Origin of the sequence: Limnospira indica PCC 8005 (assembly GCF_000973065.1) — a bacterium.
Lineage (GTDB): Bacteria > Cyanobacteriota > Cyanobacteriia > Cyanobacteriales > Microcoleaceae > Limnospira > Limnospira fusiformis.
In genome coordinates, this window is record NZ_FO818640.1 from 1,726,309 (window position 1) to 1,841,651 (window position 115,343).

Annotated in this window: 93 protein-coding genes and 6 pseudogenes (1 of these 99 running past the window's edge); 41 read left to right on the top strand and 58 right to left on the bottom strand. The window is 44.7% G+C overall.

All coding sequences use genetic code 11. From position 1 onward, the window contains the following. The 4 genes in view from XZ46_RS36375 to XZ46_RS07630 are tightly spaced (at most 55 nt apart) and all read left to right on the top strand, a layout consistent with a single transcriptional unit that may run on beyond the window. Positions 1–169 carry the end of a hypothetical protein gene (locus XZ46_RS36375; RefSeq protein WP_008049430.1) on the top strand. 356 nt of this gene lie to the left of the window's left edge, so 169 of the gene's 525 nt are visible here — the last part of the coding sequence; its start codon lies off the left edge, out of view; the stop codon is at positions 167–169. A gap of 38 nt (positions 170–207) precedes the next feature. Continuing rightward, the gene (locus tag XZ46_RS07620) at positions 208–1,800 is read left to right on the top strand and encodes a CHAT domain-containing protein (protein WP_008049432.1); all 1,593 of its coding nucleotides are present in this window, start codon (positions 208–210) and stop codon (positions 1,798–1,800) included. Positions 1,801–1,855: 55 nt separating this feature from the next. Further along, positions 1,856–2,200, top strand: a complete 345-nt coding sequence (locus tag XZ46_RS07625; protein ID WP_008049434.1) for a hypothetical protein — start codon at positions 1,856–1,858, stop codon at positions 2,198–2,200. Positions 2,201–2,245: 45 nt separating this feature from the next. After that, positions 2,246–2,476, top strand: a complete 231-nt coding sequence (locus tag XZ46_RS07630; protein WP_008049435.1) for a hypothetical protein — start codon at positions 2,246–2,248, stop codon at positions 2,474–2,476. Positions 2,477–2,691: 215 nt separating this feature from the next. On the opposite strand, the gene XZ46_RS07635 is transcribed toward XZ46_RS07630, so the two are convergent. The 3 genes from XZ46_RS07635 to XZ46_RS35295 all read right to left on the bottom strand — a co-directional run bounded on the left by XZ46_RS07635 (position 2,692) and on the right by XZ46_RS35295 (position 3,863). Next, complete coding sequence (locus XZ46_RS07635; RefSeq protein WP_008049436.1) at positions 2,692–3,201, bottom strand: PIN domain-containing protein; 510 nt, start codon at positions 3,199–3,201, stop codon at positions 2,692–2,694. Positions 3,202–3,209: 8 nt separating this feature from the next. Then, the gene (locus XZ46_RS36380) at positions 3,210–3,626 is read right to left on the bottom strand and encodes a UPF0175 family protein (RefSeq protein ID WP_228116507.1); all 417 of its coding nucleotides are present in this window, start codon (positions 3,624–3,626) and stop codon (positions 3,210–3,212) included. Positions 3,627–3,707: 81 nt separating this feature from the next. After that, positions 3,708–3,863: a hypothetical protein gene (locus XZ46_RS35295; RefSeq protein ID WP_008049440.1), complete on the bottom strand. Its 156-nt coding sequence runs from the start codon at positions 3,861–3,863 to the stop codon at positions 3,708–3,710. A 213-nt stretch (positions 3,864–4,076) separates the two neighbouring features. On the opposite strand from XZ46_RS35295, the gene XZ46_RS07650 reads away from it, so the two are divergent. The 3 genes from XZ46_RS07650 (at position 4,077) to XZ46_RS07660 (ending at position 10,386) form a co-directional block, all read left to right on the top strand. After that, entirely contained in the window at positions 4,077–7,913 is a 3,837-nt protein-coding gene (locus XZ46_RS07650; protein ID WP_008049442.1) for a CHAT domain-containing protein, read from the top strand. Further along, complete coding sequence (locus XZ46_RS07655) at positions 7,894–9,243, top strand: hypothetical protein (protein WP_008049449.1); 1,350 nt, start codon at positions 7,894–7,896, stop codon at positions 9,241–9,243. The genes XZ46_RS07650 and XZ46_RS07655 overlap by 20 nt, the downstream gene beginning before the upstream one ends. A 138-nt stretch (positions 9,244–9,381) precedes the next feature. Further along, the gene (locus XZ46_RS07660; RefSeq protein WP_008049451.1) at positions 9,382–10,386 is read left to right on the top strand and encodes an ROK family protein; all 1,005 of its coding nucleotides are present in this window, start codon (positions 9,382–9,384) and stop codon (positions 10,384–10,386) included. A gap of 92 nt (positions 10,387–10,478) precedes the next feature. On the opposite strand, the gene XZ46_RS07665 is transcribed toward XZ46_RS07660, so the two are convergent. Then, entirely contained in the window at positions 10,479–11,012 is a 534-nt protein-coding gene (locus XZ46_RS07665; RefSeq protein ID WP_006620656.1) for a sll1618 family protein, read from the bottom strand. A gap of 40 nt (positions 11,013–11,052) precedes the next feature. On the opposite strand from XZ46_RS07665, the gene ruvB reads away from it, so the two are divergent. Further along, positions 11,053–12,162, top strand: coding sequence for a Holliday junction branch migration DNA helicase RuvB (ruvB, locus tag XZ46_RS07670; RefSeq protein ID WP_008049452.1), 1,110 nt, complete (start codon positions 11,053–11,055; stop codon positions 12,160–12,162). 27 nt (positions 12,163–12,189) lie between these two features. On the opposite strand, the gene XZ46_RS07675 is transcribed toward ruvB, so the two are convergent. Both XZ46_RS07675 and sufR read right to left on the bottom strand, forming a co-directional pair. Continuing rightward, entirely contained in the window at positions 12,190–12,570 is a 381-nt protein-coding gene (locus XZ46_RS07675; RefSeq protein WP_006620654.1) for an NDH complex assembly factor CRR9, read from the bottom strand. Between the two features lie 45 nt (positions 12,571–12,615). Continuing rightward, positions 12,616–13,275: an iron-sulfur cluster biosynthesis transcriptional regulator SufR gene (gene sufR / locus XZ46_RS07680; RefSeq protein ID WP_006620653.1), complete on the bottom strand. Its 660-nt coding sequence runs from the start codon at positions 13,273–13,275 to the stop codon at positions 12,616–12,618. A gap of 198 nt (positions 13,276–13,473) precedes the next feature. Between sufR and sufB the strand changes: the two genes are divergently transcribed. The 4 genes from sufB (at position 13,474) to XZ46_RS07700 (ending at position 18,578) form a co-directional block, all read left to right on the top strand. Then, positions 13,474–14,910: a Fe-S cluster assembly protein SufB gene (gene sufB / locus XZ46_RS07685; protein ID WP_006620652.1), complete on the top strand. Its 1,437-nt coding sequence runs from the start codon at positions 13,474–13,476 to the stop codon at positions 14,908–14,910. Between the two features lie 105 nt (positions 14,911–15,015). Then, on the top strand, positions 15,016–15,798 hold the full coding sequence (sufC, locus tag XZ46_RS07690) for a Fe-S cluster assembly ATPase SufC (RefSeq protein WP_008049453.1): 783 nt from the start codon (positions 15,016–15,018) through the stop codon (positions 15,796–15,798). 3 nt (positions 15,799–15,801) lie between these two features. Beyond that, positions 15,802–17,178, top strand: coding sequence for a Fe-S cluster assembly protein SufD (sufD, locus tag XZ46_RS07695; protein ID WP_008049454.1), 1,377 nt, complete (start codon positions 15,802–15,804; stop codon positions 17,176–17,178). A gap of 140 nt (positions 17,179–17,318) precedes the next feature. After that, positions 17,319–18,578, top strand: a complete 1,260-nt coding sequence (locus XZ46_RS07700) for a SufS family cysteine desulfurase (protein ID WP_008049455.1) — start codon at positions 17,319–17,321, stop codon at positions 18,576–18,578. A gap of 96 nt (positions 18,579–18,674) precedes the next feature. Here the strand turns inward: XZ46_RS07700 and XZ46_RS07705 are convergent, their stop codons facing one another. The 11 genes from XZ46_RS07705 to XZ46_RS34060 form a co-directional block, all read right to left on the bottom strand. Further along, positions 18,675–19,448, bottom strand: coding sequence for a C39 family peptidase (locus XZ46_RS07705; RefSeq protein ID WP_228116508.1), 774 nt, complete (start codon positions 19,446–19,448; stop codon positions 18,675–18,677). Positions 19,449–20,304: 856 nt separating this feature from the next. Continuing rightward, positions 20,305–20,679 carry a hypothetical protein gene (locus XZ46_RS34045; protein WP_157883431.1) on the bottom strand — a complete coding sequence of 125 codons (375 nt, stop codon included), beginning with the start codon at positions 20,677–20,679 and terminating at the stop codon, positions 20,305–20,307. Then, on the bottom strand, positions 20,624–21,148 hold the full coding sequence (locus tag XZ46_RS36385; RefSeq protein WP_008049458.1) for a hypothetical protein: 525 nt from the start codon (positions 21,146–21,148) through the stop codon (positions 20,624–20,626). The genes XZ46_RS34045 and XZ46_RS36385 overlap by 56 nt, the downstream gene beginning before the upstream one ends. A gap of 535 nt (positions 21,149–21,683) precedes the next feature. Further along, the gene (locus XZ46_RS07720) at positions 21,684–21,968 is read right to left on the bottom strand and encodes a hypothetical protein (RefSeq protein ID WP_008049461.1); all 285 of its coding nucleotides are present in this window, start codon (positions 21,966–21,968) and stop codon (positions 21,684–21,686) included. A 106-nt stretch (positions 21,969–22,074) separates the two neighbouring features. Beyond that, positions 22,075–22,701 (bottom strand): hypothetical protein, encoded by a 627-nt coding sequence (locus XZ46_RS07725; RefSeq protein ID WP_006620643.1) that lies wholly within the window; start codon positions 22,699–22,701, stop codon positions 22,075–22,077. 574 nt (positions 22,702–23,275) lie between these two features. Beyond that, on the bottom strand, positions 23,276–24,703 hold the full coding sequence (locus XZ46_RS07730) for a DUF6765 family protein (protein WP_008049465.1): 1,428 nt from the start codon (positions 24,701–24,703) through the stop codon (positions 23,276–23,278). A 950-nt stretch (positions 24,704–25,653) separates the two neighbouring features. Then, positions 25,654–26,724, bottom strand: coding sequence for a tetratricopeptide repeat protein (locus XZ46_RS07740; protein WP_223064829.1), 1,071 nt, complete (start codon positions 26,722–26,724; stop codon positions 25,654–25,656). A gap of 117 nt (positions 26,725–26,841) precedes the next feature. Next, a complete protein-coding gene (locus XZ46_RS07745) occupies positions 26,842–27,690 on the bottom strand; it encodes an RNA polymerase sigma factor (protein ID WP_008049467.1) in 849 nt (282 codons plus the stop codon). Positions 27,691–27,957: 267 nt separating this feature from the next. Next, positions 27,958–30,072 carry a hypothetical protein gene (locus tag XZ46_RS07750; protein ID WP_008049468.1) on the bottom strand — a complete coding sequence of 705 codons (2,115 nt, stop codon included), beginning with the start codon at positions 30,070–30,072 and terminating at the stop codon, positions 27,958–27,960. Between the two features lie 11 nt (positions 30,073–30,083). Then, entirely contained in the window at positions 30,084–31,331 is a 1,248-nt protein-coding gene (locus tag XZ46_RS35820; protein WP_048894996.1) for an RNA polymerase sigma factor, read from the bottom strand. 158 nt (positions 31,332–31,489) lie between these two features. Next, positions 31,490–31,630, bottom strand: coding sequence for a hypothetical protein (locus XZ46_RS34060; protein ID WP_157234452.1), 141 nt, complete (start codon positions 31,628–31,630; stop codon positions 31,490–31,492). A 1,040-nt stretch (positions 31,631–32,670) separates the two neighbouring features. Here XZ46_RS34060 and XZ46_RS07765 point away from each other — a divergent pair. Genes XZ46_RS07765 through XZ46_RS07775 form a run of 3 tightly spaced genes read left to right on the top strand, consistent with a single transcriptional unit; the run spans position 32,671 to position 34,044 of the window. Beyond that, positions 32,671–32,931, top strand: a complete 261-nt coding sequence (locus XZ46_RS07765) for a hypothetical protein (protein WP_006620625.1) — start codon at positions 32,671–32,673, stop codon at positions 32,929–32,931. Further along, positions 32,931–33,374 (top strand): type II toxin-antitoxin system VapC family toxin, encoded by a 444-nt coding sequence (locus XZ46_RS07770; RefSeq protein WP_006620624.1) that lies wholly within the window; start codon positions 32,931–32,933, stop codon positions 33,372–33,374. Before XZ46_RS07765 ends, XZ46_RS07770 begins: the two co-directional genes overlap by 1 nt. After that, entirely contained in the window at positions 33,361–34,044 is a 684-nt protein-coding gene (locus tag XZ46_RS07775; RefSeq protein ID WP_048894997.1) for a hypothetical protein, read from the top strand. Before XZ46_RS07770 ends, XZ46_RS07775 begins: the two co-directional genes overlap by 14 nt. 49 nt (positions 34,045–34,093) lie before the next feature. On the opposite strand, the gene XZ46_RS07780 is transcribed toward XZ46_RS07775, so the two are convergent. Further along, the gene (locus tag XZ46_RS07780; RefSeq protein WP_008049480.1) at positions 34,094–37,012 is read right to left on the bottom strand and encodes a calcium-translocating P-type ATPase, PMCA-type; all 2,919 of its coding nucleotides are present in this window, start codon (positions 37,010–37,012) and stop codon (positions 34,094–34,096) included. Positions 37,013–37,468: 456 nt separating this feature from the next. On the opposite strand from XZ46_RS07780, the gene XZ46_RS07785 reads away from it, so the two are divergent. Next, the gene (locus tag XZ46_RS07785) at positions 37,469–37,873 is read left to right on the top strand and encodes a YidH family protein (RefSeq protein WP_006620620.1); all 405 of its coding nucleotides are present in this window, start codon (positions 37,469–37,471) and stop codon (positions 37,871–37,873) included. A gap of 114 nt (positions 37,874–37,987) precedes the next feature. Here XZ46_RS07785 and XZ46_RS07790 read toward each other — a convergent pair whose 3' ends face one another. The 3 genes from XZ46_RS07790 to upp form a co-directional block, all read right to left on the bottom strand. Next, positions 37,988–38,266, bottom strand: coding sequence for a YggT family protein (locus XZ46_RS07790; RefSeq protein WP_006669458.1), 279 nt, complete (start codon positions 38,264–38,266; stop codon positions 37,988–37,990). Positions 38,267–38,457: 191 nt separating this feature from the next. Continuing rightward, positions 38,458–38,781, bottom strand: a complete 324-nt coding sequence (locus XZ46_RS07795) for a ssl2009 family thylakoid membrane protein (RefSeq protein WP_006620618.1) — start codon at positions 38,779–38,781, stop codon at positions 38,458–38,460. A gap of 29 nt (positions 38,782–38,810) precedes the next feature. Then, positions 38,811–39,461: a uracil phosphoribosyltransferase gene (gene upp / locus XZ46_RS07800; protein ID WP_035759746.1), complete on the bottom strand. Its 651-nt coding sequence runs from the start codon at positions 39,459–39,461 to the stop codon at positions 38,811–38,813. A 336-nt stretch (positions 39,462–39,797) separates the two neighbouring features. On the opposite strand from upp, the gene crtH reads away from it, so the two are divergent. Both crtH and XZ46_RS07810 read left to right on the top strand, forming a co-directional pair. Further along, positions 39,798–41,339, top strand: a complete 1,542-nt coding sequence (crtH, locus tag XZ46_RS07805; RefSeq protein ID WP_006620615.1) for a carotenoid isomerase — start codon at positions 39,798–39,800, stop codon at positions 41,337–41,339. A gap of 88 nt (positions 41,340–41,427) precedes the next feature. Then, complete coding sequence (locus tag XZ46_RS07810) at positions 41,428–43,005, top strand: SDR family NAD(P)-dependent oxidoreductase (RefSeq protein ID WP_048895383.1); 1,578 nt, start codon at positions 41,428–41,430, stop codon at positions 43,003–43,005. A 34-nt stretch (positions 43,006–43,039) separates the two neighbouring features. Here XZ46_RS07810 and XZ46_RS07815 read toward each other — a convergent pair whose 3' ends face one another. The 11 genes from XZ46_RS07815 to XZ46_RS07865 all read right to left on the bottom strand — a co-directional run bounded on the left by XZ46_RS07815 (position 43,040) and on the right by XZ46_RS07865 (position 57,552). Then, positions 43,040–43,966 (bottom strand): glycosyltransferase family 2 protein, encoded by a 927-nt coding sequence (locus XZ46_RS07815; RefSeq protein ID WP_006620612.1) that lies wholly within the window; start codon positions 43,964–43,966, stop codon positions 43,040–43,042. Between the two features lie 160 nt (positions 43,967–44,126). Further along, complete coding sequence (locus tag XZ46_RS07820) at positions 44,127–45,332, bottom strand: glycosyltransferase family 4 protein (protein WP_048894998.1); 1,206 nt, start codon at positions 45,330–45,332, stop codon at positions 44,127–44,129. 112 nt (positions 45,333–45,444) lie between these two features. Next, on the bottom strand, positions 45,445–46,278 hold the full coding sequence (locus tag XZ46_RS07825; protein ID WP_228116509.1) for a glycosyltransferase family 25 protein: 834 nt from the start codon (positions 46,276–46,278) through the stop codon (positions 45,445–45,447). Positions 46,279–46,453: 175 nt separating this feature from the next. Continuing rightward, on the bottom strand, positions 46,454–47,740 hold the full coding sequence (locus XZ46_RS07830; RefSeq protein WP_008049492.1) for a flippase: 1,287 nt from the start codon (positions 47,738–47,740) through the stop codon (positions 46,454–46,456). A 55-nt stretch (positions 47,741–47,795) separates the two neighbouring features. Continuing rightward, complete coding sequence (locus XZ46_RS07835) at positions 47,796–48,821, bottom strand: NAD-dependent epimerase/dehydratase family protein (RefSeq protein ID WP_006620608.1); 1,026 nt, start codon at positions 48,819–48,821, stop codon at positions 47,796–47,798. Continuing rightward, positions 48,818–49,906, bottom strand: a complete 1,089-nt coding sequence (locus XZ46_RS07840; RefSeq protein ID WP_006620607.1) for a Gfo/Idh/MocA family protein — start codon at positions 49,904–49,906, stop codon at positions 48,818–48,820. Before XZ46_RS07840 ends, XZ46_RS07835 begins: the two co-directional genes overlap by 4 nt. Positions 49,907–49,975: 69 nt before the next feature. Further along, positions 49,976–50,866 carry a DUF6492 family protein gene (locus XZ46_RS07845; protein ID WP_006620606.1) on the bottom strand — a complete coding sequence of 297 codons (891 nt, stop codon included), beginning with the start codon at positions 50,864–50,866 and terminating at the stop codon, positions 49,976–49,978. A 47-nt stretch (positions 50,867–50,913) separates the two neighbouring features. Continuing rightward, on the bottom strand, positions 50,914–52,188 hold the full coding sequence (locus tag XZ46_RS07850; protein ID WP_006620605.1) for an O-antigen ligase family protein: 1,275 nt from the start codon (positions 52,186–52,188) through the stop codon (positions 50,914–50,916). Between the two features lie 183 nt (positions 52,189–52,371). After that, positions 52,372–54,591 carry a GumC family protein gene (locus XZ46_RS07855; RefSeq protein WP_006669464.1) on the bottom strand — a complete coding sequence of 740 codons (2,220 nt, stop codon included), beginning with the start codon at positions 54,589–54,591 and terminating at the stop codon, positions 52,372–52,374. 40 nt (positions 54,592–54,631) lie between these two features. Continuing rightward, positions 54,632–56,116: a polysaccharide biosynthesis/export family protein gene (locus XZ46_RS07860; protein ID WP_006669465.1), complete on the bottom strand. Its 1,485-nt coding sequence runs from the start codon at positions 56,114–56,116 to the stop codon at positions 54,632–54,634. 89 nt (positions 56,117–56,205) lie between these two features. Beyond that, positions 56,206–57,552, bottom strand: coding sequence for a cytosine deaminase (locus tag XZ46_RS07865; protein ID WP_008049495.1), 1,347 nt, complete (start codon positions 57,550–57,552; stop codon positions 56,206–56,208). A gap of 373 nt (positions 57,553–57,925) precedes the next feature. On the opposite strand from XZ46_RS07865, the gene XZ46_RS07870 reads away from it, so the two are divergent. The 3 genes from XZ46_RS07870 (at position 57,926) to XZ46_RS07880 (ending at position 62,514) form a co-directional block, all read left to right on the top strand. Further along, on the top strand, positions 57,926–58,447 hold the full coding sequence (locus tag XZ46_RS07870) for a hypothetical protein (protein ID WP_006620600.1): 522 nt from the start codon (positions 57,926–57,928) through the stop codon (positions 58,445–58,447). Positions 58,448–58,547: 100 nt separating this feature from the next. Further along, positions 58,548–60,050 carry an MFS transporter gene (locus XZ46_RS07875; protein WP_008049496.1) on the top strand — a complete coding sequence of 501 codons (1,503 nt, stop codon included), beginning with the start codon at positions 58,548–58,550 and terminating at the stop codon, positions 60,048–60,050. Positions 60,051–60,303: 253 nt separating this feature from the next. Continuing rightward, on the top strand, positions 60,304–62,514 hold the full coding sequence (locus XZ46_RS07880; protein WP_008049497.1) for a molybdopterin oxidoreductase family protein: 2,211 nt from the start codon (positions 60,304–60,306) through the stop codon (positions 62,512–62,514). A gap of 87 nt (positions 62,515–62,601) precedes the next feature. Here XZ46_RS07880 and XZ46_RS07885 read toward each other — a convergent pair whose 3' ends face one another. From XZ46_RS07885 to grpE, 6 genes are all read right to left on the bottom strand, one after another. Continuing rightward, positions 62,602–62,967: a hypothetical protein gene (locus XZ46_RS07885; RefSeq protein WP_006620596.1), complete on the bottom strand. Its 366-nt coding sequence runs from the start codon at positions 62,965–62,967 to the stop codon at positions 62,602–62,604. Between the two features lie 33 nt (positions 62,968–63,000). After that, on the bottom strand, positions 63,001–64,221 hold the full coding sequence (rsgA, locus tag XZ46_RS07890) for a ribosome small subunit-dependent GTPase A (RefSeq protein ID WP_048894999.1): 1,221 nt from the start codon (positions 64,219–64,221) through the stop codon (positions 63,001–63,003). Then, entirely contained in the window at positions 64,218–64,478 is a 261-nt protein-coding gene (locus tag XZ46_RS07895; protein ID WP_006620077.1) for a sulfurtransferase TusA family protein, read from the bottom strand. Before XZ46_RS07895 ends, rsgA begins: the two co-directional genes overlap by 4 nt. A gap of 50 nt (positions 64,479–64,528) precedes the next feature. Continuing rightward, positions 64,529–65,659 carry a molecular chaperone DnaJ gene (gene dnaJ / locus XZ46_RS07900; protein WP_008049499.1) on the bottom strand — a complete coding sequence of 377 codons (1,131 nt, stop codon included), beginning with the start codon at positions 65,657–65,659 and terminating at the stop codon, positions 64,529–64,531. Between the two features lie 184 nt (positions 65,660–65,843). Further along, on the bottom strand, positions 65,844–67,820 hold the full coding sequence (gene dnaK, locus XZ46_RS07905; protein WP_006620593.1) for a molecular chaperone DnaK: 1,977 nt from the start codon (positions 67,818–67,820) through the stop codon (positions 65,844–65,846). A 161-nt stretch (positions 67,821–67,981) separates the two neighbouring features. After that, the gene (grpE, locus tag XZ46_RS07910; RefSeq protein ID WP_008049500.1) at positions 67,982–68,743 is read right to left on the bottom strand and encodes a nucleotide exchange factor GrpE; all 762 of its coding nucleotides are present in this window, start codon (positions 68,741–68,743) and stop codon (positions 67,982–67,984) included. A gap of 588 nt (positions 68,744–69,331) precedes the next feature. On the opposite strand from grpE, the gene XZ46_RS07915 reads away from it, so the two are divergent. From XZ46_RS07915 to XZ46_RS07935, 6 genes and pseudogenes are all read left to right on the top strand, one after another. Continuing rightward, positions 69,332–71,344 carry a GspE/PulE family protein gene (locus XZ46_RS07915; RefSeq protein ID WP_006669467.1) on the top strand — a complete coding sequence of 671 codons (2,013 nt, stop codon included), beginning with the start codon at positions 69,332–69,334 and terminating at the stop codon, positions 71,342–71,344. Positions 71,345–71,605: 261 nt separating this feature from the next. Continuing rightward, positions 71,606–71,986, top strand: a pseudogene (locus XZ46_RS28620) (zinc ribbon domain-containing protein); the annotation flags it as partial. Between the two features lie 117 nt (positions 71,987–72,103). Then, positions 72,104–73,207, top strand: a complete 1,104-nt coding sequence (locus XZ46_RS07920; protein WP_006620587.1) for a type IV pilus twitching motility protein PilT — start codon at positions 72,104–72,106, stop codon at positions 73,205–73,207. A 176-nt stretch (positions 73,208–73,383) separates the two neighbouring features. Then, positions 73,384–74,517: a type II secretion system F family protein gene (locus tag XZ46_RS07925; RefSeq protein WP_006669468.1), complete on the top strand. Its 1,134-nt coding sequence runs from the start codon at positions 73,384–73,386 to the stop codon at positions 74,515–74,517. Between the two features lie 74 nt (positions 74,518–74,591). Further along, entirely contained in the window at positions 74,592–75,215 is a 624-nt protein-coding gene (locus tag XZ46_RS07930) for a hypothetical protein (protein ID WP_006620585.1), read from the top strand. A gap of 59 nt (positions 75,216–75,274) precedes the next feature. Next, complete coding sequence (locus XZ46_RS07935) at positions 75,275–76,216, top strand: alpha/beta fold hydrolase (RefSeq protein WP_006620584.1); 942 nt, start codon at positions 75,275–75,277, stop codon at positions 76,214–76,216. On the opposite strand, the gene XZ46_RS28625 is transcribed toward XZ46_RS07935, so the two are convergent. Together XZ46_RS28625 and XZ46_RS28630 are read right to left on the bottom strand one after the other, a co-directional pair. Then, on the bottom strand, positions 76,168–76,608 hold the full coding sequence (locus XZ46_RS28625) for a zinc ribbon domain-containing protein (protein WP_006669469.1): 441 nt from the start codon (positions 76,606–76,608) through the stop codon (positions 76,168–76,170). The genes XZ46_RS07935 and XZ46_RS28625 overlap by 49 nt on opposite strands. Then, positions 76,609–76,845 (bottom strand): annotated as a pseudogene (locus tag XZ46_RS28630) (zinc ribbon domain-containing protein); the annotation flags it as partial. Between the two features lie 62 nt (positions 76,846–76,907). Between XZ46_RS28630 and XZ46_RS32015 the strand changes: the two are divergent. Further along, positions 76,908–77,783: pseudogene (locus XZ46_RS32015) on the top strand (IS630-like element ISAtsp1 family transposase). 23 nt (positions 77,784–77,806) lie between these two features. On the opposite strand, the gene XZ46_RS07950 reads toward XZ46_RS32015, so the two are convergent. The 3 genes and pseudogenes from XZ46_RS07950 to XZ46_RS28640 all read right to left on the bottom strand — a co-directional run bounded on the left by XZ46_RS07950 (position 77,807) and on the right by XZ46_RS28640 (position 79,488). Further along, positions 77,807–78,784: an RNA-guided endonuclease InsQ/TnpB family protein gene (locus tag XZ46_RS07950; protein ID WP_048895001.1), complete on the bottom strand. Its 978-nt coding sequence runs from the start codon at positions 78,782–78,784 to the stop codon at positions 77,807–77,809. Beyond that, positions 78,774–78,923: a helix-turn-helix domain-containing protein gene (locus XZ46_RS38000; protein ID WP_150105342.1), complete on the bottom strand. Its 150-nt coding sequence runs from the start codon at positions 78,921–78,923 to the stop codon at positions 78,774–78,776. The genes XZ46_RS07950 and XZ46_RS38000 overlap by 11 nt, the downstream gene beginning before the upstream one ends. Further along, positions 78,880–79,488, bottom strand: a pseudogene (locus XZ46_RS28640) (IS607 family transposase). The gene XZ46_RS38000 and the pseudogene XZ46_RS28640 overlap by 44 nt, the downstream one beginning before the upstream one ends. Before the next feature lie 450 nt (positions 79,489–79,938). On the opposite strand from XZ46_RS28640, the gene mutS reads away from it, so the two are divergent. Together mutS and gloB are read left to right on the top strand one after the other, a co-directional pair. Beyond that, entirely contained in the window at positions 79,939–82,590 is a 2,652-nt protein-coding gene (mutS, locus tag XZ46_RS07960; RefSeq protein ID WP_006620579.1) for a DNA mismatch repair protein MutS, read from the top strand. Positions 82,591–82,988: 398 nt separating this feature from the next. After that, a complete protein-coding gene (gloB, locus tag XZ46_RS07965; RefSeq protein ID WP_006620578.1) occupies positions 82,989–83,759 on the top strand; it encodes a hydroxyacylglutathione hydrolase in 771 nt (256 codons plus the stop codon). Between the two features lie 117 nt (positions 83,760–83,876). On the opposite strand, the gene XZ46_RS07970 is transcribed toward gloB, so the two are convergent. Both XZ46_RS07970 and XZ46_RS07975 read right to left on the bottom strand, forming a co-directional pair. Then, the gene (locus tag XZ46_RS07970) at positions 83,877–84,437 is read right to left on the bottom strand and encodes a cyclic nucleotide-binding domain-containing protein (protein ID WP_006617983.1); all 561 of its coding nucleotides are present in this window, start codon (positions 84,435–84,437) and stop codon (positions 83,877–83,879) included. A 110-nt stretch (positions 84,438–84,547) separates the two neighbouring features. Then, complete coding sequence (locus XZ46_RS07975; protein WP_006620577.1) at positions 84,548–85,147, bottom strand: alpha/beta fold hydrolase; 600 nt, start codon at positions 85,145–85,147, stop codon at positions 84,548–84,550. Positions 85,148–85,344: 197 nt separating this feature from the next. Here XZ46_RS07975 and XZ46_RS07980 point away from each other — a divergent pair, with 197 nt between their 5' ends. The 5 genes from XZ46_RS07980 (at position 85,345) to argC (ending at position 92,613) form a co-directional block, all read left to right on the top strand. Then, positions 85,345–86,826, top strand: a complete 1,482-nt coding sequence (locus XZ46_RS07980) for a BCD family MFS transporter (RefSeq protein WP_006620576.1) — start codon at positions 85,345–85,347, stop codon at positions 86,824–86,826. A gap of 325 nt (positions 86,827–87,151) precedes the next feature. Next, positions 87,152–88,015 (top strand): IS630 family transposase, encoded by an 864-nt coding sequence (locus XZ46_RS07985; RefSeq protein ID WP_048895384.1) that lies wholly within the window; start codon positions 87,152–87,154, stop codon positions 88,013–88,015. A 266-nt stretch (positions 88,016–88,281) separates the two neighbouring features. Beyond that, positions 88,282–89,475 carry a glycosyltransferase gene (locus XZ46_RS07990; RefSeq protein WP_006669453.1) on the top strand — a complete coding sequence of 398 codons (1,194 nt, stop codon included), beginning with the start codon at positions 88,282–88,284 and terminating at the stop codon, positions 89,473–89,475. Between the two features lie 887 nt (positions 89,476–90,362). Beyond that, entirely contained in the window at positions 90,363–91,457 is a 1,095-nt protein-coding gene (locus XZ46_RS08000) for a reverse transcriptase N-terminal domain-containing protein (protein WP_228116510.1), read from the top strand. Positions 91,458–91,581: 124 nt separating this feature from the next. Continuing rightward, the gene (gene argC / locus XZ46_RS08005; RefSeq protein ID WP_230428079.1) at positions 91,582–92,613 is read left to right on the top strand and encodes an N-acetyl-gamma-glutamyl-phosphate reductase; all 1,032 of its coding nucleotides are present in this window, start codon (positions 91,582–91,584) and stop codon (positions 92,611–92,613) included. Between the two features lie 47 nt (positions 92,614–92,660). On the opposite strand, the gene XZ46_RS08010 is transcribed toward argC, so the two are convergent. Beyond that, complete coding sequence (locus XZ46_RS08010; protein WP_008049534.1) at positions 92,661–93,512, bottom strand: universal stress protein; 852 nt, start codon at positions 93,510–93,512, stop codon at positions 92,661–92,663. 121 nt (positions 93,513–93,633) lie between these two features. Between XZ46_RS08010 and XZ46_RS08015 the strand changes: the two genes are divergently transcribed. Continuing rightward, positions 93,634–94,101, top strand: a complete 468-nt coding sequence (locus XZ46_RS08015; RefSeq protein ID WP_008049536.1) for an acyl-CoA thioesterase — start codon at positions 93,634–93,636, stop codon at positions 94,099–94,101. Here XZ46_RS08015 and XZ46_RS38005 read toward each other — a convergent pair. The 7 genes and pseudogenes from XZ46_RS38005 to XZ46_RS08055 all read right to left on the bottom strand — a co-directional run bounded on the left by XZ46_RS38005 (position 94,098) and on the right by XZ46_RS08055 (position 104,341). Further along, positions 94,098–94,454, bottom strand: a pseudogene (locus tag XZ46_RS38005) (sensor histidine kinase). The gene XZ46_RS08015 and the pseudogene XZ46_RS38005 sit on opposite strands and share 4 nt — an antisense overlap. A 138-nt stretch (positions 94,455–94,592) precedes the next feature. After that, complete coding sequence (locus XZ46_RS08030; RefSeq protein WP_006620548.1) at positions 94,593–94,922, bottom strand: sensor histidine kinase; 330 nt, start codon at positions 94,920–94,922, stop codon at positions 94,593–94,595. Positions 94,923–94,941: 19 nt separating this feature from the next. Next, on the bottom strand, positions 94,942–95,409 hold the full coding sequence (locus XZ46_RS08035; RefSeq protein ID WP_006620547.1) for a response regulator: 468 nt from the start codon (positions 95,407–95,409) through the stop codon (positions 94,942–94,944). A 62-nt stretch (positions 95,410–95,471) separates the two neighbouring features. After that, complete coding sequence (locus tag XZ46_RS08040) at positions 95,472–97,268, bottom strand: two-component system response regulator (RefSeq protein WP_008049538.1); 1,797 nt, start codon at positions 97,266–97,268, stop codon at positions 95,472–95,474. Positions 97,269–97,432: 164 nt separating this feature from the next. Further along, positions 97,433–98,938: an endonuclease/exonuclease/phosphatase family protein gene (locus tag XZ46_RS08045; protein ID WP_046320519.1), complete on the bottom strand. Its 1,506-nt coding sequence runs from the start codon at positions 98,936–98,938 to the stop codon at positions 97,433–97,435. Next, the gene (locus XZ46_RS08050; RefSeq protein ID WP_008049540.1) at positions 98,938–103,401 is read right to left on the bottom strand and encodes a PAS domain S-box protein; all 4,464 of its coding nucleotides are present in this window, start codon (positions 103,399–103,401) and stop codon (positions 98,938–98,940) included. The genes XZ46_RS08045 and XZ46_RS08050 overlap by 1 nt, the downstream gene beginning before the upstream one ends. A 166-nt stretch (positions 103,402–103,567) precedes the next feature. Then, positions 103,568–104,341: a TIGR01548 family HAD-type hydrolase gene (locus tag XZ46_RS08055; protein WP_008049541.1), complete on the bottom strand. Its 774-nt coding sequence runs from the start codon at positions 104,339–104,341 to the stop codon at positions 103,568–103,570. Positions 104,342–104,437: 96 nt separating this feature from the next. On the opposite strand from XZ46_RS08055, the gene XZ46_RS08060 reads away from it, so the two are divergent. Beyond that, positions 104,438–104,737 carry a 30S ribosomal protein PSRP-3 gene (locus tag XZ46_RS08060; RefSeq protein WP_006619075.1) on the top strand — a complete coding sequence of 100 codons (300 nt, stop codon included), beginning with the start codon at positions 104,438–104,440 and terminating at the stop codon, positions 104,735–104,737. Positions 104,738–104,882: 145 nt separating this feature from the next. Then, positions 104,883–105,575, top strand: a complete 693-nt coding sequence (locus XZ46_RS08065; RefSeq protein ID WP_008049542.1) for a Mo-dependent nitrogenase C-terminal domain-containing protein — start codon at positions 104,883–104,885, stop codon at positions 105,573–105,575. Positions 105,576–106,590: 1,015 nt separating this feature from the next. On the opposite strand, the gene pabB is transcribed toward XZ46_RS08065, so the two are convergent. The 4 genes from pabB to XZ46_RS08085 are packed head-to-tail and all read right to left on the bottom strand — an operon-like array spanning position 106,591 to position 110,244. Next, positions 106,591–108,351, bottom strand: a complete 1,761-nt coding sequence (gene pabB / locus XZ46_RS08070) for an aminodeoxychorismate synthase component I (RefSeq protein WP_008049544.1) — start codon at positions 108,349–108,351, stop codon at positions 106,591–106,593. Between the two features lie 7 nt (positions 108,352–108,358). Further along, positions 108,359–109,405: a bifunctional heptose 7-phosphate kinase/heptose 1-phosphate adenyltransferase gene (locus tag XZ46_RS08075; RefSeq protein WP_008049546.1), complete on the bottom strand. Its 1,047-nt coding sequence runs from the start codon at positions 109,403–109,405 to the stop codon at positions 108,359–108,361. 19 nt (positions 109,406–109,424) lie between these two features. Next, positions 109,425–110,006, bottom strand: a complete 582-nt coding sequence (locus XZ46_RS08080) for a response regulator (protein ID WP_008049548.1) — start codon at positions 110,004–110,006, stop codon at positions 109,425–109,427. 58 nt (positions 110,007–110,064) lie between these two features. Further along, positions 110,065–110,244 carry a hypothetical protein gene (locus XZ46_RS08085; protein WP_006669441.1) on the bottom strand — a complete coding sequence of 60 codons (180 nt, stop codon included), beginning with the start codon at positions 110,242–110,244 and terminating at the stop codon, positions 110,065–110,067. 54 nt (positions 110,245–110,298) lie between these two features. On the opposite strand from XZ46_RS08085, the gene lipA reads away from it, so the two are divergent. Then, on the top strand, positions 110,299–111,213 hold the full coding sequence (lipA, locus tag XZ46_RS08090; RefSeq protein ID WP_035758563.1) for a lipoyl synthase: 915 nt from the start codon (positions 110,299–110,301) through the stop codon (positions 111,211–111,213). Between the two features lie 63 nt (positions 111,214–111,276). Here lipA and XZ46_RS08095 read toward each other — a convergent pair whose 3' ends face one another. Beyond that, positions 111,277–113,115 carry a type II toxin-antitoxin system HicA family toxin gene (locus XZ46_RS08095; protein WP_008049551.1) on the bottom strand — a complete coding sequence of 613 codons (1,839 nt, stop codon included), beginning with the start codon at positions 113,113–113,115 and terminating at the stop codon, positions 111,277–111,279. A gap of 357 nt (positions 113,116–113,472) precedes the next feature. Here XZ46_RS08095 and XZ46_RS08100 point away from each other — a divergent pair. Together XZ46_RS08100 and XZ46_RS32020 are read left to right on the top strand one after the other, a co-directional pair. Beyond that, positions 113,473–114,001, top strand: a pseudogene (locus tag XZ46_RS08100) (SWIM zinc finger family protein); the annotation flags it as partial. Positions 114,002–114,206: 205 nt separating this feature from the next. Then, on the top strand, positions 114,207–114,386 hold the full coding sequence (locus XZ46_RS32020) for a hypothetical protein (protein ID WP_006620533.1): 180 nt from the start codon (positions 114,207–114,209) through the stop codon (positions 114,384–114,386). Positions 114,387–115,343: the final 957 nt, after the last annotated feature.

The window sequence follows — 115,343 nt, forward strand, 5'->3', positions numbered from 1 at the left end:
CTTGGGGGATACGATTGCCCAGTCAATGCCAGAACTTCTCGCTCAGAATCCCGACGATGCTGAAGGAGTAGCAGCCTTAGTCCAAGATACCTGCATCAGTATTCAACAATTCCCCTATGGCAGATATGCAGAAGCGGGAACAGTTCCACCCAGACCCAACAAGCCCTAGAAAATGCCTACCGTAGCTTCCAAGAAGCCCTAGACCAGGTGGAATATCTCCGGGGTGAAATTGGAGCCGATAGTGAGGGCTATAAACGCAACTTTAATGAACAATGGAACAAAGTTTATCGCGGCATGGTGGAAGTGTGCCTAGAATTGGGCAGATACCAGGATGCCATTGAATATGTAGACCGCAGTAAAGCCCGCAACTTGGTGGAACTCATTGCTACCCGTGACGCTTATCCGGGGGGCGTGATTCCCGAGGACATCGCCCAACAGTTGAAAGCGCTCAAAATCGCCATTTACCAAGAAGAACGCCGCCTGCAAGAGGAGGACAACCCGGACACGACCCACCTCAACCAATTGCGGCAACAAAAGCAGCAAATCGAACCCTACAAACCCCTGCATTTTCAGGCGATGCAAGAGTTACTGGATGAGGACACCGCCATTTTGGAATGGTACATTCTGGGCGATAAATTCCTCACCTTCACCCTCACCGCCCAAAGTTTCAATCTCTGGACATCTTCCCAGGAAGACCTACAGCAACTCATCGACTGGACAAGAAACTACCTTACCGACTACTACACCAACAAAGACCAATGGCGCAATACCCTAGCCCAACGCCTGGAAGAACTCCCCAAAATCCTGCATCTGGATGAAATCCTGCACAACCTACGGCAAAACTTCCCCAACTGCCAAAAACTAATCCTCATCCCTCACCTGTTGCTGCACCTGTTCCCCCTCCATGCTTTACCCGTTACCACAGAAGAGGGTAAGACCTACCTACAAGACCTCTTCCCCAAAGGCGTGGGTTATGCCCCCAACTGCCAAGTCCTGCAACAAGCCCAAAACCGACAACGCCCCCACTTTAACCGCCTCTTCGCTATCCAAAACCCCACCCAAGACCTCCGATTCACCGATATGGAAGTGGAAGCCATCCAATCCCTGTTTAACCCCCACAAAGTCCTCAAACATGACCAAGCCGAAAAAGCCGCCCTTGATGCCGAAACCCTGAAAAATGCCCACTGTACCCACTTTTCCTGTCACGGCTATTTCAATTTTGAAGATGCCCTCAAATCTGCCCTCATCCTGGCTAAAAGCGAATTTACCCCCCCGCCGCCAACGGATGACCCCAGCCGCTATCTGCCCCTAGAAGATGACAAACTGCTGGACCTGCAAAAATGTCTCACCTTAGAGGATATCTTGCGCCTAGACCTGACCAGTTGCCGTCTCGTCACCCTCTCCGCCTGCGAAACGGGTATCACCGACATCACCTCCACCAGTGATGAATATATCGGTTTACCCAGTGGCTTCATTTTGGCGGGTTCTCCCAATGTGGTCAGTACCCTTTGGGCGGTGGCGGATATCTCTACGGCGATTTTTATGATTCAGTTTTATCAAACTCTCCAGCAGCAACCTGAACTGTCCGTGGTTCTGGCGTTGCGGCAGACTCAGACTTGGTTGCGGGAAGCCACGGTGCAAGATTTGTTAGACTGGGTGGATAGCTGTGAGGTGATTAGTGAGAAACGGCGGGAGGAAATGCAAAAAAGACTCACCTTTAGCTATTGGAAAAATAAACTCGATGCTAAACGGTTTGAGTCTCCTTACTACTGGGCAGCATTTTGCGCGATTGGCGCGTAAAATTATGAGACTGCCCTTGTCTGTATTTTAGTCGTTAAGCCCGGTTAGGATAATTATGAACCCAGAAGAAATTATCAGCGGTTTTCTATCAGTTTGGGAAAACAACCCAGAACTGTTTAACCATCAAGAAATGTCGGACAGTTTAGAAGACTTGCAAACCCAATTGGCTGAGTTGGAAACTGCATCAGATCAAGAAATAGCCGATTGTTTGGAAAATTGGTTTTCTAATTATGAGGCGATCGCCGATGCAGTGGATGCAGCGAGTACCCGCAAGCTAAGAGGTGCTGACAATGATTCCCCCAACACAGAGGACACGGCTTATATAAATCTCTATCCGAAAATTACCGAAATTCTGCTAACCCGCGCCCCGAAAATGGGCAAAAAAGAGGGGCAATCTTGAGGGTTTTTATGGAAAGTTTTAACAATTAACTCAGGAGTTTTATAAATGTCATCCCCAGCTATTCAAGACTTAGTGAATCTAGTTGAATCCTTACCCGATACGGTTCAAATCCAAGTGATTGAACATTTGCGAGACTATATCGCCGATTTACAGGATGAACAACGGTGGGATACCGCCTTTAATCGGACTCAATCTGCCTTAGTCACTGCGGCACGTCACGCCAAACAACAACACGCTGCTGGACAAGCAACTCCCCTGAATGATAATCAGTTATGATGAGAATTTTCGCCCCCAACCTCTATTTATGTGCGTATCATCTCCGCAAGGATAACACCCAGGGAGAAACACACCCCCTCTGGGAAAAAGAGTTTATCGCATTTTAGCCGAGGGGATAGACTTAGAGAGTATTGTAAACTTAATTACTGAGGATTGAGACTAAAGAGATGGGTAGGCCCATCTCCCGAACTTTTAGGTTTTGAGGGGATTGGGAGCTAAGAATCATCATAGCAGGTCTGGTCTGAAGGGCGGTCAAACCTTGCCAGCAGAGCTTGTACCAGTTGGGGAGAAGCCCGAAAATTCGTCATCTTTAACAGTTCTTCTAATGTGGTTGGAAAATCGATCCAGTTGCGCCGTCCAGCTTCGCCTAAAATGCCTAATAAACCAATAATTTTAAGACCTTGTTTTTGGGCAGCTTGACGAGCCGCTAAATCATCGACGATGAGCAAATCGGCACTAATTGATTGTGCCAATAGGATAGCGGCTTGTTCCCCGCGATGGAGGCGTTTTAGGTCGGGTTGATTCATGGGGGGTGTCTGCTGAATTTGTAACCAGGGAGGAGGAGCGGCAATCCATGTTTTTAAAGGGGATGGCGCAGCGATCGCCTGCATTTCTTCAGCGACAATATCGGGAATAATGATTGGGTTGTAAAACCTTGGAAGTAGCTCAACTTTATGGATCAGGATTAGATAAAGAATGGGTGATGTATCGCAAACAACAATCATCAAACTTTTTACTGATTCTGAAGGGTATTGAGGGTTTGCAAATCTTGTTCAAAATCAGCTAAACTGTAGGGATAATAGGCTCCTTTTTGCTTGAGGAGATGCTCGACTGCAAAACGGTCAAGGTTGAGGATATGTCCAACTTCAGCAGCGGTAATCTGTTGGGCTTCGTAGGCGTCAATCACGAGGGTTTCGAGAATCCGCTGCGAAAAATTATCCAGGTTGGGCTGGAGTTGCTGAATGTATTCGTCGGGAATTTCAATGGTGATTTGCATGGGATGTTCTGGGGGATGTTTTGTCGAGTGTAACGGGTTATTTCCTGAAAAGTAAGGGGTATATTGTCCGGCTGAACCTCGGAATTTTACGGGGAGAATGGGAGTCCTGATTTGACGGGCAGCTATGGATAAAGACCTGCAATGGGGTGGCATAAGCCCACTCTATTCAACGGCTGCTCCTTCAACAATAGCTGGTTCCATTTCTGCTAGAGAAACGGGTTTTCTGTCTGGGTTTTAGAGAGAGCCGGATAAAGTACGGACATCAATTTTAGCCGCTTTTGGGGCGGGTTCTAAATCGACGTTGCCATCTGGGGACATGGCGAGATGAATTGGTTCGCCTGGTTTGACTTGCAGCCAGTGGATAAGTTTTGGGGGAATCGTTAGTGCCATCAGGGGGTAATTCCATGGGTGGGATGCCATCTATTTTAACCGAAATGTAGCCCAATTGTGCAGGTAAAATCCCTAAAATAGCAGCAGGTCGGGGCAAAAAAAACCCAGTTTCTGGCAGGATAGCGATTCCTTCACAAAGATTTAAGAAATCAACCGGGTGTCTCAGGGTTGGTCAGGGGGTAAAATGGGGGTGACTTCTCCCGGTGCGCGGCTATGGATGAACAACGAGTGCAAGCCTATCTCTCCCTAATTCAAGAACTCCTCACCTGTCCCAGTGCAGTAGATGATATTATCAACGGTCATCTGGAGTTGGTGGATGAGGGGTTTGTGCAGGTGTGTGAGTTGGTGGCGGCACAGTTGCAGCAAGGGGGACAAGACAACCAGGCGGGGTTTCTGCGAGATTTGGCGCAACAGGTGGGGGCGTTTTTGGCGCAGCGGGGGACTGGTGGAAATCAGCAAGCGGCGTTACTACAATTTTGGGTGCAACTGCTGCAAGCACAAATGCAGGGCAGCACAACAGCAGTACATCAGGTGATGCGGCAAAATATGGGGTTGATTGTTCCCGCCTTGGGGGATACGATTGCCCAGTCAATGCCGGGACTTCTGGCTGAGAATCCTGACCAAGCCGAAGGGGTAGCAGCCTTAGTCGAAAATACCTGCATCAGTATCAGCGACTTTCCCTATGGCAGATATGCAGAAGTGCAAGAGATTGCCATTCGCGGCTATGGGGTGGTGCTGGAACTGCGGGCGGATAACCCCCCAAAACGGGCGCAAACCCTGACTAACCTCGGAGTTGCCCGCCTCACCCAAGCCGAGATGGGCATCGACCCCACCGCCAATCTGGAAAGGGCAATGACTGCCTACGATGAAGCCGCCGGGATTCGGCGCCGGTTGGGGTTAGACAAAGACCTCTCCTCTACCCTGAATAACCTCGGAGTTGCCCGCCGCACCCAAGCGGAGATGGGCATCGACCCCACCGCCAATCTGGAAAGGGCAATGACTGCCTACGATGAAGCGGCCGGGATTCGGCGCCGGTTGGGGTTAGACAAAGACCTCTCCCACACCCTGACTAACCTCGGAAATGCCCGCCGCACCCAAGCGGAGATGGGCATCGACCCCACCGCCAATCTGGAAAGGGCAATGACTGCCTACGATGAAGCGGCCGGGATTCGGCGCCGGTTGGGGTTAGACAAAGACCTCTCCTCTACCCTGACTAACCTCGGACTTGCCCGCAGCACCCAAGCGGAGATGGGCATCGACCCCACCGCCAATCTGGAAAGGGCAATGACTGCCTACGATGAAGCGGCCGGGATTATGCGCCGGTTGGGGTTAGACAAAGACCTCTCCCAAACCCTGAATAACCTAGGGAATGCCCGCCGCACCCAAGCGGAGATGGGCATCGACCCCACCGCCAATCTGGAAAGGGCAATGACTGCCTACGATGAAGCGGCAGGGATTATGCGGGGGTTGGGGTTAGACAAAGACCTCTCCAGAACCCTGAATAACCTCGGAGCTGCCCGTTACACCCAAGCCGAGATGGGCATCGACCCCACCGCCAATCTGGAAAGGGCAATGACTGCCTACGATGAAGCGGCAGGGATTATGCGGGGGTTGGGGTTAGACAAAGACCTCTCCAGAACCCTGACTAACCTCGGGGCTGCCCGCCTCACCCAAGCGGAGATGGGCATCGACCCCACCGCCAATCTGGAAAGGGCAATGACTGCCTACGATGAAGCCGCCGGGATTCGGCGCCGGTTGGGGTTAGACAAAGACCTCTCCCAAACCCTGACTAACCTCGGAGCTGCCTGCTACACCCAAGCGGAGATGGGCATCGACCCCACCGCTAATCTCGAAAGGGCAATTACTGCCTACGATGAAGCGGCAGGGATTCGGCGCCGGTTGGGGTTAGCCCGCGACTTAGCAGGAACTTTGAATAACTTTGGTTTTGCCTACCAAACTCAATCTCGCCTCGCTGGGAACAATCCCACCCAGACACAACAAGCCCTAGAAAATGCCTACCGTAGTTTCCAGGAAGCCCTAGACCAGGTGGAATATCTGCGCGGTGAAATTAAAGCCGATAGTGAGGGCTATAAACGCAACTTTAATGAAGAATGGAATAAAGTTTATCGCGGCATGGTGGAAGTCTGCCTAGAATTGGGCCGATACCAGGATGCCATTGAATATGTAGACCGCAGTAAAGCCCGGAACTTGGTAGAACTCATCGCCACCCGTGACGCTTATCCGGGGGGCGTGATTCCCGAAAACATCCGCCAACAGTTGCAATCTCTCAAACTCGCCATTACCCAAGAAGAACGCCGCCTGCAAGAGGAGGAAAACCCGGACACGACCCACCTCAAGCAACTGCGGCAACAAAAGCAGCAAATCGAACCCTACAAACCCCTGGATTTTCAAGCGATGCAAGGGTTACTGGATGAAGAAACCGCCATTTTGGAATGGTACATCCTGCCGGGTAAATTCCTCACCTTCACCCTCACCGCCCAAAGTCTCAACCTCTGGACATCTTCCCAGGAAGACCTACAGCAACTCATCGACTGGACAAATGCCTATCGTCGAGATTACTACACCAACAAAGACCAATGGCGCGGAACTCTAGCCCAACGCCTGGAAGAACTCGCCCAAATCCTGCATCTGGATGAAATCCTGCAAAACCTGCGGCAAAACTTCCCCAACTGCAAAAAACTAATCCTTATCCCCCACCGCTTCCTGCACCTGTTCCCCCTCCATGCCTTACCCGTTCATCTTCCCTCATTCCCCAACCCTCTTCTCCTAGATGGGGAGAAGGGTGCTAATTTCCCCTCTTCTCCCCTCTACCAAGTTGGGAGAGGGGCTGGGGGTGAGGGCAGTGAGGGCAAATTCCTCCAAGACCTCTTCCCCAAAGGTGTCACCTATGCCCCCAACTGCCAACTGCTGCAACAAGCCCAAAACCGCCCCCGCTTTAACTTTAAGCGCCTCTTTGCTATCCAAAACCCCACCGAAGACCTGGGTTGGGCTGATGTAGAAGTCGAAACCATCGGCACCCTCTTCCCCAACCCGGACATCCTGGAGACAGAAGAAGCCACTACCGCCAAACTCCTGGACAACCAACACCAGGAACTCCTCCGCCAAACTCATCACCTGTTCTTCTCCTGTCACGCTGCCTTTAACCTTAACTCCCCCCTGGACTCCGGCTTACTCCTGGCGGATGGAGTCCTCACCTTAGAAAACATCATCGCCAAGCTGAACCTGAGCAATTGCAGCCTGGTCACCCTCTCCGCCTGCGAAACGGGACAAGTCGCCGTTGACCGAACCGACGAATATATCAGCCTCTCCAGTGGCTTTATCCTGGCGGGTAGCCCTAGCGTCCTGGTTAGCCTCTGGTCGGTCAATCAGGTTTCTACCGCCCTGCTGCTGATTAGAACCTACGAATTGCTGCAACAACAACCGGGTAAACTCGCCCAAGCGTTGCAGGCGGCTCAAAAGTGGCTGCGAGAAACCACCGTCAGCGGCTTTGAACAATGGCGAGAAAAATGCCCCCTATTTTCTGACGAGTGGCGCGATGAATTACAACCCATTTTTGCACAGATGGGGGAAAATCAAGAGGAGGGGGTCAATCATCGCCCCTATCAATCCCCCTACCACTGGGCTGCATTTTGTATCGTTGGAGAAGGAGAACAAGCTATGGCTAGTGATGCCAAAAAAATCGCCGTTTTTACCGCCCTCCTGGAAGAAAATCCCGATAATTGGATTGCTAAACACGGGGAAAGTTTACTGGAATTACGGCAGCAACTGGGTGATGATGAGGAAAAAAATGCCGCCGCTATTGAAGGGTGGCTGCAACAGCGTCAGGACTTATACGAACAATACACCGCTAAACTCGCCCCCCGTAAACGCAGTTTAAGCCTCAGTGGTGAAAAGGGCGTTTTTAAAACTAAACCCACTGGAAAGGATAACTCTTTAGCTGACCAAATTGAACAAGCGGTTAAAAACCCCACTAACCTAGGCAATTCCGAACCTTCTCCAGACCCAAACCGTGAAAAACCTCAGTCTTAGTCTCTTTGCTTTCCACCTGTGTCAATCCTTAGATGATGCACCGGATACCCACAGCCCAGATGCGGGTTTTTTGTGGAATGATTTGCGAGAATTTGCGGCAAAACTCGACTTTCCGGAACTCAAAAAGTTCACGGAACCGACGGACGCAAACCCAGAACATAACATCGATTTTGCAGGGATTAAAATCGCGGATATCTCCCTAGGGGGAAACCTCAGCACCTTTAAAATGAACGATACCTATTCTGCGGATTTAACCCTGTATTTCGCGGATGAAAAGGCTGATTTTTCCCCAGAAAAGGTGGCGATATTTCAACCCCAAGCGTTAATCGATGTGAGGGCAAATCTGGGCAAGGTGCTATGGTTGAGTGGTGAAAGTGAGGATTTAAATCAACTGGAATTGAGCAGCGCCAAAGAGTGGGCAAAAAACTTGTGTCCACAGGCTGAATATATGACGGAAGATAGGCTGTTTAATTGCCCGTTGTTTATCTTCGCGGCTGAGTCGGTGACGATTTTAATTTCCCTGGCTAAACCGGGTGCGGTAGACTTAAAACGCGCCCAAGATAATTACCGTAATCTGCGGAATTTATTCTGGAATTATCAGAAAATTGTGGTGGCGGCGGGACTGGCGAAAGATGGTTATCAAGGCGCTAGACACCTCTACAGTGAGCTGGAAGGCAAGGTAAAGGAGTTTAACCAGGTTTTCCGGTTGGAGACACCGGAGGAACGCCTAGAAAGGCTGGATGCACTGTTACAAAGCATTCCCCAAAAGCTACTGGACTATAACTGTAAATTGCGCGACCTCAAAGCACATTATACCACAACTGAGGTGAATTTGCAAAACTTCCAGAGGTCTCTGTCCCATATCCTGGCTGAAAAATCAGACGATCGCCTTTCCTACTGGTCAGATTTTGCCACAACAAAGGCTCCCCTGCGTCTCCAGCAAATCAAAACCTATATCGACTATCTCGAACCCGGTCAAGTGCTATTTAGCGATTTGATTAACAGCATTCGCGCGACCACTGAACTGGAACAAGCGAAAAGCGATCGCCAACGTCAACAAGCCGAAGCAGCCTACTACAAACAACAACAAGACGCTAACCAGGACTTACAAGACCATATCCAAGCCGTGGGTGTGGGAATTGCGGCGGGTGCGATCGTCGCTTCAACTTCGGGGTTAATCACCCAACCTTGGCGGTTGCCTAGTCGCGATCGCTTTTGGCTTTGGCCGCATCCGTTTATTATAGCATTGTTGGGGAGCATATTTTGTTCATGGGGTGCGTGGTGGGTGGCAGAGAGATGGATTAAAAAGGGACGACCAAAGGATAAGTGAACGGGGTTTGTCGGTGGGGGGGTCAAGAAACCCGGTTTCTTTGAGAAACCGGGTTTCTAGTCGTAGGTTTGGTAAAGCCAAGCGACACCCAACCCACAAAGTTTATAATCCGAAGGAGTTGGATGTTAGGAAAGAATTATGAGCATTTACTTGGGGATTGACATTGGTGCTAGTACCGTTAAACTGGGATTATTTGAGCCAGAAAAAGGGGTCATCGGAGAAAGGTTAGATCGTCCCAGCAGCGCCTCTGAGGGTCCCGACGCTACCGTAAATGTGATTCAAACCGCCACCCATGAGCTACTCGCAGCCAATGATCTACAATTCCAGGATTTAAAGGCGATCGGTGCTTGTTGTCCGGCTCCCATTGATGCCTCGGGAATGTGTGTTTATCCTACCAATATTGATCGCTCTTGGCAAGGGGTGAATATTGCCCAAAAACTCTCGGAGACTCTCCAGTTACCCGCTCTCCTCCTCAATGATGGAGACGCGGGCGCTTACCGGGAATACAGCATCCGCGAGGCTCAAAATCAGGCTTCTTCTGTCATGGCTCAGTTTATTACGGGAACAGGATTAGGCGGCGCTTTGATTGTCAACGGGAAAATCTGGTCGGCTCCCGCAGTTTCCGCAGAATTCGGTCATATTTGTATTGATAGCTCGGAAAATGCCGACCTGTGCGGATGTGGTGCGAGGGGATGTGCAGAAACCAGAGCCTCTTTATTGGGTCTGAGAAATATGGTTAAACACCGACAGGCTAAGGGGAATGTACCGGAAGCGTTACAAGGAGATCCCATGGAGGTGGCGAAAAACCTGCGTCGCTTGGGTCAAATGGATGAGCCTCTGTCGGATGTTGTGGCTATTTGGCAAGAGTATTTTACCAGCCTCGGTATAGCGGCTCGTAATGTGGTCAATACCATAGGCTGTGACCTGATTGTGATTTCTGGGGGAGCGCAAGAAAAGGAAAAAACGGCATCGGAGGGAGCATATCAACGATTCAAACAAAATGCGATCGCCTGGGTTCGTCAGGAAATTGACCATAGTTTCCCCCATCTCACCCAGACCAGGGTGGAATGGTCTATTGATACGCTCCCAGATAGTGCTGCTTACGGTGCGGCTCAATATGCGAGTGTAACCGCGAACTCGTAGACACCCAACAAATTCAGGTATTCGGGGGGGTGAAGAAACCCGGTTTCTTTGAGAAACCGGGTTTCTAGTCGTGATTTCACCCCACCTACAAATTATGCGATCGCTAAATGTACAGAAGTGGCGATCGCTTCTCGTTGTTGGGTATCATATCCCCATCTCTCCAAAAAGTCTTGATAGGGTCCCTCTCCCGTTTGGGAAGTTTCCAGAAGCTGCTGTAGTAAAGATTTGACTGGTGGTAAATTGAGGCCTTGAATTAACTCAATACAGCGCGATCGCACTAAGTCCGAACTGGCAGCCATATCCTCATTTTGGTGGCGATGATGATAGACTACCATGGCGGCGGACATCGCCAAATTTTTCACCAATAACTCCGAGACTATCTCAGGAGAAGATTCTAACGCTTTTTGGATCTCTGGTGTCATTTGTTCAGGAATAGGGCGAGTATCCGTGAGGTAGGTCACAAAAAATCCCCTCGCCCCATTTTCCGAATGAACCAGTTTGGATATAGCCGCCGCCAAGTCTGAGTCCGAGATACTTCCCGCTTGGGATTGATCAATCAGAGATTGGGTAATGGCGATCGCATCTTCAAAGGTAATATTTTCCGGGATTGAGACAGAATAGATCATGATCGAACTAATTGAAATGTTTTGGGGTATTGCATAAGTTATGGCAATTATATCTTCTCACAATTCCCGCCCACATAAGCCAGCCCGCGAACCTTCATCTACCTATCAGGTGAAGCCACCAGCGGAGGAGTCCCTACTGATACCATCACCCACCTCTGAGGAAAAAAACAATCCCAAACCCGAAGAAAAAATTAGACCCCAACAACTAGCCGACTATATTGGTCAACGGGATCTCAAACAGGTATTGGAAATTGCGATCGCCGCTGCTAAGTCTCGCCGGGAACCCCTCGACCATTTGTTACTTTATGGACCTCCCGGACTCGGTAAAACTACCATGGCGCTAATTTTGGCAACAGAAATGGGCGTCAAATGCCAAATTACTACTGCGCCTTCCCTGGAAAAACCGAGGGATATTGCCGGACTTTTGGTTAATCAAAAACCCGGAGAGATTTTGTTTATTGATGAGATTCACCGCCTCTCTAAAATGGCCGAAGAAATCCTTTATCCTGCTATGGAAGACTCTCGTTTAGATATCACTATTGGTCAGGGACGTAGTGCCAGGACGCGCAGCATTCCCTTAAATAAGTTTACTATTGTCGGCGCAACTACCAGAATCGGTGCTTTGACTTCTCCCCTGCGCGATCGCTTTGGGTTAATTCAACGTTTGCGTTTTTATGAAGTTGATGAACTCGCCCAAATTGTCAACCGTACCGCTAAACTATTAAAAACTCCCATTACTCCCGAAGGTGCCTTAGAAATTGCCCTACGTTCCCGAGGAACTCCCCGAATTGCTAATCGTTTATTAAGACGGGTACGGGATTATTTGGAAGTCAAAGCATCCGGGGATATTACCGGAGAAATTGCCGCGATCGCCTTAGAATTATTTAATGTAGATCCCCTCGGTTTGGATTGGACGGATCAGCATTTACTCCGCATCATTATCGAAAATTTCAATGGGGGACCCGTCGGCTTGGAAACCCTAGCAGCAGCCAGCGGCGAAGATGCCCAAACCTTGGAGGAAGTCCAGGAACCCTATCTTATGCAAATTGGCTTTATACAGCGGACTCATCGCGGTAGAATCGCCACCGCTAAGGCTTGGCAACATTTGGGTTATGAACCACCACAAAAACAGCTTTCTTTGTTTGGTTAAATCACCCCCACAATCTCTATATTACCGCTACTCTCGCTTAACCTGACTCTCCTTCTCGAACCCCGCAACCACCTGATCAACTGTTAAGTTAGCCATCGGGATTTGCAACTCCTGCGAAATGCGATCCAGTGGTTTCATTGAGGACATAACCAACCGACTAAAAAAGCTGGTAAAACTGCTATCTATTTCTAGTTTATCATGGAGGCGGGTATCCTGCTCAATCCACTGGGTAATTTGGTCTAGAGTTACTGAGGCGATCGCACATTCTTGTTGCTGGGAAATTTCCCGTAAACAGCGCAGCGCATAAATAGCCAGACGGGTGGCAAACTTCTCCTTAGATGACAACAAAGCTGCATCTACCTTAACCGCTTCTTCTGGCGTTAAAAATTCTCTATCTGTCTGCATCATAATTAGATAATTACACTATTTCCACAAGATTGGGGAGGCCGCCAGTTAATGACTAATAATCAGATAACCACAACGATGCTCACCATTAACTAGCCAATGAGTCCGTTCTACGGTACAATCATATAGTACAGCCGCAAACATCTCTAACTCATGGCCGCAGACACTCGGAAAAGACTCAGCCACACTAGAAATCGCGCAGTTATGTTCTGTGAAAATATAGCGTTGCTCACCCGTGGCGACTTCCTCTTGAGTCTCTACGGCATACCACTCAGCCATATAACCTTCCCCTTGGCGAATTTCCGCCAATTTAGCTACGCGATCGCCTACTGGACCAGTCCCCACCCGTTGGCGATACTCCATGGCTTTTCTTTGCCACTGTTTGTGTAAAATCTGGCTAACCTGTTCGGGTCCCACGGTTTCAGCCAAAGTATCCAGGAAAGAAATTGCAAATTGATCATAACTATTCGGAAAGCGATCGCGTCCCTGACTGGTTAGGCGATAGATATGTTGGGGCCGTCCCATCCCTATCTGTACAGACTCATAATTGATCAACCCCGACCCCTGGAGATCCTTGAGATGCCGACGGGTGGCTTGGGGACTGATATCGAGAGCCTCCGCGAGTTCCTGAGCCGTAGCCTGATGACGTTTCAGAAGATATTGGAGGATGTCCTGCTTAGTCGAATGCTGTTGGGTCGTGGTCATCATGTTCACAAAAATTCAAAAAATTTTGGCTTTGACAATACAGTTGTTGCTAATGTAACCTAAAATAGACTTAAATAACAAATAGGTTGTTTAAGTCCCAGACAGTGGGACTTGGGATCTGCCATCCCGTGGGAGTTTGTCCAGGTGATGAGCCGGGACACCAGACCGTAAACCAAACCAACACAAGAGAACACAAGATATATGAGTGCTTCAGTCAAAACCCTAGTTAACCAGCCCTATAAATACGGCTTTGTTACTGATATTGAGTCCGACACCATCCCCAAGGGGTTGAGTGAAGATGTGGTGCGGCTGATATCAGCGAAAAAAAATGAGCCGGAATTTATGTTAAATTTCCGTCTCAGGGCTTATCAGCAGTGGCAGAAAATGGCTGAACCCACCTGGCCCCATGTTCACTATCCCCCCATTGACTATCAAGACATTATCTACTATTCCGCCCCCAAAGTAGAGAAGAAAAAAGGCAGTTTAGAAGAAGTAGACCCGACCCTAATAGAAACCTTTGAGAAATTAGGGATTCCCCTATCCGAACAGAAACGGCTGGCTAATGTAGCAGTGGATGCCGTCTTTGATAGTGTGTCCATTGCCACCACTTTTAAAGAAAAACTCGCCGAAGAAGGGGTAATTTTCTGCTCAATTTCCGAAGCCGTAGAAAGCCACCCAGAACTGATTGAGAAATATTTGGGGAGTGTAGTTCCCGTCGGTGATAACTACTTCGCCGCCCTCAACTCAGCCGTATTTAGTGATGGTTCCTTCGTGTACATTCCCAAAGGGGTTAAATGTCCCATGGATCTGTCTACTTATTTCCGCATTAATAACGGTGAATCTGGGCAGTTCGAGCGCACCTTAATTGTAGCAGAATCTGGCAGTTCTGTCACCTATTTAGAAGGCTGTACCGCCCCCATGTTCGATACCAACCAATTACACGCCGCTGTAGTCGAATTGGTCGCTTTGGATAATGCCACCATCGAATATTCTACCGTGCAAAATTGGTTTGCTGGGGACGAAAACGGGAAAGGCGGAATTTATAACTTTGTCACCAAGCGGGGACTCTGTAAAGGCGTAAATTCTAAGATTTCCTGGACTCAGGTAGAAACCGGGTCAGCCATTACTTGGAAATATCCTAGTTGTGTGTTGGTCGGTGATAATTCCGTCGGAGAATTTTACTCCGTCGCCCTCACCAATAACTGTCAACAGGCTGATACCGGAACCAAAATGGTTCATATTGGCAAAAATACCCGCAGCACTATTATTTCTAAAGGTATTTCGGCGGGTCGGTCTGCGAATAGCTATCGTGGCTTAGTGAAAATGGGTCCGAAAGCTGTGGGGGCGCGGAATTATTCCCAGTGCGACTCTATGTTAATTGGCGACTGTGGACAGGCTAATACTTTCCCTTATATTCAAGTCGAAAATAGTACCGCCAAGGTAGAACATGAAGCCTCAACTTCTAAAATTGGGGAAGACCAATTGTTTTACTTTACTCAACGGGGAATTTCTGAGGAAGATGCTGTGTCTATGATTATCAGCGGCTTCTGTAAAGATGTGTTTAATAAATTACCCATGGAGTTTGCAGCCGAAGCCGATAAACTGCTGAGTCTGAAACTAGAAGGCGCTGTCGGTTAAACTATCTATTTCCCTGGGAGATGGTGGGGTTTCCTGTTGAAAACCCCCTAACCTAATTACGTCAGTTAATCACTAACACCAATCACACACATTTAGAGGTTGAGAATGATTCAAGAAAACAGTCCCGTGATTTTGTCCGTTAAGAATTTAACCGCTACCGTTGATGGTAATTCTATTTTAAAAGGCTTAAACCTGGAAATTAAAGCCGGGGAAATTCACGCCATCATGGGTCAGAATGGGTCGGGAAAAAGTACCTTTTCTAAAATCTTAGCCGGACATCCTGCTTATGAAGTGACCGGGGGCGAAGTCACATTTTTAGGACAAAATCTCCTGGAATTAGAAGCTGATGAACGCGCCTTAATCGGTATATTTTTGGCTTTCCAATATCCCATCGAAATCCCTGGGGTTAGTAATCTGGATTTCCTGCGGGTGGCTTACAATTCCCAACGGAAACATCGGGGCTTAGATGAGTTAGATGTGTTTGATTTTGAGGATTTAATCCACGAAAAATTAGAGGTGGTGAAAATGCGTTCAGAGTTTCTGGAACGTAGCGTTAATCAAGGCTTTTCTGGGGGTGAAAAGAAGCGTAATGAAATCTTGCAGATGGCTTTATTAGAACCGAAATTAGCCATTTTGGACGAAACTGATTCCGGCTTGGATATTGATGCGCTGAAAATTGTCGCTAATGGTGTGAATCAATTGGCTAATGCTGAAAATGCCATGCTGGTGATTACTCACTATCAGCGGTTATTGGATTACATTGTCCCTGATTATGTTCATGTCATGGCTGATGGCAGAATTATTAAAACTGGTGCTAAGGAATTGGCGCTAGAGTTGGAAAAACAGGGCTATGATGATATAATTGAAGCAGCCACAGTGGGGGTGTAGTTAATGATTCAGATTCAAGAAAAACCAGAACTTTCCTATTTGAATCAGTTACTTAATCGGGTAACGGGTTCTCTTCCAGTTCCGGTGAGTTTCCCTTTGGAAAGAAACATTGCCGAACAGTTACAAAATATTCGTGATAATGCCGCCAGTTGGGTTAAGGAATTAGCTATTCCTACCCGTCGCCATGAAGATTGGCGATTTACCGACCTTTCCGCTTTGTTGGAATTGCCTTTTCAACCAGCCACAGCGGTAGAACTTTCCCGAGACGAGATTTCACCTTTAATCTTACCGGAAGTTAAAGGGACTAGGTTGGTTTTTGTGAATGGTTTTTACTCCCCCCAACTGTCCTGTTTAGATAATCTTCCTGATGGAGTATTTGTCGGAAATTTAGGACAACTCGATAAACCATTATCCGATAAGTTGGGGAACTACCTAACTCAACAACCCGACAGCCAGGAAGTTTTTACCGCCCTCAATACTTCCTCTTTGGCTGATGCTGCGGTGGTCTGGGTTCACCAAAATCAAGTCATTGATACGCCCATTCATCTGCTATTTATTTCCCTCAGTAGCAGCCAACCTGTAACCAGTCAACCTCGGACTTTAATTGTCGCTGAACCCGGAAGCAAAGCCACAGTAATTGAACACTACGCCACCGCGAATATTTTGGGTTGTTCAGACCGCACCCAAAAAACTCCTTATTTCACTAACACAGTGACAGAGTTATGGGTTGGTGACAATGCCGAATTACAACATACTCGCCTTCAACGAGAATTGGCTTCATCTTTCCATATTGGTCGCACTGTAGTTTCCCAAGGGCGCGATAGCCGTTATACTGGTAACGCGATTAGTTTGGGGGCGAAATTGTCTCGCCATAACTTCGATATTCACCAAACGGCTGCGGGAACCGAAACTCAGCTTAATGGTTTAACTCTGGTCAACGGTCAACAGGTCGCTGATACCCATAGCGCGGTATTTTTGAACCATCCCCATGGTGTCATCAATCAATTACATAAAGCTATTGTGGATGACCGCGCTCATGCTATATTTAATGGTCGGATTGTGGTTCCCCGAGCGGCACAAATGACTGATGCGACTCAACTGAATCGTAATCTGTTGTTATCGGCTAAAGGGCGGGTTAATACCAAACCTCAATTAGAAATTGTGGCTGATAATGTCAAATGTGCCCACGGCGCAACTGTTAGCCAATTAGAAGCGGATGAGATTTTCTATCTGCGGAGTCGGGGACTGGATGAAAAAACCAGCCGTAACCTGTTAATTGATGCTTTTGCGGCGGAAATTTTAGAGAAATTGCCTTTGGTTTCTCTCAAGCAAATTTTAGCTCGCTGTGTGGCTTGTCGCACTGACGAAGGGGAAATGTAAAGGGGGTTAAGGGGGGGGATTAATTTTTGATGACTAATCAACTATCTCCCCTCACCTCTGCTATCTTGATGATGGGGGAGTTACCAGAGATGCTTTAATGGTTACTGGTTGCAAATTGCTAGATTTAGGGATTAGACAAAATGACACTTATTAAAGAGAAAACACTAGGAGAAAAGGTGCGGGGAGATTTCCCCATTCTACATCAGGAGGTGAACGGACATCCTCTGGTTTATTTGGATAATGCGGCTACTTCTCAAAAACCCCAGGTGGTTTTAGATGCTATCCAAAACTATTATCAAACATATAATTCTAATGTTCATCGGGGTATTCATACCCTTAGCGCTAAGGCGACTGATGAATATGAAAAAGCCCGCCAAAAGGTGGTTGAGTTTATTAATGCTGATTCCTACCAGGAGATTATTTATACTCGTAACGCCAGCGAAGCTGTGAATTTGGTTGCCTATTCTTGGGGGTGGGAAAATCTACGGGCTGGGGATGAGATTATTTTGTCGGTAATGGAACATCACAGTAACTTAGTCCCTTGGCAAATGCTGGCTAAGAAAACTGGGGCGGTGATTAAGTATGTGGGATTAACGGCTAACCAGGAGTTTGATTTTGAGGAGTTTAAAACCCTCATTTCCCCTCAGGCTAAGTTGGTGGCTGTCCTGCAAATGTCTAATGTTTTGGGTTGCATTAATCCGGTGAAGGAAATTACGGAAATTGCCCATCAATGTGGGGCAAAGGTGTTGATTGATGCCTGCCAAAGTTTACCACATTTACCGATAAATGTCAAGGAAATTGATTGTGATTGGTTAGTGGGTTCGGGTCATAAAATGTGTGGTCCGACGGGGATTGGTTTTCTGTATGGTAAGCGGGAAATACTGGAGTCGATGTCGCCATTTTTGGGGGGTGGCGAGATGATTGGGGAGGTGTCGTTAGAGGGTTTTACCTGTGGGGAATTACCCCATAAGTTTGAGGCGGGAACTCCGGCGATTGGAGAGGCGATCGCTTTAGGTGCAGCCCTGGATTATTTAATGAAGATTGGCTTGGATAAAATCCACGCCTACGAACAGGAATTAACGGCTTATTTATTCAAGAAATTAAGTGATGTTCCCGAAATTACTATTTATGGACCCCCCCCAACGGCTGAGGGTAAAGGACGGGCGGCATTAGCATCATTTTCAGCGGGAGAAATTCACCCTAATGACTTATCAATGCTGTTGAATGATTCGGGGGTGGCGGTGCGTTCAGGACACCACTGCACCCAACCTTTACATAAGTATCTAAAGGTTAATTCTACGGCGCGGGCGAGTTGTTATTTTTACAATACCCATGAGGATATTGATGCCTTTGTGGTGGCGTTGAAAGAGGCGATCGCTTTTTTTAAGCAGATGTCTTAATCTTAGCTAAGGGCTTCATAATGGAAGCCTTGGAATTCAGGCGATTTGATTCTCCTTGGTGATCAAATCGCCGATTCCATCTTAATCCATTAATTCCTAGGCTTGAAAAAGTCTGCCCCAACCAGTTCCGGGTCCTTCTGCCGTCCAACGATAGGTCATTTCATATTTGCTGTAAATTGCACCCTTACCATTTTCAACCGCTCCGGTGTAGCAATCATTAAGAGAACCATAAGGATCATTAACAACAAAATCCCCGTTTTCAGTGCGCCCCCGGACAACAATCATGTGACCGCCACAAGGATGTTCCGTCGTCCCCCGATGATAAATACCAATCACAACAGGACGCTTCGCTTCTAGTTCTCGATAAACATCATCAAAATCCAGATCGGTGTGCCAAGTGCTTTTCAAACCAAAATCTGATAAGGCTTGGGTTTGCACTGTATGATCGGTGGTATCTCCATATTTAAAAACCACTTCTAAGTAGATATCATCTCCAGTGGTTCCGAGTAAAGTTCCCGGCTTGAAATATTCTAAACACATGGCACAAGACGATGAATTACAAGTTCTTTCTGGATCTCGATAGTTGTCAGTTTGCGGAAACCAAGGAACAGGTAGTAAAATTTTATCGGGTTTAATCTGGAGATTCTGATTGTATATCTCTACATCTCTGCTGTGAACAAACCAAGTATTTTTTACCTTAAATGATTGACCCCAAAATGCAACTTTCAGGTAATCTCCGGTTTGGTACGCATAGGAGTGAACCGGATAAACACTTTGTTCTTTAATTTCGACTTGTTGATCGCTTGAGAGTTCGGAAAGGTCTTCGATGACGGTGCGGAGGGTTGTGGTGTGGATAAATTTAATCTTCACAGCCACTTCTGAATTGGCAGGTTCTGAATTGGCAGGAGAGGAGGCTATTGGGCGCGACTCTGTCACTTTACAGGCTTTGTTATAATATTGGTGACGGTGCGAGACGTTTAGGAGTGAAATAAGGCTGCAATGCCTGAAATAACCTCCTAGAGGGAGATAAACTGTCAACCAGTTTACCCCTTAACTGTATATATGTCCCAACGCTTAGGAAGGTGTGATTCTAAGCAAGGTAGGGAACTCATGGTCAATCCCATTTTAAGAAATCGCAATACACCGTCCAAGTATTACCTAGGAGGAGTATTATAACTTACTTGGAGCGATTATGGGAAAGAGTAACGGCGATAGCCACCCCAAGTTTCAGAAATCACAAATCTGGGATTTAAGCGGGGAACGGAAGGCGTGAGGGAAAACCTATTCCCAAAATCCGACCACTGCCAACCATCCATGATTAGGGAAACCGAATGTCTGGCCTGAACCATCGTCAACATTAAGTAGCGAAATAGGTTGACACGCTGCGCTCAAAAGAGCAAGGGGAAAAGTAGGAGTTTCTTCACACTACCTACACAGACCTTTAATTTTACCCCGGTGGAAAGGACAAATCTAAAGATGGAATACCCATATATACGGAACGTTTAAACCCCTATTGGGCTCTCTGCGAGTACATCTCGTAAAGTAGTGAAAAGTGTAAGCGAATGCCCATAAGGGGAAAGGATGTGACTGAAAGCCAATGCCTAACTGTAATGGTTGGGATATGCCCACTAGTCACGGTGTGGATATAGAGACTGCAATAAATAGGAGTATAGTGGCGAAAACGAGTTTAAAGACTACGTGTGGCATAAAGCTCCTAAAGTTGAAGTCATAAAGCGAGGGGTCGTAACCTTGTTCCTACTGACAATAGGGTATCCACATCAGGAGCCGTGTGATGTGAAAATATCAAGCACGGTTTTGAATTGGAGTTAGGGAAGGTGACTTCCCTTTCGACCATAACATCTTCTAAGCCATTGTAACCCCCGTTGACTCTTAGGGTAATTTCTTCCACGGTTGCGCCGCGATCGCACAATTCATTCATGCGGTTATTGTGCCACCAAAATCCGGCACTGGTAAACGGATAATGCTCCGCCATATAATCGCAACCTTCCATAATTTTGGCATCGCCCAGCGCATCGCAGAAGGCTTTATAATTGTTTCGTCCGGTGAAGCGCCCCCGAACCTTTGTATTTTGGGCCGTCACCAGAACAAGTATTTCCCCAATCGCTGCGCCCTTCCAAATAAGACCCATCACTGAGTTCTTTTAACCACTTCAATCCCCCGGATTCGTGGGCAATTTTACTGATAAAATGACAGATTCTAGGGGGGGTATTGATTTGATAAAAATGCAGACAACGATTCAGATCTGCTAGTTCATCTTCACGGATAAAATTACCAAAAATCGCCTTGCCTTCTGGCTGAGTAATCAATGGCTCTTCCGCCCCTTCTGGCATTACCGATGGCAGTCCATCCCCATCTTTACTAAAGGCATAAAAGGTTCCACTATTGGCGGCTAAAGTGACCTTAATATGTACATTTTCAGCAGGTTCAAATGCTTCAACTTCGTAGGTTTTTCCCGCCGTAACCGCGACCATTTGATCAGGTTTCAGTTCCGAGGACTGGATAGGCAGTTTTTGGAATTTGGTATGGGCTTTGGCGACAATTGTTTTCATGGTTATTTGCAGGTTTCAGATTTGATTTCATGGAAATAACGAATTGAAACAAAGGATTCTGAATTTGGGCATTTTGCAATTATTATCGATAGGATGAAAACATTTATATTGTCTAAATATTCATTGTGATCAGCCTGGGATTTTGTCAAGATCGCAGATCAAAAACCCAACCAGAGCAACATTAAAAGATTGATTGGCTATTTGGTTGATATTTCTCATATTTTCTCTCTCCTTTTTTAGTCATAATTGGTAGGTATTGAATTGCTCCTATGTTGTCATAATTTCCATTTTTTTGATATTTTCCTCTCTCGCATAAAATCCATGATTATAGAAAAATGTTACGCCACCTGTTAAACTCAATAATAGGGCATATACGCAGAAAATTATATACCAAGTTTTACTCACTTTGCGCCTTAATTGTTGCTGATAATTCCACAATTAAAAATCTGCATTAAAATCATCATATTCAGGAGGAAGTAAAAATTTGTCTTCTGGATCAAGATTCTTCATGGCTTCATCTCAAATAATTGTAAATTTATTGTTTTTGTTTGACAGTGGCGGACAAAAAAGAAACAATAGAACCCAAGACAATATTGAAAGACTGGGAAGCAATATTATTTTCGTCTTGATAAGTTTGGGCATCCTCTAGCAGAAGTTCTGCCACCCAATTCATTTTTTCTGGGGAGTCATAATCGCGAGTTATTTGGGCAATATTTTCTGGAGTTTTCGCAAAATAATTATTGCTAAAAAAGTTGATATAACCAGTCGCAAAAAACAAAATCATGTAAGTGGTGAGGATGGCGTACCAAGTTTTACTCATTTGTGTTGTTTGATTTGGGGTGAATGGTTGGTAATATTGTCAATATGAACGGTGGGCGATCGCCAATTAACGGTGGGCGATCGCCAAGATTTACCTCGACGAATGCTCAATGTAATTTGATAAATTGTGGGATTGCATCTCGCACTGGCACCCCTGGCTTCTGATCATAGACTTCGCCACAATCGAGAAAGCATTTCGCCGCCTCGATCAACTCTTGGCAATTTTCGGGATTGTCAATTTCTTCGCCAATCTTTTGATACTTTTGATATTTTTTAAAAATATATCGATTGTGGGGCTTTTCGAGGAGCGATCGCAAACGACCTGGCTGCTTTTCCACTTGCAAGCGATCGTTGAGATCGAAATCCAAACGTAATATATCACTCCCAACACTATCCAGAATTTGATTGCCAATATCTTCGGAATTTTGGGAAGCAGGATTTAAGAAGATGTCCGGTAGATGCTGAACCCAACCCAGAGAACTCCATCCCTTGATTTCTTCATAGCTGTAGGGACAAGTGGTGTTGCCAGTTCCGATGGAGAGTACGGCAATATCTTTTAAAGTTAATCCGTTATTTTTTTCCAGCAATAAAGCGGGGTATGCCTCATTTGCTTGAGCCAGTTGACCGCCGCTAATGTTAATCACATGGGCACCTTGTTCAAGGGCTTGATTGATTTGGCGTGCCAGGTCTAGCTGGGAAAGAGAATCTGGGCGGCGATCGGAAAATACTGGCAAAATTAGACCGCGACAACCCGGAGCGATACGGTTGAGGCGGTGATTTTTTGATGTTTTGGATTTTCTGTTAATATCTTTCGTAATTTCTCAAATTAATTAATCGATTCTATGTCCCCAAAAAAGGTGCGATCGGACCGGAACATTTTCCAGAAATTACCAGGCGATCGCACTCATGCAAAACGGTGGGCGTTTAGTAAAATCAATTCACCAGTTTGGCGAGGGAACCTGTGGCTACTCCCGCTTCCTCTTTCAGCACAGTCACTGGATGGACACCACCCAGCTTTTTCCGAGCTTTTCGATCACCTTGCGAACCTTTAAAACCTTGCACATTAGGATTGGTGCATACATATTCCCCCAAAGGGGCTAGGGTTCGGCTATTACCGCGACTTCCTACCCATCTGACTGATCGATTAGACCTCTGGCTTTATCTACACCCCTAAAACGCGGATTGAATTCAATTTCGGAAAATTTTGAGTTATGGTATTTTCCCAAATGAAGCCCCATCAAAAAAGGGAGCGATCGCCCCCCTTTTGACTAAGTATGATCAGGGCGATCGCTTAGTAAAATAGTGCTGTTAACCCCAAATATTCACGATATCAGGTGAGAGAATACCAATTGCTTTCGCCCAGGTATCATCAAACAATTTACCAACTCCTATCTCATGTTTTTGAGTCCAATCTTTGACAAACCAAAATTGGTAGTCAGCCGCAATTTGAAACAGATGGAGATCGCTGGCAGCTTGAATGTATAAGGAACCGTAGCGATTTATCGCTTCCAGAACAATTGGATGGTCAAATTTACCTTTAAGCACCGTTTCTTCGTCAGGTTCTTTGCGGGTATCAATGGCAATTTTGGGTTTTTCAAGAGCTACCTTGTTCATTTCCTCTTTCCATTTCTCAGCCGAGTGGTATCGGGGACAATTGTTTTGATTGTCAATTTCAATTGGTGAGGAAATCGCCTTTTGTGCTGCGACTAGTTGACTCTTTTTATCTTGGGGGCGAAACTGACTGCCACTTGCCTGAGAAAATAAGCTACATAACTCAAGAAAAGCATGGTTGTATTCCGTAGGATTATCACGCTCTAATGACCATGCACTTTTGGGACTCCAGCAGGGTTTATAGCGATATTTAACGAAGCTGTAATCGGGAAAATGTCCCATCCATCCATGTCCTACATAGCAGGGAGGTACATTGGGAGCAGCTTGCAAATTTTCATGAGATGTACAAGACAGCTTGACTTTTTTCCAACTCTGACCCATATCTTGATACTCAATATTTTGCCAAACATCATTTTTGAGCCAGGAATTGTCAATATCCCAGTAAGTATTGATTACATGATCAAGGGCGCACCAATCTTGGTGGGCCCAAGTATCTCCAATAACATGAGCCCTAACCCCCAACAAAAGCAATCCAAAGCGTTTGAGAATAGACTCCTTATTTGCAGAACTTAATAAGGTCTTACCACCAGCAGATTTGATCAGAATGTTTTCCAAACGGCTTGAATCAGTGAGACAGCGAATTGTGTCTTTGATCATCGCTCTAGACAAAGCACTTTGTGGCCGATTGAGCAACTTACCAATGTCCGGAGTAATTTTGCTCTTAAGGCTCGAATCAGGATCTATTTCCCGTAGGTGATAGTCAGGTAATAAGGCAGCAACATCTTTTCCATGGACATCGATCTTAGTTGGTGTACCAACAGGGTCATTATAGTTTCCAGGAGGAAAGTGAAATGATGCCCATAACCCACTACTTCCACTGGCTCCGGTACTCAAGGTGCCTTGAAATGTGTAACGAGGATAATCGACTTTGGCGATCACATTATAATCTCGCTCTAAAGATTTTTCGGTATTGCTGACAATATGCCAGTATCCGGCATATTTTTCATTGCTCAAAAAATCGATGAAATTAGAGGCTGTAGCAATAACAGTTGCATCCTTTTGACTATAATTGCCGCCGATTCTAGCCGCGTAGTAAGTTCCATAATAATGAAAATCTTGATCCACAATATTTACCTCTTGAGAGTGGGTGATACTTGTGTATTTACATTCTCAAGACGATTGCTATCTTCAATTTATGAATTTTGCCAATTATCAGGTGTGGCTTTGAACATGGCTAGGATTTTTCGCGAGCTATCGAGTTTTTATACTTTTGATGGTTAATATACATTCAGGCTAGATTAAATCTCTGGTTTGTACCAATCTCACCCGCGTAGTTAAGTCAATATCGGCTACAATTGTAGCCGATCGCCGTTTGGTAAATTTCAGTGAAAACTATTTAGTAACCACTTCATATACCCAGATGATTGATTTTCCTTCTTCTTGCATAAAAGCCCGAACTCTGACCAAATCATTGGAACATAATTTATCCGACGGGTCGTCCATCTCATCCCACACCTTCCGAGCCGGACCGTTACCATCTTGATGTATATTGCCGACTGCAATTTTTCGCTTACCAATGACCGGCCAAGAAGCAGCAAATTGTATGAAACCCGATCCCCCTTTGAGCTTATAATTTACCCCAAAGGAAAAGGAATTACAGTCAAATTTACCGACCCCTAACTGCTCGGGTTGGATATCGCCAAGGGGCTAATTTTCCGAGTCATTATGGGATCCCACGCGCTCCAGGACATATTGGGTCTTGTTAATGACTTCAATGACATATTTTTTGTCGTATGTGACCAATCCTTTGATCTGATCGAAAGTTTAATTGACATCAATTGAAATTGAGCCGGTGACTGCCATGGTATTTAACCTTTAATAGTGGTGTTGACTTAGTTATAGCAGCCAACAGGAAATAGGGAACAGGGAATAGGGGTTCAAAAGAGTCCACCTCCCAGGTTTCAGGACCGTGGATGTCCTAAATGTTCTGGCTGCTACTATATTAGACGTTTGAGGGGGGTGATCTGTGAATTTTGCGAATTATCAGGGGTGGTTTTCCGAACCGCGATCGCCATTCATACACCCGTCACTCTTCCTTGCAGTTTTGCCCGTTGTTGTGACTGCCTCGCCGCTTGTAAAATCTTGCACCAATCCCGATAAATTTGGGCATCCTCGCCAGACAGCTTGTAAGCCGTCTCCATTGCCGATGCCGCCTTCTGATATTGTCCGGCATGGAACAAACCCCAACCGTAGGAATGCCAACTCTTGGGGTTAATGGGGTGTTCCTCCGTTAACCGAGCCAAAATTTTGACTCCTTCCGCAAACTCCTCTCGGGCGATGTGATAATAAGCCAGTAACGCCAAACCCTCCACCGTAGTCATCCGTTGCCGTGCCGTGTCAATCATTTTTTTAGTCTGCTTCCCCTCCTTTTCCCATACCAAACCCATCCGGCAACGAGTCTCTATCTGTCGCTTGAGAACGTGACAATCGTCCGGGGCTAATTCCAGCATCCGCAGCAACCGCACCTCCGCTTCCCCGACATCCCCCAGAATCATCAAAGCATCGTAGCTGTCAATTAGCGCCACAATATCATTGGGATGAACTGACAAAATGTGATCAAATGTTCCCAAAGCCCCAGATATATCTTCTTTCTGCATCTGTAGCCGCCCCAATGCCAGCCAGTGCGTCATGTTGTCCGGTTCTAGGGCTGTGGCTGACTCAAAGGCGACAATGGCTGCTTCCAGGTCATGCCGACAGACGGCAATTAATCCGCCGAGATGCTGTTGAGTTGCTTCGTGGCGAACTTGGGATAAGGCTTTTTCATAAACTGCCACTGCGTCGGCTTCTTGCCCCATTAGCTGCAACATTTTCCCTAAGTTTAAATACACCTCAACCAATTGGGGTTGTCGCTCAATAACTTGGTGATACTCTTCGATTGCCCGTTGCCAATCACCCGTCGCATACAACAGATTCGCCAATTCTAGCCGCTTTTTCCATCCCGATGGATATTTTTGTATGTACTGATCTAAGGTTTTTAGCTTCTGGTTGATTCGGGTTGGTTTTTGGTCTAAAACCAAATACACATTTCTCTCACTCCCGGAAAGTAGGGTGACAGATACCATACATGAAAAGGTTTTTTTAGACATCTCGCTATTTGGTGGTGTTTGATTATTGCAGATATGCACCTGGTTATCCTTCGGTGTTCACAAGTCCAATCGATAACTGTCTATCACCGAATTATTTTGGGTGTTTGAATTTTCCAATTAAGTGGACTGATGCCGGTTTTTATAAGCCGCAAAACCAGGCAAAAAATGCCATGTATGAGACATTTGGTCTAGGCAGGTCGCGGTTAAGTGATAACTGACTACCACCGATTTACACTCGACACCAGATAAATCGTCGATTTTTGAGTCTTCTATTAACAAATTATTGGTGACGTAAAAACTCTCAGATAAAGTTGATTCAAAAGGATCTACCCCTGAAAGATAACTTCTCACCTTCTGGGCGAGAATATCTCGTGCCTGTTGAATGCGTTTGTAAGCATTGTCTCTGGAAATTCCGAGTTTTTCGGCGATATCTGGATAAGACAGTTCTCGGTCATAACGGAGAATGAAAGGGATGCGAAGCCGTTCAGGTAGTTGGTTGACAACACTCTGAATAAACTGCCTTAACTCATGCCTCAAAATTTGCGATTCTGGGGATTCACAACTACATAAAATAACATCTTGTGCTTGAATATATGAATCTTCTATGTTGTCAATACTGATTGATTTTCGGCGACGTTCTCGGTGAATATCTAGGCATAGATTATGGGTTAAGCGGGTTAGCCAAGCTCGGAGATTCGTGATTTTTGGGGCGTATTTTGGTAATTTATCCCTGGCTTTTAACATGGCTAGACTGAGGGCTTCTTCCGCTTCCGTCCGGTTATTTTCCATCCAACTAATACAGCGATTATAAAGGTAGTTTTGATGGTAATACCAGAGGGGCCAGAAGGCATTCATTTCCCCTTCTGAAAGACGATTTAATAGTTCTTGTTCTTCTGCCTGTTTCAAGGGTTGGACATCGTTTGCTTTCGGGGAACGATATCGCCTGATGGGGTCTTTAATTTCCATAAGAGGTACGAGGGATTCAAAACGTCAATGGTTTTGGCGATCGGAGCCTGGTTGGCTTCCATCTAATTTGCCTCCACCCTTTTATACCGGGAGGACAACGACAGTATATGCTCGTTTAGACCTTGGTAGATCAGTCCGAATTTTGATCAGGTTTTTGGCTCGTCTGTAATATGATACTCGATCGCTTGATTAAAGTCTATACCACTTATGTAAATTTTTTTGCTGAAAAAATCCCACATCCCAACAGGAAGTTCACTCGATATACTCTCAATCTGGTTGATCTGGGTTTTCACGGGGGAATGGATTGGGGGAACTTCCTACCCGGAAAATGATGGTAAAAATGTTGTCTGTCACCAACATACGATTCCCAAAGGCATCGTTACCATAATCATACTCTTGATGTTGCCACGATGCTGATAGCGTGGGACTGTTGGGCTGATTTTTCAGTCTCCAACTGATGGTGCTACCGTAAACCGACCGGCTGGAGGTTTTGTCGATGGGTGCGATATAACCTGATAAGGTGACGTTATTAACTGGGCGGACTGCTAATTCTATCAGTAGGCGATCGTCGTAGGAATTGGGGAGGATATCCCCGAAATAGTTGGTTAAACCCAGGGAAAATATTTGCCAGTTTAAACGTCCCGATAACCCTAATTCGCTGGCGGGAGAAATGCTGACAACATCCCCAATGCGGGTTTCTCGGTCGATCGCATAATTGAAAAAACTCGACAGGATTAAATTCCTATTATTCCCCAGGCGAAACCTTTTGGAAGCATTCCCAAACACCTGGCTGTAATAGTCGCGATCGGGGTTGACATAGCCGATCGCACCCCCTCGAAAACTCCAGCCGTCCGTCGTGTTAAATGTATAGTCTGCCCCTAGGTAAAGTTTCACCATTTCCGAAGCAATAACCCCCGTATAGTAGCGGAAAATGTCTTGACTTCGCGTCCAGTTTCCGGTTAAACTAAGGTGAGGATAATATCGCCGTTGTTCTAGGTAAACACTTTGGCGGTTCAAGTTGACATCTTGCCGCAAAAAACTCAGATAAACTTGGGCGTAAAAGTTCTGTATATTCTCGGTGGAAAAGATGTCTTGATTGACCACAGACATTAACTGTAGATTATCGACATCTTCTCCCCCTTCCGCCCCCGCCCTAATTGGCATTTGGGGACCGGTCGCCCGGAAAAAAAGGCGATCGCGTCCGAAGCTGCGATCGAGAACCGGAGACAGCCCCAACCAGAGGCTGTGATAACTCGCCCCAGGAATTTCCCTCAAACTTCTGATATTGGGAGTCAAACTTTCCGCCCGCCCCAGACCAGCGGAATAAATCGTAAAACTACTGCTAGGTAAACGGGTATTATTAGCAGCAAAAAATAAGTTACGGTTAATGCTGGTATTCGGGGGATTTTCGCTCCCTTCCAGGTCAGGAATGAGGTCTGGTAAAAATTGTGCCCCCGCTTGGATAACCGTATTGAGACAGCGATTTTCATCATCCCCAAATAGGGTAAATCCGTAAATCGTGCGCCCCAAAACCGCTTGGGGATCGTTGGCTTTCACCACCTGTCGCACCCGGGAAAATGTGCCGGCGATGGTCAGGTCGATTTCTTCTTGGCGTTTAATTGTGCTTCTTTGGGATTGACTATTTCCCGGAAAAGTGCCAGAATTAGGAAAGTACAAATCTAGCCCAATCGGTTGGCTGGCGGTTCCCCCTTGAAAACCGGGAAGCTGCATAAAAGCTAAGGTTTCCGGTGCCAAGACATCCCCCACCTGTGAAGTTTGCAGAACCCGGGTTGGCACAAAAAAGTCGGGGTCGATGCTGTTGCGATCGATGACCAACCCCGGCATATAAGTACATTGTTGGTCACTGGGAGCATCAGGTAAAAAACAAGCCCCCGTCAAACTCATTTGAATTTCCAAACCGTTCATGGTTTGGGGTTCCGTGGTGGTGGTGGTTACTCGCCTTTCCAGCGGCACCGTCCGCAGTTGCAAGTAACTCCCCCGCTGGTCTACCCTGTAAATATTAGTTCGGCTAAGGCTTTCGATAATCTCCGCGTGGAGTTTGAACGTACCATCTAAAACCATGTCGCTATTTGTGGTATTAGCGAAGGCTTGCACGCCGCTCACCTGCCATTCGGTCAGGTGGCTGATGGGGATATCATTAAGGGTTAAAGTAGTGGTAAAGGCGCTAATTTGGTCGTTAGGAGCCACGCGAGGGGGGATGATATAGTCCGGGTCTGACGGTGGCGGAGAAGGTTTGGGGGTTTTATTCAATCCGGGGTCAGGTATCGCCCATGGGAGGGGAGTTTGTGCCAAGGCTGCGGGAATGGCAGTGAGGTGGAGGACAGCTAAGGCAACGACAAAGCTACAGTTGTGTATCTTCACAGATTTCCGAGTTAGTTGAGGGACAGTAGGGGTATATGTTTACCCACAGCGTGTTGGGTTCCCCCAAGGGGGTTCTGAGAAACCCGATTTTTGGGAAAAACCGGGTTTCTTGGCTGAGGAAAGGGGTATATGTTTCCCCAGGGGGTGTTGGGTTCCCCCAGGTAGGTGCGATCGCTCTCCAGTAGTAGGTTGGGTGGAGTGCAACGGAACCCAACAACGGGTATATGTTTCCCCAGGGGGTGTTGGGTTCCCCCAGGTAGGTGCGATCGCTCTCCAGTAGTAGGTTGGGTGGAGTGCAACGGAACCCAACAACGGGTATATGTTTCCCACAGCGTGTTGGGTTCCCCCAAGGGGGTTCTGAGAAACCCGATTTTTGGGAAAACGGGGTTTCTTGGCTGAGGAAAGGGGTATATGTTTACCCACGAGGTGTTGGGTTCCCCCAGGTAGGTGCGATCGCCTTCCAGATATGCTATCGAGGCGATTGGGTCAAACCCTGACTTTTCCTCTTTGGGTGGGTTCCGCAACACCAGCCTGGGATTTTGCCCGACGGGAAACCGCTTTAACTTTTTTAACTTTTGTTTGGGGTTTCTGGGTCGGGAGGGGAGTTGCTTTGGTCTGCTTTTTTTGGATTCAGGGGGGGCGACTGTTTCCGGTGTCAACTGGACCGATTGCCCTGTGACCTTCTTCTTAGATGGCTTCAGCAGACCGTGGCTGTCGCGGTCGTAGCTTTCCAGGCGATCGCGCAAAACCCGCCTGGCGTCGGAAATGCGCTTACGGACGTTGACCGGGGACACGATAAGTCGCCCAGCAACTTCTGGGTAAGACTGCTGTTGTTTCATGTAGAGAATCAAGGTTTCCCGCTTCTTCGGCGGTAATTCCTCCATGGCGCGATCTAAAAATTCTTCCAGTTCCCAGCCGATACAAATCTGTTCCGGCGTGGGTTCGCGACTTACCCATTCATCAGCTAAAGCGATCGGATCGACATTCTCAACTTTCAAATGTTGGCGATCGCGCTGTCTGAGGATATCTGTACAATGATTCCAGGTTACTTTAACTAACCACTGCCTCCAATTCCTAATCCGTTCCGTCCGTTTTTGCAGTTGTTTTTGGGCTTTCAAAAGGGCTTCACTGAGGGCATCTTCGGCTTCAATGGGGTTGCCCATTTGTCTGAGACAACAACGCCAGAGATAGTCTTCATGCTCTAGCCATTGTTGCCAAAACTCGACAGTTAGCTGATAACTACTATTAGATAGATCCATTTTCTGAGAGTTCTCTATTAGGGTTGAGTCAAAAGAAAAGCAGTTAGATATACACCCTTATTTAGCCATCCTAAATAAATCCATGAATGAGCCATAAGGGTTCGGTGTGCTTACACATAATCAACTAATTCACTTCAGGAATCACTTCCACAGGATATTTATTCTACAAGGACTTCCACCAGCAGTGCTAAAAGCTGTTCCAAAAGCATATCTGCTGGCACTTCCGCCCAATCAGGTTCGCACTCAGCACATTGGACCTGCCTTATGGGCAAAAGGCAACTCAAGGGTTGATATGTCATTGAAGATACCTATATATATGTAATTCGTCTCGCGATCCGTGATGTGTCACGATCGCTCAAAACCCGCACCCTCTTGAATATATTTTGCCAACAGAACACCGCCTCACATTAGCCGCAGATTAACTACTTGGTAATGTGGTTAATGATGATAATGATTGGCAAAAATTGCAATCTTAGAGCATATATCTTGAACTGGCTGGGACGATAATTCTACCCTTATTGTTCTGGCTCTAAAAGTATCATAACCTACTTTCCCAAAAAGTTTATATCCGATTTATGAAACTTGTTTAACTAGCCGGCCAAAATTCCACCTAAATCTCCTGGGAGGGGATTGACTCCGTAACAATACCAAAATGCCCGGCCCCATGGTAACAAGCCTGGGGGAGCGATCGCTTTTTTGGCATTCAAAGAAACGGGGTTTTAGCGATCGCTTAGGACGCAACTTATGAGTCGGTTATTAGCGCAAGTGTTACAGTGAATTTTGGATTCCCCCAGGTAGGTGCGATCGCTCTGGGTAGGTTGGGTGGAGTGCAACGGAACCCAACAGCGGGTATATGTTTCCCACAGGGTGTTGGGTTCCCCCAAGGAGGTTCTCAGAAACCCGGTTTTTTGAAAAAACCGGGTTTCTTGGCCTTGGAAAGGGGTATATGTTGACCCACGGAGTGTTGGGTTTCGCTATGCTGCACCCAACCTACACCAACCTACACCAACCTACTTTGGCTAAGATGTAGATAAAAAACCGGGTTTCTCAGGGATAGGAAAGTTTATGAATATTAAATTAGCTCTGGGTAGGTTGGGTGGAGTGCAACGGAACCCAACAGCGGGTATATGTTTCCCACAGGGTGTTGGGTTCCCCCAAGGAGGTTCTCAGAAACCCGGTTTTTTCAAAAAACCGGGTTTCTTGGCCTTTGAAAGGGGTATATGTTGACCCACGGGGTGTTGGGTTTCGCTATGCTTCACCCAACCTACACCAACCTACACCAACCTACTTTGGCTAAGATGTAGATAAAAAACCGGGTTTCTCAGGGATAGGAGAGTTTATGAATATTAAATTAGTGGAATCTTTAGCCCTAGTGGTTCAATCGCTTTCCCCAGAAGAGCGATCGCTTTTAGAGGAGAAGCTGAAAGCACGCCAGCAGGAAACCTCAGCGGCGGGGAAAGATCGTCCTTTTTATGAAACGGCGACTCCAGAAGAAAGGGCGAAAGCGTTTCGGGAATGGGCAGCGAGTCACCCGCGCAACCAGCCCTCTTTATCCGATGAAGCGATTAGCCGAGAAAGCATTTATGGAGAAAGGGGTTAATGTCATTTTTGATTGATACTAATATTCTGTTGCGGAGTGCAGACGCTAATCATTCCATGTACGCCGATGCAGTAACAGCGACAAATATTCTGCTTGCACAAGGGGGAGATGTTTGTATCATTCCCCAAAATTTAATCGAGTTTTGGAATGTTTACACCCGCCCTGTAGATAAGAATGGTTTAGGACATACCCCAACGGAAGCGGCTGCTGAAGTCAATCGATTAAAAGGGCTTTTTTTGCTATTACCGGATAGGTTAGCCATTTATTCGGAGTGGGAAAGGTTGGTGCTGACTTATGGGGTGAGGGGAGTTAATGTCCATGATGCGCGGTTGGTGGCAGCAATGCTGATACATGGATTGACTCATATTCTGACTTTTAATATCAGGGATTTTGCCCGCTATGGGGAAGTGATGGCAGTGCATCCGATGGATGTGCGATCGTAAATTTTGGGCAGCAAAAGAAAGGGGGTTTAGGGCGATCGCTTTGGTATCTTACAGCCTGTTCAGAAATCATATTATCACCTCTCCAAGTCCCTCTCCCTCTGTGGGAGCCAGATTTAGGGCGATCGCTTTGGTATCTTACAGCCTGTTCAGAAATCATATTATCACCTCTCCAAGTCCCTCTCCCTTTGTGGGAGCCAGATTTAGGGCGATCGCTTTGGTATCTTACAGCCTGTTCAGAAATCATATTATCACCTCTCCAAGTCCCTCTCCCTTTGTGGGAGCCAGATTTAGGGCGATCGCTTTGGTATCTTACAGCCTGTTCAGAAATCATATTATCACCTCTCCAAGTCCCTCTCCCTTTGTGGGAGCCAGATTTAGGGCGATCGCTTTGGTATCTTACAGCCTGTTCAGAAATCATATTATCACCTCTCCAAGTCCCTCTCCCTTTGTGGGAGCCAGATTTAGGGCGATCGCTTTGGTATCTTACAGCCTGTTCAGAAATCATATTATCACCTCTCCAAGTCCCTCTCCCTCTGTGGGAGCCAGGTTTAGGGCGATCGCTTTGGTATCTTACAGCCTGTTCAGAAATCATATTATCACCTCTCCAAGTCCCTCTCCCTTTGTGGGAGAGGGATTTAGGGTGAGGGGCAATGTATTAAGCGACTGGTAAACAAGCTGTACCTAAGATGTAGATAAGATACCCGGTTTCTCAGAGTTGATTAACCTTTTCTCCAGCGGACGATCGCCCGATTTGATTCACCAATCCACAGGACGAGGGAGGTTCCGCCTATAATCCATAACCAGTCTGTCAGACACAGGGGAACAGTTCGGAAAATGCTGCCGCCAAATTGAACAATCAGAATTTGTCCGATGAAAATGACTCCGGCGATCGCCAAAAAACTAGGATTTTGCCAGAGTTGGGATAAGACCGAATCCTTGGAACCGAAGCATTTGGCATTAAATAAATTCCAGAATTGCAGCATCACAAAACTGGTGAAAAATAGTGAGAGTTCATAGGCTGTTACCTGATGATCAGATTGGATATACAGTAGAAACCCGACCAGAATCACTAAAAAAGCTGCCCCCACAGTAAAGATTGACGACGACATGGCTGGGGAGATAATAAAGTCTTCCGGGTTTCTGGGTGGTACTTCCATCACCCTTTCGCTGGGGGGTTCTGTGGCTAAGGCGAGGGCGGCGAAGGTATCCATAATTAGGTTTACCCACAAAAGCTGAATTACGGTAAAGGGTAGGTTAATGCCGATAAAAGGTCCTAACAGGGCAATAATGCAGGCGACCACATTAATTGTGAGTTGAAACAAGATGAATTTTTGGATGTTTTGATAGAGCGATCGCCCCCATAAAACTGCCTGTTTGACACTCCGAAAAGAGTCATCTAACAGGATAATATCGCTGGCTTCTTTGGCCACAAAAGTGCCGCTACCCATGGCTAAACCGACTTGGGCTTGATTGAGAGCCGCCGCATCATTGGTTCCGTCTCCGGTAACGGCTACCACCTCTCCTTGAGCCTGTAATAGCTGGACGATGCGCTGTTTATCTTGAGGACGAGCGCGACCTATTACCCGCACTTTTTTGAGGGTTTTGCTGGCGAGTTCATCATCCATGTCTCGGAGTTGGCTTCCGGTAATATAAGCCTCGCTGGTGTCGTTTTCATCGATAATCCCAATTTGACTACCAATTTGGGCGGCGGTTAGCAGACTATCGCCGGTAATCATTTTAATATCAATTCCGGCTTGGCGACATTGGCGGACGGCTTCGGTAACTTCTGGACGTACCGGATCGGCGATCGCCACAAATCCTAACCATACTACATCTTGGCGATCGTCTACATTCAAATCATCCCCTTCGAGTTGCGGTTGAGGGATATAAGCAAATCCCAGGGTTCGCATTCCTCCCGCATCGCAGTTTTTTAACTCCTGAGAAATCAATCTTCTGGATTCTGGGGTGAGGGTAATTACGCCCTTTTCCGACAAATAGGAGGAACAATGACCTAGGACAATATCGGGAGCGCCTTTGATGTGCATTATCTCCTGATTATTGATAGCTGATATTCCCAGGGTCACCATATATTTCAGATCGGGGGTAAAAGCTAGTTGTTGTTTAACCTCAAACCTATTGCGTTCGGAGAGATAATCAATCTGATTTTGTTCTAACCATAACAACAGCGCCGCCTCGGTGGGATTCCCGATCGCCTTAGATTTTTGGTTCTCATGTTGTTCTAAGTTGGCGGTACTGTTGGCGGCTATGGCTTCGGTTAATAAATCACTGGGAATATCGTGGCTGAAACTGGGGAAATTTATCTCTTGTACCTGCATTTTATTCATGGTTAAAGTTCCGGTTTTATCAGAACAAATAACCGTAGCCGCGCCAATGGTTTCGCAGGCGTGCATCCTTCGCACGAGGTTATTTTGTTTGGTCATTTTCCTCATGCTATAGGCGAGGCTGAGGGTGACACTTAGCGCCAGACCTTCCGGGACAGCGACCACAATCACCGCCACCGCAATCATAAAGTAGGTGACAAACTCAGTGGCGGCTGATGCGGGAATCCAATCACTAACATTATCGGGAATAAAATTGCCTCCATAACCGATCGCAATTCCCACCCCAAAAACTAACAAACCTATTAAGGTTGATTTCACCCAGCCAATGGCGTGATCATCTTCTAACCATTCTGGCACAGTCGCCTCATAACCTGAGATTTCTAAACCATCATAAACAATGGGTAACCATACCCTAACTAGGGTAATGATTAAACTGGTAACAGCTAGGGCGACTATATACCACTGTCCTAGGCTTAGGTTAAGGTTTCCGGTGAGGATACCGCGCACCACTAAGGCTATATCAATTAAAACGGCAATGGCTAACCCTAGGACTCCAATTAAGCGACTGAGGCGGTCTAATTGCTGTTTTAGGGGGGTGTCTATATTGGTGATTTCGCACACTAATTGCGCGGTTTGACCGATTTCTGTACTATCGCCAACAGCGGTGACTTCAAAGGTGCCATGACCGTCTGTAACTACTGTTCCTCGTAATAAGCGATCGGGAGGATAGGCGCTATCGGGAAGTTCGCCACTGGCTTCTAATTGCGATTTGCCTAACTTTTTGACGGCTTCTGATTCTCCGGTTAAGCTGGCTTCATTTACCCGCAGCGAAACGGCTTCGACTAATTGACCATCGGCGGGGATTTCGTCCCCCAATTCGATGATCACAATATCACCGACTACTATATCTTTTTTGGGAATGGTGGTAAAACTATGATCTCGGATTACTTTGATGGGGACTTCATCATTCATCCGGTTGAGAATATCAAATTCTTGATTGGCTTTATACTCGTTTAAGAAAGCTAGGGTAGTGGCTAAGGCGATCGCTACAATAATACCAATTCCTTCTACATAATTGCCATTAACTATTCCTAAACTAATGGCGATCGCCGCCGCCATAATCAAAATCCGAATCACCGGATCATCAAACTTTCCCAAAAATTGCCGCCAAGCTGCTTCCCTTGGTGGGGGAGTCATGACATTACTACCGTTAGTTTGGCGACTTGTCTCTACCTCTGGGGGAGTTAATCCTTTTAAGTGATGGATTTCTTGGCGCTGGTCATGGATCGTGGTCATCGGCGAGGCTCCTATATTAGCATCTATACTGAGAAAAATCAGATTGTGTTATCTTAAAAATCACCGTCTTATATTGGCATCAGCCTAGTCAAATATCGGCTTATGTATTCCCATTTGCACAAATGAGAACTCGATTAAATTGCGATCGTCTGTGAACTTCATCAGCTAAAATACTTAACTGATTACATATATTGACTCCGGCTTCAATTTTAACTATACCACTTTCCCCTCAGATTGGGGAACCATTTTCCCGGATTTTTAGTCTCAACCAGCCTGACCCACCGCGACAAAATCCACTCATTTTAACATAAATTAGTGAGACTTCGCAACTAGCCGCCTCCCTATCATTAAATGTATTCAAAATAAAGCATATTACTGTGTAAATATCTCCTCAACAATGCCGTTGGGGGTTCCCATCATGTATGGTATATTATCTACTTTGATTTTCTCGGAAGTATGACCTCACTTGACCCTAACCCGCCGCCTAAAAATCTGAATAATGAGTTGGCGAAAGAACGCAACCGCGCCGCTTCGGAACGGACTTTAATGGCGTGGATTCGTACCTGTTTATCACTGATAGGCTTTGGCTTTGGTATTGACCAAATTGTGACGGTTATCTACGAAGAAACGGGGGATAATTACGTCAACCCTCTGCGTCTGTCTCGCTTCCTCGGTCTTTCGTTTATCGCCTTGGGAACTCTAGCACTAATAGCGGCTTCGATTGACCATCGCCAAGAACTAAAACGCATCTGTAGAGATGATTATTTATACACTCCTAGAATATCTCAAGCGCTGACTGTGGCTGTGATTTTGGCGATTTTAGGGGTGGTGGCATTCTTGGGAATTATGCTGGGTTCATAACCACTCTTTACCCTGAATTTGTGCTGATATAACTAAGGGCGAAGCCTGTGCATTTGTAGTTAGTTGGTTAACCACAACACTACAAATGCCGGCAGATTACAGATGTGTGGAACTTTAGGCTAGGCTGTACAGTAAACGCGGCACAATTTGAGCCACAAACTGAAGCAGGAAAATGGCAATAATGGGGGACAAGTCAATGCCACCCAAGGGGGGAATAAATGAACGGAAAATATTAAGATAAGGGTCAGTTAGTTGGCTAATAACCGATAAAGGACCATCGTATAAATTCACATTGGGGAACCAACTCAGCAGGATTCTAATAAAAATTAGAACCATGTAAATGTTCAGGAATTGTGCAACTGTATTAGCAAGTAGAAACAATGGTGAACTCATGCAATATCTCCGATAACTGGGAAATGGCTTATGGTGAGACCTCAAGGGTCTGGGAATAGTCAACTACCTAAAGTCTGGGCGGGTTCGACGGTTTCCCTGAGAGTGATTTAGTATGATTGACTTTTAACTGGGGTTTATGAAAGAGTAAACTCTAGCAGCTAATTATATCATACTTTGGGCGCTAGTTGATGCTAGATATCTTCGGCTGAGGGTGAGTCGTGAACCTCAGCAGAGATAGTCCCATTCACTCCCCCAAGTTGATGGCGTACATCATCGATCGCCTGATTGAGTTGAGAAATTTTGTCTTCTAGGTTCAAACGCGCTGTTTCCACATTTTCGGGGGTTAGGCGATCGCCTTTATTGCGGTTGCGCTTATTGTCTCCTAGGGAATTAGAGCTTTCGGAGTTATCCGCAGATAGTCGCGAGGAGAGGACAACCCCCAACACACCACCCACGATACCCCCTAAAGTAGCCCCTAATATCAGTCCGCTGGTAAAGCCTTCTCGATTAGCCATAGTTTTAGATTCACCTCATCATCAAAAATTCAAGTTCCAAAAGTGCGATCGCCCGCATCTCCCAACCCCGGAACAATAAAACCTCGCTCATCGAGACCCTGATCAATAATAGCCGTATAAACTTGTAGACTAGGATACTCTTGGCTAAGGGACTGTAAGGCTTGGGGGGCGGCTATCACGGAGATAATTCGCATCAACCCCGGATCAATACCGCGCTTGGTCAGTTCAGCCATAGTCGCCATAATGGTTCCCCCAGTAGCCAGCATCGGTTCACTAACGATTAACCGGGTTTGAGGGTCAAAGCTATCAGGAAGTTTATTGAGATAGCAACTCACCTGTAGGGTTTCCTCATCGCGGACCATTCCCAGGTGATACACCGACGTTAACGGCACCACGCTTTGGATACCTTCCATAAGGGCTAATCCCGCCCGCAGAATGGGTATAACCACCATCGGCGCTTCTGGGTTGATATAAGTAGCTGGACATTCACACAGGGGAGTTTGTACCGTAGTTTCCACCGTGGTGAACCAATCGCGAGTCGCTTCGTAGGTTAGCCACCGTCCCAGTTCCGTCATAGCGCTGCGGAATAGGGCCGGCGGAGTTGAGACATCACGGGCGATCGCCAACCAATGCTTAATTAGGGGATGGGGGGGGACGTAAACGCGCAGTTGCAGAGTCATTAGGGGGATAGTCAACCAAATTCGGCTTTTCCCTTCCATCATACTCCCCCAGCTACCCAGTCAGACTACCCCCGCATAGTTTTAAGAAATGTTACAAACTTATTGACAATTATTTTTAACAAGTCTAAAGTAGATTCTCAGTGTTCTCCTCTCAAATCAAAGGATCGGCAGACGGGGGCGGTTGATGAAAAAACCGTTCCCGCATTTCTTGTGAAAATGGCTGTGGGAGAGGCATTATCATGATTTTGCCCCCAGAAATGTCGCTTGTGAACGTTATACAAGCATGGTGAGGCGTTACACTGTAGAGTCAGGAAATTCTGGAAGAGAGTTGATCCGATGCCTGTTATTACCCACCAGTCCTTTGCTGATGAACCCCGACCGACTCAAAACTTTGATGTAATTGTCATCGGTTCCGGTATTGGAGGCTTAGTCACTGCCACCCAACTGGCAGCCAAAGGCGCGAATGTACTTGTCCTAGAAAGTTACATCATCCCCGGTGGTAGTTCTGGTTACTTTGAGCGAGAGGGATATCGATTTGATGTCGGAGCATCAATGATTTTTGGATTTGGTGACCAAGGCACAACTAACCTGCTCACCCGGGCTCTAGAAGCTGTTAACGTCAAATTAGAAACTATCCCCGACCCAGTTCAAATTCACTACCACCTACCTGGGGAACTCCAAGTTAGGGTTCACCGAGATTATGAGAAATTTTTGCAAGAACTAGGGGAAAAGTTCCCCGACGAACGAGACGGAATTCGTAAGTTTTATGACGAATGTTGGCAGGTGTTTAACTGCTTGAACGCCATGGAACTCCTGTCCCTGGAGGAACCCCGTTATCTGATGCGGGTTTTCTTCCAAAACCCAGGCGCTTGTCTGGGACTGGTCCAATACCTACCCAAAAATGTGGGCGAAGTCGCTAAACGACACATCAGCAACCCGGAATTACTCAAATTTATTGATATTGAGTGTTACTGCTGGTCTGTGGTTCCCGCTGACTTAACTCCCATGATTAACGCTGGGATGGTCTTTTCTGACCGCCACTACGGTGGGATCAACTACCCCAAGGGGGGAGTAGGTCAAATCGCCCAAAAACTGGCTGAAGGCTTACAGAAAGCCGGAGGAACGATTAAATACAAAGCCAGGGTGAAACAGATTTTAATTGAAAATGGGCAAGCTGTGGGGGTCGAACTCACTAACGGTACAGTTTACCGCGCTCGCCGTATAGTTTCCAATGCTACCCGCTGGGATACCTTTGGGAAACTAATCCCTGAAACAATGATGCCGCCTTCTGAGCGAAAATGGCGCAAACGCTATCAGAAATCGCCGAGTTTTCTCAGCTTACATTTGGGGGTAGAAGCCTCGGTTTTAACACCAGAAACCGACTGTCACCACATCATAGTTCAAGATTGGCAAAAAATGGAGGAGCCAGAAGGGACGATTTTTGTCTCGATTCCGACCCTCCTTGACCAGGATTTGGCCCCGCAAGGCTATCATATCATCCATGCTTTTACCCCGAGTTGGATTGATAATTGGGAAGATTTACCACCCACAGAATATGAACAAAAAAAAGAGGAGGCAGCCTGGGGAATTGTAGACCGTCTCGAAAAGATTTTTCCCGGTTTAGATGCGGGTTTGGATTATATGGAAGTGGGAACAGCGCGATCGCACCGTCGTTTTCTTAACCGGGATGACGGAACCTATGGACCTATTCCTAGCCGCCAACTGCGGGGACTCCTAGGAATGCCTTTTAACCGCACTGCTATTCCCGGTCTGTATTGTGTCGGAGATAGCACCTTTCCTGGTCAGGGATTAAATGCTGTCGCCTTTTCTGGGTTCGCCTGTGCCCACCGCATTGCCGTAGATTTAAAGTTAGGCTAAAACCCCAATTTAATTCGATAATTTAGTGGGAGGAAATCGCTCCCCTCCCCTATTTTCACCTGCTGATATTACTAAAAATTCCAAATTTATGCAAGTCTGTATTGTTACGGGTGGCAACTCCGGTGTCGGGTTAATGACATCCGTGGGTTTGGCTAAATTAGGCTATCATGTCTTTATTGCTTGTCGTTCCCACAGCAAAGCCACCAAAGCCATTGCTTATATCTCTCAAAAAACTGGCAACCCTAACATCGAATATTTGCCCTTAAATCTGGCTTCTCTGGAGTCAGTTCGTCAATGTGTTGAACTGTTTTTAGCCAAAAACTTACCCCTAAATATTTTAATCAATAACGCCGGAATATTCAACGGTCACGGTGTCACCCCAGAAGGATTTGAGTTGATTTGGGGAACTAACTATTTGGGACATTTTTTGCTGACTTACTTACTCTGGGATAAATTACAAGAATCTGCCCCTAGTCGAGTGGTTATGGTATCTTCAGATCTCGCCTTAAAACCCACGACAATTAAATGGGATCTATTTGTAAAATCTACCCCCTTCAACTTTATCGAATTATATAATCAATCTAAACTATGTTTATTACTGTTAACCAGACAACTTTATCAACAATCAAGCCATGTCACTGTTAATGCTGTGCATCCCGGTTTTGTCCAATCTAATATTACCATCGGTCATCGTTTGAGTAAGTTTTTTGGTATCGGAATTAGCCCCAAAAAAGGCTGTTATAGTAGCTTATTCTGTGCTACTTCTCCCGACTGTGAATTAATCACAGGTAAGTTTTTTGACCCTAAAGGGAAGGAAATTCCTTTGCCTCCCTTGGCTTTAAATAATCAGTTATGTCAACAATTGTGGGAACAAAGTTTAGACTGGACTGGTGGTAATAAACCTGTGGGAACCCAGATAATTAATTATGATGGTACTGATGAAGTTTGGGGACCCTATAGCTTAAATTTAACCCCGGAGGAAATCGCTACAATTCGCCAACATATTTTTAAGGAAGTCTTACCTAAGCCACCGATTAAAGTTTTATTGATATCGGCACTAACTGCCTTATTTAAACTACAATTTGGCTCAATTATGTTGCTGTTCGTGCAATGTTATAAACGACAGTTTTACATGGAAAGACATTTAGATTCCCCGCAATTATTGCAGTTGTGTAAAGATGAAAACTTGTTGGCGATTATCAGAAAACATTTAGGGGATAATCTGCGGCTATGGCGTTCGGAATTATGGGTTAATTATCCCTCCCGTCAATTAATCCCATTTTGGCATAGAGATATTTACCCAAAATTATTGTCTGGGGAAGGCAAAACTATTAATATCTATATTGCTTTAACAGAAGTGACCGCCAGAAATGGCTTTGAATATATCCCCAAAACTGAGGCAGAAAATTGTCCCCGGCAAATTACTGACCCTTTCAGCGGTAATCATTTCTACAAGGTTCCTAATTCCGTGAAAAACCAAGTGATTCCGGTGGTTTTGCAGGCGGGAGAATTTGTTTTATTTACTGACCAAGTTATCCATCGTTCGGTTTACAATAGCAGTGGGAAGGTGCGTCTGTCTTTGACTTTAAGAGTTGCCCAAGATACTGTCAAAATTTTGCCGGGATATAGCCCAATTTATCATCAGCCACTATCTTTGTCTAATTAAGGCGATCGCTCTGGGTCTGGTTACGAATCCTATATTAATTGGCTTTTTTCCACCCACTTCCCATAATTCCGAGCAAGCCAGAGATAGTTCCAGCCCCACGCCAGATGGACAGTAAAGCCCTGTTCACGGCATATTGACCCTGTAACAAAGCGATCGGAATAGATACTAAGCCAATCATAATTAAAACACATCCTTTGAGAAAACGGATACCTTGAAGATAAAGAGAAGGATACAACTCTCTTTCAAATAAGCTTCTCGAGCTCCATCCCCAGTAACTTCGCTCTAACAACCACATCAAACTCATTCGAGATTCAGGAATCCGCTCACGCACAATGGCTTCATCAGCCCACACTATTTTTGCCCCTTGCTTATAAAGTCGCATAAATAAATGTGTGTCCTCTGAACCTTGCATGGCCAAACGTTCATCAAAAACTGTTTCTAGTTGCTTTACAAGTTGGCTGCGAACCAAAACATTACCTGTATAAGCAACATCCATAACCGATCCAGTTGGATAGCGCCTCGGCTCTAAAAATTGACCTTTTTCAATCCAATCAGGTACGTCAACACTATTCTCAAAGTAAGGGATAACTGGTCCTGTTACCACATCTGCTTCATATTTTTCCTGAACAATTAAAAGATTTTCTAACCAGTTTTCATCAGCCATCTCATCATCATCAATAATAGCAATAAAATCTGCCAGATCAGATGAGTTGATAATCGTTCGGTTACGAGCATAAGAAACTCCCGTTTGAGTTTCGATATCATAGCGTAAAGGGTACTTAAAACTAGGAGCGACTTCATCAATAATAATTTGGGCAGAACCCGAAGCATCATTATCAACAATGACAATCTCTATTTCGGGTTCATTAATTTGATGAAAAGTGAGCTTTTCTAAACTGTTTAGCAATCTCTTTAAATCATCCGATCGCTTATAGGTGGCTACGCAAATTGATATAAACATATTTTTACCTCATTAAAACTCGAGTCTAATTACTTGAACCATCAAAGTTTAACATTAAATTGGGAGGGAATCAATTAAATGAGATGAAATCTTATTTAATTAATGATTGATTCTTGGTTTTTTATTGATAATTTTAACCATCAAACAAAAATCAAAATCATTAATGTTGATAGTATTGATTAATCGTTCTCAATAAGACCATCTCCATCTGATCAATCATAACTTTAGGACTAAAATTATCCAGTACATGATCACGACAACGCTGGCCAAGTTCCGGGTCATCATCTCGCCAATTAGCAACCTGGTTAAGAACTTCTGCTAATTGTTCAGGAGAACCAGGTTCAACCAGATAACGGCTTAATTCACCTGTCATCATTTCAGGTATTCCCCCCACTCTACTACCGACAACAGGCGTACCAGTTGATAAAGATTCTAAAACCACCCTTGGACAAGGATCAGGCCAAATACTAGGAACAATCGTAACATCACTAACCCGATAAAGATCCGGTGTATTGGGAACATGACCCATAAACTGGACTAATTCTTTAATCCCTAGTTCATCCACCATATCTTTTAAAAATTTAAGATAGTTAATACGCGCTTCTGGTGAATCTTTTTTAGGTTCCAAAATAACATTTCCAGCAATTAATAAACAAATATCTGGTTGATGATTGGCCAGTAATGCAAAGGCTTTAATCAGGACTTCTATTCCTTTATTAGGGTTGAGTCTCCCCAGACACGAAAAAACTCGCCTGTTTCCTAAGATCTTGAAATCACGACGGAGGGATAATTGCTGATGATTATCAACGGAGTGGGGACTAAATTTTGGCGGGTCAATACCATTATAAACCACATCAATTTTCTGATGATCAATACCACAAAAATCAACCCATCTGTCTTTAGTTGCTTGAGAAACAGCTATAAATTTATCCACCCCTGACAATCCGGGTCGCCACTTGAATCTCAAAGAGTTTCCTGGTAGTTGCAAATAAGAGAGTAAAGGAATTTTTTTGATAGTTGATAAGCCATAGCCCCAAAATACAGAACTAAACTCATTAGACAAAATAATGGAATCTAAAGTTGTTTTGATTGGAGAAATATCATTAAAAAAATCCACAGCAAATTTGACCATATCAAGGGGATTTTTGCGGTTAGCTTGGTAGCGTTTGACCGGAATTAAATCTTGGCAGAATTGGCCATAGGTTTGTAGGAGGTCTCCTTCTTTGGTGTAAACCAAACTAACCTGATGTCCACGATTAGCCAGGCTTTGACAAATTTCCAGTAGATTTAACTCTTGACCGCCAAGAGTTGATGAGGGTTCATTTTCTAAAGCAATTAAGTGCATAGATGATGATTTTAAAGTCATTTTTTGATATACCAAATATGTGGTAGTTAACTAATACAGTTTATTGGAAAAAATTGACTGAATATAAACGATGAATTTACTTTTAGTCTGAGTCACCATTATTTCGCACCAATTAAATATCCCACCAATCAAATAACTCGGGCTTTAGATAATCTAAAGTCTTCTTTAATTTTAATTTGATTAACCTTAGAAAACTTACCAATGGCTTGATCAATACAACTTTATCTAAAGAACTGCTGATCATCCTAGGACTAATATCACTGGGGCTACTCCGTTGCCACCCAAGAGACGGACATACAATTAAAGATACAATTTCAGGATTTTGCTTTCGGAATAGATAATATGCCGTATCAATATAGGCTCCATCCAGGTCATCAAAATTAGGATCTTTTTCAAAAAAACAAGTTTGAAAACGTTTTTTCAACAGTTCTTCTAAAAATAATATCAAAGAATCATAAGCTGTATGATTAACAGCATAAAAATGTGTACCTAATGTTGGATAATTAGCTTTTTTTAAGTGAGTCCAAGTTGTTGATATATCGGGGTCGTAAAAATTATAATAGTCTGATAGCTTTAATTTATTATAAGCCAAATATCCTAGAAATAATAGATCCCAATTTACTTGACTAAGTTCATCAAGTAATTGTGTTTGTACAGAACAAAATCTACTAGAAATTGCTAGATCATCTTCCATGACTAATATATGACTAAGTTTGTCTGTTTTAGCAATTTTAATAATTTCTAAATGACTAAGGTAACATCCTAACACACCAATGCTCGGAAAAGCTAATTTTTCGGTGGGCTTGATGGCTGGAAAAATTTTGACTTTTTCAGAATTAAAATTTAATCCTATACTCTTGATTTCTTTCTCCATTTCACGTCTTCTATCAACCCTTTCAGGTAAGTTGATCACATAAATTTTGTCAAAAAAATCTGATATGTTCATATTTCGTTCTCTTTTGAATTTCATCAACATACTACATCATTTTCATGTTAATGTCAATCAAATTTTGCTCAATAACAGCTAACTAAGGTAGTTAATCAATTAAGTTGCAAGCGCTACCATTGTTGCCACATTATGATACTTATCAATACGCACCAGCTTATTATCAAACAATAAGTTAACTAGAATTTTTTAAATTTTTATAATTCAGTCGCCAGAGTAAACCCCAGTAGCACAGGAGAATCAAAGAATCTGTAGTTAAGGTAGCCCAAGCTGCACCCCTCCATGAAAATATGGGAATTAAAAAATAATTTAAACTAATATTAATTAAAGCTGCCATAATTTGAACCAATCCCCGTAACTTTTGATATCCAGAGCCGGTAAGAGTATCTGCTGCAATTAATTGCATACCAATAATTAGTGGCATGGGAGCTAACCAGTATAATACTGGCACTGAATCTATATAGCTTTCTCCCAAAATATAAGGTATAAATGGCGCAAAAAATATACAACCAATAACAAAAAAAATACCATATGTGGAGATAACCGGAATCAAACGTTTGGCAAATTTAAAAGCATTACTAATACCCAAAGCACCTTCTTCAAAAAATCTGGTGTATGTGGAACTAAATATTACTAAAATTGGTATATAGCCAACTTCTATCAATCGATAAGCAGCAGAATAGATACCAGTTACACTTAGAGTTGAAAGACTGCTTAACATTGTTCTATCAATACTGGAATTTATATTAGCAGCAGATCTGTCTAGAGAAAAGTATATACCTTGGAAAATATTGTGCTTTATCTGGGATAATTCTAATTGAGGAAAACCCAGATTTAAACAAACAAAAAAGAACGAAAAAACTGCCGTTATCATCGTCCCCAAAACATATAAAAAAGACCAATTTATAGCATTAGGTTTATCAAACAATATAACCAAAGCTATAGCAGATAAAACTTTGAAAAAGTTATAAAAAATATGTAATTGAGCAGTGTTTTTATGCCGATTAACCCCCAAAAAAGCTCCACAACATAGATTCCAAATAGACAATCCTAAAATATCAGAAACAAGTATAGATACAATCAGGACGTTAGGAATAAATTTTGGCAAAATGGATTTGCCTATTAAAAATGATAAACAAATGACGACTAAACTACAAAAAAAAGTTGTTAAAATAGCATCACCCCAGTATTTTTTAAATAAAATTTTATTTCTTGAAACATTTCTGATTAAAATATCTGCACTACCTAATGTTCCAAATGGAACAGCGATCGAGGCTAGTGCTGTTACTCCCATGAACATACCAAAATTTTCAGAACCCAGATATCTAGCAATCAATATAAAGTATGTAGCTTGCATAAAAATACTTATAACTTTACCCAAAAACATCCATAAAGTATTTTGGACTAATGACTTTTGTGTGATTTTCTTAATTCGTTCTTGCAAATTAGTAAAATATGACATACATTTTTACCTGATTTATGTCTGGAACAGCTACTCAAATTATTTGAACTCTATACTAACTTGATTTTGGTGCATAAACTGCTAATAAATCTTCAGTACCAGAGGAACGTTGAAAGGCTTGATCTAGAGAATAGGTAGGCTGCCAGTTCAAAATCTGTTTAGCCTTCTGATTAGTATACCGCAGTGGCTTAAAACGAGCCTGAAGTTTGGCGGGTACTAAAATACCTGGTAAACGAGCTTTACTCTCAATAAATAGACGGTTAAACAGCCAAGCCATATTGGCAATTAATCCCATAAAAAACCAGTTGATAAAATATATTTTCGGGACTTTATCCATGGTTTCTATGAGTTTTTTGGCATAGACATTTTGAGTAGGTAAATTGTCATCGACAATATTTAAGGTTTGTCCACAGGCTGCTTCTGTCTCGGCGGCAATAACAATGGCTTCTGCACAGTTTTCTACATAGGTTAAAGGCATAATTGCATTACCCCCTATTCTTAACCAGGCACTATCCCCTATTTCAGCGCCTAAGCAAGCATTCCAAAGATAATCTCGACCGTAAATCATCCCCGGACGAATAATAGAAACTTGTCCACCATATCGCTCAAAATCTCGATAAAGTTGTTCTTGAATTAGCTTGGTTTGAGCGTATTCGTCACGATTTAAGGGGTCAGCTTCGATGGGAGAATCTTCGTCTAAAATTTGATGCGATCGCATTTTGACATAATCATAAACTGAAAAGCTACTAATGGCTATGAGCTTAGAAATCCCGGTTTTTTTCATAGCAATTAACATATTTTCGGTGGCTATGACTGTGCCAGCAAATTGGGTGTAAAAATCCCCAGACTTAGAGGCGGCTAAATGAATGACAGCATCCACAGATTGCAGACTTTCTACCAAGCCTGATGATTGCCTTAAATCTAGGCGGACAATTGCCAAATTAGGATGATTAAACCAAGAGAATTTAGTCTCATCAGTTTGGGGACGAAGTACGGCTTTTACTTGGTGTCCCCGTCCCAAGGCTTCCGCCACAATATACTGTCCTAAAAATCCAGATGCGCCAGTGATAAACAATTTCATAGATGATTCTCCTCCGCAATTAATGCGTTAACTAAACGACTGGTTTTATCCATATCTTCAAAGCTAATTGGTAGCGGTTTATCTTCTTGTAAGGCTTGATAAGTCTGCTCTAATAAACTATGTAAACCTTCATATGGAGTCTTTTGTAAGAGTTTCCGACGAAAGTTAGTAAAGCTGGCATTCATGAAAGTCCAACCATTAGCAAACTGATTAGCCAAAGGAGAAAACTGCTTACCAACAGCACGAGGGACTACACAGCGAACAAATGGTTGAAATAAATCAACTTCTGCATAACCCAAGGAACCGCGAACTGTGACGGAAAAACAGTCGGGTTGAGTGTAAGCACTAAACCGTATGCGAGTATGTTGATGACCGGAAAAAATCAGTGCATCTAAATCATCATACTTAAATAAATTACCACCACCATGATTATTCCATCCGGCTTTGACGTAATCAAAAGTTGGCATAAATAATAAGGCAAGATAACACAAGTGGGTAATAAAGTCATGAATCACACCCCCCGGAAGTTTATGGACTGGACTGGGTAGATTTTCGTCTGCGTATCGTCCACCACTACGGATATCTAATGCCATGCGGACTTCTACTTCGCCGATGGTTCCTAGGGTTCCATCTTCCACTAGCTTTTGCAGTGCTAGAATTGGCTGATTGAAGCGATAATTTTGATTTTCGATTAAATGGCGATCGCATTTTTGAGCAAAATCCCATAGTTCTTTAAACTCATCATAAGTGGGAGTGATTGGCTTTTCACAAATCACATGAGCCCCGGCACTCAGACAATCCATAGACATTTTTTTATGGATTTGAGGCGGTGTCAAAATATGCACAACATCCGGCTTGGCTTGCTCCAGCATTTGATGATAATCTGTATAAGCAGCTTCAGCACCGAATCTTTGAACGGCATAGTTAGCAGCAGCCTGGGAAATATCACAAACTCCCACCAAATGAGCCCTTTCCGAGTTAGACAAAAAACTGAGATGTTCTTTAGAAATCAACCCGGTACCAATAACGGCTGCTTTTAACTTGGGTTGTTGATTGTCTTTATCCATTACAATTAGTTTCATCATATAAAAATAGTTGAAAGCCTTGAAATTGTGCTATAAAAAGCCTCAAAAAACGTTGGCTTGATTGTTACACTAATTCATGTTTTCCAGTAATTTTTGATAGCGTTTAATCGGAATACCAGCTTTGGCTGAAATCATAACCGTTACATAATCAGGCTCAATTTCAGATAAAAAATCCTTGATTTGTTGTTCTGATAAATTTTCTGTACCAAAATAGCGTAAACCGGGGTATGTTTCATCAATATAATGATTGGCTTCATGGTCTATAATATAATCACAAAACATTCCATAGAGGATATACTCAGATAAATTCCAAGTATTAGATATGGTTTCCACCCAAGAACGTCTAGACACTTTTTCTAGGTGTTCATATAATTTTAAAACATTATCCTTTTTCCAGGTAATCAAGTCACCAATATAATTAGGAGCCGGAAAATCAACCATAGGGGTAATCAGTAATTTACTAGCAGTTTCATACCAACTATAATGAGACTCCCAAGAGCGAGGAATTGAATTAGGCTCTCGATAAAAGCGAATTTTTCCATCTTTAACAAATCGTTCTTGTGGATTTAAAGGACGCACAAAGGCAACATCTGAATCCACAAACATCAAAATATCTTCAGACACAAATTGTGCCGCTGACAGCTTAATAATTTGCTGAAGCAGCCAGTTACGAATGGGAAGACTTTTAAAGCTAAACCAACCATTTTTGACAAAAGGTATCCTTTTGATCCATCCAGGAATCACCTCTTCAACAACTAAAATTTCTGTGCGATTATTTGGGAGTGACTTAAATATTGATAAATCTTTTCGATCAACAATAATATAATGCTTTGTTGACGAAGGTATGAACTTATCAACTGTAGAACACAAAAATTGGCATCTCTCAAAGTCCGGTGCATAACTCGGTGTAACCAAACAAAAGCTGTATTCTGATCCAGAGGGTTGAGACGTGATGTTCATAATTTTAATTGGTATTTAAATTAATTCAAATTGGGGAGTAGTTTTGATCATCTTGAGCCATCAAATTCAGGATGAGATGGTTTGGGTTTTTCCATAGGTTCCATAATTGAAATGGATAGGGCTGTATATAATACCCAAAATATACTGTTTTGAGAAATTATACCTCCTTCAGTTGCATTAGTTAAGACTAAATAAGTCAGAAATATTAAGGGCCATAAATATTCTATTCCGACACTAAATCTTGCGATAAAAACCGACCTTAACAAGTTAATTCCAAACCCCGAAAAGTAAGTAACAACGCCTAATAAGCCTATGTCTAACCACATATCGAGTATTCCATTATGGGAATAAGGAACCGGCCACCTTGCAGCTCTAATAATATAAGCTGAGGCACTATCTAATCCCTGCCAAAATGCCGTATAACCATATCCTAAATAGGGGCGCTTGTCAATCATCTCTCTAGCCCACACCCACAGTTCTGTGCGACCAGTAAGGGTTGGATCTTTGCCAATTAATCCTAATAATTCATCGGCCATCTCTGTATAGATATAAAATATAGTAGCGCCCAAAGTGACAAGGGCTAGAAATGAAGGAATCAGTAAAATATACCGAAATCGCAGCACCCGATAGGCTATGACACTGGTCAATAAAATTGTAAAGTTAATTAGGGAACTTGATGATTTTGCCATGACTAATAGCAAACAAGCAATAGCGATCGCCATGTAAGCCATCCAGCGCTTTGCCTGGTCAAAAAGACCGGGTGATAATATTAATACTATACCACCTAATGTCATGGCTCTTCCTAAAAGATTTTTATGGTTATATATGCCTCGCCAAGCCCCATAGTGAACGGCTTGTTCGATGCCATAACGAGGTAAAGCGATCGCCAAAACCACGCTAAGGACGGCAATAATTCCATAGGAAATAGCCAAAAGTTTAAGTTGTTCTCTGATGGTATAACGACTACCTAAGTAAACACCAAACAGTGTAGTCCCTATTAAGCCAATACAACTTCTGAGGGTACGAGCCGGAAAATCTGACCAAAAATAGGAGGCGATCGCAATCAAAATCATCACCCAGATAACCGGACCTCTTTTAACAGAAATTAAGCACTTTTTCCACCGTAGCAATAGTAAAGCTACCGAAACCAAATAAGTCAGCAGAAACACCAGCACATTTAATCGAAAATCAAAGGAATTGATATCTGTACCATCACCCTCGCTTGCGCCGCCAGATAAAATCAGAGGCAACCAGTTAGCGCTATAATGAATAATCGCAAAAACCGTAAAACTAGATTCCAAATATTTTAAGTATTTGTCCATTAAAATATTGATGTTTTTGGTCTAAATCTACACCCGTTAACCTGTTGTGCATCATAGCATTTTTATCAGTGAAACCAAGAGAGAAATGTAAAAATTAATGTAGATTATGTAAAGTTTTGGTAAAGTTGTTGCTGTCAGGGAGTCTCCAGGCTTAATTAACCTGGTATAGGGATAGTTTGATATCTAAGAAGAACTCCTAGAAGATATTTTCGGGGGTGCGGAGCGATCGCGCCGATGGGATTTTTGGAGAGGGAAATAGCGTTGAGCATGATAGAAATACTTAGTGGACTCATTCTTGCTAATCCCATTGATCACCGTCCCCAAGATCCGCTGACCCGATCGCCCTAATATTTCCTTAGCGGCTTTAGCGCTATCGCGGTCAAGAATTCGGGGTCTAGCGACCATTAACACCCCACTAGCCATATTAGCTAAAGTTAAAGCATCGGCGGCTAATAACAATGGTGGTGTATCAATAATTACAAAATCATACTCCTCCGAAAAATTCCGAATTAAGGAAGTCATGCGTCGAGAATCCAAAAGTGCTAACGGATTGGGTGGTGTCACCCCAGCGGTCAAAATATCGAGTTGGTCAATTCCCGGCTTCACGGCTTCGGAAAGAGTCGCCTCTTCCACGAGTACATCACTTAATCCCACCGCATTAGTTAAACCCCAGATATGATGTTGAATCGGTTGTCGCATATCCCCATCAATGAGTATCACCCGATGTCCAAGCTGGGCGATCGCCGCCGCCAAATTAGCGGAAACCGTTGATTTTCCCTCCTGTGGTACGGAACTGCTTACCACAATTACCCGCACTTTGCGATCGGAACCCAAAAACTTCAAATTAGCCTGAATCATCCGATAAATTTCGCTAATTAAGGAACCGGGTGTATCCACCACCGGAACCTGTACAGAAGAGCGATCGCCTCCCGTCAAATAGCGGTAAAAAGGCGGCGCTGCAAAAGAAGGAATAATACCCAACAAAGTATATCCAAATAAATCCCTAGTTTCCGCCACAGTCCTCAGAGATTTATCTCCCATTTCCATCAACAGCAATAAAGTAGTTGAGGCGACTAATCCCCCCATTACTCCCAAAGCCAACAACGGTACTTTTGCCGTTTTTCCCTCATCTGGAACGTTAGCCGTTTCGATAATTCTGGCATTATTGGTAATCTTATTGGCTGCCACTTGTGCTTCCTCAAGATTTTGTAGTAAAGTCCGATAAGTCAGACGAGCCACCTCAGCTTTGCGCTCAAGTTCCTGCTGTTGTTGTTCTAATTGTGGCAAGATCCTAGCTCTCCTTTCCAAACCATCACGCGCCTCATAGAGAGAGTCAAGCTGCTTAGTCAAATCCAGCCGCCGAATTTCCGCATTAACAAACTCTTCAATCTTGTTATTTTTGACATCCATAACCCTGAGCAACCCGCGAGAAAAGGGTCTGCTACTACCCAAATACACTTGAATTTCTCTTTGTAACAAATTCTCCAGATTATCTCGCTTTCCCTTTAAAGAAATAATCCGGGGATTTTCATCTCGAAAACGTCTTTGTTCCTGGGCTAATTCCCCCTCCACATTCTCCAATTCTTGTAAAGCTGCTCGCACCACCGGAGACTGACTTAAAGTATTTACGGCTATAGCTTCTTCCAAGTTCAAACCCACTTGATTTCCCAAGGAATTAACCAAAGATTGCACCGCATTTAATTCAGCTTCTAAAGTAGTAATATTGCGATTTAACTGCGCCATTTCTTGTACGGATATAGCAAACTCCGTTCCCAGGTCTACTATCTCATTTCTTTCCTTAAAATCTTGAATAGATTTTTCCGCCAGAAACAACTCCTTTTGTACCCTAGGTAGCTGTTCCTGAATAAACTCTTTCGCGCCGGAAGCGTCTTGTCGAATGCTAGACACATTAGCCTCAATATAAACCTCCATCACGGTATTAATAACATCAGCAACTTCTTGGGGATTTCGGCTTTGATAGGTTAACAGAACAATATCCGTGCCGCCGATAATTCTCATATCTAAATTGCGTCTAATATCCTCTGGAGCCACGGGTTCACCATCCTCATTAGTTAAATTCAAGCGCTCAATCACTGTTTCTAACAGAGGATTAGAATACATTAATTCTATCTGGGTACTCAAAGGAGTCTGATCCGCCAATAGTGCTTTCAGTTCCCCTAACCCTTCACCAATACCAGCTAAAGAAGAAGTACGGTCTACCTTAAATAAAATTTTGCCAGAGTTTTCATAAGTTGGGGTCAAAAATTGGGTAGCATATACAGCCCCAGATACACTCAGCACAAAAACCCCCAGCAGCCAAAACCATCGGCGTTTCAATGTTTGTAAATATCTCCCTAAATCTAAATCAATAGATTCTCGGTGTTCAATATTACTAAAATCCATAACCATTACCTCTTCTCTCAAATACTACCATCTTAGGACTTTAATTATTATCTCTATCCTCTGTTAAAACATGAATGATATTCAGTACAGCAGAGATCCCAATCAGACCCCCCACAGGTCTTAACACTTCTTCAAAAGTATCGGCTACCTCAGTTAAGGCTGAACGGTTCACGACCACGACATCATCTCGTTGTAAAACGGGATTATTCGGTGCATTTAGTCCGGCTTGAAAATCAATGGAAATTTGACGACGGGAAACGGTACCATCAGGATGCAAACGCAGCAGTTGCACGGAGCCAGTATTCGCCCGCCGCTGATTAAACCCCCCCGCCACTAAGATGGCTTGATTAAGGGTTGTATTAATCGGTACTTGCAGCGCCCCTGGTTGTGCGACTTCTCCCACCACATTAACCATCATAGTTCTGGGTGAAAAACTAGCACTGGCGAGGGAAATAATCTCATCGGGTGGCACGGCACTAGCGGTAGGAATTATAATAGAATCTCCTGGCTGTAAACTCATATCCTGAGTAGCATCACCAGTGGTCAGTAATTGCCACAAATCAACAGTTATAGTCTTTAATTCACCCGCCTGAGTCAGTCTTTGTAATTGAATGCGACGCAGGTTAGCTTGAGGCTTAATACCTCCCGCCCTTTGAATAGCTTGAGTAATAGTCGGTAATTCCGGCAAATTCGCCATTCCTTCCCCCATAATATGGGTTCCCGGATTAAATACTTCCCCGACGATAACTACTTGAAAAGGGGGTACTTCCTCGGGCGCAAAATTAGCGGAATTAATCTGTCGAATAGCGACGGGATCAAGACTTTCGGCGGTGGGTACTACAATTGTATCGCGATCGCGCAAAACCAGATCTTGACTTAAATCTCCATTTTCCAACAATTCCTTGAGGTTGACGACAATATTTAGCCTGGTGGGTTCTTGTCGCTGCACCTTAACCTGAGTAATATCTGCTGATTGAGTAATCCCACCCGCCTGCTGGAGAAGCTGAGTTACTGTATAGAACTGAAATTGTCGCTCAACGGTGTTAGATGTGGAAAGGGGGAGAATGTATGTTCCCGGTCTTTGTACTTCCCCCCCAACGGCAATGCTAATGGGACGGGGTGTAATAATTCTCACGCTGGGGAATGGTTGTTGTACAAAGGGAGTATAGGCGGCGGAAATTTTCTCGGTCAGTTGAGAAACTGATAAACCAGCTACGGTAATTTGACCGATTAGAGGCAGATTGAGTGTCCCATCAGTCAAAATCAGGTATTCGCCACTGTACTCAGGAACATCGAGAATATCTACCCTTAGCAAATCTCCTGGACCGAGGGTATAGGCATCAGGAACACGAATTGAGGCGGGGGTAATAGTGGGGATGGGGATAGAAGGTTGAGTTTGCGCTAGGCTGATAGGTGTGCTGCTATGCCATATCAATAGGGACATTAACCCCCAACTCATCAGGGTTGTCGCCTGGGGAGATTTGACAGCATTAGTTATATTAGCTGGAAATGATGGCTGAGTCATAGGTGAGAGTCAAGACACTGACAGATGAAACATGGAATATACAGTTGACAATGACTTGAAGGCTGAGGGTTTCTTCCTCATGGTAACGGCTATTCGGTGAAGTCGCTAGTTATTAGGTCGTCTAACTCAGCATAGTCGGGGATAGAAGCTGATACTGATGCACCGTTTCTGATGATAACCCGATCATGCTGCGATCGCGATAGTAATTCACTGAAATTTCTGCCTTTAAAAGCGATGAGATTGGCGGAAATGCCTACCTTCAGCCTTCCTAGATTTGATAATCCCATTAGATCGGCGGCGGTTTTGGTGACGATTTGGGGCCAGTCACCTGATGGATGATCTAAATGGCCGATTCTGACTGACATTTTGAAGACTTCTAAAACGTCATGATCTCCAAAAGCATAAAAGGGATCACGACAGTTATCACTCGCGACTGTTACGGGGATTCCGGCTTGTTTTAATTCATGCAGAAGTGTGACCCCTCGCCATTTTGGGGTTTTGGGTGTATTTGAATGGTTAGAATATTGTCTATCTTGCAGATATAAATTGCACATGGGCAAGCTGACAATCCCTATATTAGATGATTTAAGCAGATTAATGGTCTGGTTAATCACTTCGGGACTCTGGACGGATAAACTGCAACAATGTCCGCAAATTATGGGATTCTCAAATTGAGATTTAACCGCATATTCGGCGATTTTATATAGGGTATTAGAATCAGGATCGCCATTTTCATCGACATGGAAATCTAAGGATAAATTCCGGTCTTTGGCTAGGTCAAATACTCGCTCCATTTGTTGATCAAGGTCACGGTTAATATAAGCGACACCCCCTAAAATGCCGCCCATTTCTGCTACTCTATCGGCTAGTTTTTCTCCTTGGGGGGTTAAGTAATAATCCAGAGATACCAGGGATACAGCTTGCAAAAATAGTCGATCGCACCATTTTTCCCGCAGACTGTTCAATACTTCCCAGCTAATTTCTGTGAGTTTTCCGGCTGAGTCTAAATGGGTGCGGATAGCCTGAGTCCCATGGGCATAACTACATTTTAAACCAAATTCCATCCGCTGATAGATATCTTCAGGGGTCCAGTATTTTTCACTATCGGAAATAGCAGTATTTAGCGCCCCGGTAAAAGTCCCGTCGGGATTAGGCGATCGCTGCCAAATATGGCCCTTATCTAAATGGGTGTGTAAGTCCACAAAACAGGGCCAAACCTGTCCCCCCCGCAGGTCTACCCAGGGGATATCAGCCGTGTCTGTATTTCCAGCGGGTCGCAGTTGGCTAATTTTCCCCGATGTAATTTCCACATCGATTAATATTAGCCCCTCCCGCGTCTGTTGGCTTAACCAGTCCGGTTGGCTTACTTCCAGTAAACAGTAGGGAATATGGGCATTTTTTAGCCAGTAGCGATCGCTTTTGGGAATACTAATCATGACTACAATTTACCCCATCATGCAAAAATAACATTGTTAATATGCAAAAAGTTCATCAAACTTAGGATTTTGTAATATTAGCTACACTTTAACTGATTTTTCAGCTTTAACCTACTGATCAATTCTTAAAGTCATCGCTCAAATTTTCGGCAGCTTTAGGAGTAGTTTAATTTCCGGTTATCATTCCCTAATCACCCATATTTAGGTTGTTGTTTATGCAATTATCATAAACTTAGGGCTAGTTTTGATGTACTTATCCTCATTTTTGATATAGCCCAATCCATAAAAGTTATGATTAAATAAAGAGGCGATCGCTCATAAAGCTAGGGAAATGTAGTCCGGTGCTAGTCAACTTTACTATCAGAAAATCTCCATGACATCCATTCAAACTACCCCCAACTCGTTAACCTCTTCCGTCGGTCTGAAAATCGTGTCAGTCATTGGCTTAATTGCCTTTTCAGGATTTTATCTTAACAGTTGGCAGCAACTACTATCCAACCACTACGCACAACAGCAACCCCAAGCCGAAACCATTGTAACTGCTGTCGAAATTGTCCCAGAAACCGTAGAAACCCCAACACTAGAGGCCACCGTAACCCCCATCACCGATCCGAATGCGATCGCTGATTTAACCACCCAATTATACACCCAAATTGACCAAAACTGGCAACAGTACCCTACCTTTACCGAGAACCTAGTGTATCAGGTCTCAGTCAATCAAACAGGTGCGATCGCCCAATACAAAACCATCAACCTCGCCGCCGCCAAATATCTTAATCAGACTCCCATTCTCCAATTAAGTCAAGCCACCACCGAAAACCAACCCCAGGCTGAATTTCTCGTAGTCATGACTCCCAGTGGCACTTTACAAGTCAACCCTTGGGTTGCCCAATAGTATTCCCTTACCTGCCTTGATGATTGAGTAATTATACCAATTCATCAAGTCCTGACCCCCGCCAATTTCCACCGTTGTTTTACCCCACCATTTAATCAAAATGCTAACCGAATTATGGTCTTTAAAAGGCCGATACAAAATCCTACACCTAACCTGGTTTGCCTTCTTTCTTTCCTTTGTCGTCTGGTTCAACTTTGCACCTTTAGCCACAGCTATTCAAGACGATATGGGCTTAGAAATAAGTCAAATTCGTACCCTCGCTATTTGTAATGTTGCCCTCACAGTTCCCGCCCGGATTATTATTGGGATGCTGCTAGACAAATACGGTCCTAGAATCACCTACTCATTACTGCTAATTTATGCAGCAATTCCCTGTACAGCATTTGCCTTAGCCCAAAACTTTAATCAATTAGTAATTTCCCGTTTAGCCCTCAGCATAGTGGGTGCAGGATTTGTAATTGGTATCCGCATGGTAGCCGAATGGTTCCCCCCCAAAGAAATCGGTTTAGCCGAGGGAATTTATGGCGGTTGGGGTAATTTTGGTTCCGCCGCCGCTGCCTTTAGCTTACCCACTCTAGCAGCAATTTTAACCTTCGGTTCTGGGGGGGTAATTAACTGGCGAGTAGCCGTAGCATTAACAGGAATTATCGCCGCTGCTTATGGTGCTTTCTACTTCTTTAACGTCCAAGATACCCCCCCAGGAAAAGTCTATCAAAAACCCCAACGCGCCAGAGGTTTAGAAGTAACCACCCCCAAAGACTTCTGGTTTTTGATGCTCATGAATATTCCCCTAGTAGGTGTGTTGGGTATCCTAGCTTGGCGTTTAAGTAAAGTAGGTTTCTTGACCTCACCGCAACTTTATATCGTTTGGGTAGCCTTATTCGGTTTATATCTTTTCCAAGGTTATAACTGCTGGGAAGCGAATAAAGAACTAATCCTTGGTCACAAACACTATCCCCCCGCAGACCGTTACAATTTTTCCCAAGTTGCTATTTTGGAATTGACCTATTTTGTCAACTTCGGCTCAGAATTAGCTGTGGTGTCAATGCTTCCCGCTTTCTTTGAGAATACTTTTGGACTCAGTAAACCAGCCGCTGGAATGATAGCTGCTAGTTATGCTTTCATGAACCTAATGTCTCGCCCCGGTGGAGGTCTAATTTCTGATAAATTAGGTAGCCGTAAAAATACCATGGCGGTTCTGACTGCGGGAATGGCATTTGCTTATTTAATTATGGGTCGAGTTAATGGTGGTTGGTGGCTACCTTTGGCGGTACTTTTAACCATGACTTGTTCATTCTTTGTACAAGCTGGGGAAGGTTCATCTTTTGCGATCGTTCCCCTCATTAAACGCCGTGTTACTGGACAAATTGCCGGAAATGTTGGGGCTTATGGAAATGTGGGTGCAGTCGTTTATCTAACACTATTTAGCCTATTTCCAGAAGGTGATATCGGCAACCGAATTTTCTTCGAGATGTTAGGAGTAACTAGCATGATTGTCGCTTTCCTCTGTTGGTTTTTCCTCAAGGAACCTCAAGGGTCTTTTGCTGACCATCATCAAGAAGAATTACAAGCCAACGAAGACATTATCCCTGTCGCCAAATAACTCCTAAATAGGGGCGGGTTATTAACTAGCATCAAATTAGCTACTCGCCCCTGAACCGACAATAATTCCCTATCCTTCCTAGATGACTATCCTCCGTGGTTACGGTGATTAACTTCCGGTTGGGGTGGATTGATTAATTAATTGGCTGATTTTAGCAGATAATTAATCACAGTCAACTCCCCCCAATTGCCAGCAAATAGGTGACTGATATACTATAATCAAAACTGCCACAATTACCACCCATTAATCTAAAATGACTGAATTAACAAAAACTCTTTGTCCTTACTGCGGTGTTGGTTGCGGCTTAGAAGTTTTACCCCCCGCACAACCCGGAAAAGCGACAAATAGAGACTCCCAAGGAAATCCAATTTGGCAAGTTAGAGGCGATCGCACTCACCCCTCCAGCCTCGGTAAAGTTTGCGTCAAAGGCGCAACAATTGCCGAAGCCATAGACAAAAACCGCCTGAAATATCCCATGATCCGAGAGACCCTCGATCAACCTTTTCGTCGCGCCACCTGGGATGAAGCCTATAACCTTATTGTCAACCGCATTCAAACCGTCCGCCACACCATGGGGGCTGATGCTATCTGTATGTATGGTTCAGGTCAATTCCAAACCGAAGACTATTACATCGCCCAAAAGCTAATTAAAGGCTGTTTGGGAACCAATAATTTTGATGCCAATTCCCGCCTGTGTATGTCTTCAGCCGTCTCCGGTTATATCAAAAGTTTCGGTTCAGACGGTTCCCCCTGTTGTTATGACGACCTAGAAAAAACCGACTGTGCCTTTTTAATTGGCACTAATACCGCTGAATGTCACCCCATAGTTTTTAATCGTTTGCGGGTTCACCATAAGAAAAATCGCCAAGTCAAAATGATTGTGGTGGACCCTCGCCGCACCCAAACCGCTGAAGCCGCAGACCTACATTTAGCCATCCGTCCCGGAACCGATATTGACCTACTTAATGGTATAGCAAACCTCTTAATGCGTTGGGGTTTTATAGATTCTTTATTTATTGATGAATGTACCAAAGGATTCCCTGATTATATGCAGGTAATCCAATCTTATCCCCCGGAATTAGTAGCCAGAACCTGTGGTATTCGTCTGGATGATATTGAACAAGCTGCTAGGTGGTGGGGTGAGTCTCAACGAGTTTTATCTATGTGGTCAATGGGGATAAATCAGTCTTCCGAAGGGACTGCGAAAGTGCGGACTCTGATTAACCTTCATTTGATGACTGGAAATATTGGTAAACCTGGGGCGGGTCCTTTTTCTTTAACAGGTCAACCTAATGCTATGGGAGGTAGAGAAGCGGGAGGACTTGCCCATATTTTACCCGGTTATCGAGTTGTCACAAATCCCCAACACCGGAGAGAGGTTGAGCAATTTTGGGAACTAGAACCCGGTCAGATTTCTGACCAAGTGGGTTTGAATGCTTGGGAAATGATTACCGGATTAGAAACTGGTAAAGTGGGGTTATTATGGGTGGCGGCGACTAATCCAGCAGTCAGTATGCCGGATTTAGAAAGGACTAAAGCGGCTTTAATGCGATCGCCTTTTACCATTTATCAGGACGCTTATTATCCTACAGAAACCGCTGAATATGCCCATATTTTACTACCCGCCGCCCAGTGGGGAGAAAAAACCGGGACTATGACTAATTCTGAACGGGTCGTCACTTTATGTCAGGCTTTTCGTCAACCCCTAGGAGAAGCTAAAGCCGACTGGGAAATTTTCGCCGAAGTAGGGCGGAGGTTAGGTTTTCCAAAACCATTTAATTTCGCTAATTCCGCTCAAGTTTACCAGGAATTTGTCCGCTTAACTCGTAACCGTCCCTGCGATTTATCTGGGTTGAGTCATCATCGTTTAATGGTTTCTGGTCCTATTCAATGGCCTTGTCCTGAGACGGAAACCGAAATTAATCGCACCCCTAAACGTTTATATACTGATTTACGATTTAATACCCCTGACGGTCGCGCACAATTTGCGGCTTATTACTCCAAAGGATTAGCTGAACCCCCAGATCCAGATTATCCTTTAGTGTTGACAACGGGGAGATTATACGGCCATTGGCACACTCAAACACGAACCGGGAGAATTGAGAAAATCCGCAAAATGCACCCCACTCCTTTTATGGAAATTCACCCCAAAGATGCCCAGAAATTAGGCATTGAATCCGGCAATTTAGTGCAAGTGCGATCGCGCCGTGGAAAGGCTTATTTTCCCGCTCAAATTACTAAAGCGATCGCACCGGGAACTGTATTTGTACCCATGCACTGGGGCGCTTTATGGGGAGATAATACCGAAGCCAACGCCATGACTCACCCTGAATGTTGTCCTGAGTCTAAACAACCAGAATTAAAAGCCTGTGCCGTACAATTATCAATAGTTAACCCCGAATTATTACCAACTTCACAAACCCAACCTAACCAACAACAACTCAACCCAACTATTCCCGTCTAAATACCTCCGCTGGGAGGGTACATGATGAATTATTAAAACCGGGTTTTTCCTGCCATAGCAACCCCAAAACCCGGTTTCTCCTGATGATTAATTATCTGTATTGCGTTTGGAATGTTCTTTTAAAACCCATCCCATCAGAGACACAGGACCTTTAGAAACTGGCTCATGGGCAAGTTTTTTTGATTGTTTATTATACTGAGATTTAAACAAAAATTTATGAATCGACTTGTACACCTTGCCAACTTCTGGGTTCGAGGAATTAGACTCCTCAATCTTTGGCAGAGAGTCTATATGCCACCAAGTTATTAATTGATAAGCAGATACACCACCCAAAAAGCTACACAGCAGACTAAATGGCAGCGAATAGCCTACCCAAAAAAAGCCCCCCATAAACAATAAACCAATCACTAATCCGGTGGTTATTGCGCCTGTAGTAGTTGGAGAATCTGACATGGCTCGGCTACTCCATTTAATAGATAAGTTGTTTTAGACCTCATCCAAATCTTCACAAAGTTGTTGTAAATTTTGGTGTTCTAAGCGACGGGAAGATCGGCGATATTTTTTAGACTGCAATTTAGGTTCATATTGTTTTCCCCCTCCAGATTTACTTTTAGATTTGAGGCGATCCTCCTCTAGTGGTTGATGTTGAGACGTTTCCCAAGCCTCGATCGCCTCCTCAAGAAAATGGAGATATTGGGGGTATCTTTCCCAGTCTCCACGCACCACACATGATGGTTCTTCGCGGTGCAAACAATCATCAAATTGACACTTACCCTTAGTTAAGCGATCGCGAATTTCCGGGAAATAATTACCCAACTGGTGAGGGTCGCATTGCAATTCCGGTTGATTAAACCCCGGAGTATCAGCCAGGAAACCCCCGTTATGTAATTCAAACAATTCCACATGGCGGGTAGTATGCCGTCCTCGCCCCAATTTTCCCGACACTTCCCCCACCCGCAAATGACTATTAGGAATCAGTTTATTAATCAAACTAGACTTCCCCACACCAGACGGACCAGAGATAGCCGTAGTTTTCAGGCGCAAGCGATCCAGCAGAGAATTAGCAGTGCCAGAAACCTGGTTTCTATCACCATCTCTAGTGAGGGAAGGCGAACTTTCCCCGAAACCGGGTTTGTCCAACCCAGCCGAATTTGATGATAAATTCAGAGTCGGCGAAGTTTCCATGCGATCGCCCTCAAAGCGATATTCAACCCCATGATAGACACTAATCATCAAAGGGTCATATCCCCAGCCTCTCATGCGATCGTACCATTCTCGGAGGCTATCAGGGGGCAGTAAATCGCACTTATTAAAGCACAAACTCACCTCCAACCCAGTAGACTCCGCCTTGAGTAGAAAGCGGCTGAGAGTCACCGGATCTGGGTCGGGTTCAGCCACTGCAAACACCAATAATAAATGGTCTGCATTAGCAATACTAGGGCGCGCCAGCTCAGTTTTACGGGGTAAAATCTCAGAAATCACCCCTCTACCCCCCTGCCAGTCTGGACAGGAGACCACCACGCGATCGCCCACCATCACCTTCTGACCAATTTTCTTTAAACGAGCGCGACAGGTACAAAGCAAAGTCATCCGTTTAGCTTCCCCCCCGGCCCCATTCCCAGACGGAGACTGGTCAGGACTCAGACAAACCTGATAAAAATTAGCCTGACCAGCAACTACCGTTCCCATTATGCGATCAGCCGTCATAAACTCTTCACAGGCGGACAACGAACCATAATCGCAAAAAACTCTCCGCGATCGCAAACCTCCTCAATAGCATATCCTTCCATCACCAAGCTATCAGGAACCTGTTCAATAGGTTCGCCGCCATCTAACCACACCTCCAGCAAAGTCCCCGGTGTCATTTGTTGCAGACGCAACTTAGTCCGCACAAAATTAATCGGACAGGGGGTGCCGCGCAAATCAAGTTTAGCATCAGCCGAATAAGTATCTGAACCAGTCATAGACTCTTCACACAAAAGGAACAATCAATCCAAGCCATCAATCGAATGTTTTACTTTTGGAACAAATTACCAAGGAACCCTTCCAGGCCTCCTTTTCCGGTACGTTCTCCCTTAATTTGGGCCAACTGTTCCAAAAGTTCTCGCTCCTCATTAGTAATCCGGGTAGGAATATCAATCAAAATTGTAATCAAGTGATCTCCCCGACTCACCGGATTTCCCAAACGAGGGACACCCTGATTTTCCAGAGTCAGCACCGTATTCGGTTGTGTCCCCGCCGGAATAGTTAAAGAAGTCGTACCCTGAACCGTTTCCACCTCCAAAGTGCAGCCTAAAATCGCTTGCAGGTAAGAGATTTTCACATCTGACAGGATATTAATACCATCACGTTTGAAATTCGGTGTTGAGTCCACCGACAGAAATACATACAAATCCCCCGCCGGGCCACCTCGTTTTCCCGAATCCCCCTCATTAGATACCCGCAACCGCGTGCCATTATCTACCCCAGCCGGAATCGTAATTTTCAGCTTTTTAGTTACCTCTTTCAGGCCTTCTCCACCACAACTGACGCATTTTTCCTCAATCATCTGTCCAGTACCATTACAGGTAGGACAAACCGAAACCTGAGTAAAGCTACCAAAGGGAGTACGAGTCGCCCGTCGCACTTGACCACTACCCCCACAGGTAGAACAAGTTTTAGGAGAAGTTCCCGGCTTCGCCCCCGTCCCATTGCAAGTCTCACAGGTTTCTAAGTGACGGATACGGATTTCCTTTTCCCCGCCAAAAATAGCCTCTTTAAACTCCAAGCGCAAATCTAAGCGCAGGTCATCCCCTCGCGTGGGTCCCGTGCGTCGTCTGGCTGCCGTAGGGCCGCCCATACCCCCACCAAAACCACTGAAAAAACTTTCAAAGATATCAGCAAAACTATCGCCAAAGTCCTGACCATAGCCCCCTGCACCAGCACCAGATACCCCAGCTTCCCCAAAGCGATCATAACGGGCGCGGATTTCCGGTTCCGAAAGCACCTCATAGGCGCGGTTGATTTCCTTAAACCTTTCTTCAGCCCCCGGCTCCTTATTTACATCCGGGTGATATTTACGAGCCAGACGACGGTAAGCTCGTTTAATTTCTTCCTTGTCTGCGTCGCGGGAGACACCGAGGACATCATAGTAATCGCCTGCCATAAAGCTTTTTTCTAAAAATTAATTACTAAAACTACAGAACAAACCTAGAGTTAGGTCTTTCCTTAACTAGGGGTTGGATTAAGCATAAACTACCAACCCCACCGTTTAGGGAAACCCCTATTTTACATCATCCCACATCCCAACCTTTAATGGGACCATTTAACCGTTAGCGGTCAACTTATCTCTATGAACCACCCAGACTTTGGCTCTCAGAGCCCTCTAATTCTTTAGATTCTGTCTCGTCACTATTGCCGATTTCAGAGTCCATGTCAGAGTCTGTGCTTTCATCTTCTTCTGAGTCTAGCATCTGGGGTTCTTCAGTCGCTGACCCATTCCCCCTATCTCCCTGCTCATGTGCTGCATAAACCGCAGAACCTAGCTCATAGAGCAAATTTTGGAAACTCTCAACTTGTCGTTGCATATCCCCTAAAGAGATTTTGGGGTCGTTAACTGCTTTCTTTAAAGCGGCTGCTTCGGTTCGGGTTCGCTCTTTAAGTTCATTACTAATTGCTTTGGCATTGTTCTTTAATGTCACCTTACAATTATAGAACAGGGTCTGGGATTGATTTTTCAACTCGGCAATCAGTCTGTGGGCTTCGTCTTCCTCGGCGTAAAGCTCTGCCTCCTGTCGCATTCGCTCAATTTCCGTCTCGCTCAGTCCTCCGGTATTGGTGATTTGAATACTTTGCTCTCGGCCTGTGCCACGATCTATAGCAGATACTTTCAATATCCCATTAGCATCAATATCAAAAGATACCTCAATTTGTGGCACACCCCGTTTAGCGGGAGGAATGCCAGTCAGTAGGAACTTACCCAGGCTTTTGTTATCTTTAACCATGGCTCGTTCCCCTTGCAGCACATGAATTTCCACAGAGGTTTGTCCGTCGGTGGCGGTGGAGAACATTTGGGAACGACTGGTGGGGATGGTAGTATTGCGTTCGATGATTTTGGTGAACACTTCCCCTAGGGTTTCTAAACCCAGGGACAAAGGGGTGACATCCAAAAGCAGTAGGTCTTTGACTTCTCCTCCCAAAATCCCGGCTTGGATTGCTGCTCCTAGGGCTACCGCTTCATCGGGGTTAACAGAGCGATCGGGACTGCGATCGCCAAAATGTTTACTAATTGCTTGCTGTACTGCGGGAATTCTGGTTGAACCTCCCACCAAAATGATTTTATCAATATCCTGGGGTTCTAAACTGGCATCTTTGAGGGCTTGGGTTACTGGTTCGAGGGTACTTTTTACCAGGTCTCCCACTAAAGTTTCAAATTCCGAGCGACTCAGTTCTAGTTCTAGGTGCTTTGGTCCTGAGTCATCAGCACTGATGAATGGCAAGTTAATCGAGGTTTTGGTGCGATTAGAAAGTTCGATCTTCGCTTTTTCCGCTGCTTCGCGCATCCGTTGCAGAGCCATTTTGTCCGATGTTAGATCAATCCCTTCTTGTTTTTTAAAGGTTTCTACCATCCACATCACCAGACAGTTATCAAAGTCATCCCCTCCCAGGTGGTTATTCCCAGATGTGGATCTTACCTCGTAAATTCCATCTCCCAACTGGAGGATAGATACATCAAAAGTGCCTCCCCCTAGGTCAAAAACCAGAATGGTTTGGTCTTGGTCTTGTTTATCCAAACCATAAGATAGGGCTGCTGCTGTGGGTTCGTTGATGATACGCAACACATTTAAACCCGCAATAGTCCCCGCATCCTTGGTGGCCTGGCGTTGAGCATCTGTGAAGTAAGCCGGAACCGTAATCACCGCTTGATCAACAGTTTCCCCTAAATAGGCTTCGGCATCTTCTTTGAGTTTTTGCAACACCATCGCCGATATTTCTTGCGGCGTGTAGACCTGATCACGAATTTTGACATCTACTGTATTATCTTTACCAGAGACGCACTTATAGGGAACTCGCGATCGCTCCACTTCCGTATCTTCCCAGCGTCTGCCAATAAATCGCTTAATACTAAATATGGTATTCTCAGCATTAGTCACGGCTTGTCGTTTACCAAGCTGACCAATTAAGCGATCGCCATATTTACCAAAACCCACAATACTGGGTGTAGTCCGTCCCCCTTCTGAACTGGAAATAACTACAGGTTTACCCCCCTCCAGAACCGCCACACAACTATTAGTCGTACCTAAGTCGATGCCAATGACCTTTCCCATAGCTCCTCATCGATAAATTTGTGCAATGAATGGTAGAGCCATCCCCGTTCTAACATAAGAGCCTAGAAGCTAGACCCACTTACTACATAAGTCTACCCCCTTTCCCTGGCTGTATAACACTTAGGGCGCAGTAGTTGCGCCCATTGAGTTGATTTAGGCGATTAATCCTCAGAACCTTCTGCTGGTGGCTCCTCTGTGGTATCTGAGAGTTCTGGTTCTGTAGCTACTTTCACCATGGCATGACGTAAGACGCGATCGCCTAGTATATACCCCCGCATCAGTTCTTCAATCACTGTTCCCTCTGGATACTCGCTGGTCGGTTCGCGCATCACCGCCTCATGGAGATTAGGATCAAATGGTTCACCCTCCGGGCGCATGGGGGATACTCCAATTTGTTTAAGACACTCCACCATCTGTTTATAAACCCCCTGATAGCTTTTGTGAATGTTCATTTCACCATCATTTTGGGGTTTAATATGGGCTCTGGCTCGCTCAAAGTTATCGATCACTGGCAAAAGCTGCCCGATCGTGGAACACTTGATATTGAGTTCGAGGTCTTCTTTTTCCTTCTGTGTGCGCTTACGGAAGTTCTCAAAATCAGCAGCTAGTCGCTGATATTGACTGGTCATATCCATCAGTTGAGTCTGAAGGGACTCTCGCGCTTGGGCTATGGTCTGCAACTGCTCATTAAGCTGTTCATTGGCAATATAAATCGGATCGGAACTCAGTTCCGCGTCCGTAGCTTCCTCGCCATCATCAGCGATCGTTGCTTGCTCCAATGTTAAATCAGATTCAGTATCCGTCTGTTGATCAATCTGTTCAGACTCAACAGAACCCGGATCTGATGCTACAGGTTCTGTAGTCTCATCCGTTTTGTCACTTGTCGAATTAGGAACCATGTCTTCCTGCTTGTTATCGTCCATAATAGAAAATCGAGCGACGGCATCCCTAAGCCTATAGCCTAGGGAAAACTCCGCTCTCCGTTAACGTGCTTTCGTGATCTTGATCCATTTTAATACCACAGGCGCGATTCGTTCAGCTATAAAATCGGGTTAAAATACCTCAAATCACCCCCTGGTCAAACTTTCATGCCCTCGGCTGCATATAATCACAATTACCCGGCGATCGGTTACCTTACCAAAGAAATTGTCTTGAGTACCACGGGGCAGGTGGGAACTTGGATAATAAATCCAAACCCTTGGGGAGATTTGACCTCTACTCTGGTTTGAGTAATCCTGCTAGAGCAAGTTAAGTCTATGAACGAAGAATCCTCGACCCTTTAGGGCGAGAAGTGTCAAAATAAACCTATCACCCACGGCGACAGGAAAACATATTCACCCGTTGGTAAGTTGAGCTTTAGCACCAGGTAAATAGGGCTAATGTCCTCAGTCCCTAGTTGTGGATATAGCACCAGCGGTTAAACTGTAAATTAACAGTGAGACTTCCATACTCACCCAAGAAACTTTCCCAACTTTTTGGGGAAGCCTAGACATAAGGACCTGACTCCAGCTATGACCAATACATCATCCCCCCGGCGAACTGCTCTTGTTGCTCAAAGTGCAACTCCCTTTGGTAATAAACTTATTCAGTCAGGATATATTGACCCTGAGCGACTACAGCAGGCTATTCAGGACTCTCGTGGCGGAAAACCTCTCACCGAAGTTCTCGAATCCATTACCGGTCAGCCTCTACCCCCGGAATTAGCCCGTCACTATAAAAAACAACAGCTATTTGAGTTAAAAATTGTCTATGGGGTTGAGGCCTTTGACCTAGAAATAGATCAGATTTCGGTGGCTGAACTAGAAGAAATCATCAAAAAGCTGGAAACTTCTATTGAGACCTGCAAACGACATCGTTTTGTGCCTTGGAAAATCATCGAGTCGGAGCCAACTCCTAGCGTGATGATGGCAATGGTTGACCCAGATAACCTGAGTGCTTTGGATGAGTTGAGAAACCAAATCCTGCGTCCGGTAGGATGGAAACTACAGCGGCGGGTTATTACTCAAGAAGATTATGACAAACTGATTACAGCCTACGGTGAGGAGGAAGTTAAGCGCAAGCAAGTAGAAGCGGCTCGGGAGGAAGAGAGAAAACTCCAGTTTGGCGAGGGTGAGTTTGAGGATGTAGAACTGGTAGAAGCCTCTGAGGACATGGGAGACATGAACCTCGATGCACAGCTCCAAGAGGCGGAAACTGCACCAGTTATTAAGGCTGTGAATGTGATTCTGGCGAGAGCTCTGTCCGAGGGTGTTTCTGATATCCATGTGGAACCCCAAGAGCATGATATGCGGATTCGGATGCGTAAAGATGGGGTTTTGCAGGAATATTTTAGTTTCCCGAAAAAGGTGATTTCTGCTATTACCTCCCGCTTTAAAATTATTGCCGATCTTGATATCGCTGAACGTCGCCAAGCTCAGGATGGCCGGATTCGTCGGATTTATCAGGGCCGGACGGTGGATTTTCGGGTCAATAGCCTGCCGAGTCGCTATGGGGAAAAGATTGTTCTGCGGATTCTTGATAGTTCTTCGACTCAATTGGGTTTGGATAAGTTGATCTCTGACCAGGAAACTTTGGAAATGGTCCGAGAAACTGCTAGTCGTCCTTTTGGGTTGATTTTGGTAACAGGACCTACGGGTTCTGGTAAATCTACATCCTTGTATTCGGTTTTGGCAGAGCGCAATGATCCGGGTATTAATATTAGTACGGCGGAAGACCCGATTGAGTATGCTCTACCTGGTATTACCCAATGTCAGGTGATTCGGGAAAAAGATTTGACTTTTGCTAATATCCTGCGGGCATTCTTACGACAAGACCCTGATGTTTTGCTAGTGGGGGAAACGCGGGACTTGGAAACGGCGAAAACTGCTATTGAAGCGGCTCTGACGGGACACTTGGTTTTAACTACTCTTCACACTAATGATGCGGCGGGGGCGATCGCTCGTTTGGATGAGATGGGAGTTGAGCCGTTCATGGTATCTGCGGCTCTGTTGGGTATCCTGGCTCAACGTTTGATGCGGCGGGTATGTACTGAATGTCGTATACCCTATACCCCAACTCCCCAAGAATTTGGTCGTTATGGTCTTTCTGCTTCTGGGGAGGTGGATATTACTTTCTATAAGGCAAATACTGTTCCGGCAGATCAACGCCGGGGACTAGCCGATCGCGGCGAGTTATGTAAAAAATGTGGTGGTCTAGGCTATAAGGGCCGGGTTGGGGTTTATGAATTCCTTAAAGTAACGGAGCGGATGCAAATTCTGATTACTAAGGGAGCGCCCACTGAACAAATTAAGGAGGCTGCTGTTGAGGAAGGGATGAAAACTCTCTTAGCCTACAGTTTGCAGTTGGTGCGTGAAGGCCATACAACTTTTGAGGAGGTGGAACGGGTAACCTTTACAGATTCGGCTCTGGAATCGGAGTTGAAGGCTAAACGGAAGCAGGGTTTGACCTGTAAAGGATGTGCGGCGGAATTAAAGCCGGAATGGTTGGACTGTCCCTATTGTTTGACTCCTCGGTTTACTATGTAAACAGCCTTTGAGTAGTCTTGGGCTGGGAACTTGAGATCACGTTATGAACCCACCCGGACAAAAAATCATTCACAATAGAAGGAGCATGATTTAATCTCAAATTAGGTTAACATTTTACGGCAATACGGTATAATACCAAGTATGGTGCGAGACCTTCGGGTATGAAATCGAGCTGAAATGGGCGTGGGGACTACCCGGTGAGGACTTCAACCCCTTGGTTGATTGGGTCGCATCCCTGGCCATCCCATAACACAGCCTGATTTTTTGCCCCCCTTCGAGACTTCCAATATGGTTGCCAAGGTGAAGCGTCTAATCAGGTCTAAGACTGCCCGCGCCATGCTGACATGGGCGCATTATCGATTCAAACTAACCCTGAGACATAAGCGCGGAAATAACTGAACAGTTGTAGATGTGACCGAAGAATACACCAGCAAAACCTGTACTCACTGTGGTCATGTCCATTCCCAGCTAGGTGGCTCAAAAGTGTTCCGATGTCCGGAGTGCGGGTTCACTCTACCACGGGACTGGAACGGTGCTTTTGGAATCTTTCTAAAAGCTTTGCGGGATACCGCCTCTGTTACCTTAACGGGTAATAGTGCTATCGTTGCATTGTCCGGGAATAGCCGGATAAATGTCGCGTAAATGTATCAGGTGGGATGAAAGTTTAGAAAAATTCTGGCTATGTTCCCCCTTCCGTGTGTTGGGACGCGCGCAAGCGATCGATAAGGTACAAACTCAAATTCCATTGGAGGTTTATCTATGCGTGGTTTGATGATTGAGGATGTTCTCGAGTCTTTGGTTGAACAAGGAGGCTCAGATATTCACATTCAAGCAGGAGCGCCTATCTTTTACCGCGTCAGCGGGAAACTGACTCCACAACCCCAATTTGGAGAAACTCTCTCTGCTGAAGAGGTGCAGGTTTTGATTTTCCAGATGCTCAATAATATGCAGCGTAAGCAGTTGGAGCAAAACTGGGAACTAGACTGCGCCTATGGGGTTAAGGGACTGGCTCGGTTCCGGGTGAATGTCTACCGGGAACGGGGTTGCTGGGCTGCTTGTCTGCGAGCTTTGGCTTCTCAAATTCCCAATGCTGATAAGTTGGGGGTTCCCCAAATCCTGCGGGATTTGACCGAAAGACCTCGTGGTATGGTTCTGGTGACGGGACAGACAGGATCCGGTAAAACTACCACAATGGCCGCTTTACTTGACTTGATCAACCGCACACGCTCAGAACATATCCTGACTGTGGAAGACCCCATTGAGTATGTTTTCCCTAATATCAAGAGTCTGTTTCACCAACGCCAAAAGGGTGAGGATACCAAGAGTTTTGCTAATGCGCTCAAAGCGGCTTTGCGTGAAGACCCAGATATTATTCTGGTGGGGGAAATGCGGGACTTGGAAACTATCGGTCTGGCGATATCGGCCGCAGAAACGGGTCACTTGGTCTTTGGAACTCTGCACACTAACTCGGCTTCAGCAACAGTAGACCGGATGCTGGATGTATTCCCCCCTATTCAACAACCGCAGGTGCGGGCGCAAATGTCCGGTTCTCTGGTGGGGGTTTGTAGTCAAAACCTGGTACCGCGAATTGGTGGCGGTCGTTGTGCGGCTATGGAGATTATGCTTAATACTCCGGCTATGGGTAACTTGATTCGGGAAGGAAAAACTTCTCAAATTTACTCCCAGATCCAAATGGGGGCTAAATTGGGAATGCAGACGATGGAAATGTCTTTGGCCAAACTTTATCAAGAAGGTAAGGCTACTTGGGAGGCTGCTATGAGTAAGAGCTCTAAGCCTGATGAACTTGAACGGCTCATTGGTCCTCAGCCTAAGGCTGGTAAGGGTCAGAAGGTGAAAGCATAATACCACCAAGTTAGGTAGGTAAGCATCCTTAAAAAGGAGAGTTTTTCAGACCCCCCCCTGCTTGTAGTCTCTCATATAAGTGGGGTTGGTCACTACCTTTTTTAGGGTTGCTATAGTTGCGAACTTGGTGTGCTATGGGAGACTGACAATTATATCTATATAAATAGAGGTGAGATATGACAACTAATAGGATGGTCAAGAGCCACTCTCGAAAACAAGGCTTTGACTTCAAGAAATTCGAGGAAGATCTGAATGTAGCGATGGCATCGATTACGGTGAAAGATCTCGCGATCTTTGCCCGTCAGTTTGCGGCTATGTTTAATGCAGGTATCTCGATGGCTCGCTGTTTAAGTGTGCTAGGAGAACAGTGTGAAAATGCGAAGCTAAAAAGGGCTATTAATACTCTGCGTGCTGATGTGGAAGAAGGGGAGGAATTATCATCGTCAATGAGAAAGTTTCCTGATGTGTTTGACCAGCTTTTTGTGAGTATGGTGTCGGCAGGAGAAACTGGGGGGGTTTTGGATGAAACCCTAGAACGTCTGGCGGTGATGATGGAAAAAAACCATAAAACTCAGAGTGAGATTAAGTCGGCAACTTCTTATCCAAAAACAGTATTGTTTATTGCGATCGCTGTGTTTTTTGGTATGGCTACGTTTTTGCTACCTACCTTTTCGGGTATTTTTGAGCAAATTGGGGTGGAGTTACCTCTGTTTACGGTGATGATGCTGAAAATCAGTGATTTTTGTACGACTTGGCCGCCTATTCCCCAAGCTATAGTAATTGGCTCATTGATTGGTATTTATTTTGCCTATACTGTGGCTTATAAAACTGACTCTGGGCGGTTATTTTTTGATAAGATTTACTTGAAACTGCCCCTATTTGGTGCGATTCTGGAAAAGTCGGCGGTGGCGCGTTTCTGTATTATTTTTGGTAGTCTGACTCGTTCTGGTGTGCCGATTATGAACTCTATGGAAATTGTCCGAGATGTAGCTGGTAATCAGGCGATCGCTAATGCCATTGAGTACGCCAGAAATGAGATTCAACAGGGGGGATTGATCAGTCTGGCTTTACAGGAAGAAAATGTGTTCCCAGGTTTGGCGATTCAGATGATTGCGATCGGAGAAGAATCTGGGGAACTTGATAAAATGTTAATGAAAGTAGGCGCTTTCTATGAAACGGAAGTTGAGGAGGCGGTAAAATCTCTAACCAGTGCGCTAGAACCTTTAATGATTGTAGTAGTAGGGGGTATTGTGGCTTCTGTACTGCTGTCGATGTATCTGCCAATGTTTAAGGTGTTTGAGAGTTTATAAGTGCTACGACACCAAATCGCCGGGGAAATTAATTTCTCCTGTGGTCGGAAAAGATGTTACCAGGTTTTTAAAAAATGCCAGTTCAACAATCCCATTATGAAACTTTGCTGTCTGAATACAGCTATGCAAATACAATGATTAATCTTTTGCAACAGCATCGACCTTATTGGGAAATGATTCCCAGTCTGCGCCGCCCGGAAGAAAGTTTGATCACTCTGCCGCTACCCATTGTCAGGTTACGCAATGGTGTTTCCTATGCGGGGCATAATCATATTACTATTAGCCCAAATCAAGCTGTTTGTCTTCCCTGTGATATTGCGGTGTTGATGTGCGATCCAGAATGGAAGGTTAAAGTCGGCTCGGAAATATTGATTTTTATTCATAAACCCCACGAAGATCTTTCGGATTTACTGAGGCGGTGGAGATTAACTCAGGTTTACTTGGATAGTGGCTATGAATGGGTGATGCCTCATCATTATAGTTATTTGTATTCCCAAGAGGCTGAAAATATTTACCCCCTATTTGTGCTGTTTGCAGAAACTCCAGAACGGATTAAACGGGGTTTACAAGGGGCTCATCTGGCTTGTGTGGTGCAACATCCAAATATGACGGTTGAGCCTTCAGAGGGACCAACTCTTGATGAGATTGATTTGGAAGAATACCAGCCTTGGCGTGGATTACCTGGAGAGAATCAATAAGTGGTTATTAATCAATCTTTGCTGTATAACATCCAATAAAATTAACGAATTTAAGTAAAATGCAAACTACTTTAGTAACTGACTCGAACTCCTATGAGGGGACTTATTGGAAGTGGCGCGATCAATTGATTTATTATGTCAGAGAAGGTTCAGCGGGTGAGGATGTGGCAACGACAAAGGTTGACCAACGCCCCTCTTTATTGTTGGTGCATGGGTTCGGTGCATCGACAGACCACTGGCGCAAGAATATTGAGGGATTAAGTTCTGAGTTTGATGTGTGGGCTATTGATTTGTTAGGGTTTGGGCGATCGGCTAAACCTGATTGGGAATATACTGGACAGTTGTGGCGCGATCAGCTTCATGATTTTATGACCGAGGTGATCGGACGGCCAACGGTTTTGGCGGGTAATTCGTTGGGGGGTTATGCTAGTCTGTGCGTGGCGGCGGATTATCCTGATGGGGTGGCGGGGTTGATTTTATTGAATAGTGCGGGTCCGTTTTCGGATACTCAGACTAAGATAGAACCGCCTACCTGGAAACAAAAGACCTCGAGAATGATGCGATCACTCCTAATTCAGGACTGGACGACTTTTTTGGTTTTCCAATGGACTAGGCGACGTTCAGTAATTCGGAAAACTCTGCAAAAAGTTTATTTGGATCAAAGTGCTGTTACCGATCGCCTGGTGGAGGAAATATATCGTCCTTCCTGCACTCCCGGCGCGGCTAAGGTATTTGCATCGGTGTTTAAGAGTCGTCAGGGAGATCCGGTAGATGTTTTATTATCGCGTCTTCGCTGTCCACTGTTGATGTTATGGGGAGAAGGAGATCCTTGGATGAACTGTCGCGCGAGAAGCGATCGCTTTCGTGAATATTACCCCCAACTGACGGAATATTTTTTAAATGCTGGTCACTGTCCCCATGATGAAATACCCGAACAGGTCAACAACCTAATTCAAAATTGGGTTTTAGTTGACATACTCACCGGGCTGAAGCTACGGTGATTCTTGACACTTCGCGCTCGATGTGCTTGCAAGCCAGTCTTATCTTCCCTCTGTGTCCATTTAAGGTCGTGCCGATGCCCCATGCCGACCATTTCTATATTTCGGGCTGCATTTTCATCTCTATCCTGTTGGGCCCCGCAATTGATGCAAAGCACTGAACGGACAGAGAGATCAAGCTGGCCCCATCGGAACCCACAGCCAGAACCAATTTGACTTGTGGGTTCCCAGCGATTGATGACGTTAAACTGACGACCAAACTTTTCAGATTTAGCCTTAACCAAAACCCTGAATTCCCGCCAACCCTGCCAGCTAATAGCTCTACTGAGCTTTCGGTTTTTCAGCATCCCAGACACATTGAGATCTTCCCAAACGATGGATTGATTCTGATACATTTACGCGACATTTATCCGGCTATTGCCTGACAATGCGACGATAGCACTATTACCCGTTAAGGTAACAGAGGCGGTATCCCGCAAAGCTTTTAGAAAGATTCCAAAAGCACCGTTCCAGTCCCTGGGTAGAGTAAACCCACACTCCGGACATCGGAACACTTTTGAGCCACCTAGCTGGGAATGCACATGACCACAGTGAGTACAGATTTTGCTGGTGTATTCTTCCGTCACATCTATAGCACAAGACAGAATACTTAGGACGTATAATGGAGAGGACGAGATGACTAAGAAGACCAAAAATGCCAGCCCCCTATAGTTACGACCTCAGACAAAAAGTTATTGATGCCATTGAACTAGACGGTATGCCCAAAACAGAAGCCAGTCAAGTTTTCCATGTCAGCCGGAACACCATTAATCTCTGGCTGCAAAGAAAAGCACAGACCGGAGACTTCCTCCCTAAACCTCATCACCGACCTGGCAATAACCACAAAATTACCGACTGGCAAAAATTCAAGGCTTTTGCCCAAGAGCATGGCCACAAAACAGCAGCTCAAATGGCTGAACTTTGGGATGACGACATCTCTCCTCGCACCATATCCAGAGCCTTGAAGAAAATTGGCTTCACCAGAAAAAAACTTACGGCTACCAAGAACGTGATGAGCAACAGCGAGAGGAGTTTATGGCTCAGATTGAACAGATGGAGCCGGAAGAAGTGGTCTACCTCGATGAAGCCGGCATGAATAGTCAGGACTCGGATTACCCTTATGGTTACTGCGAGGAAGGAAAACGCTTCCATGCACTCAAATCAGGGAAGAGGCAGGGCAGGGTAAGTATGATAGCCGCATGGTGTCATCAACAACTCTTAGCTCCCTTTAGCTTTGAGGGTTGTTGTCATCGGACAGTGTTTGAGTTGTGGTTGGAGTTCATCTTAATTCCAACATTGAAGCCAGGTCAGACTCTAGTATTGGACAATGCAACGTTTCATAAAGGGGGACGGATTGCTGAACTGGTGGAGGCAGCTCAATGCCGTTTACTCTATCTTCCGCCTTATTCGCCAGACCTCAACAAGATAGAGAAATGTTGGTCGTGGCTGAAAGCCCGTATTCGCCACTGCACGTGAGCAGTTTGATTCTCTCCATGATGCCATGGATTCCGTTCTCAAAGCTGCGTCCTAACCACCTTGACTAATGCTATACATTTACGCGACATTTATCCGGCTATTGCCTGACAATGCGACGATAGCACTATTACCCGTTAAGGTAACAGAGGCGGTATCCCGCAAAGCTTTTAGAAAGATTCCAAAAGCACCGTTCCAGTCCCTGGGTAGAGTGAACCCGCACTCCGGACATCGGAACACTTTTGAGCCACCTAGCTGGGAATGCACATGACCACAGTGAGTACAGGTTTTGCTGGTGTATTCTTCCGTCACATCTACAACTGTGGTTCCAGTTATCTCGGCTTGATGTCTCAGGGTTAGTTTGAATCGATAATGCGCCCATGTCAGCATGGCGCGGGCAGTCTTGGATTTGATTTTCCGCTTCACCTTGGCAACCATATCGGAAGTCTCGAAGGTCGGCAGAAAAATTATGCTGTAGTTGTGAGTCAAGTAGTGAGCAATTTGTTTGTGGGCTTCATCAACTAGATTGCGGATTTTGGTTCTCATTCGTTGAGCCGCTTGCCTCATCCGTCGCCTTCTTGAACGACAGGGTTCCTTGGCGATTCGGCTCATCAAATCATCCAAATGTTGACATAGCCTAGTAATGCCTCCAATATCCCCGGAGCCCAATTCCAGAAATCGTGAACCATCAAACCCAGTTATGAAAGTTCGCACACCCGGGTCTAATGCAATTACGCCAGTAGCTTCAGTTGGGGTAACGGCAACTGGCTCAGGGAAAATCGCCAACCATCGACCTTTGGTAAACACCAACTGAGTCCCTTGCCCGCAAGTTTTAGGGATGGGTTCGGAAACCATGAAAGTTAATCCTTTCGTTAGTCTTGGATACCAACTCCCTGAAGAGAAATTAGCATCGTTAAACTTGATGGCTTGAGAACTATCCCGACAGCTCCTAAACCTTGCGCCAGGACTGGCTGAAAAGGCGAGATAGGCATCAAAGATGGCATTTTGCCGAATGTGGCAGGGTGTTTCTTTGACCCATTCGGGTAAGTCACTCTGCATCACTTCCGCAGCGTAACTTTAACTTGCTTAGTCGTTTACCACTCCGGGATAATGCAATTGCTTGGTTGTAGCAATACCGACAAGCGGCCAGCCATTTACGCCAGACTTGATTTAGCTCGGGGCTGGGGTAAATCCGGATCTTCTTTGACCTGAGTTTTGTATTTACTCCGTCCGTATAATCTGGAGCTAAAGCAGTGGAGGAGGGCGAGGATGTCCTCAACCATTTCTGGTTCTGGACTGAGACTTGTCTGGTTGAGAACCATGAGTGAGCACCTGTTTTACTCACAGAGCCATCGAAACCAGTCAAATCCCCATATTGCCAATCGGTCTTTGTGGGCAACGACAACCATGCGGACATCTCCTGACAAATGATGTCCCAGTAAGGCCAGCATTTTCTTTCGCTTGAAGTTGAGCCCGCCTCCGATTTCTGAGACGACTTCTGCTTCGGGGTAGAGGTTGGACAGTGCGGTTACCTGTCGGTTGAGGTCGGACTGCTGGGCGCGGCTACTAACTCTGGCATAGATAACGACTTTGCGTTTGTCACTGCCTGATATGGAATCAGAATATGACTCAACGTTGTATCGTCGTTGCCCAGCGGGGGTTCTGATGGTCTCGATTGAGCCATTGTCGTCCCATCTGCGGAGTATTCTTTCATGGACTCCAAGGATTTTGGCCGCTTCCTTGGGTTTGACATATCTGGCAATAGGTTTATCCTCAACTCTTCTCGCTTCTTATACCATATTGCCCTAAAATATTAACCTAATTTGAGATTAAATCATGCTCCTATGAGACGAAAGGGTTTTAATTCGATTGGTAGCCCCTGAGTTGATAGCCTTTAGTCCAATGGTAGCATTAGTCAAGCCCCATGAACAGTAATTAGCCTGGGAGTTAGGTTAAAATTTGTTGCTTACGGCTTGCATTTGGGGGTAGTTGGGTGTCGTCAACATCATCAATGGTAATATTTACCTGGATGGTAGCCTGAGCTCTGGTTAGGGCTATAGTCTAGGTGGTTCACCTTGATATAGATACTTTCAGCACCCGGTGGCTATAAAGAGTCTGGACTTCCTGATTGCTAGATGCCTCCCCTACTACGTTGTCAATGATGATAATATGTGTGTTGGCAGTTCCGATGTTAAAAGCTCCTTAAATCGCTTATGAATTTTTCCCCTAGTGGATCGGAATCTTTACCTAATAATGCGGACTACCGACAATTGGATCGCTCTCAACTGTCGGAGATGATGCAGCGATACATTGAGGTGAAAGACCAATATCCCCATGCTTTACTGTTTTTTCGGGTGGGGGATTTCTTTGAGTGTTTTTTTCAGGATGCCGTTACAATTGCCCGCGAATTAGAGTTGGTTCAAACTACTAAATCGGCAGGAAAGGAAATTGGTCGGGTCCCCATGACTGGCGTGCCTTTTGAGCACGTTTACCGCTATAGCAATATGTTGCTGGAAAAGGGCTATCCGGTGGTGATTTGTGATCAGGTGGAAGATGCGGCGATCGCTGCTAAAGAACGACGACAGGTTAAGCGAGAAATTACCCGCATTTTGACTCCCGGAACTTTGACTGATGACCAAATGCTGCCAGGTCGCCAGAATAATTTTTTGGCGGCGGTGGTCATAGCTGGAGACCACTGGGGTCTGGCTTATGCTGATGTGTCAACGGGAGAGTTTTTGGCTACTCAATCTCAGAATTTGGAACATTTGACTCAGGAATTGATGCGGTTACAACCTTCGGAAATATTGTTCCCTACTCATGCGCCTGATTTAGGTAAAATGTTACGACCAGGACAGAAAAGTGAGAGTTTGCCTGATTGTTTGCCTGCGGACTTTTGCTATTCTTTGCGCTCCCAAATCCCTTTTACTTTGGGGGAAGCTAGGTCGCGAATTTTAGAAGAGTTTAAATTGCGATCGCTTGAAGGTATTGGTTGCCACAATTTGCCCCTAGGAGTCAGAGCCGCTGGGGGACTTTTGGAATATCTGGAGGAAACCCAGAAACAAAATGCCGTGCCTTTACAACAGTTACATAGTTATACTCTTAGTGATTATCTGATTTTAGATTATCAAACTCGCCGAAATTTGGAAATTACCCAAACTATTCGTGATGGCACTTTGCAGGGGTCTCTATTATGGGCAATAGATCAAACTTCTACCGCTATGGGGGCTCGTGCTTTACGTCGTTGGTTGCTGCAACCTTTGCTGAGTATTAAGGGGATATGTTCCCGTTATGATACGATTCAAGAATTAATTAATAATGCCGAATTGCGACAAGACCTTCAGCAACTCTTACGGAAAATTTATGACTTGGAAAGGTTGACAGGGAGGGCTGCTAATGGTACCGCTAACGCTAAAGATTTGGTCAGTTTGGCTGATTCTTTATCGAAATTACCACAACTCGCAGCCTTGGCTAAGTCCGCAAAATCTCCCTATTTGAAGGCTTTACAAAATGTGCCTCCCTTGTTAGAAGAACTGGCACGAAAAATTAATAGTTATCTAGTCGAGTCCCCTCCTCTTTATTTAAAGGAAGGGGGATTAATTAAACCGGGGGTTGATCCGCAATTGGATCAAATGCAGGCTGGGGCGGCTGAAGACCAACAATGGATTGCTAATTTGGAAATTCAGGAACGGGAACGCACCGGAATTCCTACCCTCAAAGTGGGTTTTAACAAGACTTTTGGCTACTATATTAGCATTACTCGCTCTAAGTCTGATCAGGCTCCTGATGATTATATCCGTAAACAAACTCTCACCAATGAGGAACGTTACATCACCCCAGAGTTGAAAGAAAGAGAGGCGCGAATTTTAACCGCTAAGGAAGACCTTAATCAGCTTGAATATGAAATCTTTGCTCGCCTGCGAGACGAAGTGGGAGAACACACGGATTTAATTAGGGAAATTTCGCGGGCGATCGCCGCTATTGATGTATTATGTGGATTAGCTGAAATTGCTGTTTATCAGGGTTATTGTCGCCCGGAAATAGTCGGCGGACGGGAACTTAGAATTATAGAAGGTAGGCATCCTGTAGTCGAAAAATCTCTACCTGCTGGCTTTTTTGTGCCAAATACCGCCCAGTTGGGGAGCCCAGAGGTGACCCTACCGACGGCGGACATTTCGCCGCCTTCTCATCCAGATTTGATTATTTTAACAGGTCCTAATGCTAGTGGAAAAAGCTGTTATCTCCGACAAATTGGCTTGATTCAATTAATGGCACAAATCGGCAGCTTTGTTCCGGCTACTTCTGCTAAACTTAGCATTTGCGATCGCATTTTTACGCGAGTAGGCGCGGTGGATGACTTGGCTACAGGTCAATCTACCTTTATGGTAGAAATGAATGAAACTGCTAATATCCTTAACCATGCTACTCCCAAATCATTGGTTTTGTTAGATGAAATTGGTAGGGGAACTGCCACTTTTGATGGGTTGTCTATAGCCTGGTCAGTCGCCGAATATCTCGCTACTACTATTAAGGCTAGGACTATTTTTGCCACTCATTACCATGAGTTAAATGAACTGGCTTCCATTCTTGATAATGTCGCCAATTATCAGGTCACTGTCAAAGAATTGCCAGATAAAATTATCTTTTTGCATCAAGTTCAACCCGGCGGCGCTGATAAGTCCTACGGTATCGAAGCCGGACGCTTGGCGGGGTTGCCTGATGTCGTCATTAAACGCGCTAAACAGGTCATGCGACAAATTGAAAAACACAGCAAAATTGCTATGGGTTTGCGAAAGGGTATTCAAAAACCTCCTGCTAATACTACCAATATTCAACAGTTAAATATTTTTGAGGATGACCAGGAGTAATTATGGCTATATACATATAACCGCGATTTTGTCAATAAGTGGAATGGGGGCCGTCCCCAATTCCTCAAAAACTCGTGCATCGTGAATTTTAAATTGTTGCCGGATAATATTATATTTCGCGATATCATGGGGGTTGTAGTCTATTTTTTGGCGTGTAGACACAGCAAGCCCTTGGATGCGATTTCTTTGAGGATAGCAAAACCCCCATGCTCTCGTCAAGTATTTGAGAGTAATTAGCCATAAAATTGTATTAAATCTTAAAATACTTTTAAAAAACAAAACTATTTTGGCGAAACGATTAGGATAGCTTAATTATAGTTGGTGTTGTTCTAAGGGTTTTGATAGTGTCAGAATATATTTGAGATCAAAGTGTTCCCTGAGTTGTGAGAGCAAAATGAATGGACGTTTATAGACTACCAGCTTTATCAGATAACTACATATTTCTGCTGCATGACCCCGAACAGAATCAGGCGGCGGTAGTTGATCCAGCAGAAGCGGACCCGGTACTAGCAAAATTGTCGGAACTGGGTGCGGAACTGATAGCGATTTTTAATACCCATCACCACGCGGATCATGTGGGAGGAAATCGTGAATTGAGGAAGCATTTTCCCAATTTAACAGTATATGGAGGCGCAGAAGATCGCGATCGCATTCCCGGACAGGAAGTATTTTTAAAAGAAGGCGATCGCGTAGAATTTGGCGGTCGTAAAGCCGATGTATTCTTTGTTCCCGGTCATACTCGCGGTCATATTGCGTACTATTTTCCGGCTACCGATAAGGAAGGGGGGGAATTATTCTGCGGTGATACTTTATTTGCGGGGGGGTGTGGTCGCTTATTTGAAGGAACCCCTAGCCAGATGGTTAGTTCTCTGTCTAAATTGCGATCGCTACCCGATGATACACGGATCTGGTGCGCTCATGAATACACCTTAAACAACCTGAAATTTGCGCTAACAGTAGATGGTGATAATATCAACTTACGCGATCGCTTGGAAAAAGTCACCATAGCTCGCAGTCAAAACCAACCCACTATCCCCTCATTAATAGGCGTAGAAAAGGCAACTAATCCCTTTCTACGTTGGGATGAACCCGCATTACAGTTAGCCGTTCAAGGTAAAGATGATATCCAGACCTTTGCTCGGATCAGGGGAATGAAAGACCAGTTTTAGGGGTGGTCTAGTGGCGTGAGTAGCACTAAGTCAATCAGCATATCATCTGTAGATGGGGTGATCTTCCACCATCTACAGATATCAAATAACCGCCAATTTTCCGGGAAGATTGAGCTATCAACGCATCTGGTGTATCTTGTGAATTAACCAGTTTAGTTTAGCCTCTGCTACTATCATAAAATCTTGCATATTTTGGGTAAATTCGCAACCAAATAGTATATCTTGTTCAGGTTCAGAAGACTGATAACCCAATTGTCGAACCGTCCCGCGCATACGGTTAGCTAAACACCAACAAATCCCCTGATAAAATCTAGCTGAGAATTTAGAACTACTGCGGAGTTTGCTAGTTAGTTGATAGCGAGGAATTGCCAACAATTCCGTAGTTTCCACAGCTTCAACAGTAGCGACAGGAGCGCGGTTATCCAAAAAAGAAATTTCGCCTACTAATTCCCCTTGTGATAGATAAGCCAGGTCACGATCATGGTTATTATTAGAATGAATATATACCCTAAGTGTTCCGCTTAAAATAATATAAAGCGCGTTGATAGGTGTTCCTTCATGAATCAGTATTTCTCCTTGTTCCAAAGTCTGTAACCTACCTTGGTAAGCTACCCACCGCAGGTCATCTTCATCTAGTCCACCCAGGATAAATAGCGCCTTTTTAGATTTTTCATCCATCTTACTTTAACAACTGGTGGATTAGAGGTTGTGACAACAATATAATCAAAGGATAATGATTGATGGCAAAAATTATCAAGCATCAGATATTGAACAGCTAGATTGGACAGCTATTTGAGAGACTTCAGAAATTGAATTAAATTTTCATGAAACTTATTCGGCGCTTTCAGATAACAAGCATGACCAGCATTTTTAAGGATCGCTTTTTGACAATTCGGCATAGTTTGAATTAAGATATCAGCCTGACTAGGCGGCACAATTTGGTCATTACTTCCCCAAATAGCCAAAGTCGGTATTTGAATACCCTCAAGTTTTTCAGCCATTTTTAAAATACCCACCGGAGCCACAGCCACAAAGCCTCGTACTGACTCATGATGTTGAATTAGAAAGGGTAAACTATATCGACCACTCATAGAAGGAGAAACAATGACCGTGTTATGTAATTGTAAATTGTCAGTTAGCTTCACCAAAAATTGTACAGGTTCATCAGAGATAGTTTCCGAGGTTCCATAGCCGGGAAGATCCACAGCCACCACTCGATAATTTTGATTAGTCAATTGTTTGATGGTGCCGATTTCTTCCCAGGTTTTAGCGCGAAAACTAGCCCCATGTAATAATAAGACCGAAGGAGCATCAGGCTGACCTGCTTCTAAATAGTGAATATTTTTATTTTTAATCTGAATTGATTGAGATATAATAGGGGATTTCATAATTTCACAGAATTTACTCTTGACAGTTTCTCCAGTCTGATCATAGTCTTATCATATCCCATAGACTCCTGAACAGTCTCCCCTAGGTGAATCTAGTTAGTCCCCAAGTAAGGGTAGAAAACTATTCAGTCTAAATCACAACATTTTGCTAGGCTAGGAATGAAGAGTTAATTTGGTATCAATTTCCTATAGGTGCTATGGCAATCGACAGTTTACCTGAGTCAACACCCTCGACAGCAACAAATAAGCCACCAAAACCGAAAGTGGGTATGGTGACGATGTTCCGATTGGGTCTATTTCAAATGGGACTGGGGATTATGTCCTTGCTGACCCTGGGAGTCATTAATCGAGTAATGATTGATGAACTAAGGGTTCCAGCTCTCATGGCGACGGGTGCGATCGCTATGCACCAGTTCGTCTCTCCTAGCCGAGTGTGGTTTGGTCAACTCTCCGACGGAAAACCGATCTGGGGTCTACATCGCAGCGTTTATGTGTGGATGGGTGCGGCTCTGTTTACCACTACTTCTTTCCTGGCTATGCAGGTGACATGGCAATTGGGAACCAGTATTCAAAATTATGGTATGACAGGGATAAGCTATGTTTGGGCGGCATTATTAGCGGTAGTGTTTGCTTTCTATGGTTTAGCTCTCAGCGCCAGTTCTACCCCCTTCGCTGCTTTGTTATTTGATGTATCTGATGAAGATGACCGATCTAAACTGATCAGCATTGTCTGGTCTATGTTGATGGTGGGAATTGTAGTCGGAGCTATTATTAGTTCTAAAATTCTCAATCAGCAGGAAGTTGGCGAGATTGACCCGGTTTCTGCTAACCTACCCACCCCTGGGAGTATGGTTGATATATCCACCCTACAAGCAGCCATTAACCCCCTATTTATCATGGTTCCGACGATGGTATTTCTTCTGTGTATGGTGGCGACCTGGGGGGTAGAAAAGCGCTTTTCTCGATATAGTGATCGCTCTACTTTAGCAGACAGAGAAGACCAAATTACCCTAGGTCGTGCTTTACATATCCTCACCGCTAACCGCCAAACAGGTTGGTTTTTTACTTTCCTGTTAATTATGAGCATTAGCCTATTTATGCAGGATGCTGTACTAGAACCTTATGGGGGTGAAGTCTTTGGGATGTCAATTTCTGAAACCGCGCGATTAAATGCTTTTTTTGGGGTCGGAACTTTGGTGGGAATTGGCTCTACCGGATTTTTAGTTGTCCCGCGTATTGGTAAGAAAAATACCGTCCGTTTAGGTTGTGTGGGGGTAGCGATCGCCTTAGTATTGTTTATTATGGCGGGATTTACCACTAACCCCGAAATGCTCAAGGGTTCACTGTTGTTTTTTGGCTTGTTTTCTGGTATCTTAACTGCTGGCGCTATTAGTTTAATGCTAGACCTGACGGCCGCAGAAACTGCTGGAACTTTTATCGGCGCTTGGGGACTGGCTCAGGCTATGGCGCGGGGTTTAGCCACCGTATTGGGGGGAGCATTCCTAGACTTAGGTCGGTTCATATTTGAGGTTCCCGTTTTGGCTTATGGGACTGTATTTGCAACTCAGGCTGTAGGGATGATTTGCGCCATTAGTTTATTAAGCCGTGTCAATGTTCGAGAGTTTCAGGATAGCACTAAAAAAGCGATTTCTAAAATTCTCGAAAGCGAATTAGATTAATCAGTCAGTTTTTGATGTTGGTAGAGAGTTGAGGCGGGTAAATATGCCTTAATCGTCTCTACTCATCAACGGCGAATCGTTGCTCAAAAATAAGCGGACGATGGGACTCGAACCCAAACTAAAGTCGGAAGGGGTCGAGAATGGGGTCGCCCCCATTCCCTCCCATTCAAAACCGTACTTGAGACTTTCGCCTCATACGGCTCCTGATGTGGATGCCCAATTGGTCAGTGGTACAGTGTTGACTTCACCGCTTAGTCCTTCTTCTATAGCACAAAACAGAACAGTTAGGACGTATAATGGCAAGGATATCTACAGAAGACCCAAAATGCCAGCCCCCTACAGTTACGACCTTAGACAAAAAGTTATTAATGCAATTGAACTAGACGGTATACCCAAAACCGAAGCCAGTCAAGTTTTCCATGCCAGCAGGAACACTATCAATCTCTGGCTCCAAAGAAAAGAACACACCGGAGACTTCCTCCCTAAACCTAATCGCCCACCTGGCAATAACCACCAAATTACCGACTGGCACAAATTCAAGGCTTTTGCCCAAGAGCATGGCGATCAAACCTCCGCTCAGATGGCTCAACTTTGGGATGACGACATCTCTCCTCGCACCATATCCAGAGCCTTGAAGAAAATTGGCTTCACCAGAAAAAAAACTTACGGCTACCAAGAACGTGATGAGCAACAGCGAGAGGCGTTTATTGCTCAGATTCAACATATGGAGCCGGAAGAGTTGGTTTACCTCGATGAAGCTGGCATGAATAGTCAGGACTCGGATTATCCTTATGGTTACTGCGAGGAAGGACAACGCTTCCATGCCCTCAAATCCGGGAAGAGGCAGGGCAGGGTGAGCATGATTGTGGCATGGTGTCATCAACAACTCTTAGCCCCCTTTACCTTTGAGGGTTGTTGTAATCGGACAGTGTTTGAGTTGTGGTTGGAGTTCATCTTAATTCCAACACTGAAGCCAGGTCAGACTCTAGTGCTAGACAATGCAACGTTTCATAAAGGGGGACGGATTCCTGAGCTAGTGGAGGCGGCTCAATGCCGTTTGCTCTATCTACCACCTTATTCGCCAGACCTCAACAAGATAGAGAAATGTTGGTCGTGGTTGAAAGCCCGCATTCGCCACTGCATTGAGCAGTTTGATTCTCTCCATGATGCCATGGATTCCTTTCTCTAAGCTGCGTCCTAACCACCTTTACTAATGCTATAAATCCTGGGAATTTGGGTAGTATAAAATGGATGAATCTAGGGTTAATAAGTAGGCAATTAATGGTTAATTAAGTTGTAGTAATTATCCCAGACTTGGGTAAATTACAGCTGGTTCACCAGTCGCTTAATACATTGCCCTCACCCTCAATCCCTCTCCCAGGGGGGGAGAGGGACTTGGAGATAGGAATAGATTGGGTATAATAATACTCAAAGTTTTGGATAAAGTTGATAGAGATGAAACTTAGCTTTTGTATAATTGCCAAAAATGAAGCCCATCAGTTAGGGGAATGTTTACAGACGGTGGGAAAGTTAGTAGATGAAATGATAGTGGTGGATACAGGTTCTAGAGATGGAACGCCGGAAGTAGCTAAAAATATGGGGGCGAGAGTGTATGAGTTTAGCTGGTGTGATGACTTTGCGGCGGCGAGAAATGCGGGTTTAAAATATGTGACAGGTGACTGGGTTTTGGTATTAGATGCAGATGAGCGATTAAGGGAGGGGATTATTCCGAAAATTCGGAGCTTGATTAACCAGGAAGATTATTTGCTGATTAACTTGGTGCGACAGGAAATAGGGGCGGTGCAGTCTCCTTATTCTTTGGTGTCGCGACTGTTTAGAAATCATCCGGATCTGTATTTTTCTCGCCCTTATCATGCTTTGGTTGATGATAGTGTGATGGAGATTTTGCGGCGGGAACCTGACTGGCGGATAGGTTCTATTCCGGAAATAGCGATCGCTCATTATGGATATAGCACGGATGCGATCGCCGCCAGGAATAAACAACAAAGGGCTTGTCAAGCTATGGAAAGCTATTTAAAACAGCATCCCGATGATCCCTACTTAGCGAGTAAATTAGGGGCTCTGTATGTGCAATTAGGTAAACTCTCAGCAGGTATTGACCTGTTAGAAAAAGGGCTAAAGCAGGCATCTGGAATTGAGGGGGGGACTATGTATGAATTGCATTATCACCTAGGAATTGCCTATAGCAAAAGGGGACAACTAGAGGCGGCGGAAGCACAATATAAAAAGGCGATCGCAGTTAATGTATTCCCTCAATTAAAAATAGGGGCTTATAATAATCTGGGAAATCTGCTGAAAGAGAGGGGCCACCTAAAAGGGGCCCAAAGTGCCTATGAAACGACGATAGAAATTGATCCATTATTTAGCTTAGGTTACTATAATCTGGGTATGACTCTACGGGCGATGGGAAATTCCCAAAAAGCGATCGCATCTTATCAAAAAGCGATTTCTCTTAACCCTCACCATGGGGAAGCCTACCAAAATTTAGGGGCGGCTTTGTTAGGTATTGGCAACATTCCCGATAGTCTGAAAGCCTTTCAAACAGCCATAAGCCTATATGAACAAACCAACCCCCACCAGGCCAAACTGCTCAAAAAAACCTTGTCAGAAATGGGATGGCGAATATAGACTTCTGCACTATGGGGAAATTTGATACTACAATGCAGCAACAGAACTAGGATGGGTATGATGTGAAAGTCTCTATCAAAGGTTCTAAAAGGTCTGGGTAAGTCACAAGACTTATCTCAAAAGCTAATCATGTTAGGAGTCATGCAATAGTGCGACCCGTTAGCCTGAAACTGGGGAAAATCCCCTGGGGGAAAGGCTGCAAGGGGATATAAACCCTTGACAACTGAATATCGCTTGTTGGTGCGGAAATCTGAAAAGTCCCAATATGGGAAGTATCAGAATCAAAAAATCTCCAAGTCCAACCCTCCAAGTGCGGGAGTGAAAACAGTTCCCCACGGTAGCGACTGGTCATCAATCCGTGAAGCGGGAATTGGGCGTAAACCCTGTTAAATGGGGATTTAAGCGCCCTGTAGCTGGCTATGAGTAGGGAAGCGAACTTCTGGGAGAACTACCGTTAGACTCCAAATTAGGCGGGTATACCCTGCCTTATATGTATGGGGCGAGAAAACGTTGTTGTTGCCAACGTTAACAGGTTATTTCTGTAGGGAATAACTAGGCACTCAAAGGGCCCCCGGTAGAAAGGAAGACTCTAAGGCCAGGAACCAAAGCGATTTTCGGAACGGGATAACCCCTAAGTTGCTCTCGGTGGGTTTTTAGCCTATTACTGAGTAGTCAACCAAGGCGGATAACTGGGTATTCCAGGCGGCTTAGGGGAGGGATGGTGTCAGAAGCGAAGGCCCCGACTATAAATCGGGGATATGCAGACGGACACACGGAATTGAGTTGTTGTGCTGAATGAGTGAGTTGCTGTGAAGAAGACTAAAGCCAGTCTGATAGGGACGAGGATGGTATGCGTAGATGAGTCGTTGTTGACGGTGAAGGGGGAGATGAAAGGCCGCCGAAACTGTTGGCAACGTGGTCTATGGAAGCTGCAACAACGGATTTACCGCGCCTCGAAACGGGGTGAGATTAAGGTGGTCCGTAAACTCCAAAAAATGCTCTGTCGTTCGGCTTCTGTGAGGTATCTTGCTAGTGATATTTGTGATGGGGGTTCTATAGCTGTTCAAGAGTGTTTGATGCAATGGGCTTTGGAACCGGAATGGCGGGCTCGTTGGGAGTTGGATGATGATAGTAGTTTCGGGGTTTCATCGGTTGGGGAACTGTTGCAAGCGATCGCTCAAAGTCTGGAAAATGGCCCTAAGTTTGTCTGGGTTGTTGATTTAGCCAGGCTGGGTCAACCGAGAATCTTGGCTCAAAGGTTGCCGGATTTACCGCGCTTTATGGCTTTGAATAAGGCTCGGATTGATGGGGCTTTGGGGTGTTTCTTGGATGCGATCGCACTCGTCGAGTTCAACCACCAATTGAGTCGCTTAATCAGGGAACAGGGCAACCCGGAAACTACTCTGATTCGATTCGGCGAAATTATGGTGATTTTAGATGGTGACATGAGGAATATCAACATCTATCAAAAAGCCGTTAGTGAGTGGCTAGACAAATGGGAAATTTCCCCAGTTTCTGATTTCTATGCTGTCACGAACACGGCTAATTGTGTTGACGAAAACTCTCCGGGTGTTGACCTGTTGGGGTTTCATATTCGCCAGTTTAAAAATCATCATCGCCGGGGATTAAACTATCATACGACTATCAGCCCTAGTCGAGAATCTGCCCATCAACACTATCGAGAATTGGCGGCGATAGTTAGTAGCCATAAAGCCAGTCGTCAAGGGGATTTAATTAACCTACTGAATCGGAAAATTGAGGATTGGTCTGGTCAATATCAATGGGCTAATAACCGCAAAATTCACCGAAATTTAGATAGGTTAATTAACCAAAAATTGCGGAGTTGGGCGAAACGTCGTCACCCGGATCAACCTATTAACTATTGGCGGCGAAAATACTGGCAAGGCACCGAAACAGGTGGCTGTAGGTTTGGCTGTTTCCATAAGGGAAAATGGGTGAGCCTTCTTAAACATACAGTATAACAGCATAGCTTGATTCTGAGGAGCCGTGTGAGGTGAAAGTCTCATGCACGGTTTTGGAGACGAGTAGGCTGGGTGACTGGCTTGCTTAGTTTAACTGAGTAATCAACGTACACCTATCGGAATTGTGGGTGCATCAGGTTATGGTGGGGTGCAACTGGTGCGCTTATTACAGGATCACCCCCTGGTTGAAATTGTTTATTTAGGAGGAGAAAGTAGCGCCGGAAAACCTTTTTGTAGTTTATATCCCCACCTGGGTCATCAGGTGGAGTTGATGATTGAACCAATTGATTTGGATAAAATTGCTAGTCGGTGTGAGGTGGTGTTTCTATCTTTGCCGAATGGTTTGGCCTGCGAAATGGCTCCGCAACTGCTAGAAAAAGGCTGTTATGTTCTGGATCTGTCTGCTGATTATCGGTTTACTAATTTAAATACCTATACCAAGTGGTATAACAAAGAAAGAAGCGCTGATCTGGATGTGGCTAGGACGGCGGTTTATGGTTTGCCGGAACTATACCGAGATGCGATCGCCTCAGCGCGATTAGTGGGCTGTCCTGGCTGCTATGTGACCGCTAGTTTGTTGGCTTTATCCCCCCTATTAAAACAGGGGTTAATTGTCCCTGATAGTGCCATTATTGATGCTAAATCGGGTGCTTCTGGTGGGGGACGACAAGCCAAAACTAATATGTTATTGGCGGAAGCAGATGCCTCGGTTTCAGCCTATGGTATTGGTGGACACCATCGCCACACCCCGGAAATTGAGCAAGTTTGTAGTGATTTGGCTGGACATGATGTGAAGGTGCAGTTTACTCCCCATTTAATGCCTATGGTGCGGGGTATTTTGGCCACGGTTTACGCTAACTTGCGCGACCCGGGTTTGGTGCGGGAAGATTTGCTGACCATTTATAAGGCATTTTACCGAAATTCTCCCTGGGTTAAGGTTTTACCTGGGGGAACTTTCCCCCAAAGTAAATGGGCCTGTGGCACAAATCTTTGTTATATCGGTATTGAGGTAGACCAACGCACCGATCGGGCGATCGTGATTTCTACTATTGATAACCTGATTAAGGGTCAAGCTGGACAGGCGGTTCAATGCCTCAATATTATGAAGGGATGGTCGGAAACTCTGGGACTACCTCAGTTGAGTTTTTATCCCTAAAATTAAGTCTGGGGCGGGTTAATCAGTCTCTCACCCGCCCTAAACTTTTACCCGGCGTGGCGGGTTAATAACACTGGACAGTTGGCGTAAACTCGCACATAGTCGGATAGGGAATTCCCCAGTAGGCGATCGATATCAATGAAACTCTTGGCTACCGTGGGACGGCGATCGGGAGAACCCAGCAACAGCAGATCCGCGTTGATATCTTCTGCGATCCGGCAAATTTCCGGGCCGGGTTTTCCGGTTCCGGTAACACAACGATAACTAAGTCCCATTTGTTTGGCTTGGGCTACCGCCGGGGCTAAAACTGGGTCGTTTTCCGCATTGGCGGTGTAGTCTTCTGCTGATTTGCCACTGAGATCTTTATTAACATGGGCGATAATTAATTGTCCGCCTTGGATGTCTTTCACAAAGTCGATCGCCGTTTTTAGGCATTCCTGGGCTTCTGGGGATGAATTGTAAGCTACCATGACCCGCCGTAGCTTCTTGACATAGGTATCGTCTTTGACCAACAGCATGGGCCGAGATGTGAGTTGGAAAACGTATTGACTGACTGAGTTTTCTAAAATGGCTTGCAGTCGTCCTAACCCCCGTGAACCGATAATAATTAGATCGGCGTTTTCTTCGTCTGCTACCTGACAAACGATATCTTTGGGATCACCTTGTTTGAGTCTAGGATTAACTCGCTGAGGATCGACTTTCACCGATTGGACGGCTTGGGCGAGGATTTTGCCTCCCTCTTCTAGTTTGGCGGACATTCCCTCAGCCGTGACTTGGCTGGGGACTACATGGAGAAGGGTGATAGATGCCTGTTGCAGAGATGGTAAATCCATCAGCATATTTAGCATCTCTTCGCACAGTCCACGACCAGCAACAGCAACTAAAATTTTATTGATCATAGGTTTTGCCCACAATTGAAAACAACGCTCATTATCAAACGCACTATATATATAACTTAGGACAAAGCGGCTGATTAACTGATAATTTGTAGAAATGTAGCGTTTTGGAACGAATTGTAAAGTGTCTCGATTAGAATATCCTAGTTCACAAGATCAGCCCACTAGGACCTCAAATTGGTTTGAGTATCTGGTGGAAGTGTTCCCACATCAAACTGACTATGCGGGGGTGGTTTGGCATGGGACTTATGTGGGTTGGATGGAAGAGGCCCGTATTGGGGCGTTGCGGTCTGTGGGGGTTGGTTATGATCAGTTGGTGGCTTTGGGGTTTGAGTTGCCTGTGGTTGAGTTGGAAATCCGCTATCATCAATTTGTACACATGGGCGATCGCATTAACGTTAAAAATCGTATTGCTGGCTTGACAAAAGTTCGCATTCCCTGGGAATTTGAGATTGAGTCCCTAGACGGTAGTCAACGCTATGTTAGCGCTACTACTACTCTGGTGGTTATCGATCGCCAAACTGGCAAAATTAGACGACAATGGCCGCCTATTTTAAATGAGGCGATCGCTAAACTCATCGATAATGGTTAAGTTACGCTATCTTGGGAAATTGGGGCGATCGGTAATTCTACTCGAAATTCTGCCCCCTCTCCAGGAAGAGAAGATAAAATCAACTGTCCGTGATGTTTTTCTACCACAATTTGATAGCTGGTAGCTAGTCCTAATCCCATCCCTTTGCCCACAGTTTTAGTAGTGAAAAATGGGTCAAATAAACGGGATTGTCACTCCGGCGCAATTCCCACACCATTATCACGAATCCGAATCGCTACCCGGTTAGGATTAACTTGTTCTGTGGTTATCCAAATAGTCGGAACCCAGTCGGAATCATCCCCTTGATTTTGAGCAGATATTAAGCTATCAATAGCATTATTAATTAGGTGCATAAATACTTGATTAATTAAGCCGTGATAACCGTTAATTTTCGGCAAATTTTTCGCCTGTTTATTAATAACTTGAATATCAACAGTATCATCGTTTCCCTGCAATCTATGCTTTATTAAATGCAAAATGCTGTTGATAGATTAATGCCAATCAATCGATTTCATATCTGCTTCATTGGTGGTGCGGCAGAAAATTCGCCAAGCTAACATGATTTGATAAATCCGTTTTATCCCTGTTTTCATGGATCTAATTAAGTTCCGAAGATCCTCTAAAACAAAATCTAGTTCCAGTTTTTCTGCTAGGTCTAAAATCCTGGGGGAAGGATGGGGATATTCTTGTCGATATAAATTCATTAACTCAATGATATCTTGACAATATTGATAGGCAGGTTCAAGGTTGCCAGCAATGAAATTAATCGGATTATTAAGTTCATGAAAAATCCCTGCTAATAATTGATTTAAGGCTACCATTGTCTGCTTTTGGATTAGTTCAACTTGGGTGGCTGCTAACTGCTTTTGGGTCGCTTTTAGTTGCTGATTTTGAAGCTGTAAATCTATCTCTTGGCAGATTTGGGATTTTTAGTTGATTGTTAATCCTCGCCATCACCTCTTCTACTTGAAAAGGTTTCGTGATATAATCCACTCCTCCCACTTGAAAAGCCCTAACTTGATCTTCAATTTGATTAATAGCACTCACCAAAATAATCGGAATTTCCGAAGTTTCTGGATTGTTTTTTAAGGCTTGACAAACTTGATAACCATTGAGACCCTGCATATTGATATCAAGTAAAATTAAGTCCGGTTTTAAGGCATTAACTGCCATGAGTGCCATCTTACCGTTAATAGATTTCCGCACCCGAAATCCAAACTCCATTAACATAGTTGATAATAACCTAATATTTTCTGGGACATCATCAACTATTAAGATATCGGCTGATGCAAAATTATGATTATTCATAATTCATGGCTTTTAATAGTTTTAAGTATTGATTATTTAGGAGTTAAAACTAGCGAAATTATTTACCATGTTAGATTTCCGGAGATTAAATCGAGCAATGAACTTTCGGGTAGCGGTGGAGAAAATAAATAACCTTGTGCAAACTCACATTCTAAACTTCTCAATAATGACAGTTGTTCGGGGGTTTCTACACCCTCAGCAATTACCCCCATTTTCATGGTTTTTGCAATGTTAACAATCACGGGAACTAAGCCGCAACTTGAACCATTATTATCCATTCTTTGCACAAAAGATTTGTCGATTTTAAGAGTGTCAACTTGGAAATTATGCAGATAACTTAAAGAAGAGTATCCCGTGCCAAAATCATCAATACTTAGTCGGACATTTTGGCTTTTAAAACCTTCCAGAATAGCTACTGCTGTTTTCGGGTTATCCATAATTGCGCTTTCTGTTATTTCTAATTTTAAGCAATGGGGATCTAGTTTGGTGGCTTCTAAAATTTGTTGTATTTGCTGACTTAGCTCCATATTAGCAAACTGTCTCGCGGATACATTCACACTGATAAACATCGAATCATTAATAAGTTTATTTTCTTGCCAGCTTCTGAATTGCTCACAAGCACTTTTTAACACTAAATAACCAATGGCGTTAATTAAACCTGTTTCTTCGGCTATGGGAATAAATAAGACGGGGGGAATTAATTTTTTGGTGGGATGTTGCCACCTAATTAAGGCTTCAAAACCTGCGATTTTTCCGGTTTTTAGATGGATTATGGGTTGATAATAAACTAGAAATTCATTATTAGTAATGGCTCGCCTTAAATCGTTTTCAAGTTGCAGCTTTTCCGAAACATGGTGGTGCATACTCGGGTCAAATATATGATATTGACCTTTGCCTAAGTCTTTGGCTCGATACATGGCTGTATCTGCATCTCGTAGTATATGTTCCGGTTTTTGATAATCTAAATGTGACAAAGATATGCCAATACTTACATTGATAAATACTTCTTGATTTGGCAAGAAAAAAGGATGGGAAAAACTATCAAGAACTTTTTGAGCAATGGTTTTGGCTTCCGCCATATCCTCGATTTTATTAACCATAATCGCAAATTCGTCGCCTCCTAAACGAGCCAGGGTGTCTTCCGGTTTTAGCAGGGATTTTAGACGTTTGGAAATAGCGACTAATAGTTGATCACCTACGGAATGTCCGAGGGATTCGTTAATCATTTTAAAGCGATCGCAATCCAGAAACAACACCACAAACTGATAGTTAGGATATTGCTGTTTGATGTCAATACCATCAGCCAGACGTTCCAAAAATAAGGCTCGATTTGGTAAATTAGTTAACTCATCACGAAAAGCCATATCCCGGAGTTTACTGTTAGCAATTTCTAATTCTTGAGTTCGCTGTTCAACTCTTGCTTCTAGTTGGGTATTTAAAATTTGTAATTGCTGTTGAGTTCGCCGGAGAGTTAGTTGATTTTTTACCCTGATTAAGACTTCCTGAAACTGAAAGGGTTTACTGATATAGTCTACTCCACCACTTTCAAAGGCTTTCACCTTGTCAAAAATATCGTCCAAAGCACTCAGAAAAATTATGGGTACTTCTGCTGTATTAGGATCGGATTTAAGCTGATTACAAACTGTATAACCATCTATATCAGGCATCATAATATCCAGCAGGATTAAATCGGGTAACTTATTATTGACCTCCTCTAGTGCCGTTTTGCCGTCGATCGCCTCACGAACTTGATACCCTTTTTTTCTAAGAATGCGCGACAGTAGATGCAAATTTCCTGGCGTATCATCAACAATCAAAATATCTGATTCTTGGTGGTTATTTGACTGTTTATAACTCATAATGTATTTTAGTCTAGGTTGTGGGGTAAGCTATTGAACCCCCATGGTCAAGGGATTGATAAATAGGAAATATTAACATTGTACTCAACCCAGTTGTTTTTTGGGTATATGTTGCTTATTTGGGTAGCGATACGCCAAACAGACACCAAGATACCACAGTGTTATCAAGAATAGCCATTTAATTGAATTGTCGCCACCACCTGTCCATGATCTGACTTCCAGGGTTCTATTGATTCATCACTTAGGCTTTGGTCTACAAGGTGATCGTTGAATAAGGCAACATAACTAACCTTCCCAACTTGGCGGGAGTTTTCTAAAACTAATTCTTGACTAACCAAAATATGATCGAGAGTTTCATAATAACCATTATACATATAAGTGTAGTAGCAGTCTCGGTAACTTTGCCTAGCCTGAATATCTTTGACACTATAAAGCTGTAACTCATCATGGTTGTGGTTTGGTTTAAATCGGGTTTTTTTCCAAGAAATATCCCCCGCCATAATTTTGGTGGTAATGGCTAAATCACTATCATTAAAATCTCCTAAAATAATAATCGGATTTTGGCTATGGCTCCAAGTCTTGAGCATAATACATCGTAAAGCAGTAGCTTCGGCGGATCGACGCAGTAAAGACCTGACTTTTCCTTTGGCTTTTTCTACGGGATCTTGGCTATCTACTCCTTCGGGAATTTGGGGACGCTGGGATTTTAGATGCACAACAAAAACCGTACACTGTAGGCTGTCTTGTAGTTGAATATTAACTGCTAACACAGGTCGCGAAAAATGGTTAATGGGAATCATAGTTCCTTCTATATCTATTTGAGACTCTGGGGGGAATTTATCATAAATTTGCCAGGAGATAATTGGTAATTTGGAACAGAGACCTACTACGGGTTTATCACGAGTGGGATTCGTGGTAATTAAATGAGCGTTATGATAGGATTCGGTGGCGGCGAGAATTTCTTGTAGTGCTTCGGGGTCAAAGATTTCTTGAAATCCGATGATGTCGGCTTGCATGGTTGCTAACTGATGAGAAATCCAGGTCTTTTTTTGGTGGTAAAGTTCTGGGGTATATTGTCGAGTTTCGTAATAAGTTCGATTGGGTAAAACTAAGTTATATAGGTTAAATGTGCCTATTTTTAACGTTTTGGATCTGAGAATTGCTGGGGATTTTACGGGTTTGTGAAAGGTTAAATATTCCAGAAATATTGCCCAACTAGCGATCGCATTTTCCTCCCCCCAGGTCTGTCCCCCAGTTGCCTCGGCTAGACGATTATATGCTGTGTCTATTAAGTCTTGACTTAGGGAACTTTGGCGGTTAATATAAATAGTCACATCATGGAGTTTACATGATGCGATCGCTTGATTAATCGCCGTTGTCAAACTGGTGGAGTTTGGCTGACATTCTGTGGGTCTACCCTCCCAGTAATAAATCACTCTCATGGCTTGTGGTCGCCATTGAAAGTCACTACAAATATCCCCAATAGTATCAATAGCCGCCATGGTATTTGGGGGGATACCGTCTTCAACCTGTAACCATTCAACGCGCCAATTTTCCGATGAACTTGAAGCTACTGTAATCATCACTTCAGCAGTTTCTAAAAAATCGGCAAAGGGAGGTTCCAAATCATCAATAGCATTGATTAAAAGCACTATATCAATTGTCATCATTATTCCACCTTAGACATTCGCTGATCAAGATAATTATTAAACAGTCTAATTATCATGGTAGTGCCGACATTTTCTTGGGAGTCACATTCGAGATAACCACCATGTTGCTCAACAATAGTTTTATGAGCAATAGATAAACCCAAACCTGTGCCGCGTCCCACAGATTTAGTCGTAAAAAATGGATCAAAAATTTTCGACTGTATTTCCTGGGGTATTCCCAGACCATTATCAGCAATTTCGATTTTTACCCCCACATTACCAGACTTAGGATGATGAACAGGTAAAGTGCTGACGGTGAGGGTAGGAATAAAGTCTCTATCCACTTTTATCCGGTCTTCCAAAGCATCGATCGCATTATTTAATAAATTCAGAAATACCTGATTGATTTCACTAGCAAAGCATTCAATTCTCGGCAAATCCCCCCAATGGTTAATCAGTTCAATTTGGCATTTTTTGGCAACCATATTAAAGCGACCTTGTAGCATCATGATCGTACTTTCCAAGCCTTCATTAATATCGGCTTTTTTGATTTTAGCCTCATCAAGTCTAGCAAAATTTCGCAAAGATAAAACAATTTTAGTGACTCGCTCGGCTCCCCGTTGCATGGACTCTAAAATATTACCAAAATCTTCCTTAATAAACTCCAGATCGATTTCCTCAATCTTATCTTGAATATCGGGATGAGTTTCGGGATAAACCTGCTGATATAATTCACACAAATCTAATAAATCGGCTAAATATTGTCGAGCCGGATTAACATTACCGTAAATAAAACTAATCGGATTGTTAATTTCATGAGCCACCCCAGCCACTAACTGTCCTAAAGATGCCATTTTTTCACTTTGGATAATTTGCGCCTGGGTACTCTTCAGCTCTTGCAAAGTAGTAGCAAGCTGTTTAGCCTTGCGTCGTTCTCTCGCCTCGGATCTTTTGAGAGCCTCTTCCGCCTGTTTCCGTTCAGCCAGTTCCATTTGTACCTGTTCAAAGAGGCTGCATTGTTGGAGAGCGATCGCCAATTGCACGCCAATTTGTTTAAGGCTAGAAATCTCAAAGGCTTGCCACTTGCGAGTATCCCGACATTGATGAGCAATTAATAATCCCCAAAGTTTACTATTGTCTTTTGCCACATTTTTCGGTTGCAAAATGGGAATTACCAGATTAGCTTTCACCTGTAAACCTTCCAAAAGTCCCACATGACAACGAGTTAAATTAGCATTATAAATATCAGCGATCGCTCTAGTTCTGCCATCTTCATACAACCGCGCATGGGAGGACTCAAAACACTCATCACGAATATCTAAACCCTGCAAAGCCATCCATTCTTCACCCACCGACTCCACCGCAATAAAGCCAGTCCAATCGGCATTAAACTGATAAATCACTGTGCGATCAACCTGCAAGAAATAGCGAACTTCTTCCACTGCAGTTTGCAAAACTTCTTGTAAATTCAAAGATGAGCGTATCCGCTCCAACATAATACCGACAAATCGTTCCTGTAGTAACTTTTGTTGGAGAGTTTCCTCCGCTCGTCGTCGCTCGGTAATATCCGTATGTACAATAATTAATCCAATGGGATTTTGTGCAGTATCAAAAATACAATCAGCGCGGACTAAATTAGGAATAATCACCCCAGAGCGAGTTTTAATCCCCACTTCCCCACTCCATGATCGCAAATTTTGCAGAGAAGACAAAATACTATTACCAACCCGGGTAGAAATATAAAGTTTAATCGGTCCACCGATCGCATTTAATTCTTCCACAGTATAGCCGTAACTTTGAATTAAGGCGCGATTCAAATATAGTGCCTTTCCTTCCAGGTCTGTAATCACAATAGCATCACTGCTGCTATCTACCGCCGCCTTCACCCGCAATAGTTCAATTTCGGCTTGTTTGCGATCGCTAACATCTTTATAAGTCCCCGTCATTCGCAGGGGTCGTCCTTGTTCATCCCATTTAAATATCTTACCACGAGACAGCATCCATTGCCATTTTTGGGAACTATTTAGCATTCGCATTTCCACCTCATAAACATGGCGGCGACCCTTCATAGAATCATTTAAAGCCTCCACAACTCGTTTTTGATCATGGGGGTGAATTAATTGTTTCCAAGATTGGAAAGTATTATCAATTTCCTGTGGTTCATATCCTAACATTCGTTGCCATTGTGGGTCAAAATATACTTCTCCGGTCGAGATATTCCAATCCCATAAACCCAAAGAACTACCTTCCAGAGCCAATTTTAATTGTTCCTCACGACTTTGTAACGCTTCCACCGCTTTTTTAAATTCAATAACCACCGCCATTTGATTAGCAATTACCGCCAAAGTTTCCAAAACTTGCTTAGTCAATAATTCCCGACTAAATAAACCCATTACCCCCACACAAGCACCGTCAACAATTAACGGATACCCGACAAAATTAGTTAAACCTTGCTGGGTAATAGTGGCAAAATCCTCACCCCAAGCATCATGGCATAAATCGAAGCTCAAAATCGATTGTTGTTTACTCACTATTACCCCTATTGGCTGAGAACCAACTGTAATAAAAGCCAAATTTGCTGGGGGATTATCCAAACCATCAATACCTTGTAATTCTAGTAAAGTATTGGCATGATTTATCGCCCAAATACAAGTAATCGTATCATCAAAATAATTCCCCAAAGTCTTAGCACAATTAGTCATAACTTCCGATAAACTACCCCCACGAGTTATCGCAAACCCTACCTCAGATTTGAGAGCCGTTAATTGTACGCGAAGTGCTAACTCAGCCGTGGCTCGTTTGTGTTCGGTAATATCCCTAATTATGCAAATGACTGTTTGGGAGTTGCCACGGATAATGCGGGTTTCATATTGCCTCCATTCCTCTCCATTCTTGACAGGTAATTGATATTCAATGGCTTGAATTTCCGAGAAAAATAAAGCGCGATTATGAGCATCTTGGAGATTATTACCAACTTCATCAGGCAAAATATCTAGGATATTTCTACCTAATAATAATTCTGGTAACATCCAGTCAGAACTGTTATGGGGTGGTTTCACATCAACGATTGTGCCATCCCTCTGACATTGAAGAATTAAATCAGGAATGGCATTTAATAAGGCTCGGTTAGTCGCTTCGCTTTCCAGCAAAGCCACCTCGGAAAGTTTTTGGTTGGTGATATCTGTAGCCAGACAGCAAATAGCTGCTGTTTTTCCGGTATCATCTTCTAACAGAAAACGATTAGATAGGTAGGTTTTTAAGCTGTCATTAAACCGGATTTCTTCTTCCCATTGGATAGGTTCTTGAGTCTCTAATAAAGCTGTATCAGCCGATTGAAAAGCTAGGGCGATTTCTGGGGGAAACAAATCATAATCAGTTTTACCCAGCACCTGATCACGGTGCAAATTAAATCGCTTTTCATACTCTCGGTTCACTAGGAGATAGCGTCCGCCATCGTCTTTCATGTAAATTATGGCGGGAGCGTGATCAAGGATATTTTGTAGTCGCTTTTGGCTTTGGTGTAGAGACCTTTGAGCGATCGCCCTTTCATGAGCCTCCAAAGCTAGAGTTACCCAGTCTGCTAGGTAGGTGGCAAAGTTCTGTTGTTGCAGATCCCAATTAATCACCTCTCCCTGATTTTCTAAACACAGAACCCCGATAGTTTCCCCTCCCAAATGAATGGGAATATCTAACATAGACCTAATATCCAGAGGCTGAAGATAGGCGGCGGTAAATTCCCTAGTGCTGGGGTGATTTTGGGCATCTACTGCCACAATTCTCTCTGTAGTTTCTAGGGCGGAAAAATAGCTCGGATAGTCGGTAGCTTCCAGCTTGCTCCCCTGAGAATAGCAGTCTTTTTCCTGCTCATATAACTTGACACACTCAATGGCATTATGGTATGGTGTATAAAACCATATACTCGCTCTACTTACTTGCAAAGTGCGGGCAGCAATACGAGTCAGGGTCTCAAAGGCTTGGTCAATATCTCCGTGATAAAATTCCCAAGACCGAGCCAGTTCCATTTGTGCCTGTTGTTGATTATGCAGAAACTGCTGTCGCTGTTTTTGGGTGTCGATCGCTTCTGGTGCTAGTGGTCGAACCATTGCCAAAAATCCGATCAATTCCCCATTTGCGTCTCTCACGCCGCTGATCAACAGAGACACAACCACAGTAGTACCATCACGGCGAATATAGGTGTGTTGCTGTTCGTCAGTTTCCCCTAAAATTACGCGCTCTATGAGGGTTTGATGTAGCTGTTCTTTTTGGTCAGTGTGGCGAGTATTTCTGTGGTCTTGGTGATGAAATTCCGTCCAGTGAATATGGTCGATCGCCTCGGAGGCTGTATATCCTAGGAGGTTTTCCGCCGCGCGATTAAATGTGCAAACCATACCATTGCGATCGGTCGCAATGATAGCAATATCAGCACAATGAATAATAGCTTGCTGAAATTCTGGACTCGATGGATAAATTGTCTGAGTAACCATCACAGTTTAATAGAAGTTTAACCAACTCGGCCGATTCAAATCAAGATGCTGGACTTATATTGTAGATGCAGGCTTTAACAGAGTTTGATATTAAAATTTGGTATTATCATCTAGTGTAGCCTGATTAGCGATGAATCGGACAGAAACTAGCCGCGGTGGGACGAAACTACTCAGCAATTAACCGGAAAATCACCTCTGGTGTTAGTTGTTGTACACCATTGACCACTTGAGTCGCTCCGGCTTTTTTCAGCGTCTGGGTGTAGGATGCTATACTCTCCGTAGTTTCTTGAGCATGGGGAGGTAATACACCCACACCCACCCAAGTCCGCGTGCTGTCCTGTTGCTGTGCTTTAGCGACTGTGTACATATCCGCCACCGTGTCACCCACATAAATCACAGGTTTTGGCGACTCTGGGGCTTCCAATTGACCCACGACAGCCAGCAACCCCGTGGGGTCTGGTTTTCCCGGTGCGTCTTCCATAGCAATTAGGGCAATATTAGGCAGATTTAGTTTCCCCTGTAATACATATAATGCCTCATCTCGCATGGCTCCGCTAAAAAACCCCCAGGCGATCGCATTATCGGTTAACTGCTGGAAATATTCCGGGGTACACAACAGGGGTTCAGAACAAATGTAACCCGTCCAATTATCTGGGTCTGGTCCCTGATAGCGGGATTGGAAAAAGGCTACAATTTGCCCATAGTCCAGGTTAATGGCATCGCGATTTTGACCCTGACTCTCAAAATAGCGATAAATCAACTCCCTGGACGCTTCCCAGTCATTATTCCAAACCCCTTCAGACTTGAGGCGATCGATATCTGACACCGTAGGGCGATAGGATTTAGTAAAAAGTTCTACCGTATCTGCGATCGCCCGACGATAGGACCCTCCCACGTCTCGAATTACCCCATCAATATCAAAAATTACAATAGCCTTCATGTCAACCCATCAAAAATGTTACAAACGAGAGATACTGCGATATAATCGAGTGTTGTGTATTTTTTGCAATTAACTCAAATTAGCCCGGAGGTGTAATTGTCAAGATTCATTCTAAAAGTTCTCTGGCTCGATGATAACGTCGCGCTGGCTGTTGACCAAGTAGTAGGGAAAGGGAGTAGTCCACTGACCTCCTACTTTTTCTGGCCACGCAAAGATGCTTGGGAAGAACTCAAAAATGAACTAGAGTCCAAGCGCTGGATCAATGATGTCGAGCGCATTGAGTTACTCAATAAAGCTACCGAAGTCATCAACTACTGGCAAGAGGAAGGCAGGCGGCGGCCCCTTGGTGAGGCTCAATCCAAATTCCCCGAAGTCATTTTCACCGGAAGCAGTTGATAGCGCGCGACAGTTCTTAACATTATAGCGAGTTTGAGCCTACAGCATTCGGTTGTAGGCTTTTGCTCTGTTGGTAACATTGCATATACTTTTTTTTGAGCGATCGGCTAAGTTAAACTGGAAACATCGAGCGCTAGGATAACCAATGAATAGCATCGCTGAATCCACCCAATACAGCAGCCAACAGACTCTCGCCTGGATGAGAGGCCTACTAGCCTTAGCTTGGGCTGACGGTCAGTTTCAAGAGGAGGAACAGCAATTAATTGCCAGCATCACCCATGACATCCTCGCAACAGATATCGATGTTAACACCCTCGAACCCATTTCTCCCCAGGAATTAGCAGAAGTCTTAGGACCCAACCCAATTCTCGCCGAGAACTTCCTGCGAACCGCCGTCATGGTCGCGCTGGCTGACGGCATTTATTCAGTCTGTGAAGATGACCTTCTCCACCAGTTTTGTGAAGCCTTGGGTTTACAAGTCAAAGTCTTAGACTCCCTCAGACACACCTTAGAAGATCTATCAGAAGGTTACTGCAAAGAACCCAAGGAACCCAAGCGCCCAGCACATCATCACCATCATATAGATGTTTTAGCTCCCGTCAAGCATTGGCTAGATGACTGGCAACTACATGACCCCAAAGTAGCCAAATTCATTTGTAAAATGGTTCCTCCTCAGTGTCCTTTTGAAAGGGATATTAAGCTCTTTGGTCACAAAATTGTTCATATCCCCCCCATGTGCAAGATTAACCCCCTCTATGAGCAATTAGTAGGGTTACGCTTTCGGGCTTTATCTTATCTGGCTGATGAGTGTCACGAGGATATCTCGAAGTATTGTTAGCTAATCACCAGAGGCAATTATCTTCCGCTTTCAGTTGTTGATGATTGCCTCTGTGTACAATGTAGGGGCGGGTTCTGCTGTGAATTATATCTCCCCACCCGAAGATGAATAAACCCGCCCTATAAACCCGCCCTCTGGGGTTCTGCGGTGAATTATATCTCCCCACCCGAAGATGAATAAACCCGCCCTCTATCTTCGGCTTTCAGTTGTTGATGATTGCCTCTGTGTACAACGTAGGGGCGGGTTCTGCTGTGAATTATATCTCCCCACCCGAAGATGAATAAACCCGCCCTCTATCTTCGGCTTTCAGTTGTTGATGATTGCCTCTGTGTACAACGTAGGGGCGGGTTCTGCTGTGAATTATATCTCCCCACCCGAAGATGAATAAACCCGCCCTCTATCTTCGGCTTTCAGTTGTTGATGATTGCCTCTGTGTACAACGTAGGGGCGGGTTCTGCTGTGAATTATATCTCCCCACCCGAAGATGAATAAACCCGCCCTATAAACCCGCCCTCTGGGGTTCTGCTGTGAATTATATCTCCCCACCCGAAGATAAATAAATCCGCCCTCTGGGGTTCTGCTGTGAATTATATCTCCCCACCCGAAGATAAATAAACCCGCCCTATAAACCCGCCCTCTGGGGTTCTGCGGTGAATTATATCTCCCCACCCGAAGATAAATAAACCCGCCCTCTATCTTCCGCTTTCAGTTGTTGATGATTGCCTCTGTGTACAATGTAGGGGCGGGTTCTGCGGTGAATTATATCTCCCCACCCGAAGATAAATAAACCCGCCCTATAAACCCGCCCTCTGGGGTTCTGCTGTGAATTATATCTCCCCACGCGCTGAGGATGAATAAACCCGCCCTATAAACCCGCCCTCTGGGGTTCTGCTGTGAATTATATCTCCCCACCCGAAGATGAATAAACCCGCCCTCTGGGGTTCTGCTGTGAATTATATCTCCCCACGCGCTGAGGATGAATAAACCCCCCCTATGGAGAGACGGCGAGAGGAGGTTATTTAGTGGTTTTAAGAGTGGCTTTTTGCCATTGGCGGACAGAATTAATGATATAAATATCCTCCGATTTTTGGAGGGTTTCTATATCAATAATAGCCTCTTTGAGCTTACCCTGCTTGAGTAAGCTACCCCGAAAAGTTCCGGGAAGTAAACCGCTGGTGACTGGGGGGGTAAGCCAATCATCATTGATTTTAATAATCAGATTAGCAATGGTAGTTTCTGTGACCTCTCCCCGTTCATTCCATAAAATCACATCATCACAGTCGGGACGGGAATTCCGGGCGGTTTCATAGATGCTGCGGTTGGTGGTTTTATGATATAAAAAAGGGTTTTGGGAATTAATGGGCGTGGGAGATAAACCTAAATAAATCTGTCGGTTAGGTGGGGATTTCTCAAAGGCAGAAATTTCGTAATTGAGAACACCCTGGCGGTCAACTAATAACCTAACTCGATAGGGAATTGACCAGGATTTACTTAAATCGATTAATTGTTGATTGATGTGTTCTAGGGATAAGGGAATCCCAAAATATATGGCTGACTCTGATAACCTGTTTAGGTGTTCTTCCCGGAGAAAAAATCCTGCCTCTGGGGTCCATAGCATGGTTTCTAATAGGGAAAAATCACAGCTATTATTGATGCTCAGAAACTTGGCTTTGGTTTCACATTCTTGGTATTCATCCTGGCTGTCAGAATCCCACAGAATACCACCACCAACGCCATACTCGGCTTGATTATTTTCGTGGTCAATGATAACTGTACGAATGGCTACGTTAAACTGGGTTCTATAATTATTCGGGGTCTGTTGTGGTTGGATAAAGCCAATGGTTCCAGTATAAAGGTGGCGGGGAGTAGTTTCTAACTGGTGAATTAACTGCATGGTTCTGGGTTTGGGTGCGCCTGTAATGGAAGCACAGGGGAATAAGGCGGCGATGATTTCTGATGGTAAAGCCTGGGTTTTGGCGGTGACTGTGGAGGTCATTTGCCACAGGGTTGGGTATTTTTCGACGGTAAATAATTCGGGAACTTGGACGGTTTTAATATCCCCAATGCGACTAATATCATTGCGGATCATATCCACAATCATGACGTTCTCGGCGCGGTTTTTGGGGGAATTTTGCAGCCATTGGGCGATCGCATTATCTTCGGTTAAAGTGCAACCACGGGCGGCGGTTCCTTTCATGGGACGGGTGATCAGTTCACCGTCAGCTAGTTGGAAAAAGAGTTCCGGGGAAGCAGAACAAATGCTAAAGCGATCGCCACATTCGATATATGCTGCATAGTCGGCTTGTTGCGATCGCACTAATTGCCAAAACCAAGCCAAAGCATCCCCAGAAAACTCCGTCCGTAGGCGAAAAGTATAATTGACCTGATAGGTTTCCCCCCTAGCAATATAACCTCGAATTTGGTTAATAGCCTCCTGATATTCAGTGGGGGTGACAGAAGATAACCACTCACCCACAGTATAATCTGATCGGGAACAGAGGCGGGGTGGGGTGATAATTTGTGGTTGTTGATATAGCCCAAACCAGAGCAAAGGAAACTCATCTGGGGGATAGGTAGTCAAAGCGGAATCGAAAGCGCTAGAGGCTTCATAACTGATAAAACCCGCCGCCCATAAATGCCCTTCCCGGAGACTTTCATCAATCTGTTGTAAGGCAGGAATTACCTGATCGAGACGATCGCAATTAACAATATAGCAGGGATGTTCAAATAGTAACCACTGCTTATTTTGGGCATCATGGATGATTACTCTGTTCATAGTCAACTCAACTAACTTCACCTTCCAAAAGCGATCGCAAAGCCTCCTTCATTTCCGCTATAGAAGTGGTAGCCGTCCCAAACTGACGCACCACCAAACTAGCCGCCAAATTACCCAAAACCGCCGCCTCCCAAAAACTCGCCCCCACAGATAAAGCCAAAGTTAAAGCCGCCACCACAGTATCTCCCGCCCCCGTCACATCAAAAACATCCAAAACATTAAACGGAGGAATATGGCTAACTTGTAGCGTCTGATTTTCCCCCCATTCAAAAAGACTCATCCCCTCCTCACCCCTAGTAATTAGCACCCGTTTCGCCCGAGTCAAATTCAGTAAATCAGTCCCCGCACGTCTGAGACTCTCTTCATTAGCGATCGAATATCCTACCGCCTTTTCCGCTTCAGGAACATTAGGAGTAAACAACATCGCCCCCTGATAGCGTTGTAAATCAACTTGAGCATCCACCACCGAAAACCCATGACCCAAAGCCGCGCCAATAACCGGGGAAGTTAACACCCCATCCCCATAGTCCGAACAAACCACCCCATCAACATTATCTCTGTGTTGTTCGATATATTCAGCCAACCGCCATTGAAGTTCCAAGCTGGGTAAATCATCCGATTTGCGATCGACCCGGACAATTTGCTGAGTCACCGACTGGCGCGCGTGTCCAGAAATCCGAGTTTTAGTCACCGTAGGGCGGTCTGCGTCTGTGAGAATACCCTCCGTATCAATTCCCGCCTCCCGAAAAATCCTCTTGAGAGTCTCCCCTTGGTCATCCTTTCCCACCAACCCCGCCACCGACACTGCAGCCCCCAACTTAGCCAAATTGTAAACCGCATTAGCTCCCCCTCCTGGGATTTGTTGAGTAACTTCATGGCGCAGAATTAGCACTGGTGCTTCCCGCGACAACCTCTCCACCTGACCAGTCATAAACTCATCCAGAGTCAGATCCCCCACCACCAGAATTCGCGCCTTAGCAAAATTATCCAAGTGTTCCATAAGGGTATCCGCAGCCCCCTCAAGCTGATTGAGAAACGAAGATTCTAAGGTCATAATTAACAGTTACTCACCCCTACTTGACTTTTTTGAGTACAAAAGCCTTGATTTGCGCCACCTGTTTTTTCAGGGCTACCATTTCCCTCTGCATAGCAACAATTTTCTGTTCTAAAGCCTTAATCTTAGCTGCATCCGCCGCCGTTGTCGCCGCCACAGGAGGAGGTGCTGTCTCTTGAGTTGGTGCAGGTGCGGGGGGAGCCACTTTCAGAGGTGGGCGAGGTTTCTTAGCCTTTTCAAAAGCCGACTTGATCGCATCTATCAATTGTCCTCTCTCAAAAGGTTTTTCGATAAACTCAAAATACTCGAAAGGTTCAGCAATTTTCTCCGTCACTTCCTCTTTTCGACCAGACATCAACACCAGGGGAATTTTCCTAAGTTCTTCACTAGCTTGGATTTGCTGAAAAACATCCCATCCGCTGAGTTTAGGTAACAGGAAATCCAGCATAATCAGGTTGGGGCGTTCTTCGCGCACTAGGTCTATGCCTTCTTTCCCGTCTTTCGCTTCTAGCACATCAAAGTTACCCTGGGGTAACATCTCCCGAACTTTTACCCGAATCACCTTACTATCATCAATAACTATAATTTTCCGACCTGCCACGGCTTACTCCCCCGGTGATGAATACATAATCTGAATATTGGTGCAGCACTTAACCTTCTCAAATCTGTTGATAGCTTAACAAAGTCGAGAATAGTATGGCATCACCAACAATGGTCAAGGATACCGCCATCAAACCATTACCCTCACCCCAAACCCCTCTCCCAAACGGGGCGAGGGGCTTCCGAATGTACTTGATGGCTTGAGAAGCTGCTATAGTGAGTTCCCATATAATCAGCATCGCAGAAAACTGCTTTGTGTTATAAAAAATAGCTATCCTAGATATCAATACATTATGTCAACCACTCCTGATTCTATCTCATCACGTCACCGAGACGCAATTAAATCTATGCCTGAGTGGTTGCGTCGTCCTATTGGTGCGGCTAGTGAACTCTCGCAGGTGCAACGGATTATCAAACAGCGACAAATTCATACTATTTGTGAGGAGGGGCGCTGTCCCAACCGGGGGGAATGTTATGCTCAGGGGACGGCTACTTTTTTACTTATGGGGCCTACTTGTACCCGCTCCTGTGCTTTTTGTCAAGTTGATAAGGGCCATGCTCCTATGCCACTTGATCACGATGAACCCCGCAAGGTAGCAGAAGCAGTCCAAATTTTGGGGTTGCGTTATGTGGTGTTAACTTCTGTGGCGCGGGATGATTTGGCTGATGGCGGCGCGGGCTGGTTTGTGGCTACTATGGAGCAAATTCGATCGCTTTGTCCCCAAACTCAAATAGAGGTGCTTACTCCCGATTTTTGGGGGGGAAAGGCTGAAGATACTCAACAGCAACAATATCAGCGTATTGATTTCGTGGTGAGGGCGAAACCTGCTTGTTATAACCATAATATTGAAACCGTGCGACGGCTGACGCTTCCGGTGCGACGGGGGGCGAAGTACGATCGCTCTCTCGACCTGTTGCGCCACGTCCGAGAAGTTGACCCGACTATTCCTACTAAGTCCGGTCTCATGTTGGGACATGGGGAAACCGAAGAAGAGATTTTACAGACTTTCGCTGATTTAAGACAAGTTCAATGCGCGCGCCTCACTATCGGTCAATATATGCGCCCTTCCCTCGATCATCTCCCCGTCCATAAATATTGGACCCCCCAAGAGTTTGACCGTCTAGGGGCGATCGCCAAAGATATGGGTTTTTCTCACGTTCGCTCCGGTCCCCTGGTTCGGAGTTCCTATCATGCTGGGGAATTTTAGTCCCACCCATCATCCCAATTTCCCCAATCATTTATGATTAAATAGGGAACCGAGTTGCTCAAATCAGAAATTATCCCTCAACTCTTGTTCGCTTATCTTCCCAAATTGTAAAATGTTTTTGAGGGTACCGTAAGGCACATCTTTGTTAGGATGGGGAACCGTACAAAAAAGGGTTTTTTTGAGGTGAACATGGCTCCCTGTTTGGCGGTAAGTCACAAATTTCAAGCGATGTAGACCTCTGATTACCTCAGAACTGGACAGAGAGGATATGTTGGATATACTGAGGTTGGCTGGGGTAAAGCAATCTTCAGGTTTGATCGAGTCACTGACATCGTAATCACCTACCTGCCTATCCTCAAGGCGACTTTTCAGGTACACAATTTTCGATCTATGTTGCCCCAGTTCATTTTCTAAATCTCTGATTTGGGCTGCCAAACCCTGATTTTCTTCGGTGATATAGGCTACCCATTCCTCCCTATCCTCAAGGCGACTTTCCAGGTCCAAAATTATCGATCTATGTTCCCCCAGTTCATTTTCTAACTGTCTGATTTGGGCTGCCAAACCGTCATTTTCTGCGGTGATATAGACTTCAAAATCTCGGGACTGTTCTTTGATACACTCTGATTCTTCCCTAGCCGATTCCAAGGCTCTTCTCAACTGCTCAACATCAGCTTGTTCCCTCAGTTGGCTTTGCAGGTCTGCCGATTGCTGTATCGCCTGATCATACTCGCGGGTCAGTTCCGCAATCTTTTGATTCAGGCTCACTATCTGCTCATTGGTCCTCCCTTCCCGCTCTTCGGTTTCCTGCAACTGGCGCTGCAACTTTTCCAGGGTGCGCGTCATTTCCTGCTGTTCCCTGTTCTGGCTATTCAGGCAATTTTCCAGGTTGGCGATCGCCTCAGACCGTCTGTCAATTTCCTCTTGCGCCTCTACCTGATATTCCACCGCCCAGGCTAATTGATTCCGCAGTTCTTGCAGAGAGGTCTGGCTATCATCCTGTTGATGTTGGAAATCCACGATTTTCTGTTCGTAGTCGGCGATCGCTATTTTCAGTTCCGTTGCGATCGATTGCTGTTCCCTTCGGTAGTCCTCCAACTCCTCCCGCCCCTTTTCCCTAACAGCGATCAGGGCTTCATTTTGTTTAACTTTCTGCTCCAACTCTTCCCGAATATTCCGCGCCTCTTCCAGTAACTGTTTCTTTTCTCGGCGCTTTCGGTACAACGTGAATTCGATCAGCAACCAAACCACTGCACCCCCCGCCAAAAATATACCCGCAGTCAGCGAGAAAATACTAGGACTGTGCTGGAACCTCAGCAACCCCCTCGCCCATTTCGCGTAACTCTCCGCGAAGGTTGGCGGCACCCGCCGGACGTAATATACCCGCCCGATGATTTCCCCTCTGTTGACCATCCCCGTCGGGTCAGCTTCCGGTTGATAACGCCGTGTATATTTGCGTTCCGCAAACAATGGCGGCGGGTCCCGTAGGAGATCGTAAGGCTCATTAGTTAGGTTTTCCACGTCCAAACCGTCTTTCCAAAGGCGACGGGAATTGGAATAGTAGAGGATTTCCTGCTCTGGACAATCGGCGATCGCACTTTTGCAGTTCGTGACTACTAACCCGAACAGTCCGTAGTTACTGTCCAGGGTCCGCTGCAACTCCTCCGTTTCTCCCTCTAGCAGCGCCAGGGAAAGTTTCGTCGGCAAAGTGTGAGATAAAATGTTAAAATCTACTGTCTGCGTCGCAAAAATTGTCCGCTCCCAGTAGTTTTTATGATTTCCTAAGTTGTTAATCGTTGCCAGAACCAAAGATATGACGCTGATTATGCTTAATCGACCCAACATTTGCAGCGCGATTTTGACATTCACCTTGCCCAGCAGTTCTTTCGGTCTTCTGAATCTCATAAATTAACCTATCCCTATAATTATTTATCAATTTCCGTCAAACAATTTACGCAAATTCTCAGCCCAAATATTCCCCCTACTGCGATCGCATTATCGCCATCACTAGGTCATTATGTTAACTTTTGTAACAAAAAATTAAGAAATGTTGCGAAAAAATTTTTTTGGGGGGGGTGGGGTTGCCTTTTTGGGGGGTCTGCGCTATACTTTAGATAATGGGAATAGTTGCATTTTTTTGGTTGCTGCATATATTCTTATTATTAAACGATATGTCAATATCTTATCATGAGTTCCCGGCTGTTGTCAACCCTCACCCGTTGTCTATAATGAATAAAACGATATTTTTTGGGGTTCCCAATTATGGCAGATTACCATATAGAAAATAATCAGGAATGGTGGACCCAGCAATGGTTAGATATTCGGAATCGCTATCGGTTTAAGAAACGATTGGAAAGGGCGAGAAATTATGCGAGACCGGGTAATGTTCTCAATATTGAATTTACTGGTCAGCGGGTTCTGGCGCAAGTCCAGGGGACGCAAGCGGAACCTTATCAGGTGGAATTGTGGTTAGATGCTTTTACGGAGGAAGAATGGGGATATGTGATTGAAACATTATCCCAGCAGGCGATTTTTTCGGCGAAGTTGTTAGCGGGGGAAATGCCTTACAATATTGAGGATGTATTTGCTAAAAATGGCTGGCGGCTATTTCCTTTGAATTTGGATGAAGTACATTCTCGCGCTCTGTTGTCCAGATCCGGCTAACCCCTGTAAGCATATTGGTGCAGTTTATTATATGTTAGGCGATCGCTTTAGTGAAGATCCATGTGTCTTATTTCAACTGCGGGGACGCTTGAAAGAAGAGATTATCGCTAAATTGCGAAATATACGGAAACCTATAGGGTTTCCGAGCATACAAGGAGGTTTGTTTGATCTAAAAAAATTGGGTAGTGCCTAATATGTAATGATAGAGGTGTAGTGCGAGACGTTCAGGCATGAAATAAGGCTGCAATGCCAGAAATAACCGCCTGGTGGGGACTTCAACCCCTTGGTTGAATATAAGGAGCGCACTCGTGACCATCCTCATAACTGTTTATATGTCCCGACGTTGGGAGGAATCCAAACAAGGCAGGGAACTCAAGGTCAAGACTGAACGCTGGTTTTATGTACAGCAGGAAGTTGAGAGTAAAGGCGATAGCCACCCCCAGTTTCAGGACTCACAACCCGTCAGATTGAAGCGGGGAACGGAAGGCGTGAGGGAAACCTGTTCCCAATAACCCGACCACTGCCAATCATCTATGATTAGGGAAACCGAATGTCCGGCTTGAACCATCGTCAATTTATAGTAGCGAAACAGGTTGAAACGCTGCGCTCAAAAGAGCAAGGGGAAAAGTAGGAGTTTACTTACACTACCTACACAGACCTTGAAAATACCCCGGTGGATAAGACCAATCTAAAGATGGAATGCCCATATAAACGGAACGTTTAAACCCCTCTTAGGCTCTGCTAATAAACAAGTGAGCAATATTCTCGCAAGCAGAGCGTGAAAAGTGTAAGCGTATGGTGCGAGACGTTCGGGTATGAAATAGGGCTGAAATGCCCGAAATAACTACCCGGTGAGGATTCCAGCTCCGAATCTGGATATAAGGAGACCTCTCCTGACCATCCTCATAACTGGTTATATGTCCCGACGCTTAGGGAACTAAGCAAGGCAGGGAACTCAAGGTCATAAACGAACTGAGAAATCAGGGAGTAGAGAGTAACGGCGATAGCCACCCCCAGTTTTAGAAATCATAACTCCAGGATTGAAGCGGGGAACGGAAGGCGTGAGGTAGAACCTACTACCAAGACGCGACCACTGCCAACCATCTATGATTAGCAAGACCGAATGTCCGACTTGAACCATCGTAATACACTAGCAGCGAAATAGGTTGACACGCTGCGCTCAAAAGGGCAAGGGGAAAAGTAGGGGGTTCGTGCGACTACCTATACAGACCTTTAAAAGTACCCCGGCGGAGAGGACAAATCTAACGATGGAATGCCCATATAATCGGAACGTTGTAACCCCTCTAATGCTCTGCCTATAAACCAGTGAGTAATGCTATTCACAAGGCAGTAGTGAAAAATGTAAGCGCATGCTTAGAGGGTGAAGGATGTGACCAGAAGCTAAAGCCCAATTGTCATGGTTGGGATATGCCTACAGGTCACGGTGGGGATATAGATACTGCGGTCAG

Excerpts from the sequence above, each read along its gene's own strand:
- XZ46_RS07625 (WP_008049434.1), top strand. The coding sequence starts at position 1,856 with ATGAACCCAGAAGAAATTATCAGCGGTTTTCTATCAGTTTGGGAAAAC.
- XZ46_RS07630 (WP_008049435.1), top strand. The coding sequence starts at position 2,246 with ATGTCATCCCCAGCTATTCAAGACTTAGTGAATCTAGTTGAATCCTTA.
- XZ46_RS07635 (WP_008049436.1), bottom strand. The coding sequence starts at position 3,201 with ATGATTGTTGTTTGCGATACATCACCCATTCTTTATCTAATCCTGATC.
- XZ46_RS36380 (WP_228116507.1), bottom strand. The coding sequence starts at position 3,626 with ATGCCACCCCATTGCAGGTCTTTATCCATAGCTGCCCGTCAAATCAGG.
- XZ46_RS35295 (WP_008049440.1), bottom strand. The coding sequence starts at position 3,863 with ATGGCACTAACGATTCCCCCAAAACTTATCCACTGGCTGCAAGTCAAA.
- XZ46_RS07650 (WP_008049442.1), top strand. The coding sequence starts at position 4,077 with ATGGATGAACAACGAGTGCAAGCCTATCTCTCCCTAATTCAAGAACTC.
- XZ46_RS07660 (WP_008049451.1), top strand. The coding sequence starts at position 9,382 with ATGAGCATTTACTTGGGGATTGACATTGGTGCTAGTACCGTTAAACTG.
- XZ46_RS07665 (WP_006620656.1), bottom strand. The coding sequence starts at position 11,012 with ATGATCTATTCTGTCTCAATCCCGGAAAATATTACCTTTGAAGATGCG.
- ruvB (WP_008049452.1), top strand. The coding sequence starts at position 11,053 with ATGGCAATTATATCTTCTCACAATTCCCGCCCACATAAGCCAGCCCGC.
- XZ46_RS07675 (WP_006620654.1), bottom strand. The coding sequence starts at position 12,570 with ATGATGCAGACAGATAGAGAATTTTTAACGCCAGAAGAAGCGGTTAAG.
- sufR (WP_006620653.1), bottom strand. The coding sequence starts at position 13,275 with ATGATGACCACGACCCAACAGCATTCGACTAAGCAGGACATCCTCCAA.
- sufB (WP_006620652.1), top strand. The coding sequence starts at position 13,474 with ATGAGTGCTTCAGTCAAAACCCTAGTTAACCAGCCCTATAAATACGGC.
- sufC (WP_008049453.1), top strand. The coding sequence starts at position 15,016 with ATGATTCAAGAAAACAGTCCCGTGATTTTGTCCGTTAAGAATTTAACC.
- sufD (WP_008049454.1), top strand. The coding sequence starts at position 15,802 with ATGATTCAGATTCAAGAAAAACCAGAACTTTCCTATTTGAATCAGTTA.
- XZ46_RS07700 (WP_008049455.1), top strand. The coding sequence starts at position 17,319 with ATGACACTTATTAAAGAGAAAACACTAGGAGAAAAGGTGCGGGGAGAT.
- XZ46_RS36385 (WP_008049458.1), bottom strand. The coding sequence starts at position 21,148 with ATGAAAACAATTGTCGCCAAAGCCCATACCAAATTCCAAAAACTGCCT.
- XZ46_RS07720 (WP_008049461.1), bottom strand. The coding sequence starts at position 21,968 with ATGAGTAAAACTTGGTACGCCATCCTCACCACTTACATGATTTTGTTT.
- XZ46_RS07740 (WP_223064829.1), bottom strand. The coding sequence starts at position 26,724 with ATGTCTAAAAAAACCTTTTCATGTATGGTATCTGTCACCCTACTTTCC.
- XZ46_RS07745 (WP_008049467.1), bottom strand. The coding sequence starts at position 27,690 with ATGGAAATTAAAGACCCCATCAGGCGATATCGTTCCCCGAAAGCAAAC.
- XZ46_RS35820 (WP_048894996.1), bottom strand. The coding sequence starts at position 31,331 with ATGGATCTATCTAATAGTAGTTATCAGCTAACTGTCGAGTTTTGGCAA.
- XZ46_RS34060 (WP_157234452.1), bottom strand. The coding sequence starts at position 31,630 with ATGACATATCAACCCTTGAGTTGCCTTTTGCCCATAAGGCAGGTCCAA.
- XZ46_RS07765 (WP_006620625.1), top strand. The coding sequence starts at position 32,671 with ATGAATATTAAATTAGTGGAATCTTTAGCCCTAGTGGTTCAATCGCTT.
- XZ46_RS07770 (WP_006620624.1), top strand. The coding sequence starts at position 32,931 with ATGTCATTTTTGATTGATACTAATATTCTGTTGCGGAGTGCAGACGCT.
- XZ46_RS07775 (WP_048894997.1), top strand. The coding sequence starts at position 33,361 with ATGTGCGATCGTAAATTTTGGGCAGCAAAAGAAAGGGGGTTTAGGGCG.
- XZ46_RS07780 (WP_008049480.1), bottom strand. The coding sequence starts at position 37,012 with ATGACCACGATCCATGACCAGCGCCAAGAAATCCATCACTTAAAAGGA.
- XZ46_RS07785 (WP_006620620.1), top strand. The coding sequence starts at position 37,469 with ATGACCTCACTTGACCCTAACCCGCCGCCTAAAAATCTGAATAATGAG.
- XZ46_RS07790 (WP_006669458.1), bottom strand. The coding sequence starts at position 38,266 with ATGAGTTCACCATTGTTTCTACTTGCTAATACAGTTGCACAATTCCTG.
- XZ46_RS07795 (WP_006620618.1), bottom strand. The coding sequence starts at position 38,781 with ATGGCTAATCGAGAAGGCTTTACCAGCGGACTGATATTAGGGGCTACT.
- upp (WP_035759746.1), bottom strand. The coding sequence starts at position 39,461 with ATGACTCTGCAACTGCGCGTTTACGTCCCCCCCCATCCCCTAATTAAG.
- crtH (WP_006620615.1), top strand. The coding sequence starts at position 39,798 with ATGCCTGTTATTACCCACCAGTCCTTTGCTGATGAACCCCGACCGACT.
- XZ46_RS07810 (WP_048895383.1), top strand. The coding sequence starts at position 41,428 with ATGCAAGTCTGTATTGTTACGGGTGGCAACTCCGGTGTCGGGTTAATG.
- XZ46_RS07815 (WP_006620612.1), bottom strand. The coding sequence starts at position 43,966 with ATGTTTATATCAATTTGCGTAGCCACCTATAAGCGATCGGATGATTTA.
- XZ46_RS07820 (WP_048894998.1), bottom strand. The coding sequence starts at position 45,332 with ATGACTTTAAAATCATCATCTATGCACTTAATTGCTTTAGAAAATGAA.
- XZ46_RS07825 (WP_228116509.1), bottom strand. The coding sequence starts at position 46,278 with ATGAACATATCAGATTTTTTTGACAAAATTTATGTGATCAACTTACCT.
- XZ46_RS07830 (WP_008049492.1), bottom strand. The coding sequence starts at position 47,740 with ATGTCATATTTTACTAATTTGCAAGAACGAATTAAGAAAATCACACAA.
- XZ46_RS07835 (WP_006620608.1), bottom strand. The coding sequence starts at position 48,821 with ATGAAATTGTTTATCACTGGCGCATCTGGATTTTTAGGACAGTATATT.
- XZ46_RS07840 (WP_006620607.1), bottom strand. The coding sequence starts at position 49,906 with ATGATGAAACTAATTGTAATGGATAAAGACAATCAACAACCCAAGTTA.
- XZ46_RS07845 (WP_006620606.1), bottom strand. The coding sequence starts at position 50,866 with ATGAACATCACGTCTCAACCCTCTGGATCAGAATACAGCTTTTGTTTG.
- XZ46_RS07850 (WP_006620605.1), bottom strand. The coding sequence starts at position 52,188 with ATGGACAAATACTTAAAATATTTGGAATCTAGTTTTACGGTTTTTGCG.
- XZ46_RS07855 (WP_006669464.1), bottom strand. The coding sequence starts at position 54,591 with ATGGATTTTAGTAATATTGAACACCGAGAATCTATTGATTTAGATTTA.
- XZ46_RS07860 (WP_006669465.1), bottom strand. The coding sequence starts at position 56,116 with ATGACTCAGCCATCATTTCCAGCTAATATAACTAATGCTGTCAAATCT.
- XZ46_RS07865 (WP_008049495.1), bottom strand. The coding sequence starts at position 57,552 with ATGATTAGTATTCCCAAAAGCGATCGCTACTGGCTAAAAAATGCCCAT.
- XZ46_RS07870 (WP_006620600.1), top strand. The coding sequence starts at position 57,926 with ATGACATCCATTCAAACTACCCCCAACTCGTTAACCTCTTCCGTCGGT.
- XZ46_RS07875 (WP_008049496.1), top strand. The coding sequence starts at position 58,548 with ATGCTAACCGAATTATGGTCTTTAAAAGGCCGATACAAAATCCTACAC.
- XZ46_RS07880 (WP_008049497.1), top strand. The coding sequence starts at position 60,304 with ATGACTGAATTAACAAAAACTCTTTGTCCTTACTGCGGTGTTGGTTGC.
- XZ46_RS07885 (WP_006620596.1), bottom strand. The coding sequence starts at position 62,967 with ATGTCAGATTCTCCAACTACTACAGGCGCAATAACCACCGGATTAGTG.
- rsgA (WP_048894999.1), bottom strand. The coding sequence starts at position 64,221 with ATGACGGCTGATCGCATAATGGGAACGGTAGTTGCTGGTCAGGCTAAT.
- XZ46_RS07895 (WP_006620077.1), bottom strand. The coding sequence starts at position 64,478 with ATGACTGGTTCAGATACTTATTCGGCTGATGCTAAACTTGATTTGCGC.
- dnaJ (WP_008049499.1), bottom strand. The coding sequence starts at position 65,659 with ATGGCAGGCGATTACTATGATGTCCTCGGTGTCTCCCGCGACGCAGAC.
- dnaK (WP_006620593.1), bottom strand. The coding sequence starts at position 67,820 with ATGGGAAAGGTCATTGGCATCGACTTAGGTACGACTAATAGTTGTGTG.
- grpE (WP_008049500.1), bottom strand. The coding sequence starts at position 68,743 with ATGGACGATAACAAGCAGGAAGACATGGTTCCTAATTCGACAAGTGAC.
- XZ46_RS07915 (WP_006669467.1), top strand. The coding sequence starts at position 69,332 with ATGACCAATACATCATCCCCCCGGCGAACTGCTCTTGTTGCTCAAAGT.
- XZ46_RS07920 (WP_006620587.1), top strand. The coding sequence starts at position 72,104 with ATGCGTGGTTTGATGATTGAGGATGTTCTCGAGTCTTTGGTTGAACAA.
- XZ46_RS07925 (WP_006669468.1), top strand. The coding sequence starts at position 73,384 with ATGACAACTAATAGGATGGTCAAGAGCCACTCTCGAAAACAAGGCTTT.
- XZ46_RS07930 (WP_006620585.1), top strand. The coding sequence starts at position 74,592 with ATGCCAGTTCAACAATCCCATTATGAAACTTTGCTGTCTGAATACAGC.
- XZ46_RS07935 (WP_006620584.1), top strand. The coding sequence starts at position 75,275 with ATGCAAACTACTTTAGTAACTGACTCGAACTCCTATGAGGGGACTTAT.
- XZ46_RS28625 (WP_006669469.1), bottom strand. The coding sequence starts at position 76,608 with ATGTATCAGAATCAATCCATCGTTTGGGAAGATCTCAATGTGTCTGGG.
- XZ46_RS07950 (WP_048895001.1), bottom strand. The coding sequence starts at position 78,784 with ATGCAGAGTGACTTACCCGAATGGGTCAAAGAAACACCCTGCCACATT.
- mutS (WP_006620579.1), top strand. The coding sequence starts at position 79,939 with ATGAATTTTTCCCCTAGTGGATCGGAATCTTTACCTAATAATGCGGAC.
- gloB (WP_006620578.1), top strand. The coding sequence starts at position 82,989 with ATGGACGTTTATAGACTACCAGCTTTATCAGATAACTACATATTTCTG.
- XZ46_RS07970 (WP_006617983.1), bottom strand. The coding sequence starts at position 84,437 with ATGGATGAAAAATCTAAAAAGGCGCTATTTATCCTGGGTGGACTAGAT.
- XZ46_RS07975 (WP_006620577.1), bottom strand. The coding sequence starts at position 85,147 with ATGAAATCCCCTATTATATCTCAATCAATTCAGATTAAAAATAAAAAT.
- XZ46_RS07980 (WP_006620576.1), top strand. The coding sequence starts at position 85,345 with ATGGCAATCGACAGTTTACCTGAGTCAACACCCTCGACAGCAACAAAT.
- XZ46_RS07985 (WP_048895384.1), top strand. The coding sequence starts at position 87,152 with ATGCCAGCCCCCTACAGTTACGACCTTAGACAAAAAGTTATTAATGCA.
- XZ46_RS07990 (WP_006669453.1), top strand. The coding sequence starts at position 88,282 with ATGAAACTTAGCTTTTGTATAATTGCCAAAAATGAAGCCCATCAGTTA.
- XZ46_RS08000 (WP_228116510.1), top strand. The coding sequence starts at position 90,363 with ATGAAAGGCCGCCGAAACTGTTGGCAACGTGGTCTATGGAAGCTGCAA.
- XZ46_RS08010 (WP_008049534.1), bottom strand. The coding sequence starts at position 93,512 with ATGATCAATAAAATTTTAGTTGCTGTTGCTGGTCGTGGACTGTGCGAA.
- XZ46_RS08030 (WP_006620548.1), bottom strand. The coding sequence starts at position 94,922 with ATGGTAGCCTTAAATCAATTATTAGCAGGGATTTTTCATGAACTTAAT.
- XZ46_RS08035 (WP_006620547.1), bottom strand. The coding sequence starts at position 95,409 with ATGAATAATCATAATTTTGCATCAGCCGATATCTTAATAGTTGATGAT.
- XZ46_RS08040 (WP_008049538.1), bottom strand. The coding sequence starts at position 97,268 with ATGAGTTATAAACAGTCAAATAACCACCAAGAATCAGATATTTTGATT.
- XZ46_RS08045 (WP_046320519.1), bottom strand. The coding sequence starts at position 98,938 with ATGATGACAATTGATATAGTGCTTTTAATCAATGCTATTGATGATTTG.
- XZ46_RS08050 (WP_008049540.1), bottom strand. The coding sequence starts at position 103,401 with ATGGTTACTCAGACAATTTATCCATCGAGTCCAGAATTTCAGCAAGCT.
- XZ46_RS08055 (WP_008049541.1), bottom strand. The coding sequence starts at position 104,341 with ATGAAGGCTATTGTAATTTTTGATATTGATGGGGTAATTCGAGACGTG.
- XZ46_RS08065 (WP_008049542.1), top strand. The coding sequence starts at position 104,883 with ATGAATAGCATCGCTGAATCCACCCAATACAGCAGCCAACAGACTCTC.
- pabB (WP_008049544.1), bottom strand. The coding sequence starts at position 108,351 with ATGAACAGAGTAATCATCCATGATGCCCAAAATAAGCAGTGGTTACTA.
- XZ46_RS08075 (WP_008049546.1), bottom strand. The coding sequence starts at position 109,405 with ATGACCTTAGAATCTTCGTTTCTCAATCAGCTTGAGGGGGCTGCGGAT.
- XZ46_RS08085 (WP_006669441.1), bottom strand. The coding sequence starts at position 110,244 with ATGCTGATTATATGGGAACTCACTATAGCAGCTTCTCAAGCCATCAAG.
- lipA (WP_035758563.1), top strand. The coding sequence starts at position 110,299 with ATGTCAACCACTCCTGATTCTATCTCATCACGTCACCGAGACGCAATT.
- XZ46_RS08095 (WP_008049551.1), bottom strand. The coding sequence starts at position 113,115 with ATGAGATTCAGAAGACCGAAAGAACTGCTGGGCAAGGTGAATGTCAAA.
- XZ46_RS32020 (WP_006620533.1), top strand. The coding sequence starts at position 114,207 with ATGTCCCGACGTTGGGAGGAATCCAAACAAGGCAGGGAACTCAAGGTC.